Source organism: Streptomyces sp. NPDC001816, assembly GCF_042892235.1.
Taxonomy (GTDB): Bacteria; Actinomycetota; Actinomycetes; order Streptomycetales; family Streptomycetaceae; genus Streptomyces.
On sequence record NZ_JBIATY010000021.1, the window covers coordinates 1 to 113,963 of the forward strand.

The 113,963-nt window shown below is 71.9% G+C and carries 95 protein-coding genes and 5 pseudogenes (1 of these 100 running past the window's edge); 61 read left to right on the forward strand and 39 right to left on the reverse strand.

The window, feature by feature from the left end; translation table 11 throughout:
* Positions 1–436: 436 nt before the first annotated feature.
* Together ACFYZZ_RS43535 and ACFYZZ_RS43540 are read right to left on the reverse strand one after the other, a co-directional pair.
* Positions 437–748, reverse strand: a complete 312-nt coding sequence (locus ACFYZZ_RS43535; protein WP_389189102.1) for a hypothetical protein — start codon at positions 746–748, stop codon at positions 437–439.
* Positions 749–1,431: 683 nt separating this feature from the next.
* Positions 1,432–1,593: a hypothetical protein gene (locus tag ACFYZZ_RS43540; RefSeq protein WP_389189105.1), complete on the reverse strand. Its 162-nt coding sequence runs from the start codon at positions 1,591–1,593 to the stop codon at positions 1,432–1,434.
* A gap of 178 nt (positions 1,594–1,771) precedes the next feature.
* On the opposite strand from ACFYZZ_RS43540, the gene ACFYZZ_RS43545 reads away from it, so the two are divergent.
* Positions 1,772–2,050: a hypothetical protein gene (locus ACFYZZ_RS43545; RefSeq protein ID WP_389189108.1), complete on the forward strand. Its 279-nt coding sequence runs from the start codon at positions 1,772–1,774 to the stop codon at positions 2,048–2,050.
* 258 nt (positions 2,051–2,308) lie between these two features.
* On the opposite strand, the gene ACFYZZ_RS43550 is transcribed toward ACFYZZ_RS43545, so the two are convergent.
* The 3 genes from ACFYZZ_RS43550 to ACFYZZ_RS43560 form a co-directional block, all read right to left on the reverse strand.
* Positions 2,309–3,436, reverse strand: coding sequence for a ParB/RepB/Spo0J family partition protein (locus ACFYZZ_RS43550; protein ID WP_389189111.1), 1,128 nt, complete (start codon positions 3,434–3,436; stop codon positions 2,309–2,311).
* On the reverse strand, positions 3,433–4,695 hold the full coding sequence (locus tag ACFYZZ_RS43555) for an AAA family ATPase (protein ID WP_389189114.1): 1,263 nt from the start codon (positions 4,693–4,695) through the stop codon (positions 3,433–3,435). The genes ACFYZZ_RS43550 and ACFYZZ_RS43555 overlap by 4 nt, the downstream gene beginning before the upstream one ends.
* A gap of 459 nt (positions 4,696–5,154) precedes the next feature.
* Positions 5,155–6,099: a hypothetical protein gene (locus ACFYZZ_RS43560; protein WP_389189116.1), complete on the reverse strand. Its 945-nt coding sequence runs from the start codon at positions 6,097–6,099 to the stop codon at positions 5,155–5,157.
* Between the two features lie 1,830 nt (positions 6,100–7,929).
* On the opposite strand from ACFYZZ_RS43560, the gene ACFYZZ_RS43565 reads away from it, so the two are divergent.
* Positions 7,930–10,185: a hypothetical protein gene (locus ACFYZZ_RS43565; RefSeq protein ID WP_389189119.1), complete on the forward strand. Its 2,256-nt coding sequence runs from the start codon at positions 7,930–7,932 to the stop codon at positions 10,183–10,185.
* Positions 10,186–10,338: 153 nt separating this feature from the next.
* Entirely contained in the window at positions 10,339–10,785 is a 447-nt protein-coding gene (locus tag ACFYZZ_RS43570) for a DnaB-like helicase N-terminal domain-containing protein (RefSeq protein ID WP_389189122.1), read from the forward strand.
* Here ACFYZZ_RS43570 and ACFYZZ_RS43575 read toward each other — a convergent pair.
* Together ACFYZZ_RS43575 and ACFYZZ_RS43580 are read right to left on the reverse strand one after the other, a co-directional pair.
* Positions 10,682–11,023, reverse strand: coding sequence for a hypothetical protein (locus tag ACFYZZ_RS43575; protein WP_389189381.1), 342 nt, complete (start codon positions 11,021–11,023; stop codon positions 10,682–10,684). The two genes, ACFYZZ_RS43570 and ACFYZZ_RS43575, sit on opposite strands and share 104 nt — an antisense overlap.
* Positions 11,020–11,370, reverse strand: a complete 351-nt coding sequence (locus ACFYZZ_RS43580; protein ID WP_389189125.1) for a zeta toxin family protein — start codon at positions 11,368–11,370, stop codon at positions 11,020–11,022. The genes ACFYZZ_RS43575 and ACFYZZ_RS43580 overlap by 4 nt, the downstream gene beginning before the upstream one ends.
* A 103-nt stretch (positions 11,371–11,473) precedes the next feature.
* Between ACFYZZ_RS43580 and tap the strand changes: the two genes are divergently transcribed.
* The 4 genes from tap (at position 11,474) to ACFYZZ_RS43600 (ending at position 15,250) form a co-directional block, all read left to right on the forward strand.
* On the forward strand, positions 11,474–13,726 hold the full coding sequence (tap, locus tag ACFYZZ_RS43585) for a telomere-associated protein Tap (RefSeq protein WP_389189128.1): 2,253 nt from the start codon (positions 11,474–11,476) through the stop codon (positions 13,724–13,726).
* Positions 13,727–13,738: 12 nt separating this feature from the next.
* A complete protein-coding gene (gene tpg / locus ACFYZZ_RS43590) occupies positions 13,739–14,296 on the forward strand; it encodes a telomere-protecting terminal protein Tpg (RefSeq protein WP_389189131.1) in 558 nt (185 codons plus the stop codon).
* A gap of 323 nt (positions 14,297–14,619) precedes the next feature.
* Positions 14,620–14,877: a YlcI/YnfO family protein gene (locus ACFYZZ_RS43595; RefSeq protein WP_389189134.1), complete on the forward strand. Its 258-nt coding sequence runs from the start codon at positions 14,620–14,622 to the stop codon at positions 14,875–14,877.
* Complete coding sequence (locus ACFYZZ_RS43600) at positions 14,828–15,250, forward strand: toxin Doc (protein WP_389189137.1); 423 nt, start codon at positions 14,828–14,830, stop codon at positions 15,248–15,250. The genes ACFYZZ_RS43595 and ACFYZZ_RS43600 overlap by 50 nt, the downstream gene beginning before the upstream one ends.
* 133 nt (positions 15,251–15,383) lie before the next feature.
* Here the strand turns inward: ACFYZZ_RS43600 and ACFYZZ_RS43605 are convergent.
* Positions 15,384–15,536 (reverse strand): annotated as a pseudogene (locus ACFYZZ_RS43605) (IS21 family transposase); the annotation flags it as partial.
* 856 nt (positions 15,537–16,392) lie between these two features.
* On the opposite strand from ACFYZZ_RS43605, the gene ACFYZZ_RS43610 reads away from it, so the two are divergent.
* From ACFYZZ_RS43610 to ACFYZZ_RS43620, 3 genes are all read left to right on the forward strand, one after another.
* A complete protein-coding gene (locus tag ACFYZZ_RS43610; RefSeq protein WP_389189369.1) occupies positions 16,393–17,391 on the forward strand; it encodes a bifunctional DNA primase/polymerase in 999 nt (332 codons plus the stop codon).
* Positions 17,392–17,708: 317 nt separating this feature from the next.
* Entirely contained in the window at positions 17,709–19,274 is a 1,566-nt protein-coding gene (locus ACFYZZ_RS43615; protein ID WP_389189372.1) for a phage/plasmid primase, P4 family, read from the forward strand.
* Complete coding sequence (locus ACFYZZ_RS43620; RefSeq protein ID WP_389189139.1) at positions 19,271–19,675, forward strand: DUF6009 family protein; 405 nt, start codon at positions 19,271–19,273, stop codon at positions 19,673–19,675. The genes ACFYZZ_RS43615 and ACFYZZ_RS43620 overlap by 4 nt, the downstream gene beginning before the upstream one ends.
* 158 nt (positions 19,676–19,833) lie before the next feature.
* Here ACFYZZ_RS43620 and ACFYZZ_RS43625 read toward each other — a convergent pair whose 3' ends face one another.
* Positions 19,834–20,163, reverse strand: coding sequence for a multicopper oxidase domain-containing protein (locus tag ACFYZZ_RS43625; RefSeq protein WP_389189142.1), 330 nt, complete (start codon positions 20,161–20,163; stop codon positions 19,834–19,836).
* A 626-nt stretch (positions 20,164–20,789) separates the two neighbouring features.
* On the opposite strand from ACFYZZ_RS43625, the gene ACFYZZ_RS43630 reads away from it, so the two are divergent.
* On the forward strand, positions 20,790–22,394 hold the full coding sequence (locus ACFYZZ_RS43630; protein ID WP_389189145.1) for an FAD-dependent monooxygenase: 1,605 nt from the start codon (positions 20,790–20,792) through the stop codon (positions 22,392–22,394).
* Positions 22,395–22,468: 74 nt separating this feature from the next.
* Here ACFYZZ_RS43630 and ACFYZZ_RS43635 read toward each other — a convergent pair.
* From ACFYZZ_RS43635 to ACFYZZ_RS43645, 3 genes and pseudogenes are all read right to left on the reverse strand, one after another.
* Positions 22,469–22,734 (reverse strand): annotated as a pseudogene (locus ACFYZZ_RS43635) (IS5/IS1182 family transposase); the annotation flags it as partial.
* Between the two features lie 41 nt (positions 22,735–22,775).
* Positions 22,776–23,432 (reverse strand): ScbR family autoregulator-binding transcription factor, encoded by a 657-nt coding sequence (locus ACFYZZ_RS43640; RefSeq protein ID WP_389189149.1) that lies wholly within the window; start codon positions 23,430–23,432, stop codon positions 22,776–22,778.
* 177 nt (positions 23,433–23,609) lie between these two features.
* Positions 23,610–24,560, reverse strand: a complete 951-nt coding sequence (locus ACFYZZ_RS43645) for a ScbA/BarX family gamma-butyrolactone biosynthesis protein (protein ID WP_389189152.1) — start codon at positions 24,558–24,560, stop codon at positions 23,610–23,612.
* A 293-nt stretch (positions 24,561–24,853) separates the two neighbouring features.
* Between ACFYZZ_RS43645 and ACFYZZ_RS43650 the strand changes: the two genes are divergently transcribed.
* The 4 genes from ACFYZZ_RS43650 (at position 24,854) to ACFYZZ_RS43665 (ending at position 28,775) form a co-directional block, all read left to right on the forward strand.
* Positions 24,854–25,060: an acyl-CoA carboxylase subunit epsilon gene (locus ACFYZZ_RS43650; protein ID WP_389189155.1), complete on the forward strand. Its 207-nt coding sequence runs from the start codon at positions 24,854–24,856 to the stop codon at positions 25,058–25,060.
* Between the two features lie 125 nt (positions 25,061–25,185).
* Complete coding sequence (locus ACFYZZ_RS43655; protein ID WP_389189158.1) at positions 25,186–26,778, forward strand: acyl-CoA carboxylase subunit beta; 1,593 nt, start codon at positions 25,186–25,188, stop codon at positions 26,776–26,778.
* A gap of 11 nt (positions 26,779–26,789) precedes the next feature.
* Positions 26,790–27,410, forward strand: coding sequence for a ScbR family autoregulator-binding transcription factor (locus ACFYZZ_RS43660; RefSeq protein WP_389189161.1), 621 nt, complete (start codon positions 26,790–26,792; stop codon positions 27,408–27,410).
* A 528-nt stretch (positions 27,411–27,938) separates the two neighbouring features.
* Complete coding sequence (locus ACFYZZ_RS43665; RefSeq protein ID WP_389189164.1) at positions 27,939–28,775, forward strand: BTAD domain-containing putative transcriptional regulator; 837 nt, start codon at positions 27,939–27,941, stop codon at positions 28,773–28,775.
* 152 nt (positions 28,776–28,927) lie between these two features.
* Here the strand turns inward: ACFYZZ_RS43665 and ACFYZZ_RS43670 are convergent, their stop codons facing one another.
* A complete protein-coding gene (locus tag ACFYZZ_RS43670) occupies positions 28,928–29,887 on the reverse strand; it encodes a BTAD domain-containing putative transcriptional regulator (protein ID WP_389189167.1) in 960 nt (319 codons plus the stop codon).
* 708 nt (positions 29,888–30,595) lie between these two features.
* Here ACFYZZ_RS43670 and ACFYZZ_RS43675 point away from each other — a divergent pair.
* The 4 genes from ACFYZZ_RS43675 to ACFYZZ_RS43690 all read left to right on the forward strand — a co-directional run bounded on the left by ACFYZZ_RS43675 (position 30,596) and on the right by ACFYZZ_RS43690 (position 35,054).
* Positions 30,596–31,417, forward strand: a complete 822-nt coding sequence (locus ACFYZZ_RS43675; RefSeq protein ID WP_389189171.1) for a BTAD domain-containing putative transcriptional regulator — start codon at positions 30,596–30,598, stop codon at positions 31,415–31,417.
* 165 nt (positions 31,418–31,582) lie between these two features.
* Positions 31,583–32,446 carry a thioesterase II family protein gene (locus ACFYZZ_RS43680; protein WP_389189174.1) on the forward strand — a complete coding sequence of 288 codons (864 nt, stop codon included), beginning with the start codon at positions 31,583–31,585 and terminating at the stop codon, positions 32,444–32,446.
* Positions 32,443–33,717: a beta-ketoacyl-[acyl-carrier-protein] synthase family protein gene (locus ACFYZZ_RS43685; protein WP_389189176.1), complete on the forward strand. Its 1,275-nt coding sequence runs from the start codon at positions 32,443–32,445 to the stop codon at positions 33,715–33,717. The genes ACFYZZ_RS43680 and ACFYZZ_RS43685 overlap by 4 nt, the downstream gene beginning before the upstream one ends.
* Positions 33,714–35,054 carry a beta-ketoacyl synthase N-terminal-like domain-containing protein gene (locus ACFYZZ_RS43690; RefSeq protein WP_389189179.1) on the forward strand — a complete coding sequence of 447 codons (1,341 nt, stop codon included), beginning with the start codon at positions 33,714–33,716 and terminating at the stop codon, positions 35,052–35,054. The genes ACFYZZ_RS43685 and ACFYZZ_RS43690 overlap by 4 nt, the downstream gene beginning before the upstream one ends.
* Before the next feature lie 679 nt (positions 35,055–35,733).
* On the opposite strand, the gene ACFYZZ_RS43695 is transcribed toward ACFYZZ_RS43690, so the two are convergent.
* Entirely contained in the window at positions 35,734–35,895 is a 162-nt protein-coding gene (locus ACFYZZ_RS43695; protein ID WP_389189182.1) for a DUF6059 family protein, read from the reverse strand.
* Positions 35,896–36,340: 445 nt separating this feature from the next.
* Entirely contained in the window at positions 36,341–36,589 is a 249-nt protein-coding gene (locus ACFYZZ_RS43700) for a hypothetical protein (protein WP_389189185.1), read from the reverse strand.
* Positions 36,590–37,015: 426 nt separating this feature from the next.
* On the opposite strand from ACFYZZ_RS43700, the gene ACFYZZ_RS43705 reads away from it, so the two are divergent.
* The 7 genes from ACFYZZ_RS43705 to ACFYZZ_RS43735 all read left to right on the forward strand — a co-directional run bounded on the left by ACFYZZ_RS43705 (position 37,016) and on the right by ACFYZZ_RS43735 (position 43,609).
* On the forward strand, positions 37,016–37,969 hold the full coding sequence (locus ACFYZZ_RS43705) for an aromatase/cyclase (RefSeq protein WP_389189188.1): 954 nt from the start codon (positions 37,016–37,018) through the stop codon (positions 37,967–37,969).
* Positions 37,970–37,995: 26 nt separating this feature from the next.
* On the forward strand, positions 37,996–39,780 hold the full coding sequence (locus ACFYZZ_RS43710) for an acyl-CoA dehydrogenase (RefSeq protein ID WP_389189191.1): 1,785 nt from the start codon (positions 37,996–37,998) through the stop codon (positions 39,778–39,780).
* A gap of 55 nt (positions 39,781–39,835) precedes the next feature.
* Entirely contained in the window at positions 39,836–40,645 is an 810-nt protein-coding gene (locus ACFYZZ_RS43715) for a 4'-phosphopantetheinyl transferase family protein (protein ID WP_389189193.1), read from the forward strand.
* Positions 40,646–40,828: 183 nt separating this feature from the next.
* Positions 40,829–42,436, forward strand: coding sequence for a condensation domain-containing protein (locus ACFYZZ_RS43720; RefSeq protein WP_389189196.1), 1,608 nt, complete (start codon positions 40,829–40,831; stop codon positions 42,434–42,436).
* 33 nt (positions 42,437–42,469) lie between these two features.
* Positions 42,470–42,610, forward strand: a complete 141-nt coding sequence (locus tag ACFYZZ_RS43725; RefSeq protein WP_389189198.1) for a hypothetical protein — start codon at positions 42,470–42,472, stop codon at positions 42,608–42,610.
* Positions 42,611–42,613: 3 nt separating this feature from the next.
* A complete protein-coding gene (locus ACFYZZ_RS43730; RefSeq protein ID WP_389189201.1) occupies positions 42,614–43,117 on the forward strand; it encodes a hypothetical protein in 504 nt (167 codons plus the stop codon).
* Between the two features lie 75 nt (positions 43,118–43,192).
* Complete coding sequence (locus ACFYZZ_RS43735) at positions 43,193–43,609, forward strand: pyridoxamine 5'-phosphate oxidase family protein (protein ID WP_389189203.1); 417 nt, start codon at positions 43,193–43,195, stop codon at positions 43,607–43,609.
* Positions 43,610–43,725: 116 nt separating this feature from the next.
* Here the strand turns inward: ACFYZZ_RS43735 and ACFYZZ_RS43740 are convergent, their stop codons facing one another.
* Positions 43,726–44,226, reverse strand: a complete 501-nt coding sequence (locus ACFYZZ_RS43740) for a nuclear transport factor 2 family protein (protein ID WP_389189206.1) — start codon at positions 44,224–44,226, stop codon at positions 43,726–43,728.
* A 165-nt stretch (positions 44,227–44,391) separates the two neighbouring features.
* Between ACFYZZ_RS43740 and ACFYZZ_RS43745 the strand changes: the two genes are divergently transcribed.
* The 10 genes from ACFYZZ_RS43745 to ACFYZZ_RS43790 all read left to right on the forward strand — a co-directional run bounded on the left by ACFYZZ_RS43745 (position 44,392) and on the right by ACFYZZ_RS43790 (position 55,057).
* On the forward strand, positions 44,392–45,864 hold the full coding sequence (locus tag ACFYZZ_RS43745) for an FAD-dependent monooxygenase (protein WP_389189209.1): 1,473 nt from the start codon (positions 44,392–44,394) through the stop codon (positions 45,862–45,864).
* Positions 45,865–45,914: 50 nt separating this feature from the next.
* Positions 45,915–46,613, forward strand: a complete 699-nt coding sequence (locus ACFYZZ_RS43750; protein WP_389189212.1) for an antibiotic biosynthesis monooxygenase family protein — start codon at positions 45,915–45,917, stop codon at positions 46,611–46,613.
* A gap of 340 nt (positions 46,614–46,953) precedes the next feature.
* A complete protein-coding gene (locus ACFYZZ_RS43755) occupies positions 46,954–47,283 on the forward strand; it encodes a TcmI family type II polyketide cyclase (protein WP_389189215.1) in 330 nt (109 codons plus the stop codon).
* Complete coding sequence (locus ACFYZZ_RS43760) at positions 47,280–48,551, forward strand: beta-ketoacyl-[acyl-carrier-protein] synthase family protein (RefSeq protein ID WP_389189217.1); 1,272 nt, start codon at positions 47,280–47,282, stop codon at positions 48,549–48,551. Before ACFYZZ_RS43755 ends, ACFYZZ_RS43760 begins: the two co-directional genes overlap by 4 nt.
* On the forward strand, positions 48,548–49,762 hold the full coding sequence (locus ACFYZZ_RS43765; RefSeq protein WP_389189220.1) for a ketosynthase chain-length factor: 1,215 nt from the start codon (positions 48,548–48,550) through the stop codon (positions 49,760–49,762). The genes ACFYZZ_RS43760 and ACFYZZ_RS43765 overlap by 4 nt, the downstream gene beginning before the upstream one ends.
* Before the next feature lie 58 nt (positions 49,763–49,820).
* Entirely contained in the window at positions 49,821–50,090 is a 270-nt protein-coding gene (locus ACFYZZ_RS43770; protein ID WP_389189223.1) for an acyl carrier protein, read from the forward strand.
* 14 nt (positions 50,091–50,104) lie between these two features.
* Positions 50,105–50,893 carry a 3-oxoacyl-ACP reductase FabG gene (fabG, locus tag ACFYZZ_RS43775; RefSeq protein ID WP_389189226.1) on the forward strand — a complete coding sequence of 263 codons (789 nt, stop codon included), beginning with the start codon at positions 50,105–50,107 and terminating at the stop codon, positions 50,891–50,893.
* A 49-nt stretch (positions 50,894–50,942) separates the two neighbouring features.
* Positions 50,943–51,887, forward strand: coding sequence for an aromatase/cyclase (locus ACFYZZ_RS43780; RefSeq protein WP_389189228.1), 945 nt, complete (start codon positions 50,943–50,945; stop codon positions 51,885–51,887).
* A 2-nt stretch (positions 51,888–51,889) separates the two neighbouring features.
* On the forward strand, positions 51,890–53,416 hold the full coding sequence (locus tag ACFYZZ_RS43785; RefSeq protein ID WP_389189231.1) for an FAD-dependent oxidoreductase: 1,527 nt from the start codon (positions 51,890–51,892) through the stop codon (positions 53,414–53,416).
* Between the two features lie 129 nt (positions 53,417–53,545).
* Complete coding sequence (locus tag ACFYZZ_RS43790) at positions 53,546–55,057, forward strand: FAD-dependent monooxygenase (protein WP_389189234.1); 1,512 nt, start codon at positions 53,546–53,548, stop codon at positions 55,055–55,057.
* 138 nt (positions 55,058–55,195) lie between these two features.
* Here the strand turns inward: ACFYZZ_RS43790 and ACFYZZ_RS43795 are convergent, their stop codons facing one another.
* Positions 55,196–56,281: a methyltransferase gene (locus ACFYZZ_RS43795; RefSeq protein ID WP_389189236.1), complete on the reverse strand. Its 1,086-nt coding sequence runs from the start codon at positions 56,279–56,281 to the stop codon at positions 55,196–55,198.
* A gap of 569 nt (positions 56,282–56,850) precedes the next feature.
* On the opposite strand from ACFYZZ_RS43795, the gene ACFYZZ_RS43800 reads away from it, so the two are divergent.
* From ACFYZZ_RS43800 to pcaB, 6 genes and pseudogenes are all read left to right on the forward strand, one after another.
* On the forward strand, positions 56,851–57,048 hold the full coding sequence (locus ACFYZZ_RS43800) for a hypothetical protein (protein WP_389189384.1): 198 nt from the start codon (positions 56,851–56,853) through the stop codon (positions 57,046–57,048).
* Positions 57,015–57,263: pseudogene (locus ACFYZZ_RS43805) on the forward strand (xylose isomerase); the annotation flags it as partial. The gene ACFYZZ_RS43800 and the pseudogene ACFYZZ_RS43805, both read left to right, overlap by 34 nt.
* Before the next feature lie 169 nt (positions 57,264–57,432).
* The gene (locus tag ACFYZZ_RS43810) at positions 57,433–58,911 is read left to right on the forward strand and encodes an FAD-dependent monooxygenase (protein WP_389189239.1); all 1,479 of its coding nucleotides are present in this window, start codon (positions 57,433–57,435) and stop codon (positions 58,909–58,911) included.
* A 154-nt stretch (positions 58,912–59,065) separates the two neighbouring features.
* Entirely contained in the window at positions 59,066–60,538 is a 1,473-nt protein-coding gene (locus ACFYZZ_RS43815; protein ID WP_389189241.1) for an FAD-dependent monooxygenase, read from the forward strand.
* A 299-nt stretch (positions 60,539–60,837) separates the two neighbouring features.
* Positions 60,838–62,862: an FAD/NAD(P)-binding protein gene (locus ACFYZZ_RS43820; protein ID WP_389189244.1), complete on the forward strand. Its 2,025-nt coding sequence runs from the start codon at positions 60,838–60,840 to the stop codon at positions 62,860–62,862.
* On the forward strand, positions 62,859–64,292 hold the full coding sequence (pcaB, locus tag ACFYZZ_RS43825; protein ID WP_389189247.1) for a 3-carboxy-cis,cis-muconate cycloisomerase: 1,434 nt from the start codon (positions 62,859–62,861) through the stop codon (positions 64,290–64,292). The genes ACFYZZ_RS43820 and pcaB overlap by 4 nt, the downstream gene beginning before the upstream one ends.
* Before the next feature lie 152 nt (positions 64,293–64,444).
* Here the strand turns inward: pcaB and ACFYZZ_RS43830 are convergent.
* Both ACFYZZ_RS43830 and ACFYZZ_RS43835 read right to left on the reverse strand, forming a co-directional pair.
* Positions 64,445–64,561, reverse strand: a pseudogene (locus tag ACFYZZ_RS43830) (winged helix-turn-helix domain-containing protein); the annotation flags it as partial.
* 390 nt (positions 64,562–64,951) lie between these two features.
* Positions 64,952–66,145, reverse strand: a complete 1,194-nt coding sequence (locus ACFYZZ_RS43835) for a ParB N-terminal domain-containing protein (RefSeq protein WP_389189250.1) — start codon at positions 66,143–66,145, stop codon at positions 64,952–64,954.
* Positions 66,146–66,492: 347 nt separating this feature from the next.
* Between ACFYZZ_RS43835 and ACFYZZ_RS43840 the strand changes: the two genes are divergently transcribed.
* Positions 66,493–67,215, forward strand: coding sequence for a gamma-glutamyl-gamma-aminobutyrate hydrolase family protein (locus tag ACFYZZ_RS43840; RefSeq protein WP_389189252.1), 723 nt, complete (start codon positions 66,493–66,495; stop codon positions 67,213–67,215).
* A gap of 184 nt (positions 67,216–67,399) precedes the next feature.
* On the opposite strand, the gene ACFYZZ_RS43845 is transcribed toward ACFYZZ_RS43840, so the two are convergent.
* Positions 67,400–67,798 carry a YdeI/OmpD-associated family protein gene (locus ACFYZZ_RS43845; RefSeq protein ID WP_389189254.1) on the reverse strand — a complete coding sequence of 133 codons (399 nt, stop codon included), beginning with the start codon at positions 67,796–67,798 and terminating at the stop codon, positions 67,400–67,402.
* 260 nt (positions 67,799–68,058) lie between these two features.
* Between ACFYZZ_RS43845 and ACFYZZ_RS43850 the strand changes: the two genes are divergently transcribed.
* A complete protein-coding gene (locus ACFYZZ_RS43850) occupies positions 68,059–69,600 on the forward strand; it encodes an alpha/beta fold hydrolase (RefSeq protein WP_389189256.1) in 1,542 nt (513 codons plus the stop codon).
* Positions 69,601–69,661: 61 nt separating this feature from the next.
* Here ACFYZZ_RS43850 and ACFYZZ_RS43855 read toward each other — a convergent pair whose 3' ends face one another.
* Positions 69,662–70,861 (reverse strand): MFS transporter, encoded by a 1,200-nt coding sequence (locus ACFYZZ_RS43855; RefSeq protein WP_389189259.1) that lies wholly within the window; start codon positions 70,859–70,861, stop codon positions 69,662–69,664.
* Positions 70,862–70,938: 77 nt separating this feature from the next.
* Between ACFYZZ_RS43855 and ACFYZZ_RS43860 the strand changes: the two genes are divergently transcribed.
* Entirely contained in the window at positions 70,939–72,222 is a 1,284-nt protein-coding gene (locus tag ACFYZZ_RS43860; protein WP_389189261.1) for an ATP-grasp domain-containing protein, read from the forward strand.
* Positions 72,223–72,259: 37 nt separating this feature from the next.
* On the opposite strand, the gene ACFYZZ_RS43865 is transcribed toward ACFYZZ_RS43860, so the two are convergent.
* Positions 72,260–73,057, reverse strand: coding sequence for a phytanoyl-CoA dioxygenase family protein (locus tag ACFYZZ_RS43865; RefSeq protein WP_389189264.1), 798 nt, complete (start codon positions 73,055–73,057; stop codon positions 72,260–72,262).
* A gap of 312 nt (positions 73,058–73,369) precedes the next feature.
* On the opposite strand from ACFYZZ_RS43865, the gene ACFYZZ_RS43870 reads away from it, so the two are divergent.
* The 9 genes from ACFYZZ_RS43870 (at position 73,370) to ACFYZZ_RS43910 (ending at position 84,888) form a co-directional block, all read left to right on the forward strand.
* Positions 73,370–74,740, forward strand: coding sequence for a formylglycine-generating enzyme family protein (locus tag ACFYZZ_RS43870; protein ID WP_389189267.1), 1,371 nt, complete (start codon positions 73,370–73,372; stop codon positions 74,738–74,740).
* Positions 74,740–76,149: an MBL fold metallo-hydrolase gene (locus ACFYZZ_RS43875; RefSeq protein ID WP_389189270.1), complete on the forward strand. Its 1,410-nt coding sequence runs from the start codon at positions 74,740–74,742 to the stop codon at positions 76,147–76,149. Before ACFYZZ_RS43870 ends, ACFYZZ_RS43875 begins: the two co-directional genes overlap by 1 nt.
* On the forward strand, positions 76,146–77,150 hold the full coding sequence (locus tag ACFYZZ_RS43880; RefSeq protein ID WP_389189273.1) for an alpha/beta hydrolase-fold protein: 1,005 nt from the start codon (positions 76,146–76,148) through the stop codon (positions 77,148–77,150). The genes ACFYZZ_RS43875 and ACFYZZ_RS43880 overlap by 4 nt, the downstream gene beginning before the upstream one ends.
* The gene (locus tag ACFYZZ_RS43885; protein ID WP_389189275.1) at positions 77,138–78,982 is read left to right on the forward strand and encodes an asparagine synthetase B family protein; all 1,845 of its coding nucleotides are present in this window, start codon (positions 77,138–77,140) and stop codon (positions 78,980–78,982) included. Before ACFYZZ_RS43880 ends, ACFYZZ_RS43885 begins: the two co-directional genes overlap by 13 nt.
* Positions 78,924–80,021: a hypothetical protein gene (locus tag ACFYZZ_RS43890; protein WP_389189278.1), complete on the forward strand. Its 1,098-nt coding sequence runs from the start codon at positions 78,924–78,926 to the stop codon at positions 80,019–80,021. Before ACFYZZ_RS43885 ends, ACFYZZ_RS43890 begins: the two co-directional genes overlap by 59 nt.
* Positions 80,018–81,421 carry an aldehyde dehydrogenase family protein gene (locus ACFYZZ_RS43895; RefSeq protein ID WP_389189281.1) on the forward strand — a complete coding sequence of 468 codons (1,404 nt, stop codon included), beginning with the start codon at positions 80,018–80,020 and terminating at the stop codon, positions 81,419–81,421. Before ACFYZZ_RS43890 ends, ACFYZZ_RS43895 begins: the two co-directional genes overlap by 4 nt.
* A 6-nt stretch (positions 81,422–81,427) precedes the next feature.
* Positions 81,428–82,549 carry a threonine aldolase family protein gene (locus tag ACFYZZ_RS43900; protein ID WP_389189284.1) on the forward strand — a complete coding sequence of 374 codons (1,122 nt, stop codon included), beginning with the start codon at positions 81,428–81,430 and terminating at the stop codon, positions 82,547–82,549.
* Positions 82,546–83,001 carry a pyridoxamine 5'-phosphate oxidase family protein gene (locus tag ACFYZZ_RS43905; protein WP_389189286.1) on the forward strand — a complete coding sequence of 152 codons (456 nt, stop codon included), beginning with the start codon at positions 82,546–82,548 and terminating at the stop codon, positions 82,999–83,001. The genes ACFYZZ_RS43900 and ACFYZZ_RS43905 overlap by 4 nt, the downstream gene beginning before the upstream one ends.
* A 135-nt stretch (positions 83,002–83,136) precedes the next feature.
* On the forward strand, positions 83,137–84,888 hold the full coding sequence (locus ACFYZZ_RS43910; RefSeq protein ID WP_389189289.1) for an FAD-dependent monooxygenase: 1,752 nt from the start codon (positions 83,137–83,139) through the stop codon (positions 84,886–84,888).
* 216 nt (positions 84,889–85,104) lie between these two features.
* Here the strand turns inward: ACFYZZ_RS43910 and hemG are convergent, their stop codons facing one another.
* The gene (gene hemG, locus ACFYZZ_RS43915) at positions 85,105–86,586 is read right to left on the reverse strand and encodes a protoporphyrinogen oxidase (RefSeq protein ID WP_389189292.1); all 1,482 of its coding nucleotides are present in this window, start codon (positions 86,584–86,586) and stop codon (positions 85,105–85,107) included.
* A gap of 358 nt (positions 86,587–86,944) precedes the next feature.
* Here hemG and ACFYZZ_RS43920 point away from each other — a divergent pair, with 358 nt between their 5' ends.
* Complete coding sequence (locus ACFYZZ_RS43920; RefSeq protein WP_389189295.1) at positions 86,945–87,673, forward strand: SDR family oxidoreductase; 729 nt, start codon at positions 86,945–86,947, stop codon at positions 87,671–87,673.
* Positions 87,674–87,865: 192 nt separating this feature from the next.
* Positions 87,866–88,744 carry an NmrA/HSCARG family protein gene (locus ACFYZZ_RS43925; RefSeq protein WP_389189298.1) on the forward strand — a complete coding sequence of 293 codons (879 nt, stop codon included), beginning with the start codon at positions 87,866–87,868 and terminating at the stop codon, positions 88,742–88,744.
* 40 nt (positions 88,745–88,784) lie between these two features.
* On the opposite strand, the gene ACFYZZ_RS43930 is transcribed toward ACFYZZ_RS43925, so the two are convergent.
* Positions 88,785–89,402: a disulfide bond formation protein DsbA gene (locus tag ACFYZZ_RS43930; RefSeq protein WP_389189302.1), complete on the reverse strand. Its 618-nt coding sequence runs from the start codon at positions 89,400–89,402 to the stop codon at positions 88,785–88,787.
* Positions 89,403–89,623: 221 nt separating this feature from the next.
* Here ACFYZZ_RS43930 and ACFYZZ_RS43935 point away from each other — a divergent pair, with 221 nt between their 5' ends.
* The 3 genes from ACFYZZ_RS43935 to ACFYZZ_RS43945 are packed head-to-tail and all read left to right on the forward strand — an operon-like array spanning position 89,624 to position 91,825.
* Positions 89,624–90,652, forward strand: coding sequence for a methyltransferase (locus ACFYZZ_RS43935; protein ID WP_389189305.1), 1,029 nt, complete (start codon positions 89,624–89,626; stop codon positions 90,650–90,652).
* A gap of 60 nt (positions 90,653–90,712) precedes the next feature.
* Positions 90,713–91,144, forward strand: coding sequence for a carboxymuconolactone decarboxylase family protein (locus tag ACFYZZ_RS43940; protein WP_389189308.1), 432 nt, complete (start codon positions 90,713–90,715; stop codon positions 91,142–91,144).
* A gap of 18 nt (positions 91,145–91,162) precedes the next feature.
* Positions 91,163–91,825 (forward strand): sulfotransferase family protein, encoded by a 663-nt coding sequence (locus ACFYZZ_RS43945; protein WP_389189312.1) that lies wholly within the window; start codon positions 91,163–91,165, stop codon positions 91,823–91,825.
* Between the two features lie 91 nt (positions 91,826–91,916).
* On the opposite strand, the gene ACFYZZ_RS43950 is transcribed toward ACFYZZ_RS43945, so the two are convergent.
* The 11 genes and pseudogenes from ACFYZZ_RS43950 to ACFYZZ_RS44000 all read right to left on the reverse strand — a co-directional run bounded on the left by ACFYZZ_RS43950 (position 91,917) and on the right by ACFYZZ_RS44000 (position 103,989).
* On the reverse strand, positions 91,917–93,851 hold the full coding sequence (locus ACFYZZ_RS43950; RefSeq protein WP_389189315.1) for a multicopper oxidase family protein: 1,935 nt from the start codon (positions 93,849–93,851) through the stop codon (positions 91,917–91,919).
* A gap of 100 nt (positions 93,852–93,951) precedes the next feature.
* On the reverse strand, positions 93,952–95,724 hold the full coding sequence (locus ACFYZZ_RS43955; protein ID WP_389189375.1) for an ABC transporter ATP-binding protein: 1,773 nt from the start codon (positions 95,722–95,724) through the stop codon (positions 93,952–93,954).
* A gap of 388 nt (positions 95,725–96,112) precedes the next feature.
* The gene (locus tag ACFYZZ_RS43960) at positions 96,113–97,030 is read right to left on the reverse strand and encodes an ABC transporter permease (protein ID WP_389189318.1); all 918 of its coding nucleotides are present in this window, start codon (positions 97,028–97,030) and stop codon (positions 96,113–96,115) included.
* The gene (locus tag ACFYZZ_RS43965; RefSeq protein WP_389189321.1) at positions 97,017–97,820 is read right to left on the reverse strand and encodes an ABC transporter ATP-binding protein; all 804 of its coding nucleotides are present in this window, start codon (positions 97,818–97,820) and stop codon (positions 97,017–97,019) included. The genes ACFYZZ_RS43960 and ACFYZZ_RS43965 overlap by 14 nt, the downstream gene beginning before the upstream one ends.
* Before the next feature lie 60 nt (positions 97,821–97,880).
* The gene (locus ACFYZZ_RS43970; RefSeq protein ID WP_389189324.1) at positions 97,881–98,990 is read right to left on the reverse strand and encodes an aliphatic sulfonate ABC transporter substrate-binding protein; all 1,110 of its coding nucleotides are present in this window, start codon (positions 98,988–98,990) and stop codon (positions 97,881–97,883) included.
* On the reverse strand, positions 98,990–100,318 hold the full coding sequence (locus ACFYZZ_RS43975) for a sulfate adenylyltransferase subunit 1 (RefSeq protein ID WP_389189327.1): 1,329 nt from the start codon (positions 100,316–100,318) through the stop codon (positions 98,990–98,992). The genes ACFYZZ_RS43970 and ACFYZZ_RS43975 overlap by 1 nt, the downstream gene beginning before the upstream one ends.
* Positions 100,319–100,320: 2 nt before the next feature.
* Positions 100,321–101,259 carry a sulfate adenylyltransferase subunit CysD gene (gene cysD, locus ACFYZZ_RS43980; RefSeq protein WP_389189330.1) on the reverse strand — a complete coding sequence of 313 codons (939 nt, stop codon included), beginning with the start codon at positions 101,257–101,259 and terminating at the stop codon, positions 100,321–100,323.
* The gene (gene cysC, locus ACFYZZ_RS43985; protein ID WP_389189378.1) at positions 101,256–101,837 is read right to left on the reverse strand and encodes an adenylyl-sulfate kinase; all 582 of its coding nucleotides are present in this window, start codon (positions 101,835–101,837) and stop codon (positions 101,256–101,258) included. The genes cysD and cysC overlap by 4 nt, the downstream gene beginning before the upstream one ends.
* 119 nt (positions 101,838–101,956) lie before the next feature.
* Positions 101,957–102,733, reverse strand: coding sequence for an alpha/beta fold hydrolase (locus ACFYZZ_RS43990; RefSeq protein ID WP_389189332.1), 777 nt, complete (start codon positions 102,731–102,733; stop codon positions 101,957–101,959).
* A gap of 354 nt (positions 102,734–103,087) precedes the next feature.
* Positions 103,088–103,328, reverse strand: a pseudogene (locus tag ACFYZZ_RS43995) (VOC family protein); the annotation flags it as partial.
* Between the two features lie 199 nt (positions 103,329–103,527).
* Positions 103,528–103,989 carry a carboxymuconolactone decarboxylase family protein gene (locus ACFYZZ_RS44000; protein WP_389189335.1) on the reverse strand — a complete coding sequence of 154 codons (462 nt, stop codon included), beginning with the start codon at positions 103,987–103,989 and terminating at the stop codon, positions 103,528–103,530.
* A 382-nt stretch (positions 103,990–104,371) separates the two neighbouring features.
* On the opposite strand from ACFYZZ_RS44000, the gene ACFYZZ_RS44005 reads away from it, so the two are divergent.
* Together ACFYZZ_RS44005 and ACFYZZ_RS44010 are read left to right on the forward strand one after the other, a co-directional pair.
* On the forward strand, positions 104,372–106,558 hold the full coding sequence (locus ACFYZZ_RS44005) for an MMPL family transporter (RefSeq protein WP_389189338.1): 2,187 nt from the start codon (positions 104,372–104,374) through the stop codon (positions 106,556–106,558).
* A gap of 694 nt (positions 106,559–107,252) precedes the next feature.
* Positions 107,253–109,934, forward strand: coding sequence for an FAD/NAD(P)-binding protein (locus ACFYZZ_RS44010; RefSeq protein ID WP_389189341.1), 2,682 nt, complete (start codon positions 107,253–107,255; stop codon positions 109,932–109,934).
* A gap of 830 nt (positions 109,935–110,764) precedes the next feature.
* On the opposite strand, the gene ACFYZZ_RS44015 is transcribed toward ACFYZZ_RS44010, so the two are convergent.
* From ACFYZZ_RS44015 to purB, 4 genes are all read right to left on the reverse strand, one after another.
* Positions 110,765–111,616 (reverse strand): response regulator transcription factor, encoded by an 852-nt coding sequence (locus ACFYZZ_RS44015; RefSeq protein WP_389189344.1) that lies wholly within the window; start codon positions 111,614–111,616, stop codon positions 110,765–110,767.
* A 167-nt stretch (positions 111,617–111,783) separates the two neighbouring features.
* A complete protein-coding gene (locus ACFYZZ_RS44020; RefSeq protein ID WP_389189347.1) occupies positions 111,784–112,830 on the reverse strand; it encodes a C45 family autoproteolytic acyltransferase/hydolase in 1,047 nt (348 codons plus the stop codon).
* The gene (locus ACFYZZ_RS44025; protein ID WP_389189350.1) at positions 112,827–113,432 is read right to left on the reverse strand and encodes a GNAT family N-acetyltransferase; all 606 of its coding nucleotides are present in this window, start codon (positions 113,430–113,432) and stop codon (positions 112,827–112,829) included. The genes ACFYZZ_RS44020 and ACFYZZ_RS44025 overlap by 4 nt, the downstream gene beginning before the upstream one ends.
* 74 nt (positions 113,433–113,506) lie before the next feature.
* On the reverse strand, positions 113,507–113,963 hold the 3' end of the coding sequence (gene purB / locus ACFYZZ_RS44030) for an adenylosuccinate lyase (protein WP_389189352.1). It continues 830 nt past the right edge of the window; the window shows 457 of its 1,287 coding nt (coding positions 831–1,287); the start codon falls outside the window, past its right edge; it ends in the stop codon at positions 113,507–113,509.

The window sequence follows — 113,963 nt, forward strand, 5'->3', positions numbered from 1 at the left end:
CGACGCCATGCCCCGGCCACGTCAGTACCGGAATACGCAACGCCCCAGGCGCCCACACCCAGAAACACAGAAACGCTGACCCCCACCCCACCCACCCCACCCACCCCACCCACGCGGCGCGTACGACGGCCGGTACCGACGGTGCCCTGCGACGGCAGACCGGGAATGCCGGTGACGGTGCACAGCCCAGAGCCACAGGCAACAACCAGACCACCAGGGCCCAGCGGAACCGGACCGCCGCCACCGGGAACGACGCAACCAGTGCCACACACCAAAGTGAAGACGAAAAACCGGCCTCAGTCCCCGACACGGACCAACCAGACAGGACCGAACACCGACTCGAACAAAAACACATCACAGCCCTGAGCCCGCCCAACAGACCAGCCAGGTCGTCCACCCACACCACCCTTCCGGGTGCGCCCGCCCTGGTGGCCGTTCAGTAGCTGGTCAGGTCTACGACCACATCGCACAGGGGATCGTCGGTCGGCTTCTGGTCATGCTCGTTGTCGAGGTAGCCGGATGTGATTCCGGCGAGCAGGCCGGGGCCGGTGTGGCTGATGATCACGTCGGCGCCGTAGGTGAGGCTTCCGTCGGGTGCTGTCAGGTACAGCCGCATGCGGTCGCTGCCAGTGATCACCAGCCCCTTGAAGGCGGGGAGGTCCGGCGTGTGATCGGCGACCAGGGCGCGGACGATCCCGGGCAGACGCTCGAAGACCCCTTGGTGGTGGTCCTGTCCTGGAGCTGTCACAGCTTCGCCCAGGCCGGGCACTTGTTCCCCGGCTGGTTCTTGCAGAACGCGTTGATGACGCCGATGGTCTGCCCCCTGCCGGCGTCGTAGTCCTGGTCCTTGGTCTTGCGTGAGCACTGAACGGGGTCCTTGGCCTCGCACCTGATGCGCTTGTCCCATGGTGCGGCTGTGCGGGCATGGGGGCCACGGCGGCGGCAGACCCCGCCGACAGAGAGGCCACGGCTATGAGAGCTGCTGCGCCTAATGCGATCTTCTTCATGCAATGATCACATCGTTGGCTCTCTCGTGAGAACAACGGCTAGATCCGGACGGTTACTGCTGGAGTGCCAGGAGGGTAACGGCCCATGTTCGTGGGGCTCTTGCGGGTTCAGGACGCGGCGCAGCCGGCCCCCTGGCACTGTCCCCACGCCGTTGTCCGCACACCGGACGCTGTCATGAGGACTCGTCGGCGCAATCCCCGGCATCGCCCTCGCGGATGTCCGCTGCGACCTACTGCGCGGCGAACAGGCCGGACCGGCCGCCTGATCCGGGCTCCTGGCCGCCAGGCCTGCGCTGCCGCTCAGTAGGCGCGGGCGATCGCATCGAGCCAGCCATCCAGTCAGCCTTGCAGCCGCCACCGACAACGCGGGCTTGCCAGCCGCCTTGGGCCTGCCCGCGTCATCGGTCGCCGCGGCTTGCCCGGGTCAGGTGCGGAAGCGGGAAAGCCAGCCGCCGGCCTTCTGCCCGGCGGCCTGTTCCTCCGCCTCCTGGCGCTCGCGTTCGTCGGCTTCGGCTTGCTGCTGTGCTGCGACGGCCCGGCTCTGGCAGTCCTCGCACAGGTGCGGGTGCGACTGCAGTCCTTGCACACCGGCCGCCGTGTCTCACGGCGCCGCTGCTCTTCCCGCGGTGGTCACGGCCGAAGCGCCAGAAGGCGGGCCCGGCCGGGCCGTGTTCGCGCAGCAGGTCCAGCGTGGTCGCCACGATCGGGATGCAGCGGTCGTAGGAGTGGTAGTCACCCTCGGGATGCCACCGCCCCTGCCAGTGGTGGCGGGCGAGATCGGCGACCTTCTCCATCTCGCTCTTGGCGGAACGCTTGCCGGCCTGGTGGAAGTCGAGCAGGACCGGCGGGTGCACCCGCTCGTACTCCTCGGACGGGGTGCGGACCAGCGGGTGCGCCACATCGGCTTCTCGATGCCGTCGGTGTCCTTCTCCAGCAGCAGCACCCCGGCCTCCGGCGCAGTGAAAACGACGTCGGCGCGGGCGCTGCCGATCGCGGGGTTCTTCCAGGTGCCCTTCACCGGGAGCGCGACCTCGGTGGCGTAGGAGGTGAGGGATCCCGCCGGGTTCGTCGACGGCGGCCCGCCATCGATGGGCAGCGGGGGCGTGCTCGGGGAGATCGGCGGCAAGGGAGTTGGGCTTGGCGCTTGGGCGCGGTCCGCATGACTCGGCTTCCGGTATTACGGCGTAATAGCTGTCAGGCTTCTCAGCCCCGCTCGTTCCCACCGCTGTCTTGTTCTCATGGAACCTCAAGGGGCCGGCGCCGACACATAGCGCTGGCCCCTTCCTCGGAGGTCGTGCGGGTCAGCCGGCCCGAGCAGCGGCTTGCTCAGCAAGCGATCGCGCCAGCTCACCAAGCCTGGCCGGATCCCGTTCCAGCCCCTTCATGCTCAGGAACCGAAGCAGGTCGAAGAAGATGTCATTGGATTCGATCTTCGTGTCCAGGAGCATCGTGAGGGAGCCGGGGTTGTCGTATGGCAGCACACGGACCTGCCGCTCCCTGCCAGCAGCGCTCTCGTCGGTCGTCGGTGCGGACGAGTCAGTCCGTGGCTCTGGCACCGCCTGCTGGCGGGCTCGACCATCAGCGGTCTGCTCGGCCTGAGCGCTTGAGGCAGAGCTGCTCGACTCGCCGCCCCCTATTACGCCGTAATAGTTGTCGGACTCCCCCTCCTTGGCTGCCGAGGCGCTCCTCTTTGTCCTCTGCCGAGCGCGTTCTTGCTTCTCCGTCTCCTTGCGGGCCCGTTCCCGCTTGAGTTCCTCGAGAGCGGCCTCCTGCTCTTCGGCCGGCTTGTTGCCGACAGCACGCAGCAGTTCAATGGGCTCTTCCCCGACCCGAGCCTGGAGTTCGGGCGTGAGATTGAGCAGGGCTAGGCGTTGTGAAACCCAGCCCTGGGAGCGGTGGAGGCGCTTGGCGAGCGCGGTCTGGCTGCCGTAGATGGCCAGGAGCCGCTGAAGGGCCCGAGCCTCGTCGAACTCCTCGAGGTCTTGGCGGTGGATGTTGGCGACGAGAGCGGATTCGAGGAGTTCCTCAGAGTTGGTGCCCTGGTCGTCGCTGACCATGACCTTGACGGTGGCGATACCTGCTTCGCGGGCGGCAGCGAGGCGGCTGCTGCCGTCGATGACGACATGGGCGGTGTCGGGTTCCAGGTCGGCTTCGCGCTCGGGGTTGGCTTTGAGGTAGGCGTCACGGTTCATGACCGTGATGGCCTGCTTCTGGCCATGCGTCTTGAGGCTCCCTGCAAGGTCGGTGAGGTCGCCGAGGCTGGAGCGGGGGTTGTCAGGGTTGAGGCTGATGCGGTGCGGGGGGAGCTCGGTGGGCGGGGCGACGCCGTCGGTGGGAACTCCAGTGGCGGCGGCGACGGCTTGGCGGCGCGCGCTGACGGGGCGCGTCCCGCCGAAACGGCCGGCGCCCAGCTGGTCGGCCTTGCTCATGCGATCTCCCTGGCCAGTGCTCGCATGCCGATCGCCTGCTGTGATTTGGGCGCGTAGGACAGCAGGGGCTGCTTCATCCTGACTGCTTCCTTCTGTTCCTTGAGGTCGCCGATGAGGCCGACGACTCGTGGATCCTTTATGTCGACCCACCCCTGCAGTGAGGAGGTGGCGATGAAGCCCCGGCGGGAGTCGTAGAGGTTGACGACAATGCCGAGGTAGTCGATGTCGACCTGAAGGTCGCCACGCAGGTCGTCGATCTGCGTGGTAAGCAGCTCGTAGGCGTCGGCGGAGCTGTCTTCGGCCTGCACGACGATCAGAGCGCCGGACTGGCCTGGCTTCTCGCCGTCGCGGCGGCGACCGTAGTAGGCGGCGGCGTCCATGCTGAGGCCGAGGCTGGGCGGGCAGTCGACGAGGATCACGTCGTAGTCGACTTCGAGCGGGGCGAGCGCGCGCTCCAGGGCGGCTTCCCGTGCACGCACAGCGGACAGGCGTACGTCGAGGAGGAAGGCGTCGTTGCAGGCGGGCAGAAGGTGGAGTCGGCCGCCGAAGGCATCGTCGTCGACGGAGACGATGAGGTCACGCAGGTCGCCCTTGGGGTCGCCTGCCATGTGGTTGGTGAGGCTGTCGCCGTTCATCGGAAGCGGTGCGGCCCCGAGCTGGTTGGTGAGGTGGCACTGCGGGTCGAAGTCGACGAGGAGAACCCGCAGTCCGAGACCGGGCAAGTTCTCAATGTCGAGCGGGTCAGTGGCCGGCTGTTCGTCGGGGTGGGTGTCGCTCTCGCGGAGGGCTTTGGCGAGAGCCTTGGCTACCTGTACGGCGTGCAGCCTGTTGGGGTCTTCGGCGAGTGCCTCACCGAGGCCAGCGGTGATCGCGGTCTTGCCGACGCCACCCTTCTGGTTGCAGACGACGATGCGGCGGGTGACCTCAGGCCGTGCGACGTCTGGTGCGGGGTTGGAGTCGAGCCACAGCTGGACGGCCTGGGCCAGGCCCTGGATCAGGGAGACGCGGCGGTCCGTGGCGACTTGGCGGAACTCATCCCACTGGCCGGGAGGCAGGAAGGTGGAGAAGGAGTCGGCGCCTGAGGTGTCGATGGATGCAGGGGTGGAGGCAAGGCTGCACCAGTCCCTGATGCCCTGCTCGACGGCTGCCTGGATCTCCACGCCGCGCTGGGCGGCTCTGATTTTGAGGTTCTGCCGGAGCCATCCCGGCAGTTTGGAGACGACCTTCTCGCGGTCGCTGGAGGTGGCTGGCGAACTCATGGGGACACCTTACTAACGTTCAAGATCTATTGAAGCACCGACACGTTAGTTTCTGGCTCGTCGTGGGGTGTTGGAAGGCCAGGAGACGGCATCCATGGCCTATTACGCCGTAATAGCCGGACCCGGTGGCATCGAAGTAGCCGTCATCCCAATGCTGTAGTGGTTAGCGCGTCCTCACCCGTTGGCAAGCACGGCTTGGTCGCCAGAGCCCAAGAGAGGCCAACGCGGTTGCCTTGGCGGGCCAGCACGATCCGAGCGTCTGCTGTTCTCGGTAACGGGATCTGGGCAAGCGCACGACAAAGCCGTGCAACCTCATTCGATCGCTGGTTCAAGGAGGTCCGCCTGCGCCGCCGGCTCCTCCACTCCTAGATCAGCATGGTCTGAGCCGACCGCACTTTCGCTGGCAAGCTCGTGATCTGGGTCAAGAGCACCTCAACCGTCTGACCACCCGGGCCGCGGTCAAGCTGATGATTCCGCGTCTGTGACCCACTGGTCGGCAGTCACCTCACGTGCGACACGGCGCCACTCGGCTTCTCCGCCTGGCAGCGGCCAGGCCCAGGTGGGCCGTTGCGCCGTGTCCAGCTCCTGGAGACGGCCGGCAAGGGAGGGGCCCGCGGTGGCGGCACCATCTGGGACAGCGGTGCCATGGACGGTGCGGAGTCCAGCGAAGCGGGCCAGTTCGGCCTCGTAGAAGTGCACCGCCCGCTCGGTGCCTGCGACCACCTCGTCGCTCGGTGCAGTGCGGTGCAGACTCAGCAGGGAGGGCGAGGTCGACTCCGCGATCGCTGCGGCGAGCCGCGCGTGACCGTCCAGAATCAGATGGCAGTCCAAGCCGCTGACCCACCACAACAGGACGGGCGGGAGCGTTCCGTCGCGAGCCTGCTTGCGGTACGCCTTGACCCGGCTGCCGCCCGCATCGGGCATCGGCCGCAACGGGAGGATCTCCCACGAGCCGGCATGCATGAACCAGTCGATGTATCCGTCCGGATGGCCCTCGATGAGCATCGAGCTCCAATACTCGGCCTGCGGCCGGCGGCCGTGGTTCCAGCGCAGGAGCGGGCTCTCGCACGAGAGCAGCCACCGGCCGTCGTGCAGAGGACTGCCTGGTGAATCGAGCAGATGCTGTACGAAGCGGTACGCCCAGCGATCCAGGTCGCCGGCCAAAGCCCGCCCGGTCCCGGCACGCAACGGAGGGATGGGAGAGCGGTAGGTGTCAGTGCGCCAGAACTCCACTCCGCAGCGGTCCTCGTCGACAGCGGCAAGGAGAACAGGCCGCGACTGCTGAGCAAGAAGCAGCCGCCGCTCGGCGCTGAACAGGCACAGATCTGGTTGACGGCGTGCCTGCACCTCCAGGGACAAGCCCGTCCAGGTGCCGTCATCCCGAGTGATATCTGTACGCCGCATGCCGAGACACTAGATCGTGCACGCGGTCGACCGCGCCTTGGTTCCAGGGGCAGAGGCTCCCAAGTGCCTGCCATGCCAGGCACACCTTCGTGGGGTGGAGACGAGGTTTGCGTCAGTTCGGAGGCGAGCACGAAGAGGCCCTGACCTATTACGCCGTAATAACCCCTCAGGGCCGGGACCGCGTTGTCCTGATCGGGCGGGGGAGTGGGCCGCGTCGGCTATTACGGCGTAATAGCCGAGAGCTGCTGGCGGCGGGGGAAGGGCCATCGACGGTCCACTCCTACTGGATCTGCTGCCTTGGCGGCGGTTCCTACAAACAGCAGCGCCTGGGATCGCTCGACGCGGGTGGAGGCCAGGACATCAGCTGCTCGATCCGGCTGACTGCCAAACCGACGAAGAGCCAAGCGCTGCAAGCACGTCCAGGCCGTCATCGCTGGCCCGTCGCCTCGCCGTCGATGACGAAGGTCGCGGCCTGCTAGCAGTGGCAATGGCTCAACGAACAGGAACTGCGCGTGCTGATGGCACCGCCTGACGACTGGCAGGACAAAGACGCGTGGAGCGAAGGGCACGTCGCGGTGGTGCATCGGCCCGACTGGAGGGTCGTACCTCCCCGGTCGATAACGGGATATGACCTGGCCGGACCACGGGTAGCGGCCCCGCGAACCGACCGTCGAGAGGATGCCCGCCAAACGGTCTCCGGTCTGAGTACGAGCTGGGACCCGCGACGCAACGTCCGCGCGGTCGAGGAACTGTCCGCCGGCAGGATCGTGGCGACGCTCGACGGGGTCCAGCTGAAGTCCTGGCTGCCTTCGGGGCGACGGCAGTGGGCTGTCCGGGACGACGACGGTGGCGGCAGGGTCGTTCGTCTTCTCGCGTAGCCGATAATCGAGGCACTACTGAAACGCCGTCAGAACGCCTATGCGACACGTGGTCACCGGGATCTCATCGATCGCCGGATGGGAGTATCGTGTCTCCGAGCTTGATCAAAAGAAAATGGCCCCCGCGACCTTCAGCAAGTCGAGGGGGCGGGCCACTGGACCTTGTAACGGGGGTCCTCGGCCTGCCGACCACCCCTTACTTTTCAGCGAGTCCAAGGTGATCGACATGCATCAGGGTACCCGTACTCTGCCCCAGACACACAGCGCCCCGCCGTGGTGCCAGCAGCGCTTCAGCGCGAGCTGGCCCTTCGACGGGGCGTTTGTGCTGCGCGCAGCCGTCTGCCCCTCGGTTGAGGGGAGCGGCATGACGTAGATCGAGGGGCGGCCTGGCCGCCCGGGGACCAGCTCCCAGGTGATTCGCAGTCACCTCGGCTGGTGCCCCATCTGCTGCCGGAGGGTTTCGCAGGCCCTCCGAAGGGATCGCCCGACCGGTTCGCACCCGGCCAAGCGGTTCAACATCTCGTTCGATTCCAACGCGAACGCGAAGCACCACTCGCAAGGAGAGGAGCGCTGCTATTTTGCATGACTACTTGGGCTTTCGCCAGCCCAGATATGCCCGTTTCACCCCCATCTGCACGTCTGCGAAGTCCCATCTTGCGGGATTTCACAGCCCGATTCGCCACGTATGCCCTGTTGTTCACTGGGAGCTGTGCTCGTTTCCCGCTGCACCTAGGCTCCGAGCCCGTGTCCGGCTCGGAGCCTCCGGGGGTGCGCGGTGAGCTCTTTCGCGGCACCGACCACCGCACTGCTCCCTGCCCCGCGTCCTGCAGTCGACGATGACGCGGTCGGCGCTCCGACGCCTCTCCATCGGCGGGATGTTCTGCGCTCGGTGCCGGCGTGGGGGCAGCCTGAGGGCGAGGGTTTGGACGACGCGCTGCGGTTGGGTCGAGGGATGCGGCTGCGACTGCTGGCCGCAGTCCGGGCATTGCTGGCGGACCCGTCGTTGGCGGGGTTGAAGGACGCACCGCGGCTGGCGGCCGTGGTGCTGTACGCGAAGTCGCGGGCGCCGCGGGGCCGCGTGGACGACAACCAGTCATCGATCTGGGGCGCGGAGCTGGGCCGGTGGCTGGGTGTGAAGGAGACGACGGTCCACCACCGGGTGCTGCCCGCGCTGCGCGGCTCGGGTGCGCTGCGCACGAGGGTGGTGACCGACGCGAAGGGGCACCCGACCGGGCTGGACTGCCTGGTCATGCCGCTGTGGACCGCCCGCAAAAACGGGGGAGCGGCCGACCCGCTGGCCCTGTCGAAGGCGGAGCTGGCGACGCTGCTGCGCCTGATCGAGGCGCTATTCGGGCCAGGCTGGACGCCGAAGGGCAAGGAGCCGATCCCGGCCGGGCTGCTGGCCGGCCGTACGGGCAAGGGCGCGGCGACCGACCGGCTCGGGCTGCTGCTGATGGTGCTGAACACGCGGTCGTCGGGCTGGCTGCAGCTGTGCGGCGGCTCGGTGAAGGCCCGTGACGGGCGTGGGGCGGCGACCCTGGCGCGGCTGCTGGGCTGCTCGGCGTCCGGGGCGCGGAAGGTCCTGGCCAGGCTGGCGGAGGCCGGTGTCGTGGCGCGGCAGCGCAAGGCGACAGCGACGCGGATGAACGGCCGGGGCAGGGTCATGCTGCTGCCAGTGGCCCGCGCCTACGGCCGGGTCCTGGCCCCGGTGGAGGCTGCTCAGGGCACGAAGGCGGTGTTTTCGCAGCGTCCCGATGGTGCAGTCGGAGATCATGCTCCGGCCGCTGCTGCTGGTCCCCTTGGCGCATCTGGGGATTCGGGGTCTGAGGGTGCCGCCCCGGCGGAAGACCGAGAGCGTCCCGATGGTGCAGAGCTCCACGCCTCCCACGCTTCTGTGGTCACTCCTGTCCTCCCTCCGCAGCTCTCTGGTGGTTTTTCCGGCGAAGGCCGTGGTGGGAACCCTGGTCTGCCGGACCGCGCGTGCGTGCGCGAGGACGGCCCGCTTCGCGGGGAACAGCCGTTGATGTCCCAGGTCAGTGAAAGTCACACGGCAGCTCGTGCTGCTGGCCGTTCTCAGCTGACGGTCGTGGTCGGCGGTCATGGACGCCAGCAGGGGCGGGAGGTGGCCGACCTGCCGGATCGTCGTCTGCGGGTGGCTCTGGCGCCGGCGGCGTACCTGTGGCAACGGTTGGACCGAGGTCAGCAGGCTGTGGTCCGTCGAGCGGCGGTGCAGGCGCTGCAGGTCCTGTCGGGGATCGCTGATGAGCGCGTTGCGCCGCGGCTGCTGGCCGACCGGCTCACCGACCGCTTGGACGAGGTCGGCGGTGAGGCTTTGGTGCGGGATCCCATGGGCTGGCTGCTGGGTCGGGGCCTGGTGCAGCGGCAGGCCTGTACGGACCTGCGCTGCGACGACGGGATCCGCCTCGACACCCGAGGCGACTGCCCGTCCTGCGCCGGCGTGGTCGCCGACCGGCGCGCTCAGCGCGCCCGGCTGCGCACGGTGGTCGACGCCCAGCTCGCTGACGCGGATGGGGCCCGCCGTCGGGTCGTTTACGAAGAACAGCTGCGCGAGCACACGATGCTCGAGGCGGCCCGAACCGAGGCCCGGCATGCGCGTGCCGCTGCCGAGGTCGAGGTGCGGCGGGCTGCCGCGGACCGGCGCCGTCAGGCGGAGGAGGCCGCTGAGCTGGCACGCAGGTCGGCGGCCTGTACCGAGTGCGGGCTGCCCGGCGCCGCCGGCCTGTGCCCGGAGTGCACCTACCGGCAGCGTACGGACGCTCTGGTGCGGGAAGCAGTCGACCTGGCCGTCGCAGTCCGGGCGGACCTGGATGATGCGGACCAGGTCGCAGCGCTGACCAAGCAGTGCACGGCCGACACCCGGGCGCTCGTTGCCGACATGTGCCGTCGCAGCGGCGGCAACGACGGGGTGGAGGCCTTCACTGCACGGGAAGTGGCCGAACGGATCCGGGACGAGCGCCTGGCCAGCGGCCACCGTCGGTTGCTGGTCAGCGAGGAGGCCGAGACGGAGGCGGATGCGGTCTACGACACGACGCTGCGCCGTCGCCCGGACGGACACGAGGCCGCCCAGGGCGCAGCCGAGGACGCCCGCCGCCGCACAGCCCAGTACCTGCTGCACCACAAGCTCGGACAGCTGAAGGCGGTGCGCGCCCGCATGGCCGCAGGCCGGGCGCCCCGGCGGGCCGGCTGACGGGATGTCAGTTCATGCCGCTAGCGTGGCTGTTGGCGCTGAGCGCTGTCGCCCACCGGGTGGTGGTGGGCTTTCACGTATCGGAGGCTGATCGGACGTGAGTGTTCCCTCCCAGCGCGGCCTGGACGACTCCCTTGTCCCGCCACCGCTTGCGTGCCGGCCAGCCCCAGCCGCACAAGCGCTGGATCCCGAAGATGTGGAACGGCCAGGCGTGGCAGGTGTGCGGAACCCCGCGGCGCAGCGGGCAGGAAGCCGAAGAGTTTCTCGCACAGCTGCGTCAGGGCCCGAACCCGATGTCCGCGTACCGGCTGGTGTACGCGTTCACCGACCACAACGTCGTCCGGGTCTGGGGCACCCCGACTCTGCGCCAGCAGGTCGACCTGTTTCGACCTGTACGGACGCAACCAGGCCACAGACCCCCTCACGGTGACCGCCCACCTCACCCAGGAAGGCCACCTCGAGAAGGCCGGCGGATCCGACTACATCGCCGCACTCGTCAACGGCCCTTCACCCTCCCGGAGCTGGCTGACCGAGGCCGAACGCGTCCAGAGCGCAGCCATGCTGCGCCGCACCAAGAGGGGTTGCTGCCGCCGCCGGTGATGGCGGCAGCGGGCGCGGTCTTGCACAGCAGGCCGGCCCATTCCACGGAGTTGCAGGTGCCGGTGGCGTCGGGGCGGTAGTAGGTGTACGTCAGCGTGTCCGCGTCCGAGCCGGACGATCCGGCTGTGCGGGTGGTGGCCGCCCGGCCGGTGTCGTCGTACGTCGTCACTGTGGTGCCGGTGTCGCCTCCGGTCGTGGACCGCTGCTGAGCGGTGGACCAGTCGTAGGCCGACGTCACCTTTTCGGTGTCGGCATCCGTGGCGCAGCCCAGGATCGCCGCTCCGGTGACCAGCGGCTTGTGTCTGACCCGGCCGTCGCACCGGCAGTGCGGACGTCGGTGGCAAGGAGCGCGGCGTAGTGGTGGTGGGCGGGCTTGTAGAGGTCGCGGCAGATCCGTACGGCCCCGCCGCGCTGCTTGAGCACTGCCTCGATCAGGTCACTCACCCGGGTCTTCCCGGCGCCGGGCTCACCTCCGACGATCACCACGACCGGCTGCTCCTGCGGCGCGGCCTGGCGAGCGGCAACCGGCAGGATCACCCCGTCCAGCACGTCGCGGCGCTCCTGCTCCGACAGCGCTTCGGTCACCAGCCCTCCCCCGTCTTGATCACACCCCAAAGGGTAAATCCAAGAATAAATCAAACGCAAATCCAAGGGTAAGTTGTGTTAGGGTCGGTGATGGAGGTGGAGCATGCCGACGGAAGATGAGCTGTTCGCTGCCGTGGAAGCACTGCTCGCCGGCGAGCCGGAGATGCCCGAGCCCGCCGAGCGGGCGCGGCTGCGGGAGGCGGCTGGGGTCACTCAGGCCCGGCTCGCACAGGTGCTGCAGACGACGACGCAGACGGTGAAGAACTGGGAAGCCGGCCGTGCCGAGCCGCGTGCCCCGCGCCGCCAGGCCTATCAACGACTCCTGAACGGATGGGCGGAGCGGTTCCCTGCCGACCCCGCCTACGCCGCGCCTGTGCAGGACACGGCGGCGCCCGAGGCGTTCACCGGCCGGACAACCCCGGCGGAAGCACAGACTCTGTCTACAGGGCAGGCGACCCAAGGCGCGGCCGCTGTGGACGACACCCCGTCCCGTATGGCCGCCGGTCCCGCCCCGGCCGCCGCGTCCCGTCCGGTGCGCACCGCCAGGGGGGCGTCGACGTCCGGGCGCCACGGAGCGAAGAAGGCCGCCCCCGCCGGCACCGCTGTGGACGGAGCAGCCGACCCGCGCTTCGAGAACGGCCCGCTCGCCGTCGTCGACGTCGAAGACGGCCAGGTGCTGGCGTACTGCGTCGGCGGCCTGGTCCTGGACGTGCCCGCCAAGTCGATCCCGGCCCTGGTGGACTGGACGCTGCGCGAGGCGCGGCTCGGTCAGCCGAAGCTGTCCGGGCCGGGCAAGGACGGCGACCCGCTGATCGTCCTGACCGAGGCCGCGCTGGAGCGCTACGGCCTTCCCGTCGCCCTCACAGATGAGGAGCGGCTCGCCGGGCGGCTCCCGGAGGGCCACAAGGTCATCAAGCAGCTGGTCCGCGCGGAGTGGAAGCTGACCAAGCGCGGGTTCGGTCCGTGGGCGCGGATCTACCGACCGGCACAGGGCTCGGAGCGGGCCTGCGTGCAGCTGTGCATCCCGTCGTGGCATGCGCTCGACTCCCGCCACTGGGGCCAGGCCGCGCAGCTGGCGCCGGCGGACCTCGCCCGGGTCCTGGGCGTGTACGCGTCCCGGGTGATGACGCCGCGCGGCTCCACCGCCGTGACCGGTCTGGAGCTGATGACCGCGCTGCACCCGCCGACTCACGCCGTGCGTGACGAGGCCACCGGCGCCTTCCGGAAGTCGGAGACCAAGACGCCGGGCTCGCTGGGCGAGCATCCGGTCGACCCGGCGCCGTGCGAGGCTCCCGACGGGCACCCGCTGCTCAAGGACCTGCCGCGCTTCCACGTACGCGGCCCCGGCGAGAAGCTGTTCGAGGAGGCCTTCGACTGGGCGCGCCCGCTCACCGACGCCGAATGCATGCGCCGCAACCTGGTCGGCATCGACGTCAACATGGCCTTCGCGGCCGGCGCCAACGGACTGGTCGTCGGCCTGGGCGAGCCGACGCACGTGAAGGCGCCGGTGTTCGACCCGAAGCTCCCGGGGAGCTGGCTGGTCGACCTGTCCCACGTCGACCTGTCCCGGGTGCAGGTCGCCAAGGACAAGTGGGTGGACCTGGACGCGAGCCTGCTGCCCAGCCCGTTCACGCCGAAGGGCGAGCGGCCCGAGGGCCCGGCCTGGTACGCGACGCCGACGGTGGCGTATGCGGTGGAGCTCGGCTACGACGTCGCGCCGATCGAGGCATACGTGCGCTACGACAACGGCCGCTACCTGGACGCCTGGTACAACCGGCTGCGCGACGCGTTCCTCGCCACGATGGCCGACCTCGGCGTGCACGCCGACATGGCGCCGGCCGACTTCCTCGTGGCGATGGACGGCTGGCGCGGGCGCGACCCGCAGCTGGCGATCGTCGTGGACGCGATCAAGGCGACGGTCAAGGGCGGTCTGGGCAAGCTGCGCGAGCGGCCCCGGGGCGAGGGATGGCGGCCGGGCCAGCCGTGGCGGGCGCTGTCCCGGCCGACCTGGCGACCGGACATCCGCGCGGCGGTCATCTCCCGCACCCGGATCAACTTCCACCGCAAGATCGTCAAGCATGCGGCGTTCACCGGGCAGTACCCGGTGGCGATCCTGTCCGACTGCGTCGTGTACGCCGTCGACGGCACCAGCCCGCTGGACTTCCTGCCCTACCGGGACGGCAAGCCGCTGCCCGGCGGCTTCAAGCTCGGCATCAACCCGGGCCTGGTCAAGTGGGAGGGCACCCAGAGCGTCCTGTGGGGCGAAGAGGTCCGCGAGCGGTTCAACGCGCCGGAACTCAACCTCGCCCGGTACATCAAGGACGGCACCGTCACCGACGCCGACAACGGAGAGTAGGAGAGGGCGACGATGAGCCTGTTCGGGGACGGCCTGGACGCCGCGGTGCAGAAGGCGTTCACCCGCCCGGCACCCAAGACCGCGCCCGCGCAGATGCGGTACCTGGTCAAGCAGCTCAAGGGCACGAAGGCGGTCGCCCAGATGCTGCGGATCTCGCAGCGCACGGTCGAGCGGTACGTGAAGAACCAGATCAAAAAGCCCCGACCGGACCTCGCCGCCCGCCTGGAGGCCGAAGTGAAGAAGCGGTGGCAGCCGCAGATCCGGGCCAAGGCACGACAGAGGGCGGTGACGACCGGCGGCATCGTCCTCGACACCCGCGCACGGATCGGCTACACCGCGCCGATCGGCTCGACTGACGAGGACCGGCTCCGGCACCTGACCGTCGCACTGCCGCCCCAGTACGCCGCCCGCCTCTTCGAGGCCCAGGAGCAGGGCGCCACCGAGCAACGTCTACGGGAGATCGCGGCCGAAGGGCTCAAGGAGGTGTACTTCCAGGACGACGGCCGCCGCGCCGGCCAGCTCGAGGAGGTCCGCCTCACGGACATCGAGCACCTCGAGTTCGACCTGTAGCAGCCGCACCCCGAACAGCCTGCGAGCCCGGACCAGTTGGTCCGGGCTCGCCAGCGCATCCGCGGGGGGCGGGCGTTCATGCGCGCGACGCCGTACCCAACGACGTCGTCGCGCGCCGGTCACCCCGCGCCCGTGGCAGCCCGGGAGAAAGCCGGCTCTCCTGCGTGGCGAGCGCCGCATCGACGAAGGCCCGCACGAGCGCGGTCACCTCGGACGCCCCGGGCGGACGGGGTCCCTGGGCCGTGTCCTGCAGGGGCAGCCTCCTGCGGCGCGGTTCTGCTGAATCCTTACCCGTGCTGTACGGCCTGCTGTACGTTCGGGGTATGTCGAAGTCAGTGACGATCCGGGTCCCCGAGGACCTGCACTCCCAGCTGCAGGAGCGTGCTGAGGCCGAGGGCACCACGGTGACCGCGCTCATCACCGAGGCCGCGCGCAACGCGGTCCGCGACCCCCGTCTCGAAGGGGCTGCGGAGGTCTTCCGCCAGTTCGTCGCCGACAACGCGGATGCGTTCGACGCGGCGTTCCCCGACGATGCCCCCGCCCGTCTGGACGCTGCCGAGGTTCCGGGGCGGGCGGCCTGACGTGGAGCTCCACGTCGACATCCGCTGGCTCCTGGAGCGCCAGGCGGAGGTCCTGCCCAAGCACCCGTCAGTACACGACTTCTCCAACCTCGTGGCCGCCGTCGCCCGCCACCGCGTCAACACCCCGCAGGTCGGCGTCACCGTGGACAACGCCTGGCGCGCTGCCGCGCTCATGCACGCCGTGATCCGGCTGCGCCCCCTCCCGGCCCGCAACGCCTTGTACGGCGCCGCGGTCGTCGTGTCGTACATGAACGCCGCGGGCGAGGCAATCGACCCGCCGTACGGCGCGCTGATCGACCTCGCCCGGGACATCGACGCCGGCCGCGCCGACGGGTACGGCGCGGCTGACCGCATCCGCTCCTGGCGGATCTGACAAGCCTGAGATGGAGCCGGGTGCCGCTGGATCACGCCATCGGCCCGGAGCTCTTCGCCGCGCTGGGTGCGGGACTGCTCCTGTGCGGCAACCTCGGGCCGTCAGGGGGCGGTCGTCAAGGCCGGGAGGCCAGAAGGCTGGCGGGCCGCAGCTCGCGCACCCGTTCCTTGAGGATGGTCATCGCACGCTGCCAGCCGATCCGCTCCGCGATCACCGTCGCCGGCATCGTTGGCGTCTCCCGCAGCAGCTCACGGATCTGCACCTCGACCGCGTCCACGGCCGAGCCCTTCGCCGGTCCCGTCACCCCTCCCGGCCGACAGCCAACCCCGACGGGCCGCCCGGATACCGAGCGCGCGTACGGCGCCGTGAAGGGTCCGGCCGCTCTGACCTGCGAGAGCGGCCGAGGTAGCGACCGAAGCGACGGAGTCTGCGGGTTTTCGTACAAACGCTCGGGGCGGGCTACATGTGTGATGCGGAGTCGCTTGAGTCGCTGTTGGGGAGGCCGCGTCGGCTTCAGTCGCTGTGGGGAGGGGGCCGTTCGGGCGGTCCTGCGGGGCGGGGGCGGGGGCAGCGACTGAAGAAAAGCGACTGAAGGTTGCTTGAGTAGCTTTCGGTCGCTTGGAGAAAGCCCAGGTCAGAGGAGATATGGGGGGTGAATAGCGACTGAAGCGACTGAAGGTTCGGGTATATGAAGCGCAACGCACGTGTGTGCGCGTGCGCCTGCGCGCGTCATATATTCAGTCGCTGAGTCGCTTGAGTCGCTGTCGGGGTTACGAAATGCGGTCTGACCTGCGGTTTTTTTGCAGCGACTGAGGAGCGACTGAACGGGGTTGAGTCGCTGGGGGAGGGCGGGTTCAGTCGCTGAGTCGCTGCGTGAACCTTGATGTTCTTGTGGCGCCAGATGCTCTCTTCAGCGGATGACCTTCGCTAAGGTATGTCCGTCGTTGAGTCGCTTGGGTCGCTGACAGGGGATGGGCATGGCTTCTGAGCTGCGGGATTCGCGCAGCGGCTCAGGGCGGCCCATGATCGGAAGCTCCGGTTCCGGGCTTCGGTCGCTGTCCGGGGACGCGCCCGCCGACTCCGCTCGGCGCGCCGGGCTCGCGCTGGCGACCGCGCGCTGGTGCGCCAGCAAGGGCTGGCCCGTGCACCCGCTCGCACCCGGCCGCAAGACGCCGGCCGGCAACTGCGAGGCCTGCCGGGCCGCCGGGCACACGTACCGGGACTGCGCCTGCCTGCGGGCCGGACGCTGGTGCCACGGGTTCCACGCGGCCACCCTCGACTTCGCCCGCATCGAACAGTGGTGGGATGCGCACCCCGGCCTCGGTGTCGGGATCTCCTGCGGTCCCGCAGGCCTGATCGTGATCGACATCGACGCGCACGAGCAGCCGCTGCCGGACCGGGACAGACTGCTGCCGGGCATCCCCGTGGCCGACAGCGTCGACCTGACGGGTCTGGCCAACGGCTTCCACACGCTGGGCGTGCTGGCCGCGCTGCGGGGCGAGCAGTCCCCCGCGCAGGACGGCTCGACCCTGCGGGTGCGCACGCCCTCGGGCGGCCTGCACGTCTGGTACCGGGCCCACCGGGGCCACCGCTGGCAGTGCTCCGCGGGGTCCGGTTCAGGCCGCGCACTGGCCTGGCAGGTCGATGTGCGGGCGCACGGCGGCTACATCATCGCTCCGGGCACGGTGACCGACGCGGGCGTGTACGAGCCGGTCGGAGCGGTCCGGGAGCCCGCACAGCTGCCCGCCTGGCTGGCCAGGGAACTGGAGCGCACCGGGCACCTGCCGCCCGCGCACATTCCCGCGCCGCGCCCGGTCCCGCCGCGGGCCCAGCAGGCCGTCGTGGCCGCCGGTGGCGGCCGTGCCGTGGTGGGGCGGGCCCTGAGCACCGTCCTGGCCGAGGTGGCGGCCTGCGCCGCCGTACCCGAGGGAGCGGCTTTCTCAGAGAAGCTGAACCGTGCCGCGTACACCGCGGGCGGGCTGGTCGCCGCGGGGCTGCTGAGCGCGTCCGACGCCGAGCGCGCCCTGCGGGACGCGGCCGACTACGCCCGGCCCGGGCAGGAGCGGCGCAGCGGGGCGATCATCCGCAGTGGGCTGAGCGCGGGCTCCCACCGCCCGCTGACTCCGGGGGGCCGCTCGTGACCACGGACCGCCACAAGCGCCTCGCGGAGGCCTCGCTGGACGACGACGGGCCGGGCCGGCCAGGGCACGAGTCCGGGTCCTTCGCCGACGACCGGCGGCTGGACGGCGCGCTGCTGGACGAGGGCTGCCTCGTGGGCGGGTCGTTCGGCGACGACTCGTATCCGGGCGACGGTTCGTACGCCGAGGACGACGCCCCGTACTGCGACGAGGAGTTCGCCGGTGAGTCGCCGTCCGGGGCTGACGGCGCGTTCGCTGACGAGGCGTACGGTGACGGCGTGACCGGCGGCGAGGAGCTCCTCGGTGGGCAGTTGGCGCTCATCGGCGACGAGGAGGTCGGCGTCGGCGAGTTCGACCCGCAGGCGGTCGCGGCGCAGATCCTGGCTCAGGCGGCTTCTGTGCCCGCTCAGGGGGCCGCGGGGGGCGTCGGTGCCGTCCAGGCCGTTCCGGGACCTGCGGGGGCGTCTGAGGGGCTCTCAGGGGATCGGGCGGCCGGGGAGGTGACGGCGGACGGGCTGCTGCCCGACACGCTGAGCGACCGCGGCAACGCCAAGCTGTTCGTGAAGCTGTACGCCAACGACTACCGGCACGTGCCGGGGCTTGGCTGGTACCGCTGGGACAGCACCCGCTGGCAGATCGACGAGGACGACACCGCCCTGTGGGCGGCCGGCGACCTGGCCGAGTCCATCGCCACCCAGGACCCGCGCGGGCTCCACACGCCCGCCGCGCTGCAGCAGCACCGCCGCCGGGCCCTGAGCACCAGCGGCATCAACGCCATGCTCGTGCAGGCCAAGTCGGCGCCCGGCATGGTGCTCAACGCCGCGCGCCTGGACGCCGATCCGTACGCCCTGTGCACGCCGGCCGGCATCGTCGACCTGCGCACCGGGCGGATCCGGGCGCCCGATCCCACCAAGGACTTCCACTCCCGGTCCACCACGGCCCCGCCCCAGCCGATGCCCGTCCCGCGCTGGAACCGCTTCCTGACCGACACCTTCGGGGAGGGCCCCGAGGGCGCCGAGATGATCGGCTTCCTGCAGTTGCTGCTCGGCTACTCCGTCACCGGTGACGTGGGCGGGCAGGTCATGCCGTTCCTGTTCGGCTCCGGCAAGAACGGTAAGTCCGTGCTGCTCGACGTACTGATCAAGCTGCTCGGCGACTACGCGGACGCGGCGCCCCCCGGCTTCCTGATGGCGCGCCCGTACGAAGGCCACCCGACGGACCTGGCCGAGCTGCACGGGCGCCGCGTGATCGTGTGCAGCGAAGTCAAGCCGGGGGACCGGTTCGACGAGGCCCGGGTCAAACTGCTCACCGGCGGCGACCGGATCAAGGCGCGGCGGATGCGGCAGGACTTCTTCAGTTTCGAGCCGACGCACAAGCTGTGGCTGCTGGGCAACCACCGGCCCGAGGTGGGCACGGGCGGCTTTGCTTTCTGGCGGCGCATGCGGCTGATCCCGTTCGAGCGGGTCGTCGCCGACGACCGCAAGATCGACAACCTGGCCGACATCCTCGTCACCGAGGAGGGCCCTGGGATCCTGAACTGGCTCATCGAGGGCGCGCGCCGCTACCTGGGCGGGGACAAGGACCTCACGGGTCCGGAGCGCGTCCGTATCGCGACCACGGCGTACGCGGAGACGGAGGACCACACGGGGCGCTTCCTGGGGGAGTCCTGCCGGATGGAGCCCGATCTGCGGGCGGAGCAGGCACAGCTCTACGCGGCGTACCGGGGCTGGTGCCAGAATGAGGGCGCCCCGGCGATTTCCTCCCGGGCCTTCGCGGCACGTGTCCGCGAGGTGGTGGGGCTGGCTTCTCCGAAAGAGATGATCCTGTCCAACCAGCGCAAGTACTACCCGGGCATCGGCCTGCTCGCGTACGAGGAGACAGCATGAGCGCCCTCATCGGTGAGGAGGAGATCTGTCACGAGATCGACCTCGTCTGGCTTGAGGACATCAGCCGGCTCGACTACGTGCGGCAGAGCCTGGACCGGCTGCCGAGCCGGCGGGGCAGGCCGGCGTACCACCGCGACGGGCGGATGGTCGGGTACGCGCAGCTGGGGCCGGGAGCCAAGCCGTCCCGCTCGTCGGGGACCTTCCGGCGGCGCGTGTTCTGGCTGCTACCGCACGACCGGGACACCGAGCCGGAGGGGCTGTACGCGAAGGGCGCGCCGGCGGAGGCCGTGGACGCGCGGACGCTGGCGCCGGGGCACAAGGGGCGAAAGACGGAGCGGTCGGAGGGCGGGCCGATGTCGCTGATCACGGGTGACGACGGGTTCGGGCTGAACGCGAGCTGAGGCGGTAGCGGTGGTCCGGGCTGTGAGCGCCGGGCCCGGCCGGCCGGGGCTGAACGTGCGGGCGGGGCCCGGGGCGCTTGTCAGCGCCCCGGGCCCCGCTTGCCTCTGACCCTTGTACGTGTCGAACGTCGCCTGGATCTTGACCGTCTCGCCCGGCATCAGCATGACGGTGTCCGGTGCGGACGAGGTCGAAGCGCAGGACCTGGCCGACGGCCTCGGCGGTGGCACCGCCCAGGGCGGCGTTCTCCAGGACGATCTGAGCGCCCAGCCGTCGGGTTGGGCCGCTCCAACAGGCCGTCGTCGGAGCCGATCTGTACGATCTCGCTGCCGTCGGCTGGGCGGCCGTCGTCCTCCTCCTGGGCCACGAAGGCGCCGTGCAGGTGGACCGACGTGTTTTTGTCCAGGCCGTTGAACTGCAGGACCTGCACGGGACGGCCGGAGCGGGCGCGGAGGACGGGGCCGGGGAAGTAGCCGCCGTACGTGAACACCTCGGTCTGGAAGCCGGGTTGCTCTCGCGCCGGGCCGTCGCATCGTCATGACGGAGCGGTCGGTGCCGTCGAACGTCGAGTACGGGGTCATGACCGGCGGGACCGGCATGGCGAGCTTGAACTTCTCGATGGCCAAAGCGCCAGCGGCGTGAGAGCCGCGCCGGTGCCGGCGGTGACAAGGGCGGCGCTGAGCACGGTACGGCGGGTGGGCATGACCTACTCCCTCCATCCAGAGCGGCGGTGGTGGGAGGAAGGGGCTCCGGCAGGGGTGGCGGAGGGGGCACTGTCGGTTGTTGGTCGTCGGTCGGCGTGGCCGCTGCCGGCCGTGGTGGAGCCGGGCCGGTGGTTTTTGCCGCGGCTGGTTCCGTACGGCTGCCGATGGCGGCTCGGGGGACGGGCTTTGGCCGGTTCCGCGCCGACGCCCGGGGCTCGTGTCGTGATTCGCCATCGCGGGGCCGGGCGGCGTGGTCCGCTTTGTCGGCCGGGTGCGTACAGGGGTGCGCTCGCGGTTTCGGGGGGCTGGAGGGGGGCTTGAGAGAGGCCCGAAAAGGAAGGGGCAACCAGTAAGTTTTCTGCGGCCGCAGAGCGGCCCGGGGAAACGGCGGCGTGTGCGGGGGGAGAGCACGATGCGTGTACAGGTGGCGGTCGTCGGTGGCGGCCCGGTCGGCCTGCTGATCGCGGCGGAACTGGCGGCGTTCGGGGTCGACACGGTGGTCCTGGAGGCACGGGACGACGTCTCGGAGCAGCCGAAGGCGACGACGCTGCATGCGCGGGCGGTGCAATGCCTGGCGAGGCGGGGGCGGTTGCCGGAGGGGGGGTTCGGGGGTTCGGTTTCGGGTTCCTTCGGCGGTGCTTCTGGTGGGTGCTTCGCCGGTGGTTCGTCCGCGGCGGACTTTCATTTCGCCGGGGTGCCCGGGCTCGTCATCACGGTGCCCGAGGGTGAGCCCGTACCGATCCTGAAGTGCCCCCAGGCGGAGCTGGAGCGGCTCTTCGAGCGGCAGGCGAGGGCCGCGGGCGCGCGGGTGCTGCGCGGCCACGCGGTGACGGGGCTCGTCGAGGAGCCTGACGCGGTCGTCGTCACCGCCGCGGGGCCCGCGGGGCCGGTGTCCTGCATCGCGCAGTACGTGGTGGGCGCGGACGGCGCACGGAGCCTGGTGCGCGAACTCGCGGGCATCGCCTCGGACACGTACCCGGCGACAGTGTCCGCGCTGGCCGGACAGGCCCGGCTGGTGGACCCCGGCGCGCTGTCGCCGGGCTGGCACCGGACGCCGCGCGGCTGGCTCGCCGCCAAGCCCGACGCCGACGGGTCGCTGCACCTGCGCACCCTCGACTGTGCGGGCGCGCAGGGCGAGCGCGGGGCGGCGCCGACGCCGGAGGAACTGGAGCGGGAGGTGTCCCGGATCGCCGGGCGCGACATCCGGCTGGCCGAGCCGCGCTGGCTGAGCCGGTTCAGCGACTTCACGCGGCTCGCACGGCGATTCCGCGCGGGACGGATCTTGCTGGCCGGGGACGCGGCGCACGTGCACTTCCCGATCGGCGGGCAGGGGCTGAGCACGGGCGTGCTCGACGCGGTCAACCTGGGCTGGAAGCTGGCGCTGACGGTGCGCGGTGAGGCGGGGGCGGAGCTGCTCGACTCGTACGACCGGGAGCGGCGGCCGGCTGCGCGGCGGGTCATCGAGAACACGCGGGCGCAGCTGGGGCTGATGCGGCCGGTGCCGGAAGGGGACGAGGTGGCGCGGATGCTGGGCGCGGTCCTCGCCGACGGTGGGGGTGAGGGGCTGGCGGGGATGGTGAGCGGGCAGGACACGGTGTACGAGCGGTGGGTCGGCTCGGCCGATGCCGTGCGCTCACGTGGTGGGGAGGGGACTTTTCTCGCGAATGCGCGGCTCCACACCGGGGGGCACCGTGGTGGGGCGGAGACCGACCTGATCGGGATGTTGCGGGGAGGCGGGCCGGTGCTGTTGGTGCTGGGGGGCTCCGTCCCCGACCTGTACGAGGAGCTCGTCCGGCCCTGGGGCGGGACGGTGCGGGTGGTGCGGGCACGGGCCGCGGCGGCGGTGCCGTACGGGGCGGTGCTGGTGCGGCCGGACGGGTACGTCGGGTGGGCCGAGGCCGAGGGGGGCGGCGGGGGTGAGGGGCTGAGGGAGGCACTGGCGGCGTACTTCGGGGCCCGGTGCGGGGAGCTTGCCGTGGTGGGGCGACCGCCGTATCTGCGTGACAGTTTCGGGTAGGTGTCCTGCCGGCGGCTTCTGCCCCTCCCCATCACTTCCCGAAACCGTGGCTTGCGACCGTTCGGAGCGGTGGAGTGGGTCTCGTAGTCGCGTGCGGGACAGCGGTGGTGCATGAGCCGGCCGAAGGTCCGCTCGACCACCCAACGTCGGGGGATCACTGTGAACCCTTCGCCGCCGGGGTCGCGTTGGACGACTTCACCGTCGATTCCGAGGCGGGCGCCGTGGTCGATGGCTTTCGTTCGATAGCCGGTGTCGGCCCCCGCCTTGGTCACTCGAGGGGTCGCGGCGGAGATCTGGAGAGCAGGTGGATGCCGCAGGTGTTGTCGGAGACGCCGGCCGCGTGCAGGGCACCCCGGCCACACCGGACCATGAATGACAAGCTCAGGCTACGGGAGGGTCTTCCAGGACCTGGATGGCTTCGGCGAAGACCTTGGAGCCGCGGGAGTCGCTGAGGTCCAGGGAGGCGAGGACCGAGGGGATGACGACGCTGGGCAGGGTGTGGCGCAGCAGGGCGGAGACGCGGCGGGTGAGGTCCTGGTAGTCGCTGACGGCCTGGGACATCGACTGGATGCCGGCGAAGGCGCCGACGATGACGTCGGAGGTCTCGGCGGGGACGACGTGCGGCAGGAGTTCGCCCCGGGCCTGGGCCTGGGTGAACAGGGCGACGCCGACCTCGCCCCAGCGCATGAAGGGGCCGCTGCGGTCCAGGCCCGGCTGCTGGTCCATGGACAGCCGTACGGCGGCGCGGACGAGGGGTTCGGTCTGCAGGCGGTAGGCGTGGAGCATGACCACGTCGACCATCTCCTGCACCTTGGACTGGCGCGGGGGGACGCCCAGGCGGTGGTCCTGCTCCGCGAGCAGGACCTGGGCGAGGTCGTCCTTGGACTGGAAGTGGAAGTACAGCGCGCCCTTGGTCACGCCTGCGGTGGCGAGGATCTCGGCGATGGTCGCGGCCTGGTAGCCGCGGTCCTCGAACACCTTCGCGGCGGCCGTGAGGATGGCGCGCCGGGTGCGGATGGCCCGGACCTGTTCGGCCATGATGCCTCTCCTCCCTCCATCAGTGGGCGTGTGTCGAGCGGCGGGGGAGGCTTGCAGGAATAAACCGCCCAGTATGTATCTTACAGCGGCGGGCGTCCCGGCCAAGCCTTGCGTGTGTGGGGACCCTCCCCGCGCCTTGCGGTGGGGGCGCGGGGGGTCGCGGTTTTTCGCGCGGGGTCAGAGCGCGCGCGGCAGCGCCGTCACCGTACCCGTAAAGGCCAGGCGGCCGTCCTGATGGCCGGTCACCAGGACGGCCCGCGTGCCGGTGCGGTCCTGCTGGGGGACGCGGTGGGCGGCCACCGTGCAGGGGCTGTGCAGTTCGACGTACCGGTCGAACCTGCCAGAGATCGACAAGGGCATGAGCGAGGAGCGTCCGAGCACACCGGCCGCGGCCTGGCGGGTGGCCTCCAGCAGGAGCATGCCGGGTACGTGGTCGACGGGGTGGTCGAAGAGCACCGGGTGGCGGGTGTCGACGCGCAGCTGCCAGGTGTGATGCTCGCCGGTGGGGGAGAGCACGACGTCGGTCGGCGACATCCGGCCCACGCTCTGGGGTGCGGCGGGGGCGATGAGCGGCGGCGGGCCGCCGGCGTCGCTGAGCGGTCTCGAAGCGCGTATCCGCGCGTAGGTCTTCGGGGTGACACAGCTCATCGAGCCGCCGCCGGTGGCCACGACGTTGCCGTCGCGCCGGATGACGGTCTCGATCTGGAGGCCGGCCACGACGCCGCGCTGCAGTCGGATGCGCGTGCAGGTCAGTTCGATGTCGACCGAGGCCGGGGAATGCCCGATCTCGAGGTGCTCCGGTCGTACGGCGACGTCGAGGTCGTGGACGAGGAAGTGGTTGCCGAGCGGAACGCCGAATTCGGCGTGGGCGAGCAGGGTTCCCGACTGGCGGACCGTCTCGGCGACGATCAGCGGGTCGTGGCGGCCGTCCTCGACCGCGGTGAAGAAGCTGTGGCTGCGCGGCCATTGGGCCGTGAGGGAGAAGCGGGTGTCGTCCTCGCGCCGCCAGTCCGTGAGCACGACCTCGGCGATGGAAGCCCGGTGCACCAGTTCTTTCGGGACGGTGGTGGTCAGGCTGGGGTACCGGAAGCCTGTGGTGCGTTCGACGTGGAACGTGCTCGCAGTCATTGGTCTCCCCCTGAGTCGCTGTGGCGAGATGGGTCGGCTGTGGTCTCCGAGGCCCGGAAAGATACATACCCGCCGGTTTCAGCTCCAGGGGAGGCAATCCCCCTCGGTCCGAAAAATCCGGACCCTTTGCTTCCGATCAGTTCCGGCCGCGCCGGACTTCCGGAATTCCCCAGGTGAGGACGAGCAGAGGGACGCTCGGGGATCGGTGGTGCTCCCAGGCGGGTCTCAAGCGGTACCGGAGCGCTTCTTTAGGCCGGTGTCCGACGGTGGGCGTCAGACCCGAGGAGGAGGGGATGGGAGATTTCGACACCGGGAAGCTCGCCTTCCGAGTGGAGCGCGGGCGGGCCAGCGACGAAGAGCTGGCTGCGGTCACCGTCGTGTTGTGCTCGGTCCTGGCGGGGCGGGACGCGGAGGGTGACGACGTGGAGTCGCCGGACGTTCCGCTGTGGCAACCGGAGCGGTCCAGCGCGGTCTACCGCTCTCCGTACAGCTGGCGTTGAGGCCCAGCTGGTTCACCTATGGCTGATTCGTGTGCGTGCCATGCTTCTCCTGTTCAAACCGCCTAAGCGGTTTGTTACGGTGAGGTTTGTCGATCGGGCCGCACCTTGAGAGGGAGGGACGTGTCGTGACCGTAGTGAATGACATTCCTCGGGCCTCTGTGGAGGCGGCGGACGCTCACGGGCGTGTGGCCGAGCTGCACGCGATCCGTGCGCAGGCGGTCGGCGGACCGAGCGAGAAGGCGACCGAGGCGCAGCATGCCAAGGGGAAGCTGACGGCTCGTGAGCGCATCGAGCTGCTGCTCGATGCCGGCTCCTTCCGTGAGGTGGAGCAGTTGCGCCGGCACCGGGCGTCGGGTTTCGGTCTGGAGGCGAAGAAGCCGTACACCGACGGTGTCATCACCGGCTGGGGCACGGTCGAGGGCCGCACGGTCTTCGTGTACGCCCATGACTTCCGGATCTTCGGCGGCGCGCTGGGCGAGGCCCACGCGACGAAGATCCACAAGATCATGGACATGGCCATCGCGGCCGGTGCGCCGCTGGTCTCCCTGAACGACGGCGCGGGCGCCCGTATCCAGGAGGGCGTCTCGGCCCTCGCCGGCTACGGCGGCATCTTCCAGCGCAACACGAAGGCCTCGGGTGTCATCCCGCAGATCTCCGTGATGCTGGGCCCGTGTGCGGGTGGTGCGGCGTACTCGCCGGCGCTGACGGACTTCGTGTTCATGGTGCGCGAAACCTCGCAGATGTTCATCACCGGCCCGGACGTGGTCAAGGCGGTGACGGGTGAGGAGATCTCGCAGAACGGGCTGGGCGGTGCGGATGTGCACGCCGAGACGAGCGGTGTCTGCCACTTCGCGTACGACGACGAGGAGACCTGCATCGCCGAGGTGCGCTACCTCCTGTCGATGCTGCCGCAGAACAACCGCGAGTACCCGCCGTGCGTGCCGTGCTCGGACCCTCAGGACCGCCGCTCCGAGGTGCTCCTCGATCTGGTCCCGGCCGACGGCAACCGCCCGTACGACATGGCCGTGGTGATCGAGGAGATCGTCGACGACGGGGAGTACCTGGAGGTCCACGAGCGCTGGGCGCGCAACATCATCTGCGCACTGGGCCGTCTGAACGGCCAGGTCGTCGGCATCGTGGCGAACCAGCCGCAGACGTTGGCCGGCGTGCTGGACATCGAGGCCTCGGAGAAGTCCGCGCGCTTCGTCCAGATGTGCGACGCGTTCAACATCCCGATCATCACGCTGCTGGACGTGCCCGGCTTCCTGCCGGGCGTCGACCAGGAGCACGGCGGCATCATCCGCCACGGCGCCAAGCTCCTGTACGCGTACTGCAACGCGACCGTGCCGCGGATCTCGCTGATCCTGCGCAAGGCCTACGGCGGCGCGTACATCGTCATGGACTCCCAGTCCATCGGTGCGGACCTCACCTACGCGTGGCCGACGAACGAGATCGCGGTCATGGGTGCCGAGGGCGCCGCCAACGTCATCTTCCGCCGGCAGATCGCCGAGTCCGACGACCCTGAGGCCACCCGGGCGCAGATGGTCAAGGAGTACAAGGCAGAGCTGATGCACCCGTACTACGCGGCCGAGCGCGGCCTCGTCGACGACGTCATCGACCCCGCCGAGACCCGCGAGGTGCTTATCGGCGCCCTCGCGATGCTCCGCAGCAAGCACGCCGACCTGCCCTCCCGCAAGCACGGCAACCCCCCGCAGTAACGGAGCACTTGATGGCGCGACAACAACGCGCGTTGCGAACCCGGGACGCCCTGATCAGGTCCGCGGCCGAGGTCGTCGACCGGGACGGCTTCACGGCCACGTCGCTGACCGAGATCTGCACCCTGGCCGGGGTGAGCTACGGTGCGCTGCACTTCCACTTCGACAACAAGGTGGCTCTGGCCGAGGCCGTCGAGGCGGCCGCGCTGGAGCGGCTGGGAGCGCTGCTCGGCGAGGCGTCGCCGGGCGCCGGGAGCCGGCTGCAGCGCCTCGTCGACGTCACGCACGCCTTGGCGCGCGGGCTGACGTCGGACGTGGTGCTGCGGGCCGGGTTCGTGCTGTGCGGCGACGCGGCCTGGGCGCCGGTGGCCGACCCGCGCGCGTACTGGCAGCAGTGGGTCGAGGACCTCGTCCGGGAGGCCGGTGAGGTGGGCGAGTTGCGCTCCGTCGCCGAGTCGGAGGGGATCGTGACGACGGTGGTGGGGGCGACCGTGGGTTTCGAGGTGCTCGGGGCCCGCGACGCGGCCTGGCTGGCCCCCCGCACGATCACGCAGTTCTGGGAACTGCTGCTGCCCACGCTGGCGTCGCCGGAGCTGCTCGTGAGGCTGGACGCCAAGGGGGCGCGGGGAGTCTGAGGTGGCCCCTGACGGCCCGAGAAGGCCCCTGTGGGGGCCGTGCGGGCCCTGTCAGGCCCCCTAAGAGACCGCATGGTTCTTTTATTGCACCCCCGGTGATCCGCCCTGGAGGAGCTTTCTAGCCGCCAACAGGCCGCTTCCGAGGGGGATACGAGCCGTTTTGCCCCGAGGTCTATGCGCTGCGTAGGCCACGGGGCTTCCGTGCGTAGACGCAACCGCGTTCCGGCCACGTCGCGTTTGGCTCGCGCCAGTTGGGCGACGCGAAATTCGTAGTGGTAAGGGATGATTTGAGCTGTCGGAATGCCGGATCTCGCGTGGTATGCGATCGGGTCGAGGCTGGCTGAAGAACGGCTGTAAAAGGAGCTTCCGGTCCTGGCATGAACTCAACGGGTTGACAAACCAACTGTGCTGTTTTTTTATCGAGTAGTCGGGTCGCGTCATCGCGACCGGACCCCGGCAGAGGGGCGACGCGGGACGGGAAACGCGGCGGGCCGGGCACCGGCCACCTGGCGATCTTTGGGGGAGTACGTGGACATCAACCTGCTTGGAGCGTTGTCCGTCACCGAGAACGGGCTGTCCGTCACGCCGACTGCCCCGAAGCCGCGCCAGGTCCTGGCGCTGCTCGCGCTCCACGCCGACCAGATGGTCCCGGTGGCCACGCTGATCGAGGAGTTGTGGGGCAAGAACCCGCCGCGCAGCGCCCGTACGACGCTGCAGACCTACGTGCTCCAACTGCGGGAGCTGATCGGTGAGGCGCTCGGCCGCGGCGAGAACGAGCGATGTACGGCAAAGGACGTCCTGGCCACCCTCCCCGGCGGATACCGGCTGGCGTCCCGCGGCGGGACCGTGGACTACCGGGAGTTCGAGCGCCGGGCCGGCGCCGGCTACCGGGCGATGGACGCCGACGACCACCAGGGCGCCTCGCGCCGGCTGGCGGACGCGCTGTCTCTGTGGACCGGGCCCGTGCTCACCGACGTCCAGGTCGGCAGCCAGATCCAGATGGAGGTCCAGCGCCTGGAGGAGGCCCGGCTGTGCGCGCTCGACCAGCGCATCGAGGCCGACCTTCGGCTGGGCCGGCACCGCGAGCTGCTGTCTGAGCTCACCGTGCTGGTCAACCAGTACCGGATGCACGAGAGCCTGCACGGACAGTTCATGCTGGCCCTGCACCGCTCCGGGCGGCGCGGTGAGGCGCTCAACGTCTACCAGCGGCTGCGCACGACGCTCGTGTCGGAGCTGGGGCTGGAGCCCTCGGCCGCCCTGAGCCGGCTGCAGCGGTTCATCCTCACGGCGAACCCCGAGACCGTGTCGTCGACCGCGGCCACCGCGGCGGGCGGAGGCGCCGGAGGGCGGCTCGTGGTGCGGTGAAACGGACGGTGCGGCGGCAGCCCTGCCCGCCGGGACGCGGCGCTGTACACCCTCCGGAGCACTTCCTCAGACCCGCGGTACGCGGGTCTGAGGAAGTGCTCCGGTGTTTCCGGGCGGTCTCGTGCCGCCAGGCGCCCGCCGGGCGGGCGGCGTCAGGAGCCGGCCGCGTGCGCCGCGGTGAGCGCTTCCAGGCGGCACACCAGGTCCTGCTGTTCGCGGGTGAGGCGCTCGACGTGGCGGCGCAGGCTGGCGAGTTCCGTGTGCAGCAGGCGGACGCTCGGCCCGTCGTCCGCTGCGGGCGCCGGGGCCGGCCCGGTGGCCGGGGAGACGACGGGCCGGGCCGCGGCGGGGTCCTGGTGGTACAGGACCGCCTCCATGCGGCCGCGCAGGACCGGGCCCGGCTCGACACCCAGGTCGTGGACGAGCCGACGGCGGGCGCGGTCGTACACCCGCAGCGCCTCCGCCTGGCGCCCGCACTGGTACAGCGCGGTCATCAGCAGCTCGTAGAAGCGCTCGCGCAGCGGGTGGGAGGCGGTGAGCTTCTCCAACTCGCCCGTGATCTCGCCGGCCCGGCCGGCCTGCAGGCACGCGTCGTACAGCGACTCCAGGGCGACGATCCGGCTCTCCTCCAGCAGCGAGGCCTCGACGGAGCAGATGGCGCCGCGGCCGCTGCCCTCCAGGGCGGGGCCGCGCCACAACGCCAGGGCCCGGCGCAGTACTTCGGCCGAGCGGCCTGGGTCGGTGCGCGCGAGGTCGCGCCCCTCGGCGGCGAGCCGGTGGAAGTGCCGGGCGTCGGTGTCGGCGTCCCCCAGCCGCAGGACGTAGCCGAGCGGGCGGGTCGCCAGCCACTCGTGGTGCGGCTCCCCGGAGCCGGGCAGCGGGACGGGCAGCAGTCGGCGGAGCCGCGCCACATGGGCCTGGAGGGCGTTGGCGGCGTTGGCCGGCGGGTGCTCGCCCCAGAGTTCGTCGACGAGCAGGTCAGCGGAGACGACGTGGCCCGCCTTTACGACGAGGGCTCCGAGCAGTGCGCGTTGCTTGGCTCCCGCCGGCACCATCAGAATGCCGGTGCGTTCGTCGAGCACCTGGACGGACCCCAGGATCCGAAACTTCATCTCGTCCTCGCACGGGAAGGCTTGAGAGGTCTGCCGCCGGAGAACTGTCGTCGGTATTCCCTCAGGAATAGCCGCGAGTCCTTCCTGTCCAGTCGGAGAGTAGGTGCTTTCGCAGCGCGATGCCCGATGCGTGCCGCCTGCGCGGGGAATCGTGGAGGGTTTCTCAAGTCCCTTTCAGGCTGCGGGCCGGCCCGGGGGGCGAGGCCGGAAATGCTCGGCCGTCAGATCGGGGAAGCCCACCTGGACCCCCCGGCCGTGCCAGATCCCGAGCATTCCCAGCAGGACCTGCGGCTCGGGCAGCCCCGGCAAAGCCGGCAGTCCTGCGGTAGCGCCCGGACCGGCCGGGCCGAGCAGCCCGCGGGTCCGTGGGTCGGCGCAGCGCGCCGTCGTGTCGGTCGCCATGGCCGGAAATTTAACAGTGCGCACGGCGTGCGGAAAGGTGCCGGGAAAGCGCGATGGCTGCTTGCGGAGTGTTTGTCAGCGCTTTGTCAGCGCCTTGTCAGTGACGCCTCGGTGGCGTGTCTCGGTATTCCTTGGAGAGGGGCTAGAGCCGTGCTAGACGATTGCAGGGGGACGGGTTGTCGAAGGATATGGTGCCCCTGGCCTCAGGAGCACGCCAATGACATAAAGGGCCGGAATGCGACGTCGTCGAAGGATTCACAACCGGCCGGAAAGTGATGGCGGCCTGATAAGGCTGGGAGGGGAATCATGAAGATCAAAGTTCTGGGTCCATTGGATGCCGAAGTCAATGGGGTGTCCATCGTCCCGACGGCCGGCAAACCACGCCAGATCCTGGCGCTGCTCGCCCTCTACCCGGGCCGGGTCGTGCCCGTGCCCACCCTGATGGAGGAGATCTGGGGCGCCGACCTTCCCCAGAGCGCGCTCACCACGCTCCAGACGTACATCCTTCAACTGCGCCGCCGCCTGGGCACCGCGGTGGGCCCGGACGTCCCGGGCTCCGCCAAGGACGTCCTGGCCACCCGCTACGGCGGCTACCTGCTCCAGGTACCGGTCGAATCCGTCGACGTGCACGCGTACGAGCGCCTGGTGGCCGAGGGCCAGCAGGCCTTCGAGAAGGGTGAGGACGGACGCGCCTCCAAGTGCCTGCGCGAGGCCCTCGACCTGTGGGAAGGACCCGCGCTGGTCGACGTGCGCGTAGGCCCGATCCTCGACATCGAGGTCATGCGCCTGGAGGAGAGCCGGCTGGTGACGCGCGAGCGCAGGATCGACGCGGATCTGCGCCTGGGCCGCCACGTCGAACTGATCGCCGAGCTCACCGACATGATCGCCCGCCACCCCCAGCACGAGGGGCTGCACTCGCAGGCCATGGTCGCGCTCTACAGATCCGGCCGGCAGGCGTCCGCGCTCGAAGTCTACCGCCGGCTGCGCCAGCGGCTGATAGACGAGCTCGGCGTCGAGCCGTCGCCACAGCTCCAGCGGTTGCACCAGGCGATGCTCACCGTCGACCCGCGCCTGGACGTGGTCGCCGGGCCGCGCCACACCTCCACCTTCGACCTGTTCGCGGCGTGAGCCGACATCCGGGCGGCGCGGACCGTCCTTGCCCACGCGGCCCCGGCCGGTGCGCCGTACGCGGCGGGAGTCGAGTCCCGCTCCAGCCGTGATGGCGAGACTCGGCCCGCAGCCGACGCGCTGCCCGGCGACACGACGGAACAGCTTCCCGGAGGAGGACGACGCATGGCTTCCCTGACCACGGCCGACGAGGCGGTGGAGCAGCGGGTTCGGCTCCACTGCCTCGCCCACGCGGGCGCGGGCGTGGCCAGCTACCGCCGCTGGCCCGTCGCGGCCGGCCCCGCGGTGGACGTCGCGGCCCTTCTGCTGCCGGGCCGCGACACCCGCCGGCGTGAGCCACGCGTCACCGACCGCTCCGGCCTCCTGGCCGACCTGCTCGGCCCGCTGCTGGAGGCGGCGCAGGCCGGCCCGTACGCGCTGTACGGCCACAGCCTGGGCGCGCTCGTCGCCTACACCCTGACCCGTGCCCTGGCCGACGAAGAGGTGCCCCCGCCCCTGTTCCTCGCGGTCGGAGCCTGCCTGCCGCCGCACGCGACGGCCGCCCTGATGAGCGCGGCGGAAGCCCCCGACGAGCAACTGCTGCCGCTCCTCGGAGACCTCGGCTCGCTGCCGAAGGGGGCCGCCGCCCGTCCTGGCGGGCTGTGGCACCGCTCCGTCCTGCCCGTCCTGCGCGATGACCTGCGGCTGGCCAAGGCCCTGCGGCAGGCGGCGATGGACCCCGCCACCGGAGGACCCGTGAACGTGCCCCTGCTCGTCTTCGCCGGCAGCGACGACCCGCTGGCCGTTCCCAACGCCCTGCAGGAGTGGCGGCAGTGGACCACCGGCCCCATCACGGTGCGCACCCTGGTCGGCGACCACTTCTTCGCGGGGGACGACGCGCTGCCGGCCCTGATCGGGGCCGCCTGCCGGGAGCACGCGGCCGTCGGACCCGGTACTCCAGGACCCGGAACGCCCGGACCCGGAATGCCCGGACCGGGCGCGTCCGGGGCCGGGCCGGTCGCGGTCCGCACCACGGGCTGTGTCCGGTGAAGCGTGTCGTCGTCACCGGTGTGGGTGTGGTGGCTCCCGGCGCCATCGGCACCGGCGACTTCTGGTCGCTGCTCACGTCCGGGCGTACGGCCACGCGCGGCGTCACCCTCTTCGACGCCTCCGGCCACCGCTCGCAGGTGGCGGCCGAGGTGGACTTCGACGCCGCCGGGCACGGCTTCACCCTCGCCGACACCGAGCGTTTGGACCGGGCCGCACAGTTCGCGCTGGTCAGCGCCCGCGAGGCGGTGGGCGACAGCGGTCTGGCCGACGTCCTGGCGACCGGGAACCCGCTGCGCACCGGTGTGAGCCTGGGCAGCGCGGCCGGCTGCACCACGGGGCTGGCCACCCAGTACGCACTGCTCAGCGACTTCGGTGCGACCTGGACGGTGGACCACTCCAAGGCCGCCGAGCACCTCTACGACTACCTCGTGCCCAGCTCGCTCGCGGCGGTGGTGGCACGGGACAGCGGTGCGCAGGGTCCGGTGGGCGCGGTCTCCAGCGGCTGCACCTCGGGCCTGGACGCCATCGGCCACGCCGCCGGGCTGATCCGCGAGGGCAGCGCGGACGTGATGGTCGCGGGCGGGGCGGAGGCGCCGATCTCCCCGATCGTCATGGCCTGCTTCGACCGCATCCAGCTCACCAGCCCGCGCAAGGAGGACCCGGCGACCGCCTCCCGGCCCTTCGACCGCACCCGGGACGGGTTCGTCCTCGGCGAGGGCGCGGCGGTGGTGGTCCTGGAGGAGTTCGAGCATGCCCGGCGGCGGGGGGCCCGTGTGTACGCGGAGCTGTCCGGCTTCGCCTCATACAGCAGCGCCCATCACATGACGGGGCTGCGGCCGGGCGGGGAGGAGATGGCCGACGCCATCCGGGCGGCGCTCGACGAGGCGCGGTTGAACCCGGTGGACGTGGACTATGTCAACGCGCACGGCGCGGGCACACGGCACAACGACCGGCATGAGACGTGCGCCTTCAAGCTGGGCCTCGGCGACCACGCCCGGCGGGTCCCGGTCAGCTCCATCAAGTCGATGATCGGACACGCCCTGGGTGCGGCGGGCGCCCTGGACGTGGTGGCCAGCGTGTTGGCCATCCAGCACAGCACGGTGCCGCCGACGGCGAACCTGCGTGAGCCGGACCCCACCTGCGACCTGGACTACACGCCGCTGTTCGCGCGCGAGCAGCGCACCAGCACGGTGCTGAGCGTGGCCAGCGGCTTCGGAGGCTTCCACACGGCGACGGTGCTGACCCGGCCGCGGCTGCGGGAGGCGGCATGAGGGACGGGAGTGGCCTGTGGGGTGGCAGCGGCGCCAACGGCGTTGACGGTCGGCCCGGTTCGCAGGGCGCGGGCGGGCCGGGCACCGATGAGCTGGAGCGGGTCGACGCGGCCGCCGGACAGCCGGCCGCCGAGGTGGTCGTCACCGGCATCGGCGTGGCCGCCCCCAACGGGCTCGGCGCCGGGGCGTGGTGGCGCGCGCTGCTGGCGGGGACCAACGGCATCCGCCCGATCAGCCGGTTCGACGCCTCCGGCTATCCGGTGCGGATCGCGGGCGAGATCGCCGGGTTCGTCGACGAGGACCACATCCCCAGCCGGCTGCTGCCCTCCACCGACCGGGTCACCCGCCTGGGGCTGGTCGCGGCGAAGGAGGCGCTGGAGGACTCCGGCGCCGACCCGGCCGCCCTGCCCTGCTACGGCGTGGGCGTCATCACCGCCAGTGCCACCGGCGGCACGGAGTTCGGGCAGCGCGGGCTGGAGGCGCTGTGGGGCAAGGGCGCCAAGTACGTGAGCGCGTACCAGTCCTTCGCCTGGTTCCACGCCGCCAACACGGCCCAGATCTCCATCCGGCATGCGCTGCGCGGCCCGGCCACCGCGGTCGTCAGCGAGCAGGCCGGCGGCATCGACGCCATCGCCCGGGCCCGCCGGGAGATCCGCAAGGGCGCGAGCCTGATGGTGACCGGGGGAGTCGACTCGGCGCTGTGCCCGTGGGGCTGGGCCGCCCACCTGGCGGACGGCCGGATGACCACGGCCGCCGACCCGGACCGCGCCTACCTGCCCTTTGCCGACACTGCGGGCGGCCATGTCGTGGGCGAGGGCGGGGCGTTGCTGGTCCTGGAGGACGCGGCCGCCGCCGCGGCGCGCGGGGCGACCGGATACGGGGTGGTGGCCGGCTGCGCCGCCACCTTCGACGGCGGACCGGACCTGCCGCGGCTGCGGGAGGCGGCCGAGCTCGCGCTCGCCGATGCACGGCTGGCGCCGCACGACGTGGACGTCGTGTTCGCGGACGCGGCCGGCGAGCGGGCTGCCGACCGGGCCGAAGCGGCGGCGCTGGCCGCGCTGTTCGGTCCGTACGGGGTGCCCGTGACGGCGCCGAAGTCGATGACCGGGCGGCTGGGCGCGGGCGGCTCCTCGCTCGATGTGGCGGCGGCACTGTTCGCGCTGCGCGAGGGGGTCGTACCGCCGACGACCGGGACCGTACGGGCCGCCGCGGACTACGGGCTGGACCTGGTGACCGGGGCGCCGCGGCGGCTGCCCGGGCTGCGTACGGCGCTGGTGCTCGCCCGTGGGCGGGGCGGGTTCAACTCCGCCGCCGTCGTACGGGCCGTGGGGGCGTGACGGGCGGGTCCCGCACGGGACCCGGTGGTGGCGGCCGGTCCTGCGGCGGCCCCGGGGTGAGGAGCGGGTCCGCCGCGGGACCCCGACGAGGGGAGCACCAGGGGAGCGCTTCGGACCGGATGAGCTCTTCGCCATGCTGCGGTGCTGCGCGGGCGCGGACGAGGGCCTTGACGGCCTGGAGGATCCGCGGGGGAGGTGCTGGACGTGCCGTTCCTGGAGCTGGGTACGACTCCCTCGCGATCCGGTAGCTGACCGGCGAGGTCGAGTCGCGGTACGGGTTCACGCTTGACGAGGAGGGCGTGGACGGGGCCGAGACGCCCCGGCGGTACATCAGCCTTGTCGGGCGCGCGCCGGCGGAGCATGGGGCCGCGGCGGCGGAGGGCAGCGGGAAGGGGACGTGCCCCCGGCTGCCGGCCCGGACCACCGTGGTGATGGCTCCGGTGCAGGAGAGGACCAGGTCGGCGGCCCAAGGCAGCGGGCTCCGTACCGGGACCGTGGTGTGAGGGCCGCCGCCGGGTCGGGGATGGGCGATCCGGTCGGCCGGGCCGGCCGACCGCCTCCCTGCCGGACGCCCGTCGGCGCATGTGACAGGGCTCCGGTATGTCGATCCGCCCGGCTCAGCCCCCCGCCCGGGGAGCGCGCCGCAGCTCGCGGCGCCGCAGTCGGCCTTTCAAGTGGCTCAACGGTCCTCGGGGCACAGCCGTTCGGGGTGGCCGGGCGGCGGGGCGCCGTACCCGGGCTCACGCTCCAGGCGGGCCTCGAGCTCGCTCTCGCCGACGTGCAGGAGCCCTAGGACGACGAATCCGTCCCACAGGGCGCGGACGAGGGCAAACGGGTTCACGGCACTCACCTTCGGTGGTCGGCCGCCGGACGGCGGGGGCGGGGGCGGCGCGGGGAGGTGCCGCGCCGCCGTGAGGGCGGGGCGCGGCGCGCCGGAAGGCCAGGCGGCGGCTGCCGGGCCGTCGGGCGCGGTGCCGCGACGAGCCGCGTGCGGCCACGGTCCGCCCGGGTGCTGGAGGCCCGGCCCAGGCGGGGTGGAGCGGGACCGGAGGCGGGCACGGGGCCGGCGGGGCTGCAGCCGAGCTGAACCGGCGTGCGGACGCTGGTGGGCAGACGGGCGCCCCGGCCGCGTGGCCGGTCGGGTCGCGACCCGTGGGACGACGAGGAGGACACGGCATGACCATTGACGCTTCGAAGAGGCCCGGCCGGCGCGGATCGTGCCCGCGGACGCGGGGTGGCGCGGCGACGACTTGACGGTGGAGGACATCGAGGACCTGGTGGCCGAACTACAGCCGGCCCGGGAAGGCGTGGCGGGTGCCGACGCCCGCCGTGCGGCGCTGCAGGCGGAGCGATTCGCCGACGAGATCGCGTTCCTGGGGCTCGGGCCGCTGGCGGTCCGGCTGGTGCGGACGCCGCCGGGCGGTCCGCGGGACGGGCTGGGACGACTGGCCGCGCGGTCCGGCGGGGCGGATTCCGAGGCCGGGTTCCCGGCACCGCCCGAGGTGGCGCTGGAGCGGCTGGGGGGACCTGCTCACCGGGCTCGTCGACCGGAGACCGCGATCGGCTCCGGGACACCGCTGGCGGCGCCCGTCAGGGTGACGCCACCTGAGTGGCCCCCGGGGACGAGTGTCCGGGCTCCGGCTGGAGGAACGCTCGAGCCCCGGCCCGGGCGGGACCCGTCCGCCCTACCCGCTCGAGCCGGGCTCCGTGCGGATTCGACCCAGCCCCGGACCAGCCTCGAGCGGCTCCGGACAGGGTCGTTGACACGCCCGCCGGTCGAGGCGGATTCCAGAAGCGCTTGCCGCCTCGACGCGCGGCGGGCGGGAGTGCCGGTGCGAGGACACCGGCACGAGTGGATCCGTGCCGGCCGGGGGTCGGAGCCCGACCGGCACGGCCACGGCGCCCCGCCCGCACGCGGTGGTCGGAGCGGGCCGGAGTACTGAACGAGGAGGGTGTGGAGGATGTCGGATGCGCGAGTGCACCGCACGGTCCACGAAGTGATCGCGGCGGCCCCGGCCGGTGTGCTGTACGGGCTGATCGCGGACGCCACACGGTGGCCGCTGTTCTTCCCGCCCTGTGTCCACGTCGAACAGCTCGACTTCGACGGGACGCGGGAGCGGCTGCGTATGTGGGCCACGGCGGGCGACACCGTCAAGTCCTGGATCTCCAGCCGCCGTCTGGACGTGCAGCGGCTGCGCGTGGAGTTCACCATGGACGTGCCCGCCGCCCCCGCCCGGTTCATGAGCGGGGTGTGGACCGTGGAGCCGCTGGGCGAGTGCTCCCGGGTGACCCTGGAGCACTCCTTCACCGTCGACGGCGACAATCCCGCCGACGTCGCCTGGATCGAGGACGTCACAGCCGCCAACAGCAGCTCCCAGCTCGACCGGCTGGCCGAGATCGCCCGGCTCTGGACCCGGCTGGACGACCTGGTGTGGTCCTTCGAGGACACCCTCCACGTCAACGCCCCCGCCGAGCTGATCTTCGACTTCCTGTACGAGGCCGAGGACTGGCCCGCCGAACTCCCCCACGTCACCCGCCTCGACCTGGTCGAAGACGAGCCGGGCGTGCAACTGATGTCCATGGGCAGCATGTCCGTCGACGGCGGCACGCACAGCACCGAGTCCGTGCGGATCTGCTTCCCCAGCGCCCAGCGGATCGTCTACAAGCAGACCCGCACCTCGTCCTTGCTCACCGCGCACGCGGGCGAGTGGTCCATCGAGCCCGACGAGACGGGCGTGAACCTGACGGCCCGCCACCACGTGCTGCTCGACGAGGACAGCATCGAGCGAGTGCTCGGCGAGGGCACCGACGCCGTCGCCGCCGGCCACCACGTGCGCGACGCGCTCGGCAAGGCCGGCCTGTCCGTACTGCGGTACGCCACGCAGTACGCCCTCGGCGCGGTCCGCGTCCTGTGAGCGCGGCCGGGACCGACCAAGCCCCCGTGCGGGACACCCACGCCCCCGCACGGGACATTCCTCCCGGTACCGCAGCCGGTACCGCCGCCCGGGTACGGGCCGCCGCGGGCGCGCCGCGGGCCACCGAGCCGCTGCGGGCGGCCCGGCTGGAGGCCGTGCTCGGCGACCCGTTCGACCCCGCGAACCCGCACGGGCACCTCGCCCTGCTCCGCGCCGACGAGGCCCGCGAGACGCCTGAGGCCACCGAGGCGCTGCTCGCGGAGGCCGGGATGGCCGCCGAGTTCGTCCCCCGGGACCTCGGCGGTCGGCTCGCGGGCCTGGAGGAACTGGCCCGCGTCCTGAGGCCGCTGTTCCGCCGCGACCTGGCCCTGGGCTACGGCTTCGGCATCACGTCCCTGTTCGCGGCCTCGTCGGTGTGGACCGCCGGGGACGAGGACCAACGGCGCTCCCTGGCCGACGTGCTCCTCGGCGGCGGCCGCGTGACGATCGTGCACCGCGAGGTGGCGCACGCCAACGCGATCCTGCGCAACGAGATGGGCGCCGATCGGCGCCCCGGCGGCGGGTGGCTGATCGGCGGCCGCAAGGACGTGGTCATCAACGCCCACCGCGCGGACGCGTTCGTCATGTACGCCCGCACCTCGCGCGAGGGCGGGCCCCGCAGCCACTCCGTGCTGGTACTCGGCCCCGGTGCGCCGGCTGCCGGCGAGGTGCGCCGACTCGGCCGGGTGGAGATGCCCGGCATGCGCGGGGCGCACTTCTCCGGTCTCGAACTCGACGGCGTGGCACTGCCGGACGACGCGCTGGTCGGCGAGGTCGGCGACGGGGTGTCGCTGGCCCTGCGCAGCTTTCAGACCAGCCACTGCCTGATCCCCGGCACCGTCCTCGCGGGCGTCGACAGCGTGCTGCGGTCGGCGGTGCGCGCGGTCACCGAGAACCGGCCGGACGGACGCCCCTCCCGCCGCTGGCAGAAGGTGCTCGCCGGGGTCTTTGCCGACCTGCTGGCCTGCGACGCCATGGCGGTCACCGGGCTGCGGGCGATGAGCCTGATGCCCGAGGAGTCGTACCTGCTGGGCGCGGCCGTGAAGTACACCATGCCGGACCTGCTGCGCGAGGACCTGGAGGAGCTGGCCACGGTGCTCGGCGGCCGCGGCTACGACTGCGGCCCGCGGTACGGCGGCTTCCAGAAGCTCGTGCGTGACCTGCCGGTGGCCGGCCTCGGGCACGCGGGCACCGCCGTCTGCCAGGCGGTGATCGTGCCGCAGCTGCCGGCCCTGGCCCGGTCGGCCTGGTTCCGCACCTCGGAGCCGCCCGCCGAACTGTTCCGGCCGGGCGCGCCGCTGCCCCCGTTCGACCACCGGCGGCTGGCCCACTCCGGTACGGACGACCTGCTCACCGCCACGCTGGTGGGGGTCACGGGCCGCCTGGAGGGCTGTACCGGGCCGGGGTCGCTGGAGGCGGCACTGGCCGACCTCGCGCGGGCCTTCGTAGCGGAACTGCGGGTGCTGCGCGCCCGGTGCGCCGCGCTCAGCGGGGCCTTCGACCCGCAGGCCTGCGCTCTGGCCGACCGCTACGCGCTGGTGCTGTCCGCAGCTGCGGTGCTGGGGGTCTGGGAGGGGCAGGCGGCGGCGGGCGACCCGTTCCTCGGGGATCCGGCCTGGGCGGTGCTCGCCCTGAGCCGTATCGGCCGCCGGCTGGGCATCCCGGTGGCGGACCTGCCCGACGGGGTCGTCGAAGAGGTGCTGGGCGAGGCGCTGCGCCGCTGCCGGCAGCGGCGCAGCCTCGACCTGTACGGGACGCAGCTCGCGGGCTGACACCGGCCGCCGCCGCGGGACGGGGCGGCCGGCACGAGATCGCAGGGAGGCGACGATGAACCAGGTGACGTGTGCCGTACCGATGCACGTGCCACGGCCGGACGGGCCGTGGCACGGAGTGCGGGAGAGCCTGGCGGAGCTCGGCAACGCGGTGGTCTACACGACGTGGACCGAATGGCTGCCGAGCGTCCTGACGGCTCCCCGGCTGCGCGAGCTGCTGGGCTCGGACTGGGAGCGCTACCGCCGCACCCTCGACCCCACCGTCCGCTACCGCTTCGCCGCCGCCCGGCTGCTCATGAAGTGCACGGCCGGGGCGGCCCTCGGGATCGAGCCGGAGTACCTGGACCTGGCCTATCGGCTGGGCGGGCGCCCGTACCTGCGCGGCTTCGACCAGATCGAGCTGAGCCTGTCGCACACCGGGGACCTGATGGCCGTGGGCCTCAGCCGCACCGGCCGGATCGGGGTGGACGTGGAGCCGACCGGGCGCACGGTTCGGCTGGACCTCCTGGAGGCGCAGATCCTGACCGCCACCGAGGCGGCGGAGATCGCGGAGCTGCCGGAGGAGCAGCGGGTGCCGCACGCGCTGAGGCTGTGGACCCTGAAAGAGGCGTACACCAAGGCGCTGGGGCAGGGACTGCGGCTCGGCTTCAAGGAGTTCGGCTTCGGGCGGGGTCTGAAGCTGCACGCTCCGGACGGCAGTGCCGCCACTCGGGGCGAGTGGGGGTTCGCCACCCACGAGGTGATGGGCCGCTACCTGGTGAGCACCGCCTGCCACGACGCAGGACTGTGCACCGCGGACGACACGTCCGCCGGCACCATGCTCGACCAGGGCTTCCTGTCGGCGATGAGCCTGAACGGACGCTGATCCAGCGGGTTTCCAGCGATTCTGAGGCGCTGTCCCAGCCGTGTCAGCGGTCCGTCAGCGGCTTGGCAGCGGGGTGCGTCACGGTGGGCCCGGGAGTTCCGCGCCCTACGTGGCCGGTTGCTTCCCGGACCCCGGCCGAACGGCCGGCCAGCGTATACGGGACGAGCGCCAGAGGAGGCGGACATGGCGATGCCCCGCCGCCCGCGCGCGGAGCAGCGACGAGCCGGCCACGGTGCCTCCGCCTCCGGGGCAGCCGGCTCCCCGCGTCCGCGGGAAGGCCGCCCTGCCCAGCCGCCCGGCCTGCCGGTGACCTGGCAGCAGCACGACCTGTTGCTGGACTCGTTCGACCACCGCGGCACCGGTCGGCACGTCGAGCAGGTCTCCTGGCGCTGGCGCGGCCCGCTGGACGCGGAGCGGTTCACGGCCGCCTGGCAGTCGGTGGTCGACCGCGAGACGGTCCTGCGGGCCGCCTTCGCCTGGGAACCCGAGCCGCACGTGGTCCTGCACGAGCGGGCCACCGCCGAGGTGGTGCGCCACCCGGCCGGCAGCGTCGGCTGGGACGAGCTCGTCGAACGCGACCGGCTGCGCGGCTTCGACCTGCGCCGCCCCGGCCCGCTGCGTGTCACGCTGCTGGACGAACCGTCCGGCGGCGGGGGCGCAGGGCCCGCCGAGGGCCCTGGTCTGCCTCCCGGTGCGGACCGGGAGCCGGACGCGGCCGGGGCCGCCACCCGGGTGCTGCTCACCTTCCACCACGGGCTGCTCGACGCCTGGAGCGTGTCCGTCCTCATCGACGAGTTCTACCGGGCGTACCTGGCCGGCGGCGCGCTGCCGGGCCTGGAGCGGCGCCCCGACGTGCGGGACTGGTCCCTGTGGCTCAGCCGCCAGGACCCGGGCCCCGCCCGGGAGTTCTGGACCCGGACCGTGCCGGCCGGGACGCCCGCCGTGCTGCCCGCCGCGCCGGGACCCGACACCCTGGAGAGCGGCTGCGGGCGCGCCGAGGCGCGCCTGACCGCCGTCGAGGCCGACCGGCTGCACCGCTGGGCCGCAGCCCAGGCGCTGCCCGACTCCACTGCGCTGCAGGCGGCGTGGGCGCTGCTGCTCTACCGCGCCACGGGCGCGTCCGGTCCCGCACAGGTCGGCTTCGGCGTGACCGTCTCGGGGCGCGGGATCACCCTGGACGCCGTCGAGCGGCTGCCCGGCCCGCTGCGCAACTGCCTGCCGATGTCGGTGCAGGTCGATCCGGGGCAGCGGTTCTTGCGGCTGCTGACCGGGCTGCGCGACCGGGCTCTCGCCATGGCCGCGTACGAATGGGTCTCGGCCGGCCAGATCCACGAGTGGACCGGCCGCGCCACCCGCGGCGGCCGTCTGCTGGAGAGCCTCGTCGCGGTGGAGAGCGCGCCGCTGCGGCAGCCGGAGGCGCGCGCCGAACTGGCCGCCGGCGGCGTGCGGGTGGACCCGCCGAAGGCGAGCGGGGTGCACACCGCGTTCCCGGTGGCCCTGTTCGCGCACCGCGAGCCGGACGGCGCGCTGACCCTGAGCGCGCTGCACGACCGGGCCCGGATCTCTGCCGCCGATGCGGGCCGGCTCGTCGGGCATTGCGTGCGCCTGCTGACCGCGCTGCCGCGCACGGACGAACGGACCACGGTCGCCGAGGTGCTCGCCGCGCTCGCCGGCCACGCGCTGCCGCGGATCGCCGTGCGGCGCCGCCCGGCCGCCGAGCCGGGCGCCCGCGGACGGCTGCACTCGATCGGCGGGCGAGCCGCTGTCGAGCCGGTTACGAGCCGGTCTTGACAGCGTGGGCGACACACCGTGAAGGAGTCGCCCATGTACATCGAGGAGCTTGGCGAGAACGAGACGGCCGTGTTCGGGCTGGTCCCCGTGGGCACGCCCCCGCCGCTGTTGCTGGCCGGGGCGGACGACGAGGACGACGCCGAGTCCTTCACCCTCGTCCGCGGCATTGACTAGCCGATGTCCGAACTGTCTCCGCCGGCGGAGGCGTTCGTCGGCCATCTCGTCTTCCTGCCGGGGGAGCAGCTCCTGCAGGGCGCCGGACGCGGGCCGGTGACCCGTCCCGCGTACCCGGCGTTCCAGGCCCGCGCGGCGCACCCGGGTGGTGCGCAGCAGCCGCCCCGGACGGGGTGTCCGGTCGGCGGGGCGCACCCGGCGGGCGGCGCGTACCCGGCCCTCCCGCCGGCCGAGCAGGCCGCAGGGGCGCTGCGGGTGGCCGCCGCCCGGCTGCGCCGGGTCACGTGGTGCATCGTGCGGGGCCGGATCCCGCCGGCTCCGGTGCCGGCCGCCATCACCGCCGAACCGGCCGGCACCGGCGGCGGGGCCGACGTCGTCACCACGGTACGGGAGGCCGCCCACCACGACGCGTTCCTGTCGGTCGCCGTAGGCGCCGAGAGGTACGCGTCCGCAAGCGCTGGTGTGCGCGACGGACGCGGCGCCCCGGGTGCCGCCTCCGCCGGCTGACACCGCCCCGAGGGGCGCGGCCGGCCGCGCCCCGTGGAGCCGACGTTCGCGTCGGAGGAAAGGATGTTTCGCACGATGTCGCTGTCGAAGCAGGGCCGCAGGCCCGAGGCGTCCGCCTCGATCGAGGCGTTCCTCGCCGCCCCCCAGCACGTGGCCGCGCTCACCACCGTCCGGCCCGGCGGGACGCTCCACATGGCGCCCGTACGGTTCACCTGGGACGCGGCCGCCGGCCTCGTCCGGGTCATGACGGTGGCGTCCTCGCGCAAGGCCAGGAACCTGCTCGCGGCCCCGGGCAGTCGGGTCGCGCTGTGCCAGGTTCACGGGTTCACCTGGGTCACGCTGGAAGGCACCGGCACCGTCGTGACGGACCCGGCGCGGGTGGCCGAGGGCGTCAGGCGGTACACCGAGCGGTACAGGTCGGCGCCGCCGAACCCGCCCGGCCGGGTGGTCATCGAGATCGAGGTGGACCGGGTGCTCAGCCTCAACGCCTGACCGGGTCCGGGACGCGGACGACGACACCACGCGCGCGCGGCGGCGCCGGGAGGCTCCTCCCGGCGCCGCCGCGCGTCGCGTTCCGTCCCCTTCCCGAGCGCCTCGCCCTGCGCGCCTCACGCGTCCTTCGGTGGCGGGCTGCCGTCCGCCCACAGCAGGCGGAAGGACAGCAGCGTCAGCCGCCAGCCCCGCGGGGTCCGCCGGGCCTCGCCGTTGACGAACGTGCCGGTGGCGAACAGCGGCGGCAGGTCGCCCTGCGGGCGGGCGTGGTACGGGTGGTGCACGTGCGTGGACAGCAGGTTGGCCCGCAGCGTCGCCCGGTCGCCGTCGAGGACGACCAGGGCGGGGGAGCCCAGGTGCTGGGTGGCGGCGAAGGCCGACAGGGCGGCGCGGTGGAACTCCGCCATGCCCTCGGCGCCCTGATGGCGGCTCATCGGCGGGAAGGCGACGACGGCGTCCGGGGTGAACAGCTCCGCGGCCCAGGCGTCGTCGAGTTCCTCCTCGTCGAGCGAGACCAGGTAGCGGTCGAGCAGGGACGCCACGAGGGCCCGGGACTCCGCCGCGGTCTCCGCAGCGGCTCCGGTATCGGAACCGGCGGGGGTGTGAGTGGAGGTCATGCCCGAGAATGCGCCCGCGCGCACCCGTGCGGGCAACCCGCCTGACAAAGATCTGACGTAGCGGACCTTTTTCTGTCATTGCTTTTCAAAGGCCTGTACAGCTCGCTATTTACGCCCTGATCGAGCCCTCGCGATACTGGGCGCACACCAGTGGGAAGAGGGCAGATGAGCACCTTTGATGCGGACGTCATTGTCGTGGGAGCCGGTCCCACCGGACTCATGCTCGCGGGCGAACTGAGGCTCAATGGAGTCTCGGTCATCGTCCTCGACAAGCTCGCGGAGCCCATTCGAGAATCCCGCGCCCTCGGATTCTCGGCGCGTACGATCGAAGAATTCGCTCAGCGCGGCCTGATATCCCGTTTCGGTGAGGTCGGTGTCATTCCCGTCGGCCACTTCGGCGGCGTGCCGCTCGACTACCAGGTGCTGGAGGGCGGATCGTACGGAGCCCGCGGCATCCCGCAGGCCCGTACCGAGGGCGTCCTCGGTGGCTGGGCCCGGGAGCTGGGCGCCGAGGTCCGCCGCGGTGTCGAGGTCCTCGGTCTGGAGCAGGACGCGGACGGCGTCACCGTGACCGGCGCGACCCCGGACGGCACCGTGACCCTGCGCGCCCGGCACGTCGTGGGCGCCGACGGCGCCCGCAGCGCCGTGCGCAAGCTCGCCGGCATCGACTTCCCCGGTACCGAGCCGGCCATCGAGCTGCGCTTCGCCGACGTCGCCGGCGTCCAGCTGCGCCCCCGCTTCAGCGGCGAGCGCGTCCCCGGCGGCATGGTGATGGTCATCCCCATGGGACCGGACCGCGCCCGCGTCATCTACTTCGACAGCGCCCAGCCGCTGCGCACCGCCGACGGCCCGATCACCTTCGACGAGGTCGTCGAGGCCTGGCAGCGCCTGACCGGCGAGGACATCTCCGGTGCCACCCCGCTGTGGGTCAGCTCCACCACCGACAACTCCCGCCAGGCGTCCGAGTACCGGCGCGGCCGGGTCTTCCTGGCCGGCGACGCCGCGCACATCCACCTGCCCATCGGCGCGCAGGGCATGAGCGCGGGCGTCCAGGACGCGGTCAACCTCGGCTGGAAGCTGGCCCTGGACGTCAAGGGCCAGGCTCCCGAGGGCCTGCTCGACACCTACCACGCCGAGCGGTACCCGGTCGGCGCCCGCATCCTGACCAACACCCTCGCCCAGCGCATCCTCTACCTCGGCGGGGACGACATCACCCCGCTGCGCGAGGTCTTCACCGAACTGGTCGAGAACCACGAGTCGGTCCGCCGCCACCTGGTCGGCATGGTCACCGGCCTCGACATCCGCCACGCGACGGTCCCGGGCGAACACCCCCTGCTCGGCCGCCGCCTGCCCGACCGCGAGCTGGTCGTCGACGGAGAGAAGACCTCCGCCTTCGCGCTGCTGGCGGCGGGGCGGGCCGTACTGCTGGAGCTCGGTGACGGCCTCGGCCTGCGCGAGGCGGCCGCGGGCTGGGCCGACCGCGTCGACGTGCTCCGCGTCGACCACCCCGACTGCGCCGCACCGGTGGACGCCATCCTCGTCCGCCCTGACGGCTACGTGGCCTGGGTCGCGCCCCTCGGCGCCGGCTCCGAAGGCCTCGTCGACGCCCTCTCCCACTGGTTCGGTCCCGCCGAGTAAGCGCGTTCCCGTCCGGTCTCGTCCCACCCTTTCAAAGGAAGCGAAGAAGAATGCCTTTCATCTCCGTCGAGGACAAGCACCTCACCGTCCTCAACCTCTTCACGACCGACAAGCCCGAGAACCAGGACCGCCTGATCCAGGAGATGACGAAGATCGTCGACGCGGCCGCGTACGAGGGCTGGATGTCCTCGACCGTCCACGCCGGGGTCGACCAGCCGGGCACCGCGAACTTCATCCAGTGGCGCAGCGGCGAGGACCTGGAGAAGCGCTACGCGGGCGACGAGTTCAAGCACCGCACCCTGCCGGTCTTCTCCGAGATCACCACCTCGATCAGGCTCCTCCAGAACGAGGTCGCCTACGTGCTGACCTCCGACGAGCTCGGCGGCAAGGTCGAGATCGGCCCGCACCGCGACGACTACACCAGCATCGCCGTCTTCACGGTCACCGCCGACGGGCAGGACGAAGCCATCGAAGCCCTGGGGGCCGGCCAGGAGTTCATCAAGGACTTCCCGGGCTTCCGGGCGAACGTCGTGCTCAAGGGCCTGCGGGCCCGCGGCCTCGACGGCACCTTCGTCGTCACGTACTCACAGTGGGACAGCAAGGAGGCCTTCGAGGCCTTCCGCGACCAGGCCCCGGAGCAGCAGTCCGAGGCCCGCAAGGCCGCCGTGGGCCGGCTCCGCGCCGTGCTCGACGGCGCCCCGTCCACCAACACGTACAAGGTGGTGCACACCCGCGCTGCCGGCGAGTGATCCGGCGCGCCGACCACGGCGCGACCGCCCGCACACGCCGCTGCCCGCACACGCCCCCGGACGCCCGGCTCCCCGCTTCGGGGGCCGGGCGTCCCGCGCACGTGCCCGCGCCGCGTACCGCCGTACGTCCCGGGACCCGGCCGCGTGCGCAACCGTCCGCCGAAGCGTTCGGCGGGCGCCCCGCCGTCCCGCTCCGGTGGAATTCGAGAATGCTCCGGGCGTGGCCCTATCGGCATGCGGGACCGTCGAGGTGGCTGGCGAATGCAGTTTCGGCCACGGAATCTCAAGGCTCGGCCTGACCGCGATCCCCTCCCACGCAACCGCTGAGGAGCTACACCGTATGCACAGCACGCTGATTGTCGCCAGGATGGCAGCGGCATCCGCCACCGATGTGGCCAAGCTGTTCTCCGACTTCGACGCGACGGAAATGCCTCACAGGATGGGGACGCGCCGCCGCCAGCTGTTCTCCTACCGGGGCCTGTACTTCCACCTCCAGGACTTCGACGAGGACAACGGGGGCGAGCTGATCGAGCAGGCGAAGTCCGACTCGCGCTTCGTCCGGATCAGCGAGGACCTCAAGCCCTTCATCGAGGCCTACGACCCGAAGACCTGGCGCTCACCGGCCGACGCCATGGCGCAGCGCTTCTACACATGGGAGGCGAACGCGTGAACCGGCGACGCGTAGTCATCACCGGAATCGAGGTGATCGCGCCCGGCGGTGTCGGCAAGGAGAAGTTCTGGAGTCTGCTGAGCGAGGGCCGAACGGCCACCCGCGGGATCACGTTCTTCGATCCGGCGCAGTTCCGCTCCCGGGTGGCCGCCGAGGTCGACTTCGACCCGCACGCGCACGGCCTGACCCCGCAGGAGGTGCGCCGCCTGGACCGGGCCGCGCAGTTTGCGGTCGTCGCCTCGCGCGGTGCGGTCGCCGACAGCGGCATCGACCTCAGCGGGTACGACCCGCACCGCATCGGCGTCACCGTCGGCAGCGCCGTCGGCGCCACGATGGGTCTCGACGAGGAGTACCGGGTCGTCTCCGACGCCGGCCGACTCGACCTGGTCGACCATGCGTACGCGGTGCCGCACCTGTACGACTACATGGTGCCGAGCTCCTTCGCGGCCGAGGTCGCCTGGGCCGTCGGTGCCGAGGGCCCCTCCACCGTGGTCTCCACCGGCTGCACCTCCGGCATCGACTCGGTGGGCTACGCCATCGAGTTGGTGCGCGAGGGCACCGCGGACGTCGTGATCGCCGGTTCGTCCGACGCGCCGATCTCGCCGATCACCATGGCCTGCTTCGACGCGATCAAGGCGACCACCCCGCGGTTCGACGAGCCCGAGCGCGCCTCCCGGCCCTTCGACGGCACCCGCAACGGCTTCGTCCTGGGCGAGGGCACCGCCTTCTTCGTCCTGGAGGAGCTGGAGAGCGCCAAGAAGCGCGGCGCCCACATCTACGCGGAGATCGCCGGCTACGCCACTCGCTCCAACGCGTACCACATGACGGGCCTGCGGCCCGACGGCGTCGAGATGTCCGAGGCGATCAACCTCGCTCTCGCCGAGGCCCGGCTCAACCCCGAGGCCATCGACTACATCAACGCGCACGGCTCGGGAACCAAGCAGAACGACCGCCACGAGACGGCCGCGTTCAAGCGCAGCCTCGGCGACCACGCCTACCGCACGCCGGTCAGCTCCATCAAGTCGATGGTCGGGCACTCGCTCGGCGCCATCGGTTCCATCGAGATCGCCGCGTCGGCGCTGGCCATGGAGTACGACGTCGTGCCCCCGACGGCCAACCTCAGCACGCCCGACCCCGAGTGCGACCTCGACTACGTCCCCGTGATCGCGCGCGACCAGCTCGTCGACGCGGTCCTCACGGTCGGCAGCGGATTCGGCGGCTTCCAGAGCGCCATGGTGCTGGCCAGCCCCGAAAGGAGCCTCGTATGACCACGTCGGTGGTGGTCACCGGCCTGGGCATCGCCTCCCCCAACGGGCTCGGTGCCGAGGACTACTGGAACGCGACCCTGGGTGCGAAGAACGGCATCGGCCGGATCACCCGCTTCGACCCGGCCGGCTACCCGGCCAAGCTGGCCGGCGAGATCCCCGGCTTCGCCGCCGAGGACCACCTGCCCAGCCGGCTGCTGCCGCAGACCGACCGGGTCACCCGGCTCGCGCTGGTCGCCACGGACTGGGCGCTGGCGGACGCGGGCGTCGACCCCAAGGAGCAGCCCGAGTTCGACATGGGCGTCATCACGGCGTCCGCGGCCGGCGGTTTCGAGTTCGGCCAGGGCGAGCTGCAGAGCCTGTGGGCCCGCGGCAGCCAGTACGTCTCGGCGTACCAGTCCTTCGCCTGGTTCTACGCCGTCAACAGCGGCCAGATCTCGATCCGCAACGGGATGAAGGGCCCCTCCGGGGTCGTCGTCAGCGAGGGCGCCGGCGGCCTCGACGCGGTCGCCCATGCCCGCCGCCAGATCCGCAAGGGCACCTCGCTGATCGTCACCGGCGGCGTCGACGCCTCGGTCTGCACCTGGGGCTGGGTGGCGCAACTGTCCACGGGCAAGCTCAGCACCAGCGACGAGCCCACCCGCGCCTATCTGCCCTTCGACCGCGAGGCCTGCGGCTACGTGCCCGGTGAGGGCGGCGCGATCCTCATAGCCGAGGACGCCGACACGGCCCGCGCCCGCGGCGCGCACATCTACGGCGAGATCGCCGGCTACGGCGCGACGATCGACCCCAAGCCGGGCAGCGGCCGCGAGCCGGGCCTGCGCAAGGCGATCCAGATCGCGCTGGCCGACGCCGGGGTGCCCGCCGGCGAGGTGGACGTGGTCTTCGCCGACGGTGCCGCAGACCCGGCCCTGGACCGGATCGAGGCCGAGGCGATCAGCGCCGTCTTCGGACCGCGCGCCGTCCCGGTGACGGTGCCCAAGACCATGACGGGCCGCCTGTACTCGGGGGCCTCGCCCCTGGACCTGGCCGCCGCGTTCTTCTCGATCCGCGACGGGGTCATCCCGCCGACCGTGCACGTCGACCCATGCCCGGACTACCCGCTGGACCTGGTCCTCGGCCAGCCGCGCAAGGCCGAGGTGCGCACCGCCCTCGTCCTGGCCCGCGGCAGCGGCGGCTTCAACTCCGCCATGGTCGTCCGCGCCGCCGACTAGCCGCGCTGTACGCGCCCACCGAACCCACACCAGCTCACGGATGAAAAGGACTTCCACCATGGCCACCAAGGCGTTCACCCTCGACGACCTCAAGCGCATCCTGCAGGAGGCCGCGGGTGTGGCCGAGGGCGTCGACCTGGACGGCGACATCCTCGACACCGAGTTCGACGTGCTCGGCTACGAGTCCCTCGCACTGCTGGAGGCCGGCAGCCTCATCGAGCGCGAGTACGGCATATCCCTCGACGAGGAGGCCGTCAACGACGCGAACACCCCGCGGGCCTTCATCGAGGTCGTCAACGCCCAGCTCGTCCCGGCCCCGGCCGCCTGAGGAGATCCCCGGACATGACGCAGCACACCACCACCCGGGTCGCCCTCGTCACCGGCGGCACCAGCGGCATCGGCCTCGCCTCGGCGCGGCTGCTGGCCCAGCAGGGCCACCAGGTGTACATCGGCGCCCGCAGCGCCGAGAACATCGCCGAGACCGTCAAGGAGCTCCAGGCCGAGGGCCTGGACGTGGACGGCGCGGTCGTCGACGTGCGCGACACCGCGTCCGTCAACGGCTGGGTCCAGGGCGCGGTCGACCGCTTCGGCTCCGTCGACGTCGTGGTCAACAACGCCGGCCGCTCCGGCGGCGGCCCCACCGCCGACATCACGGACGAGCTGTGGGACGACGTCGTCGACACCAACCTCAACAGCGTCTTCCGCGTCACCCGCGCCGCCCTGACGGTCGGCGGGATGCGCGCCAAGGACCGCGGCCGGATCATCAACATCGCCTCCACCGCGGGCAAGCAGGGCGTCGTCCTCGGCGCTCCGTACTCGGCCTCCAAGCACGGTGTCGTCGGCTTCACCAAGGCCCTCGGCAACGAGCTGGCCCCGACCGGCATCACCGTCAATGCGGTCTGCCCCGGCTACGTCGAGACCCCGATGGCCCAGCGCGTGCGCCAGGGCTACGCGGCCGCCTACGACACCTCCGAGGACGCCATCCTCGAGAAGTTCCAGGCGAAGATCCCGCTCGGTCGCTACTCCACCCCGGAGGAGGTCGCCGGCCTGGTCGGCTACCTGGCCTCGGACACCGCCGCCTCCATCACCTCCCAGGCGCTCAACGTCTGCGGCGGCCTGGGCAACTTCTAGCAGGGCCCGCCCCACGCGCCCGCCGAACACCATCTGAGGAGAACCTGCCATGACCACGCGTGAGGTCGAGCACGAGATCACCATCGGCGCCCCGGCAGCCGCCGTGTACCAGTTGCTCGCGGACGTGACCAACTGGCCGCGCATCTTCCCGCCCACCATCCACGTGGACCGGGTCGAGGCCCAGGGTGCCGAGGAGAAGATCCGGATCTGGGCGACCGCCAACGGCCGGCCGAAGAGCTGGACCTCGCGCCGCACCCTGGACCAGGAGGGCCTGCGCATCACCTTCCGCCAGGAGGTCCCGGCGGAGCCCGTCAAGCACATGGGCGGCACCTGGATCATCGAGCCGCTCGGCGAGGCGGAGTCCCGCGTCCGGCTGCTGCACGACTACAGCGCCGTCAACGACGACCCGCACGACCTGCTGTGGATCGAGCGGGCGGTGGACAAGAACAGCACCTCCGAGCTGGCCGCGCTCAAGGTCAACGTCGAGGCGGCGCACGCTGCGCAGACCGAGGAGCTGACCTTCTCGTTCACCGACACCGTCCAGGTCGCGGGTTCCGCCAAGGACGTGTTCGACTTCATCAACGAGGCCCAGCTCTGGGCCGAGCGGCTCCCGCACGTGGCCGTGGTGCGCCTCGCGGAGGACACCCCGGGCCTGCAGGAGCTGGAGATGGACACCCGCGCCAAGGACGGCTCGGTGCACACCACCAAGTCGTACCGGGTGGTCTTCCCCCACGACAGGATCGCCTACAAGCAGGTCACCCTGCCGGCGCTGATGACCCTGCACACCGGCGAGTGGACCTTCGTCGAGACCGACGAGGGCGTCGCCGCCTCCTCGCAGCACACCGTCACCCTCAACACGGAGAACATCGCGCGCATCCTCGGGGACGAGGCCACCGTCGCCGACGCCCGCGCGTACGTGCACACGGCGCTGTCCACCAACAGCTGCGCCACCCTCGCGCACGCGAAGGCCTACGCCGAGTCGAAGGCCTCCTGAGCGTGGTACCCGACCTTGCAGGGGGTGGTGTCGAGCCGGCACCGGGCGGCGCGGGCCGCCCGGACCGGCTCGACACCGAGGTCCTGGTCGTCGGGGCCGGCCCCGTCGGCCTGATGCTCGCCGGCGAACTCGCCCGCGGTGGCGTGGACGTGGTCGTGGTCGAGAAGCGCAAGGCCCCCTCCACCGAGTCCCGGGCCTCCACGCTGCACGCCCGCACCATGGAGATCCTCGACGCGCGGGACCTGCTGCCCGACGTCGGCACGCCGCCCAACGAGCCGCGCGGCCATTTCGGCGGTCTCCCGCTCGGCCTCGGCCTGCCCAGCACCCACCCGGGCCAGTGGAAGGTGCCGCAGACCAAGACCGAGGCGGTCCTGGAGGAGTGGGCGATCTCGCGCGGCGTCGACATCCGGTGCGGCCACGAACTGGTCGCCGTCGGCGAGGTCGGCGAGTACGTCGAGGCCGAGGCCGTCGGACGGGACGGCGTCCTGCGGCTGCGCGCCCGCTACCTGGTCGCCTGCGACGGCGAGGACAGCACCGTACGGCGGCTGACCGGGGTGGACTTCCCCGGCCACGACGCCGGCCGGGAACTGCTGCGGGCCGACGTCGAGGGCATCGAGATCCCCGACCGGCGTTTCCAACGCCTGGAGCGGGGCCTGGCCATCGCCTGGCGCAACGACAAGGGCGTCACCCGCGTCATGGTCCACGAGTTCGGCTCGACGGCCGGCCCGCGCACCCGGGGCGCCTCGTTCGAGGAGGTCGCGACCGTCTGGAAGCGGGTCACCGGAGAGGACATCAGCGGCGGTACCCCGCTGTGGGTGAACTCCTTCGGCGACGCCTCCCGGCAGCTCGCCTCCTACCGGCACGGGCGCGTCCTGTTCGCGGGGGACGCCGCCCACCGGCAGATGCCGGTCGGCGGCCAGGCCCTCAACCTCGGTCTCCAGGACGCCTTCAACCTCGGCTGGAAGCTCGCGCTCACCGTGCGCGGGCTGGCTCCCGAGCGCCTCCTGGACACCTACCACGAGGAGCGGCACGCGGTCGGCCGCCGGGTCCTGGCGAACATCCAGGCCCAGGCCCTGCTGCTGCTCGGCGGCCCCGAGGTGGAGCCGCTGCGCGCGCTGGTGGGCGAGCTGACCGGACTGGAGGAGGCACGGGCCCACCTGGCCGGGATGATCAGCGCACTCGACGTGCGCTACCCGGTGCCCGGCCCCGCCCACCCGCTGCTCGGCGCCCGGCTGCCGCACACCGTCGTGCGGTCCGGCGGACGCGAGCGCGGCAGCACCGCCGCGCTGCTGCGCGCCCCCGGCGGTCTGCTGCTCGACCTGGGCGGGACCGGCGTACGGGTGCCCGCCGGCTGGGCCGACCGGGTCACCGCGGTCGCCGGCGACCCGGAGCCCGGCTCGCTCCCCGGTGAGCCGGGGGCCCTGCTCGTACGGCCCGACGGCTACGTGGCGTGGGTGGGCCGGGACGAGGGCGGGCTGGCCGAGGCGCTCGACCGCTGGTTCGGCCCGGCCCGCCCATCGACCCCCTGAGGGCCGGGGACGCGTACACACCCCACGAATACGTCCCCACCAGTACGTCCCCACCAGTACGGCCGCACCCCCCGCACATCCACACACAAGCCAGTCCCCAGTGATCCCCACTGCCAGGAAGGACAACCCATGGAAGGGACAGCGGCGGACACCGACGTCATCGTCGTCGGCGCCGGTCCAACCGGACTGATGCTCGCCGGCGAACTGCGCCTGGGCGGAGCCCGCGTCGTCGTGATCGAGAAGCTGGCGGCGCCGACCGGGCAGTCCCGTGGCCTGGGCTTCACCGCCCGTGCCATGGAGGTGTTCGACGAGCGCGGGCTGCTGCCCCGGTTCGGCCAGGGCGAGACCCTCGCCACCAGCCCCGTGGGGCACTTCGGCGGGGCCCAGTTCGACTTCACCGTCCTCGAGGACGCCCACTTCGGCGCCCGCGGCATCCCGCAGGGGGAGACCGAGGCCGTACTGGAGGGCTGGGCCGCCGAACTCGGCGCCGACATCCGGCGCGGCTGGGAGTTCGTCTCCCTCGCCGACGGCTTCCTCGACGGGGACCACGCCGAGATCACCGTCCGTACGCCCGAGGGTGACGAGCAGCGGCTGCGCGCCGCCTACTTGGTGGGCGCCGACGGCGGTTCCAGCCACGTCCGCAAGGCGGCCGGCTTCGAGTTCCCCGGCACCGACGCCACCCAGGGCATGTACCTCGCCGACGTCACCGGCTGCTCCCTGCGGCCGCGGTTCCTCGGCGAGCGCCTGAACAACGGCATGGTGATGGCAGCCCCGCTGGCCGAGGGCGTGGACCGGATCATCGTCTGCCCCGACGGCCGGCCGGCGCACGACCGGGAGCGGACCGTGACCTTCGAGGAGGTCGCGGAGGCCTGGCAGAGCATCACGGGCGAGGACATCTCGCACGGCGGCGCCGACTGGGTGTCCTCCTTCACCAACGCCACCCGCCAGGCCTCCGAGTACCGGCGGGGCCGGGTGTTCGTGGCCGGCGACGCGGCGCACATCCACCTGCCGGCCGGCGGCCAGGGCCTCAGCACCGGCGTGCAGGACGCGGCCAACCTCGGCTGGAAGCTGGCCGCCGTGGTCCGCGGCGATGCCCCCGAGGCGCTGCTGGACACCTACCACGCCGAGCGGTGGCCGGTCGGCCGCCGCCTGCTGGCCAACACCCGTGCCCAGGGGATCGTCTTCCTCGGCGGCGCGGAGTCGGACCCGCTGCGCGAGCTGTTCGCCGAGCTGGTCCGGTACGACGAGGTCAAGCGGCACCTGGCCGGCGCGGTCAGCCACCTCGACATCCGCTACGACTTCGGCACGGGCGAGGACGCCCATCCGCTGGTCGGCCGCCGGATGCCGCCACGGCTGCTGGTCGGCGCCGACGGCGAGCAGCGCACCGCGCGGCTGCTGCACCAGGGCCGGGCCGTGCTGCTCGACTTCGCCGACGACGCCGGGGCGCGCCGTACGGCGGCCGGCTGGCAGGGCCGCCTCGACGTGCACACCGTGTCCGTCAAGCCGGTCGACGGCCCGGACGTACTGGCCGGCGTGCCCGCGCTGCTGGTCCGCCCCGACGGGTACGTGGCCTGGGCGGGCGAGCCCGCGCACGGGCTCGCGGCCGCGCTGGAGCGGTGGCTGGGAGCCGCTTCCGCCTGACCTCCTCAGGGGCACCGCAGCCCCCGCCCCTCCGGGGGCGCGGGGTGCGCGGGTGGGCGACGTACGGGGCGGGCACGCGGAAGGCCCCGGCTCCGCGTCGGGGGAAACGCGGAGCCGGGGCCGCTCACAGGCGGTGCGTCAGACCGCGACGGCCTCCACGATCGAGACGGCCGAGGCGCTCTCCACGACCCGCTCCAGCTTGAAGCCGGCCTTCGCCACCAGCTCCGCGTACTGCGACCGGGTGCGCTCCTTGCCGCCCACGAGCAGCAGCAGCCACAGGTCGACGAGCTTGCCGGAGTGCGGCTCTTCGCCCTCCTCCGGGACCACCATCTCCACCAGCAGCAGCTTGCCGCCCGGCTTGATCGCGGCGCGCACGTTCCGGAGGATCTGCAGAGCCTGCTCCTCCGGCCAGTCGTGCACGATGTGCTTGAGGACGTACGCGTCCGCGCCCGACGGCATCGGTTCGAACAGGTCGCCGTCGGCCAGGGTCACGCGGTCCGCGACGCCCTGCGCCGCCAGGAACTCCGCAGCGCCGTTCGCCGCGACGCGCGGGTCCGAGAGGATGCCCTTGGTGTCCGGCGCGCTGTTGAGGATCCCGGCCAGCAGCGCGCCGTTGGCCCCGCAGAAGTCCAGGACCGTGCCGAACTGCGAGAAGTCGTACGCGGCCACGACCGGTGCGGTCTCGGTGGCGGACATGTTTCCCATTCCTCCGATGAACACCGCACCGTATTCCGGATTCTGCATGAGGTATTCGAAGGCGCCCATGCCGCGCCGCTTCGGCAGGCTCGGCTCGCCGGTCCGCACCGCGTCCAGAAAACCGTTCCAGTCGTCCCAGTGCGTCGGGTGGCCCATCAGCACGCAGATGTCGCGCATCGTCACCGGGTGGTCGGCGCGCAGCGCGTCGGCCATCGGCGTCAGCGCCCACAGGCCGTCGTCCTGGCGCGTGAACACGCCCTGGGAGGCGAGCAGGCGCAGCACCCGGCCCAGCGCCTCGGCGTCCGCGCCGACCTCGGCCGCCAGGTCCTCGATCGGTCGCGGACCGGCCTGCAGGGCCTCGGCCACGCGCAGTTCGGCGGCGGCGTACAGGGCCTGGGTCACCATGGAGCCCATGGCCAGTTCGAGCAGGGCGAAGGGGGGCGGGGCCAGCTCCCGGACCTGCTTCTGCAGGTCCGCCCGGGTCTTCTCCGCGGCGCGGACGACTTCGGGGGGCGGCACAGCGGGCATGTGTTTCCTCCGTGGCAGAAGAGCAAGAATTCTGTCCCAACCGCCGGAAGGGACCTGTCCCGCCACGATAAGAAGGAGGAATAGACCCGCCCTGGAAAGCGACTTGTACGTATCTGGAGCGGGGCGGACGCCTCGCACGCCCCTGGAGTTCCGCTCACTTTTTCCGCCGGCCCCAAAATTCGCCGGTCCCGCGGGCCGAGTTCCTCGCCCATGGTGGCGCGGGTCTCGGGTCCGCTCCCGGGAAGGGCGCCGCGGCGCGGCCGCCGGACGGCCGGCCCAGAACTGCTCGGCGGCCGCTCGACGTGGGCCGGAGACCGGTTCGTTCGGGACGAAGTAGTCGGCATCCTTGGCCCGGCATCGCCTTGCGCAGTCCGACGCCCCTGGAGGCCGTCCGTGTCCGTTTGCACCGAGCCCCCCTCGCCGGAGACCGGACCGATGTGTGGCTGGTCGGGGCCCGCGGCTCTGTCGCCACCGCAGTCGAGGCGGGTTGTGCCCGCCCTGGCGGAGCAGTACGCGGCCCTGCCGGCCTTCGGCGAGCAGCCGGCGGGCGACCGCGCGGCGGCCGCGCCATGACCGCCCCGGCGGCACGACCGCCGGCCCGGGCGGAACTGCTGTGCGTGCGCGCCGTGTTCACCCGGCCCGGGGACGCCCTCGTCGGCACCCCGGCCGCCGCGGGCGCCACCCACGAGGGCGACTCGATCCTGCGCGCCGCCCCCAAGGACGCCCCGGCCCCGTACCGCCGCACGCGACCCCCGCCGTGCCCCTGACCGCCACCCTGCCCGTCCTGAACGAGGCGCCGGCCCACCTGGCCCGCGGCGAACGGGCGTTGACCGGGCACCTGGAAGTGGAGACCTACGCCTGGCAGACGCTGCCGCCCGCCCTGCGCCCGCGCACCGCGGAGCAGTTCGTCGACGGCACCGCCGCCGAACTCGCGCTCGCCCGCGACCTGCTGACGGAGCACGGTCTGAAAGAGCTGCCGTGACCACCGCCGCCACCGCCCGGCGGCGGCCCCGCCGCGCACCGGCAGCTGCCTCGCGCGGGTGAGGAACGGACCTCAAGGACCGCTTGAGTGATCCTGCCCTCCCGCTGCACCGCCCTTCCACCCCCCTGGTCTTCCCTGGTGATCAACCGTCTGTATGGAGGAATCGAAAATGGCAAAGAGCGCGATCATCGTGGGCGCTGGGCCGGTCGGTCTGATGCTCGCGGGTGAGCTGCGGCTCGGCGGCGCGGACGTCGTCGTCTACGACAAGCTGCCCGCCCCCAGCGGCGAGTCGCGCGGCCTCGGATTCACCAGCCGTACCGCGGAGGTCCTCGACCAGCGCGGGCTGCTCGACAGGCTCGGCGACATCCGCTGGGGCAAGCAGGGCCACTACGGCGGTGTCCGCATCGACTTCTCCCTCCTGGAGGAGAGCCACTTCGGCGTCATGGGCCTGGCCCAGTCCGTCACCGAGGAGGCGCTCGGCCGCTGGGTCGCCGAACTCGGCGTCGAGGTGCGCCGCGGCTATCACCTGACCACCCTGACCGAGACCGAGGACGGCGTGGTCCTCGGCTTCCAGGGCCCCGACGGGTACACCGAGGCCAGTGCCACGTACGTCGTCGGCTGCGACGGCGGCAAGTCCACCGTGCGCACCCTGGCCGACATCGACTTCCCCGGCGACGAGGCCACCCGCGGCATGTACCTGGCCGACGTCGTCGGCGCGAACGTGCGCATGCGGCCCATCGGCGAGCGCATCGAGGGCGGCGGCATGGTGCTGTCCGTCACTCTGGAGCCGGGTGTGGACCGCATCGTCATCCACGAGCCCGGCGTCCGCCCGCACCACGGCGAGGGCGAGCTGGAGTTCTCGGAGCTCGCCGACGCCTGGCAGCGCATGACCGGCGAGGACATCCACGGCGCCTCCGCCTCCTGGATGTGCGCCCTGACCAACGCCACCGGCCTGGCCGCCCAGTACCGCAAGGGCCGCGTCTTCCTCGCCGGCGACGCCGCCCACGACCACGCCCCGCTCGGCGCCCAGGGCGTCAGCGTCGGTCTCCAGGACGCCGTCAACCTCGGGTGGAAGCTCGCCGCCGTGCTCGGGGACCGGGCCCCCGAGGCCCTGCTCGACACCTACCACGCCGAGCGCCACCCGATCGGCGAGCAGCTGATGCGCGACGTGCACTCCATGTCGCTGCTGTACCTCGCCGGCGAGGAGATGGAGCCGCTGCGCGCCGTCGTGCGCGAACTCGTCACCCTGCCCGAGGCCGCCAGGCGGCTCGCGGGCCGCGTCTCCGGCCTGCACATCAAGTACGACGTGGGCGCCGAGGGACACCCCGTCCTGGGCATGCGCCTGGCCCCGCACCGAGTCGTCGAGCTCGCCGACGGCACCCGCACGAAGGTCGCCGAGCTGCTGCACGGAGCCCGCGGCGTGCTCATCGTCACGGACGGGGACGGCGGCCCGGCCGAGCTCGCCGCCCGCTGGGCCGACCGCGTGGACATGGTCACCGGCGCCTGGGCCGACCAGGAGGCCGACCACCAGGACGCCCCGCAGGCCGTGCTGGTCCGCCCCGACGGCTACATCGCCTGGGCGGCGCCGGACGGCGGCGACCTCGAAGCCGCCCTCACCCGTTGGTTCGGGGCGCCCGCGGCCGTCTGACGGCCCGCGCACGACACCCCCGCCCCACCCCGCAGAGGGACGGTCGCCGAGGCGACCGTCCCGCTGCCGGGTGTCGGGTCCCGCCACACGTACGCGACCACCGCCGACCCGGCGCTGCCCATGCGCGGCAGCTTTGATGTGTGAGGAGTAGGACATGGCAAAGGGCGCGATCATCGTCGGCGCCGGTCCGGTCGGGCTGATGCTCGCCGGCGAACTGAAACTGGGCGGCGTGGACGTAGTCGTCTTCGAGAAGCTCCCCGCGCCCAGCGGCGAGTCCCGCGGCGTGGGCTTCACCCGGCGCGCGGCCGAGGTCTTCGACCAGCGCGGCCTGCTGGAGCGCTTCGGCGACGTCGAATGGGCCCAGGGCCACTTCGGCGGGGTCCACATCGACTTCTCCAAGCTGGACGACAACCACTTCAGCGTCCGCGGCATCCCGCAGTACCGCACCGAGGAGATCCTCGAAGGCTGGCTGAAGGAGCTGGGCGTCGAGATCCGCCGCGAACACGAGGTGCTCGGCTTCCGTGAGACCGAAGACGGCGTCGTCGTCGAGTACGAGGGCCCCGCCGGCCGCGGCGAGGAGAGCGCCCGCTACCTGGTCGGCTGTGACGGGGCGCGCAGCATCGTCCGCCGGCTCGCCGGCATCGACTTCCCCGGCTGGGAGCCCACCCGCGGGATGTACATGGCCGACATCGTCGGGGCGGACGTACGCCAGCGCCCCATCGGCGAGCGCGTGCCCGGCGGCATGGTCATGGCCTTCAACCTGGAGGACGGCGTCCACCGGATCGTCATCCACAACGAGTCGCTGCGCCCGCCGGAGGACAAGAGCGGCCTCACGTTCGAGACCATCGCCGACGCCTGGCAGGACATGACCGGCGAGCGCCTGCACGACGCCGAGGTCCGCTGGATCAGCTCCTTCACCGACACCACCCGCCAGGCCGCCCAGTACCGCAAGGGCCGGATCTTCCTCGCCGGCGACGCCACCCACATCCACATGCCGGCCGGCGCGCAGGGCATGAGCGTGGGCGTGCAGGACGCGGTCAACCTCGGCTGGAAGCTGGCGGCCGCCGTCAACGGCTGGGCGCCCGAGGGCCTCCTCGACACCTTCCAGTCCGAGCGGCACCCGGTCGGGGAGCTGCTCATGCGCAACACCCGCGCCCAGACCAAGCTCTACCTCTCCGGCGAGGAGATGGAGCCGCTGCGCGCGGTCATGCAGGAACTCGTCCAGGACGCCGCAGTGGCCCGCCACCTGGCCGGCCAGGTCTCCGGCCTCGACGTCCGCTACGACATGGGCTCCGGCAGCCACCCGCGGCTCGGCCTGCGGCTGCGCCCCGACACCCCGCTCAAGCTCACCGACGGCAGCACCGCCACCGTGCGGGACCTGCTCAAGCCGGCCCGCGGCGTGCTGTTCGTGACCCCCGCGGCGGCCGACTCCGATGCGCTGCGCGCCACCGCGGCGCGCTGGGGCGACCGGGTGGACACGGTCACCGGCGACTGGGCCGAGGGCGCGGGGGACGCGCCGGACGCCCCGCACGCGCTGCTGGTCCGCCCCGACGGCCACATCGCCTGGGCCGCCCCGGACGAGGCCGGCCTGCAGGACGCGTTGGAGCGCTGGTTCGGAGCCGTCTGAGACGTTCGACGATTCCGCCGAAGCCCGGCCCGAGAGCACCCCCCGCCCGCGCGAGGGGTGCTTTCGCGAGTCCTGGCGCCCGTACGCGGGCCCGACCGGCCCGGAAGGCGCCCGAAACCGGTCCAGGACGGGTCTTCCATTCATATCCGAGCACTGGTTGAGCGGCGGGACCGACCGTGGGCGGACACCACCCTGACCCCCGGGGAGCAGGCCGGGCCGACGCGGCGGGGCTGACGCGGCGGGGCCGACGCTGCGGCGCCGCGGTCCAGCCGTCCCCCGTCTCCTGAGCGGAGTGCTTCGTGAGCAGCGGACGTATGGAAGTGTGCCTTGTCGGCGCCGGACCCCGCGGGCTGTCCGTGCTGGAACGGCTCTGTGCGCAGGAGCGGAAGTCCCCCCGCTGGGACCAACTGACCGTGCACGTCGTGGAACCGGACCCACCGGGTTCCGGCCGGGTCTGGCGGCCCTCCCAGTCCCGGCACCTGCTGATGAACACCGTCGCCTGTCAGGTCACGGTCTACACCGATGCCAGTGTGGCGATCGAAGGGCCGCTGGAGGAGGGCCCGAGCCTGTACCAGTGGGCCAAGGCGCTGGGCCCCAGCGCGCTGACGCCCGGAGCGGGCTCCCCGTACGACGACGAGACCCTCGCCGAGGCTCGGGACCTGGGCCCGGACACGTACCCCACCCGCGCCCTGTACGGCCAGTACCTGACCTGGGTGTTCGGCCGGGTGACCGCGAGCGCGGCCGCGCACACCACCGTCCGCGTGCACGCCTCGCGCGCCGTGGCCCTGGAGGACGCCGAGCCCGGCGCGGGCCCCGGCGGGGCGCAGACCGTGCTCCTGGAGGACGGCACCCGACTGACGGGCCTGGGCGCTGTGGTGCTCGCGCAGGGCCACGTGCAGGTGCGGCCGACCGACACGGAGCGGGAGTTCGCCGCGTATGCCGCCCGGCACGGGCTGACCTACATCGCGCCGAGCAACCCGGCGGACGTCGACCTGTCCGCCGTCGCCCCCGGCGAGACGGTGCTGCTCCGCGGCCTGGGCCTGAACTTCTTCGACTACATGGCGCTGTTCACGCACGCCCGCGGCGGCCTGTTCGAGCGCGTCGACGGCCGCCTGGTGTACCGCCCCTCGGGCCGCGAGCCGCGGCTGTACGCGGGCTCCCGCCGCGGCGTGCCGTACCAGGCGCGCGGCGAGAACGAGAAGGGCGCGCACGGCCGCTACCACCCGCGGCTGCTGACCACCGCCTTCGTGGCGGCCCTGCGCGCCCGGGTACGGGACGGGGAGCCGATCCGCTTCGGCGCCGAACTGTGGCCGCTGATCTCCAAGGAAGTGCGCACCGTCTACTACGAGACGCTGCTCGCGCAGCGCGCGGAACCGGCCGCGGTGGCCGCCTTTGCGGAGGCGTTCCTGCGGGCCGGGGAGGGCGGGGCCGAGGACGTGCTGCTCACCGCGGCCGGCATCGGCGACGACGAGCGCTGGGACTGGGACACGGTCGCCCGGCCGTACGGCGAACGGACCTTCCGGGACCTGGCCTCCTTCCGCGGCTGGCTGCGCGGCTACCTCGACGAGGACGTGCGCCGGGCCAAGGAGGGCAACGTCAGCGGCCCGTTCAAGGCGGCCCTGGACCTGCTGCGGGACCTGCGCAACGAACTGCGCCTGGCGATCGACCACGGCGGCCTCGACGCCGACTCGCACCGCGACGAGCTCGACCGCTGGTACACGCCGCTCAACGCCTTCCTGTCGATCGGTCCGCCGGCCTCCCGCATCGAGGAGATGGCCGCCCTGATCGACGCGGGCGTCCTCGACGTGACCGGTCCGGGGCTGCGGGTGGTCGCTGACTCCCTCGACCCCGCGGGCCCGGCCTTCGTCGGCACCTCACCGGACATCGCCGGCCTGCGGGTGCGGGCCACGGTCCTGATCGAGGCCCGGCTGCCGGAGATCGACCTGCGGCGCACCGCCGATCCGCTGATGGACCGGCTGCTGAGCACCGGTCAGGCCCGGACCCACCGCATCGCGGGCGCGGACGGCTCGTCCTACGAGACCGGCGGCCTGGCCGTGTCGGAGCGCCCCTACCACCTGCTCGACGGGCAGGGGGTGCCGCACCCCAGGCGGTTCGCGTACGGGGTGCCCACCGAGGCCGTGCACTGGGTGACCGCGGCCGGCATCCGGCCGGGCGTGGGCTCGGTGACGCTGGAGGACTCCGACGCCATCGCGGCGGCGGTGCTGGCGCTGCCGCAGCCGCGCCCCGTGCTGCGGCCCGGGGCGCAGGCGGTCGCGGCGGGGCGGGCGTTGTCCGGCAACGCAGGTGCGGGAGCGGTCGCGTGAGCCGGGCCGCCGACCGTCCGGCCGGCCCGGACACGGGGCTGCTGTCCCCGGTCCGGGCCGGCACCCCCGTCGAGGCCGCCGTCGCCGACGATGCCTGGGTCCAGGCGATGCTCGATGCGGAGGCCGCGCTGGCCCGCGCCCAGGCGCGGTGCGGCACGGTCCCGCCCGCGGCGGCCGCCGCGATCACCGCCACCGCCCGGGCCTCGGACTTCGACACCAGGGAGCTGGCGCTGGCCTCGCGGGAGACCGCCAATCCGGTGGTGGGCCTGGTCGCGGCGCTCACCGCGCGGGTCGCGGCCCGCTCGCCGGAGGCGGCCGAGTACGTGCACCGCGGCTCCACCAGCCAGGACGTCTTCGACACCGGCGCGATGCTGGTGGCGACCCGGGCCCTGCGGCTGATCGTCGCGGACCTCAGGGCGGTGGCCGATGCCCTCGCCGGCCTGGCGGCCGGCCACCGGGACACGGTGATGGCGGGACGCACCCTCGCCCTGCACGCCGTACCCACCACCTTCGGGCTGAAGGCGGCGGGCTGGCGCCAGCTGGTCCTGGAGTCTGCCGAGCGGCTGGAGCGGCTGGCCGAGGGCGGCCTGCCGGTCTCCCTGGGCGGCGCGGCCGGCACGCTGGCCGGCTACCTCCAGTACGCGGGCGACGACGCCGACCCGGCGGCCGTGCTGGACGAGTTGGTGGCCGCCTTCGCGGACGAGACCGGGCTGGCCGCGCCGGTGCTCCCCTGGCACGCGCTGCGCACGCCGGTCGCCGACCTGGGCGCGGCCCTCGCGCACACCGCCGGGGCACTGGGGAAGATCGCCGCCGACGTGCTGGTACTGGCCCGCACCGAGATCGGGGAGGTGGCCGAGCCGGCGGTGGCCGGGCGGGGCGCCTCCTCGGCGATGCCGCACAAGCGCAACCCGGTGCTGTCGACGCTGATCCGCTCCGCCGCCCTCCAAGTCCCGGCGCTGGCCGCCGTTCTCGCGCAGTGCCTGCCGCACGAGGACGAGCGGTCGGCGGGGATCTGGCACGCCGAGTGGCAGCCGCTGCGCGAGGCGCTGCGGCTGACCGGCGGGGCGGCGCACACCGCCGTGGAGCTGGTCCGCGGGCTCACCGTGCGCCCCGAGCGGATGGCGGCCAACCTGGAGGCCACCGGCGGGCAGCTCGTCTCCGAGCGGGTCTCCGCCGTGCTCGCCCCGAGGCTGGGCAAGGCGGCCGCGAAGGAACTGCTGACCCGGGCGTCACTGCGGTCGGCCGAGACCGCCCGCCCGCTGGCCGCCGTACTGGCGGAGTCCGACGCGCTGCGGGGGGTGCTCACGCCCGCGGAGCTGACCGCGCTGCTCGACCCGGCCGGTTACACCGGCACGGCCGGCCCGCTGGTCGACCGGGCGCTGGCCGCCGGCCACGTCGAGGCCCGGCCCGATCCGAAGGACACGGCCTGATGCCGTGACCGGGAAGGCGGGGAGGTAGAGGTCGGGCCGCGCGTGCGCGTCACGCGCGGCCCGACCCGCCGGTCGCGGCCTGATCCCGTCGGACGCGCATGGGCACCTCTCACGACGACGACACGGGGTGGGGAAAGGAGCGTGACGGGGCGTCAGACGGTGCCGAGGCGGAAGCCGACGCCGCGGACGGTGACGATCCGGCCGGGGCCGCCCAGCTTGCCGCGCACGCTGCTGATGTGGGTGTCGACGGCGCGGCGCGACCAGGAGTCTCGGGACAGGGCATGGTCGGCGGGACGATCAGCCTGCCCGGGGCCATGGCAACGCGCGCGTGTTCCTGGGTGCCTTCGCCACGCCCGTCGTCCAGCACCCGTGTGTCGCCTCCGCCGTCTTCGACGTGCCGAGGGCCCGGCCGTCCTGCTGATCCCTGAAGAACGTCCCCGAAGGGAGCCGGCACCTGCTCGCGGTAGCGGTGGCCCGACGGCCTCGAGCCCGACCGATCCGCCGGTCCTGCCGGCGTTGCCCGACCTCGTGCCCCGATCACCTTCGTATCGCCCCCGGGTGTCCCTCCAGCACCCCGCTCCACGACACCGACGTCCGGCGCCGGGCCGCGGGCCACCTCCGACTGGTGTCCGCGGCACCGGTGCGTGACGGGCGCGCCCTCAGTTCACAGCAGCATGTTCCTGCTTGGTCTTGAGCCGCTCGGCGAGCAGGCTCCATTCCATGCCGATGCGCTCGACGATCGGGGCGATGACGCCGAGCCAGTGGGCCGGAACCGCGTCGATCAGCTCCCGCCAGCCGTCGTCCGGCTCGGTGGCGTGCAGCTGCATCCAGCGGAGGAACTCCCGGCCGCCCGCGGTGTAGCGGATGGCGGGATCGGCGGCCATCTTCGCCGCCACCGTCGTCCAGGCAGGAATCTCTTCGGTGCGGTTCCTGCGCTGCGGCGCGCTGTTGACGACGGGTGCCACCCGCAGCGGCACACGGGCTGCGCCACCGGAGTCCGCGCCGCCGGGAACCGTCGGGGCAGGCCGCGACGGTTCCCCGGCCAGCTGTACGGACGGCACGGGGTGGACGGATCGCAGGGGCTGCGGCGCCGCGTCGGCCGTCCGCCGGCCGCTGCACTCGGGGCTTTCGCCGCGCCGCAGCCGGGCGCTCACGTCGTGGACCGTGCCGAGCGACACGTCGGTCTCCCGGGCGACCTGACGGAGCGGGGCGTCCGGGTGCGCGGCGATGTACTCGGCGGCCCGCCGCCGGCCCTCGCCCGGACCCACCGGACGCCGCCTGCCGTCCCGGCCGATGCGCTTGCCGTCGAGCGGCGTTCCGTCACCCGACTTCTCGCGCATCGACGCGATCGTCTTCGCGCTCAGCCCGGTGATGCCGGCGACGGCACGGTCGGACCAGTCAGGGTGGGATCTCAGGACGCGCCGGGCTCCGGACACGCGGTCGGCCTTCGACAGTGGCAGTCCGTGCGAGCCGTTCGCCTTCATGGCGATGACGAGCGCCTCGGAGTTCGAACAGTCGACGAAGCGCGCCTTGATGCTGCTGTCGCCGCGCAGCCTGGCGGCCTCCAACCGGTGCAGGCCGTCGATGATGCGGTAGCCGTCGATCTGGACCAGAATGGGCGGCAGCTCCGCCGAGCCGGCCGCGTCGACGAGGAGCTGGATGTGCGCGGCGTCCGTGCCGCTCTGGCGCAGAGACACGCCCGCCGAGAGAGCGTTGACGGGGACGTCGCGGGCCGGAATCTGCTCGAAGTGCTTCAGATCGAATTCGACGCGGGCCGACGCGTCGACGCCCTCCGTCCTGACGGAGCCGAACGCGTTCGTGATCAAGATGGCCTGCGCGCTGCTCTGAGCCATTCCTTCACTTCCTCTCTGCTGCCGCTGCCGATGAGCGTCGCAGGAGGGGCTCCAGCAGCAGTCGAGGGGAGATTGACGTTCCCTGGAAATGCGCTGCAGCAGCACCGCGCTCGGTCACCTCGGTCGGAAGGAGTGCGAGGGAGATGCGCGGGGGAAAGGGGCTTCCTTCTGTGGTACCAGGAGGGCCATCCCGTTCAGTAGATGTCGGCCAGCAGGGTTCTGAACCATGGCCGCCGATTCACGCACACGGCTATTTTTCCGTGGTGACCGTCTGGAAGTGGTTGTTTCATCTGCCTACTTTCCTCAGTTGAACCCGGAAACCCGTGAAGGTGGTTATGGAATCAGTCATGAATGGTTCGGCGAGCACGGGGCCGCCGGTGATCGGGATCTGTGCGCGGACCGCGCCGGTCACGTTTCAGGGCAGCGACATGGTCGTCAGCTTCGCGCTCCAGTCCCACCTGGCCTTCCTGGCGGCGGCGGGCTGCACGCCCCTGCTGCTTCCGCTGCTGCCCGGCGTCGAGGCCGTGGCGGACCGGATCGACGGCCTGCTGATCCCGGGTGGCCCCGATCTGGATCCGGCGCTGTACGGCGAGGACCCGCACCCCGGCACGTGGGCTGCGACCCCGGACGCCGACCGCGTCGAGCTGGCGTTGATCCGGGCGGCACTCGACGCCGAGCTGCCCGTGCTGGGCATCTGTCGCGGCATGCAGCTGCTCAACGTGCTGCACGGAGGCACGCTGCACCAGCACCTGCCCGAGGTCACGGGCCACGACGGCCACCGCCCGGACACGCCGTCCTTCACCCTCGGCACCCACCCGTTGAAGCTGGAGCCGGGCAGCCGGATCGCCGGTGTCCTCGACGAGGACGCACCGCAGACGGCCTGTCACCACCACCAGGCCGTGAACCGGCTCGGCGCCGGCCTCACCGCCACCGGCTGGGCGGAGGACGGGACCGTCGAGGTCATCGAAGTCACGGATCACCCCTTCGCCGTCGGCGTGCAATGGGAAGCAGGATTCACACCCGACCAACGACTCCATCAGGCACTCGTACGCGCCGCCGGACGCCCGTGAATCGGCTGTCCGTCGAAGGCGCAGGAATTGAGAAATGCCTGCGGTAGCGCGGCAGCGGCCGGCGCACCAGCCCGCCGTGTGCGGGCTGGTGCGGCGCCGCTTCCTCGCCGTGGGCGGTCTTGGTCACCCGGGCGAACAGGTCGAGGGGATCGGCGCTCCTGCGCCGGAGTCCTGCTTCCAGGGATCAGCCCCGCAGGGTGGCTATGGCCTTCTCGATGCGCCGTTGGCGCGTCTCGGGCTTCTTCGCGCTCTCGATGGCGCGCACATGCTCACGCTTGCGGCTGTACGTGAGGTTGTTGTAGGCGGCGCGGGCGGCCGGCTCGTCGTCCAGAGCCTGGGCGAAGTCCGCGGGCTCGACGACGACGCGCGGCTCGGTGTCGAGTTCCAGCTCGACCTCGACCTCCTCGCCGATCTGCACACCCGCGGCGTGCCGGTTGGCATTGCTGAGCCCGAGCAAGTGGCGGCCGCGCAGGAGGGCGACCCGGCTCTTCCAGGAGTGCCCGTTGAGGGTGATCGTCACCGGCGGCCGCGAGCCCTCGCCGAGCGCTGCCACCACCTCGGGCGGAACTTCTAGACCCCGCATGGGCTCAGGTGGCTCGACGTAGGTCCGAAACTTCAAGATCTTCTCCTGTTCGTCCTGCCGGTTCCCGCGGATCCCGCCCGCCCGGCTCCGAATTCCTGATCGACTCCCGGGGGTTGGGGTCTTCCAGTCGGATTCTAGGGAAATCACCAGAACGAAGGTTATCGGTTCGCGCTGACTCCAGCAGGTTTTGAGTCAATATCGACTGCTGTCGGAGACCCCCTTGCCACCCTGTGAGCGCCGTGCATTCAGAAGGGGAATCCATGAAAAAGCTCGCATTGGTCACCGCGGTGATCGTGACCGGCCTGTCGGTTCCGGCCGTCACCCCCGTGGCGGTGGCCGAGGAGGCTGCCGGGCCGGCCGCTGGAACAATCGCCTGGTCGCCGTGTCCTGACACCGACCCGAACCTCGGCGCGCTGCTCAAGGGGCTGGAGTGCGGCTCGGTGGAGGTCCCGCTGGACTACGCTGAGCCCGGCGGCCAGAAGATCAAGCTGGCGCTGACCCGCGCCAAGCACACCGTCACCGACGACCAGTACAAGGGTGTCGTGCTGCTGCACCGCGGCCAGTGGCCCGGCCCGATCAGCCGCGACATGCCCACCCGGTACGCCAAGGGCACGACCGGGCTGGCGAAGGACGTCGGCGCCGCGTACGACTGGATCGGCTTCGACCCGCGCGGCGTCGGGGCCAGCGAGCCGGCGATCGTGTGCGACCCGTCCTACATCAACCCGGTGCTGCCCGACCCCGTGCCGAAGACGGCCGAGGACGAGCAGAACTCCGTGGACAGGGCCGAGGCGTACGCCAAGAGTTGTGGTGACAAGTACGGCGACGTGCTCAACCACTTCACCACCAAGGACTCCGCACGCGACCTCGACCAGATACGGATCGCGCTCGGCCAGGAGCAGATCAGCTACTACGGCATCGACTGGGGCGGCTACCTCGGCTCGGTCTACGCGACGATGTACCCGACCCGGGTGAAGCGCATGGTGCTCGACAGCGTGCCCAGCCCCAGCGGCGTGGGCTACCAGAACCAGATGGTCAAGAACATCACGTCCGAGCACAATGGCGGGCTCTTCTTCGCCTGGGTGGCCAAGTACGACTCCGTCTACCACCTGGGCACGACCGCGGACGAGGTCGAGGCGAACTACTACAAGGCCCAGGAAACCCTCCGTTCGGCGCCGGTCGACGGAAAGATCGGACCGGCCGAGTGGGCGAACGTCTTCGAGCAGGTCGTCTACCGCAGCTGGACCTGGGTGAGCCGCGCGAAGATATTCTCCGACTTCGTCGTGCGCGGTGACGCGACGGCGCTGCGGGCCGACTCCCCGACCCCGGGCTTCCCGCAGCAGAACCGCGTCGCGGTGACCAACGCGGTCAACTGCACCGACGGCCCGTGGCCGAAGAACTGGAACGTGTGGAGCGCCACCCTCGCCGGCGAGTACGCCGCCGGGAACCGCCTTCTGACCTGGAGCAACGGCTGGTACAGCGCGCCCTGCGCCTTCTGGCCGGCGCAGGCCCAGGCTCGGGCGCAGGTCGGCAACAGCAGCGTCGACATCCTGCTGGTGCAGCCGCAGTACGACGCCGCACACGGGATGTTCGGCGCCCTCGACATGCACACCCGGTTCCCCAACTCCCGTCTCGTCGTGGAGCTCGGCGGCCACAACGTCGGCTCGGCGCTGTCGGCGAACAACAACGCCTGCCTCAACACCTACGCCAGCGACTACTTCAGGGACGGCACCCGTCCCACCTCTCGGTGGGGCATCGACGCCACCTGCCAGGCGGCCACGGACCCGGTGCCGCCGACCACCTGATCCGTCGTCGACCGGGCCCCGCATGATCACCGTGCGGGGCCCGCTTTGCACTCCGTCTCGATCACGCGTTCCGCAGACGTCTTCTCCAGGCCTGCCGGGTGTTCGCGGTCGCAGCGGTGACCAGGACCGTGATGCCGGCGACCACGAAGGCCGCGGGCAGCGGGCCCGCGAGGTCGCACAGCGCGCCCATGACGAGGATGGACACCGCCACGCCCGAGGGCAGCAGCGTGGCCCGCAGCGTCACCACCGACGCAAGCTCCTCGTCGGATGCCGAGGCCAGCAGCCGGTTGTTGTAGTGGACGAACGCCATCTCGAAGAGCACCAGGAACAGCGCGTACAGCACGATCGTCGGCACCGTCCGGCCGACCGCCACCGCCGCCAGCAGGGGCACCACGGGCAGCAGCGCCCACGTGGTCGAGGGCACTTGGGCGAGGTACCGCTGGGCCGGCAGGGCGGCGAGCGAGCCGGCGAAGATGGCGACCGCCGACACCGCGACGAACACCCCCACCAGGCGGGTTCCGCCGCCCAGCACGTGGAGCGGGATCACGGTGACAGCCACCGTGTGGAAGCCCTGCCAGAACGCCACGAGGAGGAAGCGGGCGAAGAGCCTGCGCAGCACGGGGTCCTGGACGCGTAGGCGCGCGCCGGTCCTGGAACCCGCGCCGTCCTTGGCGTCGGCCGCGGCTCCCTCGGGGACCGACGGCAACGCCCAGGCGAGGAGCGCCGAGAGCGCCAGCGTGACCGCGTTCACCGCGATCAAGCCCCGCAGCGACAGGACCGACGCGGCCGGCCCCGCCAGTGCCGCCCCGACGCTGACACCGGTCAACTTGCCGATCTCGGCGACAGTATTGGCCTGGTCAAGCCGTTCTGAGGCGACTATGTTGCGCAGTACGACCGAGGTGGCCGAGCGGGTGACCGACTCGAAGAACCCGCGGGCGACCATGAGAGTGGCGGCCACCGCGAGGAGAGCCCGGTCCGGCGCCACGAGCGCTGCCGCGGTCACCGCCACGCTCGCTGCCTCGGCCAGCCGGACGAGGCCTTCCGGGGCATGCTGGCTGAGCAGCCGGTTGAGCGGAGCGGCCAGCAGCAGCGCGGGGAGCCACGGCGCGCTGAGCACGGCTCCGGCAAGCAGCCCCGACCCGGTGGTCGACCCCACGTGCGTGGACAGGGCCACGAGGACCAGAAAATTGCCACAGGTGTTGACGAACAGCAATACGGGCGTGAAATGGGGCGAGCGAATCCTCGCGATATAAGATGTCATCAGCTTTTCCTCCAGGACCGGAGGATGGCAGAGCTGAACGGATTTCGGCGAGTGATGGGCCTGTCTATGTTGAACTCATGACAGCAGACAATCAGAGCAACCCGTGCATCGTGATGGTCGACGCCTACGCCGCGGCCCGTTCGCTCGTCCTGGAATTCCTGAAGCAAGGATGTTCCGTCGTCCGCGTGCAGAGCACGCGTGATGTGCCGTTCGTATACCTCACGGCGCCCTACGTCCCGGACGACTTCATTGCCAACATCATCCATGAAGGAGACCTGGCGGCCACGGCCGACGCCGTCGCGGCATTCTCTCCGATCGCGGTGATCTCGGGCGGCGAGGTGGGGGTGGAGCTCGCGGACCTGCTCGCACAGCGACTCGACCTGCCCGGCAACGGCACCGCCCTCAGCGCCGCGCGGCGCGACAAGCACCTCATGGTCGAGACCGTGCGCGCCGCCGGGCTCCGCGCGACCCGTCAGCTGTGGGCCACCGATGCGGACGAGCTCGCCGCCTGGCACCGCGAGCTCGGCGGCCGCGTCGTCCTCAAGCCGCCGCGGAGCGCCGGCAGCCAGGGGGTCTCCTTCTGCGACTCCCCGGAGGAGTCCGTCGCGGCGTTCCTGTCCCTCGCCCCCGCCGACGACGTCTTCTCCCAGCCCAACAACGGGGCCGTAGCGCAGGAGTACCTTCCGGGCACCGAGTACATGGTCAACACCGTCAGCCGCGACGGCCGCCATCACCTCTGCGACGTCTGGCGGACCACCCGCGTCAGCGCCAACGGCGTCGTCGACCTCTGCGACGCCCTCCTGCTGATCGATTCGGGGGAGCGGGTCGTGGAGTCCCTCAGGGAGTACGCGTTCCAGGTCCTGGACGCCCTCGGTATCCAGCATGGCCCGGCCCACGTGGAGATCAGGATGACCCCCGCCGGGCCGTGCCTGGTGGAGGTCGGTGCCCGGATAGCCGGCGGCGGCATCCCGGCCAGTGCCGGCCTCGGCATCGGCGAGTCGCAGCTGGAGTGGACGGTCGACGCGTACCTGCGTCCCGAGCGGTTCCACGCCCGCGCCGGAACCCCGTACGAGGTGCGGAAGTTCTGCGCGATCGTCGGCATGGTCTCGCCTGTGGAGGGCGTGCTCAGCGAGTACCGGGGCATCGAGGAGATCGAGGTGCTGGAGAGCTTCCGCACCCTGGTGAGCCTGGTGAAGCCCGGTCAGGAGATCCGCCGGACGGTCGACGACCTCACCTACCCGGTCATCGTGACGCTGCTGCACGACCTCGAAGAGGTCGTGCAGCGCGACCTCAACACGATCCGCCACCTCGACGGCACCGCGTTCTACGTCCTCGACCGCGGGACAACACCTGAGTCCTGAGCTCAACGTTCGACTGAGGATCCGCCGCGGTCGAACGTCACGCGGGAACCGCTGCCGGCTCCCACCGCGTCCAGGACGGGCGCGGCACCTTGTAGACGAAGCTGACGGCGGTACGGGGCTCCGTCGCCGTCGTGTTGGGCGCCGAGCGGTGCACCACCAGGCCGTCGAACATGACGGCCGAACCGGGTTCGAGGGGCACGGCGACCGGTTCGGCCGTACGGGGCAGGTGCGCGTCCGCGATGTGCGGCTCGACCGCCTTCTGCAGTGGCGCTTCGCCCGGCAGCCGCTCGCGGTCCCCGCTGTGCGGGAACAGCCCGAGCACGTGGGAACCGGGGACGAACTCGAGGCAGCCGTTGCGCGTGGTCGCCGGTTCGAGCGCGATCCAGATCGTCACGATGCTGTGCTCCTCGGCGCCGAAGCCGGGCGGCGCGAAGGCGATGTCCTGGTGCCAGGGCTTGGCCGAGCCCACGACGGGCGGCTTGGCCCACAGGAAGGCGTTGACCAACTCGCCCGGGGCGCCGACGCCCCGGGCGACCGGACCGTCGGCCAGGCCCAGCGAGCGCTGCACGGCGTCGAACTCCGGGACGTGCTCATGGATGCGGTCGGCCGACCGGAGCACCCCTTTGAGGGCACCGGTCCCCTGCTGCCAGGCCGCCCATCCGCCGACGCCGGGCGCCTCGAGGACGAACTCCCCACTGGAAGCCGTGCGGTCGGCGGCGAGCTCCTCGATCCGGCCGACCGCGCGCCGGAGCCGGGCGAGCGCGTCGCCGGTCGCGAGCCCCGAGAGCCGTGTGAACCCGTTCTCCCGTATGTCTCGGGAAGCGGTGTCAACCATTCTTTCCTCCCTCTCTGAGCGTCAAGATCGCTGAACTTACCCGCAGGCTATTGAAGAATGCTCTTTTCCTTGTTCACCGTTGCGGCACCTTCCGGGGCCTGCGTTAGTGTTTGAGTCGTGAGGCCGGCAGGCCACACAAATACCAACCCGAATCCCGTGTCCAGAAGGGAGTGGAAAATGAGCGACCGTGACTTCATCGAGACCCGTGACGCCAAGCAGGAGTGCTCCAAGTGGTAATCCGCTGAGCCGCGAATTAGCCGCCCGTACGGAAGGCATTCCGTACGGGCGGCTCGTCGTCCGAGAGAGGTAGAGATGGTAGGCAATCAGGTTTCAGAAGTCATCGACCTTCCCGCTGACCTGCTGGCGATCGACGACTCCACGGACGCCCGCTACTGGGCGTCGGTGCAGCGCGTCGTCGACCTGGCCGAGGAGAAGGGCCGGGCCGCCGACGGGATACCCCTGCTGGCGAGCCTCGTGGTCGCCCACCCCGAGTGGCCGGTGCGCGCCGGCGCGGTGCGGCTGCTGGCCGCGCACCACGCGGGCGACCCCGCCGCGGACACCGCCGTGGCCGCCGCGACGCACGACACGGTCGACTGGGTCGCGTTCACCGCGCTCAAGGTCATCACGGAGCACCGGATCGCCGCCGCCGTGCCCGACCTCATCCGCATCTCCGGATGGCCCAGCAACTTCACCCGCCCCGACTGGGCGCGCAAGCCCGTCGGTTGCGGCGCGGCGCTCACCAAGCGCGCCCTGATCGCCATCTTCGGCACCCGCGACCCCGCCGAACTCCGCCGTCTGGAAGACGAGTACTTCACGGACATGCGGGCCCGCGTCGATGCCGTCCGCACGCGCCCCCGGCGCAACGACGACGTCGTCCTCGTGCCGGCCGGTCCGGCGATCATCGGTGCGGACGAGCAGCCCGACGCGTTCCGCATGGCGCAGGACGACACCACGCTGCGCGCAGTGGACGTGCCGGCCTTCTTCATCGACCGCACCACCGTGACCAACGCCCGGTACCGCGAGTTCCTCGAAGAGGTGGGCGACTCCGGCGAGTTCGACCACCCCGACCAGCCGCTCGGCGGATCGCACCGCCCCGCCCACTGGCACGACCCACGCTTCAACGCGCCCGAGCTGCCGGTCGTGGGCATCGACTGGTACGACGCCTACGCCTTCGCGAAGTGGGCCGGCGGCGCGCTGCCCAGCGAGGTCGAGTGGGAGAAGGCCGCGCGCGGCGTGGACGGCCGCCGCTTCCCGTGGGGCGAGGACTGGGACCCCGACCGGGTGAACTACGTCGAGCGGTCGTTCGGCCAGGCCGTGGCCGACCTCGACTCCCTCGAAGCGCTCCTCGTCACCATCGAGCAGGGGGAGAACCCCGCCGTCCCGGTGCTGGCGGCGGACGCCCTCCCGGAGGGCGCCAGCCCCTACGGCGTCCTGCAGATGTCGGGCAACGTCTGGGAGCTGACCCGGACCAACTTCTACACCGGCGAGGACATGGACCCCTTCTTCCGGGGACGCCACCCGCTGGACTTCATGAACCGCAAGGAAGCCTTCCACGTGCTGCGCGGCGGCACCTTCACCTCGCCGCCCGCCTGCCTGACGACGTTCTACCGCGGCAAGGACCTGATCACCGACCGCCACATGGAGGTCGGCTTCCGCTGCGTGTACGAGGGGAACAACAGCTGATGCGCCTGACCTCGCTCGGCCACGCCGCCGTCCTCATCGAGACGGGGACGGAGCGGATCCTCTTCGACCCGTGGCTCACCCAGCGCCTGGACCGCTTCTGGGAGCACCACCCGCCGCTGCCCGACGACCTGGTCCGCGCGGTGCTCGACGAAGGCGTCGACTACGTGGTCCTCAGCCACCACCACTACGACCACCACCACTTCCCCTCCCTGCTCCGCCTGGTCGACGGCGCCGACGTGGACTTCGACGACAGCCCGCGCCAGAGCTCCGAGGTCACCTGCGTCTACCCCGCCGGACCGGTGCCGCCGACGCTGACCGCCTCGGGCCTGGGGCACCAGGCGATCTCCTGGACGCTGCGCCGCTTCGGCTTCGAGCGCCTGCGCCCGGTCACGCCGGGCGACACGCTCACCACCCCGGGCGGGACGGTCCTGCGGACGTTCCCCTCGGCGGTGTCGTTCCCCGAGATGAGCGTGCTGGTGCAGACCGCCGACGCGACTGTCATGCTGTGCGGCGACGCGCTCCTCCACGACGACACCGTCGCGGCCTTCGAGCGCGAGGACGCGCCCCGGGTCGACGCCGTGTTCGTCCCCGCGCACAGCATCTCGCCGCCCGGCGTGCTCACCGAGCGCCGCCCGCTGACCGACTCCGACACGGTCTGCGCACGCGCCGTCGCGAACTTCGACCGGTACATCGCCTCGATCCCCGCAACCGTGACCGTGCCCTCCTCGTTCGGCTGGCGCATCAGCGGCGACGGCGAGCGCGACTACTCCTGGTGCAACCAGACGATGTTCCCCTTCACCCCGGTCCAGGCCCTGCACCGCCTGGACGAGCTGGGCCGCGACGGCCTGCTGTGGGGCCCCGGCCAGGTCATGGAGGTGGCGCACGGCAAGGCCGCCCTGGTCGACGGGCCGGTTGCGCCCGACGGGTACGACTTCGACGAGGTCTACTCCGCGATCACGCTCGACCCGGCCACGCCCGTGCCGCCGTTCGACGCCTCCCTGGACCGGTACGGCCGCCAGACCCGAAGCACCGAGGACATGCTCCGCGAGCTGCTGGACCGGCTCGTGGCGACCGACTACTGGTACCGGGCGCTGGACGACGGCGCCGGACGGCACGTCGTCTCGCTGTACGAGGACGACGGCATCGAGACCGCCTTCCTGCTCGACCCAGTCGCGGACCGGGTGACCCGGCTGGGCACGGGCCCCGCCCGCAGCCACGTCACCGGCGCGGAGGGCTGGACCGAGATGGCGGCGAGCACGCTGGAGGCCATGCTCGGCGCCGACCTCCTGATCGGCAGCTCCTACGGCCTGTGGGCCAGCAACGGCGTGCTGCTCTCAGCGGTCTTCCACCACCCGTCCTTCTACACGCGCCACGTGGAGCGCGCGCTCCAGGAGGCGAGCGAGGCATGAGCGACCTGGTCGTGCTAGAGCACGAGAGCACCTGCCTGCGCGGCAACCCGCTCGGCGACCCCTCCCGGCGCCGCATCGAGGTGCACCTGCCGCCCGGGTACGACGGCGTCCGGCGGTTCCCGGTCGTGTACTGGCTGCCCGGGTTCGGCGCCAACCCCAGCCTCGCCGGCAAGGCGCTCGCCTTCGGCGCGTCCGTCGCCGACCGCCTCCACGAGGCGATGACGGACGGCCGCGTGCCGCCCGCCCTGCTCGTCGTGCCCGACTGCACGACCGCCTACGGCGGCTCGCAGTACATCGACTCCGCCGTCTTTGGCCCGTACGCCGGCTTCCTCGCCGAGGTCGTCGCCGAGGTCGACCGGCGGTTCGCGACCCGGCCGGAGCCGGCGTGGCGCGCCGTCGGAGGCAAGTCCAGCGGCGGCTACGGCGCGCTCGTGGCGGGCATGACCTCCGACCTGTTCGGGGCGGTGGTCGCCTGCTCGCCCGACGCCGGGTTCGAGCACAGCTACCTGCCGCTGCTGCCCCGTACGCTCGACACCGTCAGGGCGGCCGGCGGCGTCGACGCGCTGCTGGCCCGCCGCGACAGCGGCCCGCACGACGTCCCCTTCATGGTCGCGATGAGCATCATCGCGATGGGCATGTGCTACGCCGACGACCCCAGGACCACCGCGTCGGACGCGCTGCCGTGCGACCCCGTGACGGGCCTGTTCCGCGACGAGGTGTGGCAGCGCTGGCTCACCCACGACCCGGTGCGGATGCTCCCCGCGTACGCCGACCGGCTCGCCGGACTCGGCCTGCTGCACCTCAGCGTCGGCGAGCGCGACGAGTACGGCATGCACTGGGGCGCCCGCGCGCTGCACGCGGCCCTCGACGCGCACCGGGTGCCCCACCTCTACCGGGAGCACGAGGGCGGGCACGCGGGCATCGAGTACGTCTACGCCGAGGCTCTGGCGGGGCTGTGGAAGGTGTGGCGGGAACCGGAGGGTGACGCATGTGCGGCATAGCGGGCTTCATCAGCTTCGAGGGGCGGCGCGATCCCGACTGGATGGACGCGCTCGGCAGGACCATGACCGGTGCCATGGCGCACCGCGGCGAGGAGGCCTGCGCCCCGTACGTCTCGCCCTGCGGCACCGTCATGCTGTGCGCGACGCGGCTGGCCGTGCGCGACCGCAGCCACGCCGGCGACCAGCCGATGACCGACCCCAGCGGCCGGATCGTGCTGGTGCACAACGGCGAGGTCTACGGCTCCCGTTCGCCGGCGCCGCCGCTGTGGCCGCGCCGCACCACCTGTGACACCGAGTTCGTGCTCCAGCAGGTCTGCCGCGAGCCCGACCCGGCCGCCGCGCTGGAGCCGCTGGACGGCATGTTCGCGCTCGCCTGGTACGACACGTGGACCGGACGGGTGGTGCTGGCCCGCGACCACTTCGGCGTGAAGCCGCTGTTCTACGCCCACGTCGACGGCGGCCTGCTGTTCGCCTCGGAGCAGGGGGTGCTGCTCAGCACCGGCCTGGTCACCCCCGAGGTGGACCGCGAGGAGTTCCTGCTGCGCTCCTGGATCCGGATGGACGCCGCGGACGACCGCACCTGGCTGCGCGGCATCGAGACCCTGCCGCCCGCCCAGTACCTCGTCATCGACCGGCCCCGCGCGACCAAGCACCGCTACTGGCATCCCGTGGCGGTGGACCACCCGATCGAGCCCGAGGAGATCAGGGCCGCCTTCGACCGGGCGATCGAGCAGCGGTCCGTGTCCGACCTGCCCCGGGCGGCGGTGCTCAGCGGCGGCGTCGACAGCACGGCGATCGTCGCGGGCCTGACCGGCCTGGGGCTGCCCGTCGACGCGTACGTCATGCGCTACCAGGACGGCGTCGGCGGCTCGGGCGACGACGTCGCGTACGCCACCGAGGCCGCCGAGCACCTGGGCGTACCGCTGACCGTCCTCGACCTCGACCGCACCGCCGCCGCCGACCTGCTGCCGGTCCTGCCCACCCGGCTGATGCGGCCGCTGCTGCACGGCGCCGAGCTGGCGATGCACCACCTCTACGGGGCCATCGCCGCCGACCGGAACGTGGTCGTCTACTCGGGACACGGAGCCGACGAGTTCTGGGGGTACCAGGCCGGCCGGTACTTCCCCGTCGTCGACCCCTACGCGCCCACGTTCATCCACGGGCGCCACTACCTGACGCACAGCCTCCACGCCGACGAACGCCCCGTCTGGGCCCGGCTCGTCCAGTGGATGGCGCACGAGCTCGACGTCGACATGAAGACGGTGACCGACCAGGTGTGGGAACGCACCATGGCCGAGTACCGGGCGCTCAAGACGGCATCGCCGCTCAAGCGCGGCCGGCACCACCTGATGAAGCGCTTCCTGGTCTACGTCAACGACATGGTGGACGCCACGTCGTCGACCTTCACCCTGGAGGACCGGCCCGTCTTCCAGGACGTCACCCTCACTGAGCTGGCCTTCCGCTGCCCCGAGCACCTGAAGGACACCAACAAGCCCGGCACCCACAAGGGGCTGCTGAAGGCCGCGCTCGCCGACCTGCTGCCCGAATCGGTGCAGCTCCGCCGCAAGCAGGGCTTCCCGACCCCCACCGACCCCGGCTACGTCCGCCGGCTGACCGACCTGGCAGACGGGCTCGGCACCCCCTTCGGGCTGCCGCAGCTGCCGGCCGAGCTCCGCGCCGAGCTGGGCGTCGGCGAATGGATGTTCCTTGCCTCAAGCTCCGCCTGGCTCGACCACCTCGCGGAGCTCCGAACCGACCCGACGAGGAGTCACGGTGAGCAGTCCCGTCCCCCACTGGCGCTGGCACATCCTGGACAGCGCGGCCGATCTTGACGCCGTACCGCCGGTGATCACGGAGGAGCTCGCCCAGGACTGGTGCAACTTCGTGGTGTGGCGGCCGTCCGAACTGCCCGAGGGCTGCGACACCAGCACCGGCACGATCCGGCGCGAGGCGCCCCCCGGCCGCGTCGAAGCCGAGGGCCGCAGCCCGTGGAGCGACGCCAACCCGGCCGGCTACCGCACCGAGATCTCCGGCGGCGGACGGCGGCTGCGGCTGAAGCAGTTCCTGTACGACTGGGCGTTCCCCGCCGCGGACCACCCGTGCCTGTGGGGCAGCGAGACCCGGCCGTACGAGATCGGCGAGGGCCGGGTCGTCTGGCTCGGCACCGACTACATGGGCCACCGGGCCGGCAGCGCCCGCATGGCGCGCACCACGGTCGAGCTCTCGGTGCTGGAGGGGGAGTTCACCGACGACGAGCTCGTCGCGTTCTTCGCCGCGCTGCGGCCGGCCGTGCCGGAGGCGGTGCCGCGGGTGCTGGCCACCCCGTTCGCCGAGCTGAGCTACTGGGCCCGGCAGCCGGCCGAGATGGTGTCGGTGCCCACCGGCGTCTTCTCCTTCCACCGGCGCGAGCGCGAGCACGAGGGCGACTGGGTCGCGTCCGGGGAGCTCACCGCCTTCCTCACCGGGCAGGGGGTGCCGGTGTCGGTCGGCGGATACCGCGCCGACAGCGCCGCGACGTTCGGCGACGGCGCCGCCGTCCGCGAGCTGGACGTCGTCTACGCCTCGGCCTCCGGCGGCGAGCTGCGCCTGACGGCGCAGCGCACCGGAGGCGGCCGCCTGGCGTTCCCGCCGGAGCGGGACAAGCACCCCGCCACCGACGAGCTCCTGGACCTCGGCGGCCGCCCGGTGCACCTGGGCTACTCGGACCCCGAGTTCGGAGCCTGCGACGCCTGGTGGCAGCACCCCGACGGGTACGAGCTGCGGCTGCTGGGCAGCGCGGGTACAGGCCTGGGGCGGGACGCCTTTCTCGCCCTGGTCGCCGAGCTCGACGCCGGCCTGCGGCTGGGCGGTCGCGCAGGGACGCTGGGATGACCGTGGTGGGACGCCCGATCCTCGACCCCGCCACCGGGCGCGCCTTCGCCCACGTGCCGGACACGTCCGGGCCCGGCGTCGGCGACGCCGTGGCCCGGGCGGCGAAGGCGTTCCACGGGGGCTGGGCCGACACCTCCCCGGCCCACCGCTCCGGCCGCCTGCGCGAGCTCGCCGACCTGCTGCGCGACGACCGTGACGCGTTCGCGGCCCTGGAGCAGCGCAACGCGGGCAAGCCCACGGCACGCGCTCTCGGAGAGGTCGAATTCGCCGCCCAGGTGATCGACTGGTTCGCGGCGGCGGCCCGGTACCCGGTGGGCGAGACCCATCCGGCCGGCCCCGGCATGCGCACGTACACCGACCGCGTGCCGGTCGGGGTGTGCGCGGCCATCGCCCCGAACAACTACCCGCTCCTGCTGGCCGTCTGGAAGATCGCCGCGGCGCTCGCGTACGGCAACACCATCGTCGTCAAGCCGGCGCCCGAGACGCCGCTGTCGACCCGCCGGCTGGTCGAGAGCGCCGCCGAGGTGCTCCCCGAAGGCGTGCTCACCGCCGTCTACGGCGGGGCCGACACGGGCCGGCTGCTGTGCGACCACCCGGCCGTCGGCATGGTCTCCTTCACCGGCTCGACGGCGGCGGGGCGCGAGGTCGCGCGACGCTGCGCGGACGGCCTCAAGCCCGTCTCACTGGAGCTCGGCGGCAAGAGCCCCGTCGTCGTCTTCCGCGACGCCGACCTCGACGAAGCCGCCCGCGCGGTCGTCACGGGCTTCACCGGCAACACCGGCCAGGTGTGCGTGGCCGGGACGCGCCTGATCGTCGATCGGGCCGTGCACGCCGAGTTCGTCGGCCGCGTGGCCGAACTGGCCGCCGCCCTCCGCGTCGGCCTGCCGGAGGACCCCGCCACCGACCTCGGCCCGCTGATCAGCCGGGCGGCCGTCGACCGCGCGGCCGCGGTGGTCGACGAGGCGGAGACCCGGGGGGCGAAGGCCCTCGTGCCGCCCGGCCGTTCCGGTATCCGCCACGAACTCGGCGGCGGCTTCTTCGTCAACCCGGTCATCCTGGACGGCCCGCCGTCCGACAGCCGCGCCTGGCGCGAGGAGATCTTCGCCCCCGTGCTGTCGGTGGCGGCGTTCGACACCGACGCCGAGGCCCTGGCCCTCGCCCACGACACGGCGTACGGCCTGTCGGCATCCGTGTGGACCTCGGACGCCCACCGGGTCGAGCGCTTCAGCCGGGCCCTGCGCGCCGGCATGGTGTGGGTCAACACCTGGGGTGACACCGAGGAGACGGTCAGCGTCTCGGGTCTCGGCCAGTCCGGATACGGCCGTGAGCTGGGCATCCACGCGGTGGAGGGCTACACCAGGCCCCGCGCCGTCTGGGTGGCCCACCGGGCGCAGGGGTAGGCCGCGATGACGCGGACCGACTTCCCCCGGCTCGACTTCCGCAGCGACACCCGTACCGTGCCGGATGCGCGGATGCGCGCGGCGATGACCGCGGCCGAGGTCGGGGACGACGTGTACGGGGACGACCCCACGGTCGCGCTCCTCGAAGCGCGGGTGGCCGAGCTGCTCGGCACCGAGGCCGCGCTGCTCACGCCCACCAGCACCATGGCGAACCTGCTCGCCCCGCTCGCCGCGGCCGGCTCCCCGGGACCGGCCGCGACGCGGCTGCTCGTCGGCGAAGACACCCACATGGCCTTGCTCGAATCGGACGGGCTGCGCCGCTTCGCCGGGGTCGAGCTGCTGACGGTGGTGCAGCGCCCCGACGGCCTGCCCGACCTCGGCGCCGTGGACGCGCTGCTCGCCACCGGGGGCGGCCGGCCCACCGTGGTCTGCCTCGAGAACACGAGCATGATGCGCTCCGGCAATGCCCTCGACGCCGCGGCGACCCGCGCCTTGGCCGACCTGGCCCACCGGTACGGCGCCCACGTCCACCTCGACGGTGCCCGGCTCGCGAACGCGGCCGTGGCGCTCGGGGTCCGCCCCGCGGAACTGGCGGAGCCCGCGGACAGCGTCGCCTTCTCGGTCTCCAAGGGGCTCGGCGCGCCGGTCGGCGGGCTGCTGTGCGGGACGCACGCGTACGTCGCACGCGCCCGCGAACTGAGGGCCGCGCTGGGCGGCTCCATGCACCAGGCGGGCGTCGTCGCGGCGCCCGCCCTCGTCGCGCTGGAGCGCCTGCCCGACCTGGCGGCCGACCACGCCACGGCCGCCGCGCTCGCCGCCGGTTTCGGGACGGTGCCCGGCGTCGAGCTGATGCGCCCGCCGCGGCCGACCAACATGGTCATGGCACGGCTTGCCGGGCTGAGCCCGGAGGAATGCGCCGGCCGCCTCGCCGCCCACGGGGTGCGTGTCCTGGCCCTGCCCAACGGCTTCGTGCGCTTCGCTGTCCACCGGGCACACGACATGATCGGTGTGCGTGCGGCCGTCAGGGCGCTGGCGGCCGTCGCGGCCACCGCGCCGGTGGCCCGTACGACGACCGGAGGAGACCTCCTCGGACGGGGACTCTCCACGACATGGACGGAGGAAGCATGACTGCTGTGCCAGCGCGTGGGCTCGAAGAACGGCTGGAGGACACTCGCAAGAGGCTGGAGAACGACGTCGATCTCTGGGTCGCTTCGGCGGGTGGCTCGGGCGGTGCCTACCTCATCCCACTCTCGTTCTTCTGGGACGGGACCGCCTTCCTCGTCTCGACTCCGCGTGCTTCCGTCACCGGCCGCAACCTGCTGGCAGACGGCCGGGTGCGCGTCGCCCTCGGTCCGACGCGCGACGTCGTGATCGTCGACGGCGCCGCGGAGCCGGTGGACGTCGCCGAGGTCGGCGAGGAGACGGCCGACGCCTTCGCCGCCAAGACCGGGTTCGACCCGCGCGAACTCGACCAGCCCTACCAGTACTTCCGCATACGGCCCCTGCGCATCCAGGCCTGGCGGGAGGCCAACGAGCTGGCCGGACGCACGCTGATGAGCGACGGCGTCTGGCTCGGCTGAGCACCTGCACGCAGTCGGCCGGTCACCCGTGTGACCGGCCGGCGGCTTTCCGGAGTCCAGTCGTTCTTGACCAGGGTTGCGGATGACGTTGTCAGGCTGTGCGGGAAAAGCCATCTGAATTCTGGAAGGGCGAACATGACGTCAACCGAGGTTCCGGTCCTGATCGTGGGCGGCGGCGGGTGTGGCCTGTCCGCCTCCGTGTTCCTCTCCGACCAGGGCGTCGACCACCTGCTGGTGGAGCGGCATGCGGACACGTCGAGGGTGCCGAAGGCGCACTACCTCAATCAGCGCACGATGGAGATCTTCCGCCAGCACGGGATCCGCGACGACGTCCTCGCGGAGGCCGCGCCGCTGGACAAGTTCGGCAAGGTGCGCTGGGCGACCACGTTCGCTGGTGACGGGCCGCTGGACGCTCGCCAGATCCATGAGATGGACGCCTTCGGCGGTGGCGAACTGACGGAGCGCTACGCGGCCGCCGGGCCTGAACTCCCCTCGAAGCTGCCGCAGATGTGGCTGGAGCCGATCCTGCGTCGTCACGCGGAGCAGCGCAATCCGGGGCGGATCCTCTTCAGCCACGAGGTGACCGACTTCTCCGACGAGGGCGACCACGTCGTCGCCGAGGTGCGCAACGTCGAGACCGGCGAGATCACCACGGTCAAGGCGCAGTACCTCCTCGGCGCCGACGGCGGCCGCTTCGTCGGCTCCAAGGTCGGCATCGAGTTGCAGGGCCCGCCCAGCAACGTCAACACCACGACCGTGTACTTCTCCGCGGACCTGTCGCAGTGGTGGGAGGAGGGCACGCTCATCACGCACTACCTCAGCCCGGAGGACCCCGACCTCTCCGTCAACCTCATCGAGATGGGTCCGAGCTGGGGCAAGGACTGCGAGCAGTGGGGCCTGCACATGGCCCCCGGCCCGGCCGGCCGCTGGGACGCGGAGACGGTGGTCCCCCGCATCCGTGAAGTGCTGAAGGTGCCGGACCTGGAAGTGACCGTGCACAAGGTCACGGACTGGATCGTGAACGCCATCCTCGCCGACCGCTACCGGGTCGGCCGGGTGCTGATAGCCGGCGACGCCGCGCACAAGCAGCCGCCCGCCGTGGGCCTCGGCCTCAACACCGGTATCCAGGACGCGCACAACCTCGCGTGGAAGCTGGCCGCCGTGCTGAACGGCAGCGCGCCCGACAGCCTGATCGACACCTACGAGGCCGAGCGCCGGCCCATCGGCCGTGAGAACGTCGACTGGGCGGTCTCCGCCGCTCAGCACCACCAGGTGGTCATCGACGCCATCGGCGGCGGCCACAACATCCCGGCGGGGCGCCGCGGGCAGCGTCTGGCGGCCTACTTCGACCCGTCCCCGCTCGGCGACACCGTCCGGGCGCGCGCCCTGGAGGTGTTCCACACGCACCGCGGCGGCTGCCAGTCGTTCGACATGGAGATCGGCTTCGCCTACGAGGACGGCGCGGTCATCTCCGACGGCACCGAGCGGCCGGCTCGCGTCCCCATGCGCGACGAGCACACGCCCACGTCGCGCCCCGGCCACCGGCTGCCGCACGCCTGGATCACCCGGGACGGCGAGCGCCTGTCCACCCTCGACCTCACGGGCAGGACCGGTTTCACGCTGATCACCGGCCCCGAGGGGACGGCGTGGTGCGAGGCGGCCGCGCGCGTGGCGGAGAAGTTCTCCGTCCCGGTCAACGCGGTCCGCATCGGCGACGGCGCCGAGTACGCCGACGTGGACGGCGGGTGGGAGGCCGTCCGGCAGATCACCGGTGCCGGCGCGCTCCTGGTCCGCCCCGACCAGCACGTGGCCTGGCGCAGCACCGGCGCCGGCGAGGACGCGGAGCAGGCGCTGGCAGAGGTCTTCGCCACGATCCTGGACCGCTGATCCGACCAGAGATCCGACCAGAGATCCGACCAGAGATCCGACCAGAGATCCGATCACTGATCGGATCTTCTGGTTTTCGCGACGAAGACCACCGGTTCCGCGACGGGGACCAGGCAGGACGAGAAGGGGCCGTGCCCGATCGGGCACGGCCCCTTCTCTGTGCCCGCAACGGCAGCCGTTCCGGGCGGGCTTCCTCATCACTGCAGTGGATCAGGATCAGACTCCGACCGCGACCGAGGAGGCGGCGGCCGCCTTCTTCACGAAGGGGAGGATCTGGTCGACGGCCCTGCGCGAGGTCATCATGCAGACACCGACGCCCACGCCGTCGTACGCCGCACCGCACACCGCGAGTCCGGGCTGGGTCGCCACGGCCTCACGGATCTGCCGCACCCGGTCCACGTGGCCGACGGTGTACTGCGGCAGGCCGCTCTCCCAGCGGCTCACCCGGGACGCCACCGGGACACCGGTCACGCCGGTGGCCTCGGCGAGCTCGGCCGTCGCCAACGCGACCAGGTCGGCGTCGTCGCGCTGGAGCAGGTGCTCCTCGCCGAACCGTCCGAGCGCGCAGCGCACGATCTCCACCTCGCCCGCCAGGTGCGGCCACTTCACCGTGGTGAACGTGACCTCCTTGACGGCCTTCCCCTCCTCCGCCGGCACGCGGTAGGCGGCGTAACCGCGGCCCGAGAGCCCGCCGGGGAACGCCGTCTTCGGGTAGGCGAGCGTCACCATGGCCACGCTGGAGTACGGGACCTCGGAGAGCGCCGAGACGGCGGGGGCCGTACCGGGGACCCCGGAGAGCAGGCTGCTCGTCGGGCCGGCCGGGGTGGCGATGATGACCGCGTCGGCCTCGACGACCTCCGCGTCGGCGCCCGACCCGACGGTCACCCGCCAGCCGTCACCGCTGCGCGTCAGGTCCCGGACCTGGGTCCCGGTGCGCAGGGCCGTGTCCGGGGCGGCGTCCAGCACCTGCTGGATGATCGCCGCGGGCAGCGTGCCGAAGCCGCCCTCGAGGGTGGCCACGCTGATCGGCGGGGGCTTCTCGCCCTCCCGCAGATGCGGCACCAGCGAGCCGGCCGCGTCCGCGAGCGAGATGTGGTCGCGGGACGCCCGCGCCAGCGGGGTCAGGGTGGCTTCGAAGGACAGCTCCGCGGCACGTCCGGCGAACACACCGGCGAGGAACGGCTCGACGAGTCGGTCCACGACCTCCTGGCCGAACCGCCCGCCGACGAAGGACGCGACCGAGACGTCCCCCTCCAGGTCGAACGAGGGCAGCACGAGGTCCTGCCGCGCCCGCTCCAGACCCTCGGCGGACAGCACCCCGGACCGGGCGAGGTCGTCCATGTCACAGGGCACACCCATGAACTGGCGGTCGGGCTGGTGCTTGATCGCGCCCCCGGTCCAGATCGCCGACGCGGTGACGGGGCCCGCCGACACGATCTGCTCGCCGAGCCCCGCCTCCTTGATCAGGCCCGTGGTCTTCTTGCGGTTGGCGTACAGCGACTCGGCGCCCTCGTCGACCGCGACCCCCGCCACGTCGGAGACCAGCAGCTTTCCGCCCAGCCGGGACGAGCCCTCAAGGAGCGTCACGCGCACCGGCTCGTTCCGCAGGTGGAACGCCGCCGCCAGTCCCGAGATCCCGCCACCGACGATGACCACGTGGGGCTTACCGCTCGCCTGAGCCTGTTCGCTCCCAGTCATTCCACAGCTCCTTCATGGTTACGGCGTTGTAGGGCCCGTACGGGCGACGACGGTCGGCGCCGACACAGGCGTGGGCAGTCTGGCCGGGCGGCCCGGAACCCGGGTGGAGGGCGCCTAGAAGGCGGGACCGTCTTTCGCAATTGCGCGCCGGTCGGCCGTTCAACAGCGGACTTTCGGCGTTTGAACAGGGCGTCTCGACGGCACCATGGGAGGCGCCCAGGCGTTTGCGTCTCATACCGTGAACGTATTAATTCATTCCTCGAAAACCGGGCGCACGACGTTCCGCTCGCCGCCTCTTGATATCCGCCGAAGTGGCGTTTTGGGGGCAGTGGAACCCGGACCTCACGAAAGGAAAGACGTGCCGTTCGAGAAGGTCGCGCTCATCACGGGCGCCAACAAGGGCATCGGATTCGCCATCGCGCGGCAACTCGGCGAACAGGGGATCACCGTTCTCGTCGGCGCCCGGGACGAGGTGCTCGGCAAGCAGGCCGCCGACGCGCTGGCGGACGACGGCGTCACGGCCGTGCCGCTCCGGATCGACGTGACGGACCCGGCCTCCGTGGAGGAGGCCGCTCGCGAGATCGAGCGGCGGTTCGGGCGCCTGGACATCCTGGTGAACAACGCAGGCATTGCGGGCGGCTTCACCGGCACGCCCAGTGAGGCGACCGCCGCCGACCTGCGGGAGGTCTACGAGACCAATGTGTTCGGGGTGGTCACCGTGACCCACGTGATGCTGCCGCTGCTGCGCCGCTCCCCGGCCGGCCGCATCGTCAACCTGTCCAGCCACGTGGGCTCGTTGACCCTGGCCTCGGCTCCGGGCGGCCCTCTGGCGGGCCTCAGCATGATCGCCTACCAGTCCTCGAAGACAGCCCTGAACGCGGTGACGCTCGCGTACGCGAAGGAGCTGCGGGAGACCCCGATCAAGGTCAACGCGGCGCTCCCCGGAGTGGTGGCGACCGACATCAACCACCACCGCGGGCACCGGTCACCCGCCGAGGGCGCGGCGATCGCCGTCCGGCTCGCCACGCTGGACGAGGCCGGCCCGTCGGGCCAGTGCCTGGCGGACGACGGCCCCGTTCCGTGGTAGCCCGGAGCGTCACCACGCAGGGGCGCCTCGGACCATCACGGCTCGGGAACTCGTCGCATGCGTCAACCGGCTGCTGCAGCTGAAGGAGGAGCCGGCGGCCTGATCCCGCGAGGGACCGCGGCCGTTCGCGGCCCTCACACCCGATAGCCGGGCCGGGCGAGGCCCGGCGGGCACACGACATGGAGGCAGACAGTGGCGGTTGCACAGACGATCCTGGTGACGGGCGGCACCGGTCGGCAGGGCGGGGCGGTCGCCCGCGACCTGCTGCGGCGCGGTTTCACCGTGCACGCCCTGGTCCGCGACCCGCAGAAGGCCGAGGCGCGGGCGCTGGAGGAAGCGGGCGCGGTCCTCGTCCGAGGTGACATGGAGGACGAGGCGTCGCTGGCGGCGGCGATGGAGGGCGTGTACGGCGTGTTCAGCGTGCAGACCTTCCGGGGCCCCGGCGGCGTCGAGGCCGAGATCCGCCAGGGCAAGGCGGTGGCCGACGCCGCGGTGCGGGCCGGGGTGAAGCACTTCGTCTACAGCTCGGTCGGCGGTGCGGACCGGGACACCCGCGTACCGCACTTCGAGAGCAAGCTGGCGGGCGAGCAGTACCTGGCGACGCTCGACCTGCCGACCACGGTGCTGCGGCCGGCGATGTTCTACGACATCCTCCTCGACATCGCCCCGCGCCCGATGCAGGGCGAGCTCGTCCTGGCCATGTGGCTCAACCCCGAGACCCCGGTGCAGATCATCGCGACGAGCGACATCGGCGCGTTCGCCGCGGACGCCTTCGAGAACCCGCAGGAATGGATCGGCCGGACGGTCGACATCGCCGGCGAGGAGCTGACCGGGCCGCAGATGGCCGCGGCGTTCGAGGCCGCCTCCGGCATCCCGACCCGCTTCCAGCAGCTGCCCATCGAGCCGCTGCGCGCCGGCCGTGCGGACCTCGCCAACATGTTCGACTGGTTCGAGCGTGAGGGTTTCCAGGCCGACCTGACCGAACTGCGCAAGAACAGGCCGAACCTGCTCTCCCTGGAGGCGTGGCTGAAGGACAACTGGACCCCCCCGGCGGTCGCGACGCGCGGCTGACGCCGGGGCCGGCCGGGGGGAGAGAGGGCCGCGCCGGGGCTCAGGCGAAGATCGGGTCCCGGTTCCGGCTGCGCTTGAGCTCGAAGAACCCGTCGGTCTCGGCCACGGCGAGCACGCCGTCCCAGAGCTTCACCGCGGCTTCCCCCCGCGGTGCAGGCGTCACCACGGGTCCGAAGAAGGCCACGTCCCCCACGGCAATGACGGGGGTGCCCACATCGGTGCCGACGCGGTCGACGCCGTCGTGGTGCGAAGCGCGCACCGCGCTGTCGAACGCGTCGGAACCAGCCGCGTCGGCCAGGGCGGGATCGAGGTCCGCGGCGGCCAGGGCCGCCGCGTAGGTGGCCCGCTCCTTGGGCGCCTTCTCCAGGTGGAACCGGGTGCCGAGTTCGGTGTAGAGCCGGTGCAGCACCCCGGGTCCGTACGTGCGCTCGGCAGCGGCGCAGACCCGTACCGGCTCCATCCGCAGGGCCAGGTCGCGGTGCCAGCGCTCGTCGAGGCCGGCGCGTCCCTCGTTGAGCACCGTCAGGCTCATGATGTGCCAGCGGATGTCCAGGGGCCGTCGCTCTGCGACCTCAAGGACCCACCGGGATGTCATCCATGCCCAGGGGCAGGTCGGGTCGAACCAGAAATCCACCGGGGTCGGGGTGTCGTGCGCCAACGTCGGCCTCCTCAGGGCGACTGCAAGGTCGCGGTCGGCACAGCCTGACAAGCGGGGTCGGATTCCCGGTCGAGCGTCAGTAGAGGTGGACTCCGCTCAAACGCGAGAATTCCCCGGTTGAACATTCTTGTCAATGACTTGAGAAACTCGGTCGGTTGCGGCGCAGAGAAGCGCCGACCTATCGTCTGGAATCCGCAAAAAGACACTCCGAGGGGAAAGTGATGTCCGCATCGGCCGAGGTCCGCGACCAGTCGGATTCTTACGCGCTGCTCGAATTGATTCAGGGTGCCGTCATCACCCAGGCGATCTCCGTCGCAGCCAGGCTCGGCATCGCGGACGTGCTCGCCGACGCGCCGCTGTCCGCCGAGGACATCGCCCTGCGGGTCGAGGCCGACGCGCAGGCGACCCACCGGATCCTGCGCGCGCTGTCCGGCCACGGGGTCTTCGCGGTCCGCCCGGACGGCCGGTACGAGAACACGGCGCTGTCCGACAAGCTCCGCGAGGACGCGCAGGACTCGATGCGGAAGTTCGCCCTGCTGATGAGCCACCCCCTGCTGCACGAGGAGTGGGGCCACCTGCTCACCACCGTGCGGACCGGCGAGGCCAACCTGCCCAAGCTGCGCGGCATGGGCACGCTGGACTTCTTCCACGCGAACCCCGCCTACGCCGCCGCGTTCTTCCAGGCGTTCGGCAAGGTCTCGGAGTCGGAGACCGACCCGGTCCTGGCCGCCTACGACTTCTCCCGGTTCCGCACCGTCGTGGACGTCATCGGCGGCCGCGGCTACCTCCTGGCGGGGGTTCTCCAGCAGGCGCCGAACGCCAAGGGCGTGCTGTACGACTTCGAGATCGCGACCGTGGACTCGGCCTCGCTCTTCGAGGAGGCCGGTGTCGCGGACCGCTACACCGTCGAACACGGCAGCTACCTCGGCAAGCTGCCGAAGGGCGCTGACGCGTACCTGTTCAAGCGGATCATCCACAACTTCTCCGAGGAAGACGCCCTGACCGCCCTGCGCAACGCGCGCGAGGCGATCGGCCCCGACGGCAAGCTGCTCTGCATCGAGTACCTGCTTCCCGAGAACAACGAGCGCCACATCGGCCACACCATCGACCTCTGGCTGATGCTGATGATCGGCTCCCAGGACCGCACGCTCGCCCAGTACACCGAGCTGTTCGCCAGGGCGGGCTTCAAGATCACCAGGGCGATCCCCACCACGTCACCGATCTCGATCATCGAGGCGATCCCGGTCTGACGGCCCTGTCCGACGTCATTTCACCTTCCAGCGCACCGTTATCACACAGGAGAACTCCCGATGGCTCCACGGATGGACAACCCCTCCCTGGTCGTTCCCGGCGCCCTGCAGCCCCTGCTCGACCTGTCCGAGGTCATCGGCAAGGTCGGCGTACCGCAGTCGACCCTCGACTTCATCCGGCTGCGCGTCGCCGCGATCAACGGCCGCGTCTACACCTTCCCGGCCGAGCCCGCGGACGAGCGCCTGCTCCTGGTGGACGCGTGGCGCACCGAGCCCTCCTTCACCGACGCCGAGCGCGCCGCCCTGGAGCTGGCCGAGGCCGTCACCCTGCAGACCGACGCCCAGAACGCGCCGTCGGACGAGGTCTGGGCGAACGCCTCCAAGCACTACACCGACGTGCAGCTCGGCGCCCTGGTCATGCACATCAGCCTGGTCAACTTCTGGAACCGGGTGAACGTCGCCACCCACCAGGACGACGCGGTCTGGCGCTGAGGAGGAGGACACACCACCGTGTTGAAGGTCATCAACGCCGGCCTGGGCCGGACCGGCACGACATCGCTCCAGGTGGCCCTGGAGCGGCTCGGCCTCGGCCCCTGCTTCCACATGTTCGAGATCGTCGACGACGACCAGCGCCTCGCCCAGTGGGAGCGCGTCATCTGTGACGGCGAGCGCCCCGACTGGGCCGCGCTGTACGACGGCTACGCCTCCGCGGTGGACGGTCCCTCGACCGTCTACTACCAGCAGATCAGCGAGGCGCTCCCCGAGGCCAAGGTGATCCTCACGGTCCGCGACGCCGAGGGCTGGTACAAGAGCACGTACGACACGCTGTACCAGTTCGCGCTGCGGACCATGGAGCACCCGCCCGAGCCGGGCTCCCGGCAGGCCCGGCTGTTCCGCGTCGTCAACGCCCTGGTCTGGGAGGGCCTCTTCGACGGCCGGTTCTCGGACAAGGACCACGCCATCGAGGTCTACCACCGGCACACCGAGGACGTCGTGCGCGCCCTCGGCGCGGACAACGTCCTCGTGTACGACGTGCAGCAGGGGTGGGAGCCGCTGTGCGCGTTCCTCGGGGTCGAGGTTCCCGACGAGGAGTTCCCGCGCGCCAACAGCTCCGAGGAGATGCGTCAGCGCATAGCCCAGGCCGCCGGCGCCGGACCGGTTCCCACCGGCTGAGTCAGCGGGTCCCGGCAGCACGACGCGAACGGCAGCCGGCGTCCTCGGACGCCGGCTGCCGTTCGCGGTTCCGGGCCCACGGCGTCGGGCATCAGTGGTGGGCGTGGCCGCCGGCGTGCATATGGGCGGCCGGCGACACCACGAGGGGCCGCACCATGTGCTGCTCGTGCTCCAGCATGTGGCAGTGGTGGACGCCCCTGCCGACGACGGGGAACCGGACCGCCACGGTGACCAGCTCGCCCAGCGTGGCGTTCGGCGTGATCTGGCCGGCCGTACCCACCCGGATGACGTCCTTCTCCCCGAGCTCGTGCGCTTCGAGCACCCCCGCGGCCTTGAACGCGATGGGCTTGGCCGAGCCGCGGGTGACCCGGTTGAACCCGGTGATGTCGTAGTTCTCGCGGGAGAGCACCTGGAAGTGCGACAGGTGGATGTGCATGGGGTGCGGGGACGCGGCGAGGTTGAGGTACTTCCAGATCTCCACGCTCTGGTGCGCGGCGGTGAACGTCCTGCCGTCGTCGTACGCCATCGCCGTCCTGCGCAGCGTCCTGATGGTGCCCTCGGCGTCCTGGACCTGGACGACCCCGGCGGACGGGAACGTGATCCCGGCCGGGTCGACCTCCTCCATCTCCCACAGCTCGGGAACGTTCGTCGAGCCGGGACCGACCACGACCACCCACCGGTGGGCGTGGTCGTGGGGCAGGTCGTCGTGGCAGAGCCGCTTGAACGTGGGCGAGACGACCTCCGGCAGCACGAACCGGCTGGACGGCCTCTGGTCCGCGACGCGGAACTGCATCACGTCGGGCTCCAACAGGTCGTTGAGCTTGTCGGAGGCACCCGGAGTGATGCCCTCCAGCGTGTTGACCAGCTTCAGGGCCTGCCCCCGGAACGCGCTGAAGTCGACCAGTACGTCGACGCGCTCGCCGGGGGAGAGGTTGAGCGCCCCCTCGACGGCCAGCGGCTTGTCGATCAGACCCTGGTCGGTCCCGATCACCTTCAGCGCCTCCGGGACGGGCCGGCCGTCCGCCAGCAGCATCAGCCGGTACATCCGCGAGTTCGCGGCGTTGACGATCCGGAACCGGTACCAGCGCGGCGTGACCTCCAGGTACGGCCAGACCACCCCGTTCACCAGGGTGTAGGGGGCCGCGTGGGCGCGCATGAGCCGCTGCGGGCCGATCATCTCCACCTTGTGGACCAGCCGGCCGACGAGGGCACCGGACTCGTCCACGTCGAAGTTGCGGTCGCTGAGGACCAGCGGCACGTCGCGGGCGCCCTCGGGCAGGTCGAGCGCCTCCTCCTCCTCGTTGCGGGAGAGGAACAGGCCCGCGAGCCCGGCGTACACACTGAAGCGGCTCACGTGGTGGGTGTGGTCGTGGTACCAGAGCGTCGTCGCGGCCTGGTCGTTCGGATAGGCCGACAACTGCACGTCGCCCGGACCTATGAGGTTCTCCATCCAGCCGTCGTTGCCGCCACCGGTCAGCATGCCGTGCAGGTGCACCGCGGCCCACGGCGCCAGGTCCGCCACGCCGGGGACCTCCTGGGTCCCCGCCGTGCCGGGGTAGTTGGAGAGCGGGTCGGGGGAGCGGCCCGTGGTCGAGCCGAAGTCGACGGCCTTGACCGGGATGTTGCCCGTCAGCTGGTTCTCCCAGACGACCCGCAGCGGGCGGCCGCTGACCGTCTTGATCGTCGGGCCCGGGTAGACGCCCTCGTACGTCCACATCGTCACCGGCGGCATCTCGGAGTGCACGGTGACGTCGGCGGTGCGCATGCGGACGGTCAGCTCGTCATGGTCGCCGCGGTCGCGGGGGCGCAGCACCGGCGGGATCCGCAGCGGATCCGTGAACTTGGTCAGCTTCAGCTCGGGCGCCGACGGCTCGGGCCCGCCGGCCGTCGTGGCGGCCGCACCTTCTGACTTGAAGAAGGGGGCGGCGGTCATCAGGGCGCCCAGGCCGGCCATGGTGCCGTAACGCAGCAGCGCGCGTCGGTTCAGCTCGGACGGCTCGAATGTTTCGGAAGCTGTGGGATCCATTCGCCCGAGGCTAGGGGCGGCCGCTCTCGCCGAACTCGAGCTCGGCTCCAGACCGATGGGGTCGGTCCGGGGAGCCGGACCCGAGTCCGGGGAGCGGAGTTCAGACCGCTATCGGCTCGCTGTCCCGGTTGACGAGCGTCGCGTAATGGCCACCGCGCAGGAGCAGCTCGTCGTGGGTGCCGCGCTCGGAGACCCGGCCCCGGTCCAGCACGATGATCTCGTCGGCGTTGCGGACGGTCGACAGCCGGTGGGCGACCGTGATGGTGGTACGGCCCACGCTGGCCGCGTCGATGGCCTTCTGTACGGCCTGCTCGGTCTGGGTGTCCAGGGCACTGGTGGCCTCGTCGAGCACCAGGATCGGCGGGTCGCGCAGGATGGTGCGGGCGATCGCCAGCCGCTGCTTCTCGCCGCCGGAGAACCGGTACCCGCGCTCGCCGACCACCGTGTCGTAGCCGTCGGGCAGCAGCATCAGATAGTCGTGGATGTGGGCGATCCGCGCCGCCGCGAACAGCTCCTCGTCGGTCGCGTCGGGCTTGGCGAACCGCAGGTTGTCCGCGACCGTGGCGTGGAACAGGTACGTCTCCTGGGAGACGACGCCGACCGCGGCCGTGAGCGTGTCGAAGGACAGGTCGCGTACATCGACCCCGTCGATCGTGACGGAACCGGACGTGACGTCGTACAGCCGCGGAATGAGGTAGCTGAGCGTGGTCTTTCCCGAGCCGGTCTCTCCGACGATCGCGAGGCTGCGGCCCGCGGGGACGGTCACGTCGACCCCGGCCAGCGTCGGCTGCTCCGCTCCCGCATAGGAGAAGCCGACCCCCCGCATGCGCACCTCACCCCGCAGGGCGGCCGGCTTGACCGGCCGCTCCGGCTCGGTGATGTCGACGGGCAGGTCGAGGTACTCGAAGATGCGGCCGAACAGCTCGAGGGAACCCTGGATCTCGATCCCGACGGTCAGCAGCCGCTGCGCCGGGCGGAACAGGCTCTGCTGGAGGGACGTGAACGCAACCAGGGAGCCGATGGAGATGGCCATGTGGCCGTTGTCGGAGGTCAGCCCCGCAACCCAGTAGATCACCGCCGGCATGGAGGCTATGACGACCCAGATCGTGGACTGGTACCACAGGCCCGCCGTGGTGACGCGCACCTCGACGTCGGTGAGCTTGCGCGACTGCCGCGCGAAGTTGTCGGTCAGGGAGCGGGAACGGCCCATGGTGTGGCTGAGCAGAATCCCGCTGATCGACAGGGACTCCTGCATGGTCGAGGACAGCTCGGCGAGCCGGCTCTGCCGGTCACGGGTGATGTTCCGCCGCTCGTTCCCCACGCGACGGCTCACCAAGGCGAACGCTGGAAGCATGAGCATGGACGCGAGCGTCAGACGCCAGTCGAGCAGGAACATGGCGGTGGTCGAGGCGATGACGATCGTCATGTCGGACAGCAGCGCCGCGGCGGTGGTCGTAATGGTGACCTGCATCCCGCCGATGTCGTTGGCGATGCGCGACTGCACCTCGCCGGTACGGGTGCGGGCGAAGAAGGCCAGCGACATCCGCTGGAGGTGGCTGTACACCGCCGTGCGCAGGTCGTGCATGACGAGCTGGCCCACCGTGGCCGACACATGCGTCTGCCAGACGTTGAACGAGCTGGTGGTGACCGACACCATGATCATGCCGAGGGAGAGCAGGGACAGCAGCCCCATCCTGTCCTGCGGCAGCGCCGTGTCCATGATCTCGCGGATCAGGAACGGGTTGACGAGGGAGACCAGGGAGGAGCCCGCGACCAGCAACACGACGGACAGCAGCTTCCTCCGATACGGGCGAAACAGCCCGAGGACGCGTCGCATCTCGCCGTGTTTCATCAGTGCCTGAGGACGCGTCATGCCCGAACTGGCGCTGCTCACCCTGGCCTCCTTCTCTCTTTGGTCAGTTCCAGTCGACTGCTCGACGGTTTGCCGCGCCTATTGCAGATGCTTGACCAGTGCCGCCCATTGGGCGAGCTCCTCTGCCGACAGCGGTGGCAGGCACGGCTGGTCGGCAGGCAGGGCGGTGGATTCCTTCCATGCGCAGGGGGGAGACACCCCGCTCCACGCAAACCCCGTCCACATGAGGCCGTCACTGAATGTCTTCCATATGGATCGAAGAGCGGACCTGGGATCCGCGCCCATGCCGACCTCCATTCACAGGGGAACCGCCCGACGCAATCTTGTGCACCGTCGCTCAACAGAACATCGGGAGTGTGTCGAGTTCTGCTGGAGAGCGATTCCGGTTTCAACGCGCGGCCAGCAGTCCGCGGCCGCGCAGCACCCGTCGCTCCAGCGGGGTGAAGAACAGCAGGTCGATGGCGACGCCGACGCCGAAGATCAGGATGATGCCGAGCATCACACCCGGCATGTCGGAGAACTCCCGCTGGTTCTGCAGGTAGCGGCCGAGGCCGATCCCCAGATCGGGGGAGGAGGCGATGAGTTCGGCGGCCATCAGCGCCCGCCAGGAGAACGCCCAGCCCTGCTTCAGCCCGGCCAGGTACCCGGGCAGGGCGCCGGGGAGCAGCACGTGCCGGGCGCCGCGCAGACCGTTCGCGCCGAGCGTACGACCGGCCCGCAGGAACAGTGGCGGCACCCGGTCGATCCCGGCGATCAGGCCGTTGGCGATCGAGGGCACCGAGCCCAGCAGGATCACGGCGTACATGGCCGAGTTGTTGATGCCGAGCCAGATGACGGCGGCCGGCACCCAGGCGACCGAAGGCAGCGACTGCAGGCCCGCCAGCACCGGCCCGATGGCGGCCCGTACCGGCTTGACCTGGGCGACGAGCAGGCCGATCGGCGTACCGATCACGACGGCCGCCAGGAAGCCCGAGACGCCGCGCCAGAGGCTGGTCCAGATGATGGAGAACAGGGTGCCCTCGTCCCAGAGGACCGTGAGCGCGTGCCACACGTCGGCCGGATTCGGCAGCTTTTCGGGGCTGGTCAGGTGCAGGCTGCAGGCGAGCTGCCAGGCACCGACGACCAGCACGACGCCCAGGACCGGCGGCAGCACCTTCGCCTTCAGCACCTGGCCGAACGAGGCGCGCTGCGCGTGGCCGGCCTCCAGTGCGTCGAGGCCGGCCCTCAGCGTGTCGAGGCCGGCCCCCACGCCGTCGCGGCGGGCGGCGCGGTCGCTCGCCGCTGGCAGGGTGTCAGTGCTGGACATGGCGGCGGATCTCCCTACGCAGGTGCTCGGTGATTTCGATGGACAGCTCCGCGACCTCGACGGACTCGCCCCGTAGCGAATGCGGCAGGTCGACGCGCCACTCCCGGGCGATCCGGCCGGGCCGGGACGACAGCAGGACGACGCGCTGGGCGAGGCGCACGGCCTCTCTGACGTTGTGGGTGACGAACAGGACGGTGAGCCTGCGCTCGTTCCAGATCCGGGTGATCTCCTCGTGCAGGACGTCCCGGGTGATGGCGTCGAGGGCGGCGAACGGCTCGTCCATCAGCAGTACGGTGCTGCCCTGGGCGAGCGCGCGCGCCATGGCCACGCGCTGGCGCATGCCGCCGGAGAGCTCGTGCACCCGCTTGCGGTATGCGCCGCCGAGGCGGACCAGCTCCAGCAGCCGCTCGGCCTCGGGCCTGCGGTCCTCGCGCGGCACGCCCGCCAGGCGCAGCGCCAGCTCGATGTTCCGACCCGCGGTCAGCCACGGGAACAGTGCGTGGTCCTGGAACATCAGCGACGGGCGGGTGCCGGGTACCTCGATGGTTCCGGCGCTGGGTTCGTCGAGCCCCGCCACCAGGTTCAACAGGGTGGATTTGCCGCAGCCGGAAGCGCCGAGCAGGGTGACGAACTCGCCCGGGGCCACGTCCAGACTGATGTCGTCGAGCACGACGGAGGCCGCACCGGGGCGGCCGAAGGCCTTGGAGACGTGCGAGAGCCGGACCGCCGGGTATTCGGCCGTGGTCTCGACGACGGGGGCGCACTTCGGGATGGTCAGTGCCGTGGTCATTGCGGACACCTCCTGCGGGAGTGGACGGGGGCGCTGCGCGGAGCTACGGGGTGCGGGTCGTCACTTGACGCCGAGCCCGGCGTCCGCCGCGGCGGGCCGGCCGGCTGCCGTGAGTACCTTGTTGAGCAGGGTCAGGTCGACGATCCCGTCGAGCTTGGGGTTCTTGAGGAGGCCCGCCGTGACCGCGTGCTCGGCCCCGGCCCGCAGGGTGTCGGACAGCGGGTCGTCGATGAACTCGATGCTCTGCCACGCGGGGTCGAGGATGGCGGGCGGCAGCGCGTTGCCCGTGTCGGCCTTGATCTTCAGGTTGGCGTCGGCCTTCGCCTTCTCCGGGTTGGCCCTGATGAAGGCGTTGGTCGCCACCGAGCCGCGCAGCACAGCCTCGACCACGTCGGGGTGCGCGGTCAGGAACTTCTGCGAGACGATGATGTTGGTGGTCACGAACTTGCCGCCCGGCCACAGCGTCTTCTCGTCCAACAGGACCTTCGCGCCGAGCGTGACCAGCCTGGAGGCGGTCGGCTCGGGCACCCAGGCGCCGTCGATGGAGCCGGACTTGTACGCCTCCGGCACCACCTTGTTCTCCGTGCGGATCACATTGACGTCACCCGCGCCGGAGGCCGGGTTCACCTTGTAGCCCTTGCCCGCCAGGTAGTTGAGCAGAGCGACGTCCTGGGTACCGCCCAGCTGCGGGGTGGCGAGCTTCTTGCCCCGGAGATCGGCCAGCGAGCCGATCTTCGCCGGGTTGACCACCAGCTTGACACCGCCGGAGGCCGAGCCGCCGATGATCCGCAGGGACGTGCCGTGCGACTTGACGTAGCCGTTGATCGCCGAGTTCGGGCCGATCCAGCCGATGTCGATCGAACCGGCGTTGAGCGCCTCGATCTCGGACGGACCGGCGTTGAAGACCTGGGACTTGATCCGGGTCGACCCCAGCTCCTTCTGGAACAGACCGTCCTGCAGGCCCACCAGGGCGGTCCCGTGCGTGAGGTTCGGGAAGTAGCCGATCTTGACGGTGTCGGCGGAGAGCTTCTTGCCGGAGGCGGGGCCCGCGGTCTGCTCCACCGGGGTCTCGTCGGCACTGGCACCGTAGCCGCAGCTCGTCAGCAGCCCGGCTGCCGTGGTCACTGCAACGGCCGCAAGGGCCACGCGCCCGATCTTCTGGTGGTGCATCAGACCCAGTCCTCCTCATTGATTGCCGCGGCTGTGCGCCGTACGGTCTCGAATGGCTCGCCCGCCATGCCGGCGGCGAGGGTGGTGCCGTCAGCCGGGTCGATCAGCACGAACGATCCCGTCCGGCGGCTGTCGGCGTAGGAGTCGAGCGCGAGCGGCTCGGCCGTGCGCAGCACGACGCGGCCGATGTCGTTGACCTGCAGACCCTCGGCGCCGGGGCACCGTTCGAGCGTGCCGATGTCGATCCGGTACGAGATGTCCTTGACGACGGCCCGCACGGTGCGGGTGGTGTGCTTGAGCAAAACCTTGGCGCCGACGTGCAGGGGGCGCTCGTTGAGGTGACAGACGCTCGCCTCGATGTCCTTGGCGGGCGCCGCGGCCGTCCCCCCGGCCGCGATCAGGTCGCCGCGCGAGACGTCGATGTCGTCGGTGAGCCGGACGGTGACGGACTGCGGCGCCCAGGCGACGTCCGTCTGCGTGCCGAGCGCGTCGATGGCCGCGACGGCAGTGGTGCGGCCGGCGGGCAGGACGGTGACGGCGTCCCCGACCCGCAGCACGCCCGAGGCGATCTGGCCGGCGTAGCCCCGGTAGTCGGGGTGCTCGGCGGTCTGCGGGCGGATCACGTACTGGACCGGGAAGCGGGCGGGCTCCTCCCGCGGGTCGCTGCCGACCGGGACGGTCTCCAGGTGCTCCAGCAAGGTCCGGCCGCCGTACCAGTCCATGTGGGCGGAGGGCTCGACCACGTTGTCGCCGGCCAGCGCGGAGAGCGGGATCGCCACGACGTTCTTGACCCCGAGCGTGGCGGCGTACGCGGTGAACTCCGCGGCGATCTTCGCGAAAACGCATTCCTCGTAGCCGACCAGGTCCATCTTGTTGACGGCGAGGACCACGTGCGGGACGCGCAGCAGGGCGGCGACCGCGGTGTGCCGGCGGGTCTGCTCGACCATGCCGTTGCGGGCGTCGACCAGGACGACCGCGAGTTCGGCGGTGGAGGCGCCGGTGACCATGTTGCGGGTGTACTGCACGTGGCCGGGCGTGTCGGCCAGGATGAACCGGCGGCGGGCGGTGGCGAAGTAGCGGTAGGCCACGTCGATGGTGATGCCCTGCTCCCGCTCGGCCCGCAGGCCGTCGGTGAGCAGCGCCAGGTCCGGGGCGTCGTGCCCGCGGTCGGCGGAGACCCGCTCCACGGCCTCGAGCTGGTCCTCCAGGACCGACTTGGAGTCGTGCAGCAGACGGCCCACCAGGGTGGACTTGCCGTCGTCGACGGAACCCGCGGTGGCGAAGCGCAGCAGCGTGGTGGCGCTGAGCTGCTCGGTGGTGGTCGTCATCGCTAGAAGTACCCTTCGCGCTTGCGGTCTTCCATCGCGGCCTCGGACAGCTTGTCGTCGGCCCGGGTCGCGCCCCGCTCGGTGAGGCGGGAGACGGCGATCTCGGCGATCACCGCGTCGACCGTGGCGGCGTCGGAGTCGACGGCGCCGGTGCAGGACATGTCGCCCACGGTGCGGTAGCGGACGAGCCGCTTCTCGACCGTCTCGCCGTCCTTCGGGCCGCCCCACTCGCCGGCGGTCAGCCACATGCCGCCCCGCAGGAAGACGTCCCGTTCGTGGGCGAAGTAGATCTCCGGCAGCTCGATGTCCTCGCGGGCGATGTACTGCCAGACGTCCAGCTCGGTCCAGTTGGACAGCGGGAAGACGCGGACGTGCTCGCCCGGGGCGTGCCGGCCGTTGTACAGGTTCCACAGCTCGGGCCGCTGCCGGCGCGGGTCCCACTGGGAGAACTCGTCGCGCAGCGAGAACACCCGCTCCTTGGCGCGGGCCTTCTCCTCGTCCCGGCGGCCGCCGCCGAAGACCGCGTCGAACTTCTCCGACTGGATCTTCTCGGTCAGCGGGACGGTCTGCAGCGGGTTGCGGGTGCCGTCAGGGCGCTCCTGGAGCTTGCCGGCATCGATGTAGTCCTGGACCGAGGCGACGTGCAGGCGCAGGCCGTGCCGCGCCACCGTGCGGTCCCGATAGGCGATGGCCTCGGGGAAGTTGTGGCCGGTGTCGACGTGCAGCAGCGCGAACGGCACCGGAGCCGGCGCGAACGCCTTGAGCGCCAGGTGCAGCATGACGATCGAGTCCTTGCCGCCGGAGAAGAGGATCACCGGCTTCTCGAACTCGCCCGCCACCTCGCGGAAGATGTGGATCGCCTCGGACTCCAGGGAATCCAGGTGCGTCAGCGCGAAGGGGTTCCCCGACGCCTCGATCAGGCGATGGGTCGCGGTCGTCATGCCAGGCCCCTCTCGGTCAGGAAGGTGTGCAGCTCCGCCACGGACTCGGCCACCGAGCGGTCCTGCGTCTGGATGCGCAGCTCCGGGCTCTGCGGTGCCTCGTACGGGTCGTCGACGCCCGTGAGACCGGAGATCTCGCCGGCCGCCTGCTTGGCGTACAGGCCCTTCACGTCGCGCTGGGAACAGAGCGTGACCGGGGTGGCCACGTGGATCTCCAGGAACGGCGTGCCGCCGGCGGCGTGCCGGGCACGGACGGCGGCGCGGGAGCCGGTGTACGGGGCGATGACCGGAACCAGCGCCTTGACGCCGTGGGAGGCCAGCAGGCCGGCCACGAAGCCGATCCGCTGCACGTTGGTGTGCCGGTCCGCGCGGGTGAAGCCGAGGCCCGCCGAGAGGAACTCGCGGATCTCGTCGCCGTCGAGGACCTCCACCTCGTGTCCCTCGGCGCGCAGGCGCTTGGCGAGGGCGCGGGCGAGGGTGGTCTTGCCCGCGCTGGGCAGCCCGGTCAGCCACACGGTGGCGCCGCGCTCGCTGGGGGCGGCGGCCGGAGCCGCCTCCGCGGTGTCCCCGGCGGCCAGGGTGTGAACCGTGGTCACGGTGGTGTTCTCCCGGGAGGTAGATGGCGGACTTTCAGGGATGGGTCGAGCACGTCCTTCGCGCTGCAGGGCGGCGGCGCGGGCAGGGGTGGCGGGACCTTTCAGGCGGTGGCGAACTCGACCAGCGTCCGGCCGAGTACGTCCATGTCGATCCGGTGCCAGGATCCGGGCAGCTCAAGGCCCCGGCCGTTGGGCAGGGCCGCCACGGTCGCCTGCGCCGCCGCACGCAGCCAGGCGCTCGTGCTGTCGCTGTTGAGGACCAGCGTCTGCGTCCCGAATCCGGCGAGCGGGCCGGCCGGGACGGTGAAGTCGCCGCAGATCTCGATGTCGTAGAGCAGCGTGTGCGCGTTCGCCTCGTTCGTCGCCCAGATCGGGCTCCGGCGCCACTCCGCGACGGTGTCGGGGGTGAGGCCCAGGACCGGGCCGAGGAAGTACTCGGCCGCCTCGTCGCGCCGGTCGCCCTCCAGGAGGGCCCGGATCGTCTGCGCGGCGTTCCACGGAGCCTTCGGGAACCCGTCGACCCGGAAGAACGGCTCGTGGAGGGCCAGCCTGGTGATCGGCGTGCCGGCGAGCGCCGCCCGGATCGCCAGGTTCGCGCCCGTGGACCCGGCGAACACGGCCGCTGAGCCGCCCGCCTCCTCGATCACCATCCGGAGATCCTCGATCTCCCGCTCGACCGCGTACTCGGGGGCGTCACCGCTGCGGCCGCGCCCGCGGCGGTCGTAGGCATATACGGTGCAGTGCTGCGCCAGCTCGGGAACGAGCTCGCCGAAGATCGTGTGGTCGCGGAACGCACCGTTGAGCAGCACGAGCGCGGGGCCCTCGCCCGACTTCTCGTAAGCGATCGTCGTGCCGTCCCGCGAAACGACCTTGTGCATCACGCACTCCTCATGCCGACCGGAGGTGCTCTCACCTCGCCCTGTGTCGGCAGCTTCGAGTGCGTCGATGGATCACTGGTCGAGAACCGATAGCGGCCCGCTGCAAGACGCGTCGTGACCAGGGGGAACGCGACCGGGCCCGAGGTTCCTCCCGGGACGACGAAGGCGGCCGTTCTTCACGCTTCGAGGTCCGGCAACGAAGCACTGAAGAACGGCCGCCCACGCGCCAAGGGCCGCCGAGGCCGGATGACGAGCCTCAGCTCATGGCCTTCTTGACCAGCGCGCCGATGCGCTCCTCGTCGGCCGACCCGGCGTAGTCGGGCATCCCATACCAGAGCTTGGGCGCGAGGCCCGGGTCGGCTCCTGGACGACCTCGGTATCACCGGTCTGCACCTTCTCGAACGTGGCGTCGACGTCCGGGGCGGCCAGCAGGATCCACCCGTAGGTGTTCGGCCGGGCGGGCCGACCGCGATCCAGCGAGTCCTGCTCTGGCCGGTGTCGCTGCGGACCTCGAAGCCGAGGACGTCGTGGTGAACGCGAGCGAGGCGTCCGGGTCGTCATGCGGCAGGGCAACCGGGTGGATGGTGATATCCATGGCAAGAGCCAGGGCGATCACGCGAACCGAACTTCTCGATTCCTGATCGGCCCGGACACGCCGTGACGTTCACGGGGCGTCTGCCGCGGAGCACACCCGCTCCGGCGGCAGAGCCCCCGACGCCCCGTCAGCCGCCCTTCAGGGGCGGTGCGCCGGGGTCGGGGGCGGGGCGACGTCTGCGTCGGCCTCCGGGGAGCGCCTAGCCCCAGTTCTGGCCCGCGGGCTCCTGGATGGTGACGTTCAGCCGGTTGAAGAAGTTCGTCGTCGCGATCATGAGGATGATCGCGGCGAGCTGCTCCTCCGTGAAGTGGTCGGCGGCCGCGTCCCAGACGTCGTCCGGCACGCCCTGCCCGCTGCGGTCGGCGAGGCGGGTGGCGGCCTCGGCCAGTGCCAGCGCGGCGCGCTCGGCGTCCGAGAAGAACGGCGCCTCGCGCCAGGCGGCAACGGCGTGCAGGCGCTCGTCGGTCTCGCCGGCCTTCTTGGCGCCCGTGGCGCCGGCGTAGACACAGGCGCTGCAGCCGTTGATCTGGCTCACGCGCAGGTGCACGAGCTCCAGCGTGCGCTGGTCGACCCCACCCTGGTGCATGGCCTTGTAGAGGTTCTGGATGCCGTTCGTCGCGTCCGGCAGAACCTGGGCGGGGTTCTTCATGCGAGCCTTCATCGGGTCCTCCTCATCGGTGTTTCGGTCCGTCACCACAATGGCGGAGCCCGCCCCGTGAATGTGACCCGCGCACTAGAGAAGCACTTGAGCCGCGGTCTGTTCCTCCGTTGACCAGCGGCGATGCAACACCTCGCCCCGGCGCGCGCGAGCCGGTCCGTCTGACGGCGGATCACACGGACTCCTGCTCGCACTCCCGCCCGACTCTGTAGGGCTCGTGCAAAGAATCAGCCAGAATCGGGCCGCCATCGGGCGCAGGGATCCGGGTTCCAGCCAACTCGAGGGGCGCTCCACCGGGACTCCACCACCCGGGTGAAGAACCCTTTGTGTAAGCCAGTCCGTACGAGCCCCCGCTCCACGGCTCCTGACCCTCAGCGAGAGTCACATGACGACCCAGATCCCGGCACCGCCCCCCACAGAAACGGACCCCCCGCCCGCTCCTTCCCCCACCATCGCGAGCCGCTACGCCGCCTTCGTCGCCGGCCGGCGCTCCAAGTGGGTCGTGCTTGTGCTGTGGCTCCTGCTCATGGGCATCGGTGGCTCGCTGGCCGCCGGCCTGGCGGACGTACAGGACAACGACCCGGAGACCTGGCTGCCGTCGAGCGCCCAGTCGACCAAGGCCGTGCAGCTCGCCGAAAAGTACTTCGCCGACAAGGACTCCAGCACCGCAGTCATCGTCTACGCCCGCCAAGGCGGCCTCACCCAGGCCGACCTGTCCAGGATCGACAGCGACCGCGCCAACCTCGCCGACAAGGTGGCCGTCGGTGACGTCTCCCCCGCCGTGGTCTCCGAGGACAAGGTCGCGGCCTTCGTGAGCCTCCCGCTGCGCACCTCGCCCAGCGACGTCACCGTGCTCACCGACAAGGTGAAGGAGGCCGGCAAGCTCACCGCCGACGGCGCCCCCGCCGGTCTCGACGTCAAGATCACCGGCGAGGCCGGAAGCGTCAAGGACTTCGCCGACGTCTACTCCGGCATGGACGGAGCGCTGCTGGGTGCCGCGCTCGGCGTGGTGGCGCTGCTGCTGCTCATCACCTACCGCAGCCCGGTGCTGTGGCTGATCCCGCTGATCGCCGTCGGGCTGGCCAGCCAGGTGGCGAGCGGCGTGGTCTACCTCCTCGCCAAGCACGCGGGGTTGGTGGTCAACGGCCAGAGCGCCTACGTCCTGATGGTGCTGGCAGTGGGCGTGGGCACCGACTACGCCCTGCTGCTCATTGCCCGCTACCGGGAGGAGCTGCACCGGCGCGAGGACCGCCACACGGCGATGGCGCTGGCCGTGCACGGCTCGCTTCCGGCCCTGGCCGCCTCCGCCGCGACGGTGACGATCGCGACGCTGTGCCTGGTGTTCGGCAGCATGAACAGCACCAAGGGCCTGGGACCGGTCGTCGCCATCGGTGTGGTCCTGGTGTTCTTCGCCATGACCTCGCTGCTGCCGGCGCTGCTGGTGATCCTGGGCCGCTGGGTGTTCTGGCCCGTGAAGCCGCGCGTCACCGAGGGATACGACCTGAGCCCGGCGCAGGGGCACAACAAGTGGGCTCGGATCGCCGGGGCCGTGGCACGACGCCCGCGCGCGGTGTGGATCGGCACGGCACTGGTGCTGGGCGTCATGACGCTGGGCATCGTCGGCGTGCAGACCGGCCAGACGCAGGCGGAGCAGTTCACCGGCAAGGTCGACTCGGTCACCGGCCAGCAGGTCCTGGCCAAGCACTTCCCGGCAGGGTCGTCCGCTCCTGCGGACGTGTACGTCCTCGACGCCGGGGCCGAGACAGCGACGGCCACCGTCGCCAAGGTGCCCGGCGTGTCCTCCGTGAACACCCTTGCGGCCAAGGGCGGCTGGACGCACCTGACCGCAGTACTGCGCGACGCTCCTGACTCCGCGGCCGCCAAGGACACCGTCCGGGACATCAGGAAGGCGCTGGACGGCGCGAACGGGCCGGCAGCCGACGCGGTCGTCGGAGGGCAGACCGCGGTGGCGCTCGACGTCTCCGAGGCGCAGGGCGACGAGGAGAATCTGCTGATCCCGCTGATCCTCGCGGTGGTGCTGGTGATGCTCCTCGTCCTGCTGCGGGCGGTCACCGCATCGGTGATGCTGCTCGTCTCCGTGGTGCTGTCGTTCGCGGCGGCCGTCGGCACGGCCTCGCTCCTGTTCCACGCACTCGACCACGCGAAGATCGACCGCGGCCTGGTGCTGTTCGGCTTCATCTTCCTCGTCGCACTGGGCGTCGACTACACCATCTTCTTGATGACGCGCGCCCGGGAAGAGGTGGCACTGCGCGGCCACCGCGAGGGAATCCTCACCGCGGTGACGGTGACCGGCGGTGTCATCACGTCGGCGGGCGTGGTGCTGGCTGCCACGTTCTGCGTCCTTGCGGCCATCCCCACGGTGAGCGCGCTGCAGCAGGGTCTGCTGGTGGCGGTCGGCATCCTCCTCGACACGTTCCTGGTACGCAGTCTGCTGGTTCCGGCGCTGGCCCTGGACCTGGGGCCGCGCATCTGGCGGCCGGGCCTGACGGCACAGGAGACGGCGCCGCACGAGCCCGGGAAGAGCCGGGCTGAGGTGCCGTCCCCCGTCTGAGTCTGTGGTGTGACGTCGCGGGTCACTCGATGAGCTGACCCGCGGCTCTTCCCGGGACGACGCAGGCGGCCGTTCCTCACGCTTCGAGGTGTCAAGCCTCGGAGCACTGAGGAGCGGCCGCCTGCGTTCGCGTGTCCCTTCCCACGACGGCCCACCCGTCCGCGTGATACGACCCGCGGACTCCTCAGACCGGGCGGACGCCGTCCTCGACGGCCGGCCCGTGCGCCCGACGGCGGCCCCCAGCCGGCACGAGGCCGGCCCCGAGGCCCCGGGGCACCTCGACGGACCGCTCATCACCGCCGTGGACCGCGGCCGTGTCCCGCCGTATCCGCCCGTCGTCAACAGGCCCCCGGCCGCCCCTTCCTCGGCGGCGTCCCCCGGCCCTCGTGGCGGCCACCGCCGCTCGGCCCCGTCATGTTCTTCGTGGTCCTGCAATGGGGCTGCTGGCCTGAGGGCCTGGTATGTCTTCGTCCCCTCTGCCGAGCGAATGACCTGGGGGGAGAGGCACCCGCCAAAGCCCGCCGCGGCTACCCGACATGGCCCCGGATCCGGCCGACGACGACCGGCTTTTGAGCGGTCCTCGAGCGACGGGTGGGATTCCTCTACTGACGGCTTTTCCTACTCACTCGGTCGGGAAAGCGCGCCACGACCCGATGGCGGAGCTGCGTCCCACCAGCCCCGCCGCCGATGACTGATGGAGGACTACGTGAATCCAGTCCGTGAGCGGTACACGGTGGCCGTCGTCGGTGCGGGTGCGGCCGGCACGCTGACCGCCGTCCACCTCTGTGAGACGGCCACGCGCCGCCGAACCCCGCTCCACCTGGTCCTGATCGACCCGGCCGCCGAAGCGGGCCGCGGCACCGCCTACGCCACCCGGGATCCCGGGCACCGCCTCAACGTGCCCGCGGGCGGCATGAGCTGCTACCCCGACGACCCCGGCCACTTCACCCGGTGGCTCTGCCACCACGGCGAACCCACCGTCACCGCCGCCGACTTCGCGACCCGCTACCGTTACGGCGCCTACCTCGCCGACACGCTCGCCCAGGCCATCGTCCGCGCGCACGGCACCGTGTCCGTACGCCGGCTGACCACCCGCGCCGAGCACGTCGCCGGCGCCCCGGACGGCGGGGTGACCCTCCGGCTCGCCGACGGTACGCGGCTCGCCGCCGACGCCGCGGTCCTGGCCACCGGCCCCGCCGCGCCGACCGCATCCTGGGCCCCCGCGCAGCTGCGCGCCGCCGCCCGCTTCATCGCGGCGCCGTGGACCAGCGGCGCGCTGGACGGACCCCTCGCCGACGACAGCGACGTCCTCCTCGTCGGCAGCGGCCTGACCTCCGTCGACCTGGCCCTCACCCTCGACCGCCCCGGCCGTACGGTGCACGCCGTGTCCCGCAACGGCCTGCTGCCCCAGTCGCACACCCTGACCCCGGCCGGCCCCATGCCCGCCCCCGAAGGCCTCCACGACGCTTCCTACGAACAGCTGCGCCGCATCGTCCGCCGCCACGTCGCCCGCTCCGTGCGCCTGTACGGCGACTGGCGCCCCGCGCTCGACAGCCTCCGCCCGCACACCGCGGACCTGTGGCGCCGCCTCACCCCCGAGGACCGTGGCGCATTCCTCGCCCGCGACGGCGCGTTGTGGAACACCCACCGCCACCGCATGGCGCCCGCCACTGGCGAGTCCATCCGGCGCGCCCGCACCGCGCGCCGCCTGGCCGTCCACGCCGGCACCGTCACCCGCGCCGACGTCCGTGCCGACGGATCGCTGGACATCGGGCTCTCCGGCGGACGCGACCTGCATGTGGGCTGGGTCCTCGACTGCACGGGGCCGGGCCCGCACCTGGAGGACCCCGTGTGGCGCTCCCTGTTCGAAGCCGGCGCCGCGGTACCCGGCCCGCTCGGCATGGGCGTCGCCACCCTCGACGGGCGCCTCGTCGACGGGGAAGGGGCCACCGCCCTGGCCCTGTACACCCTCGGTGCCCCGCGCCGCGGCGAGCTGTGGGAGACCACCGCCATCCCCGAGATCCGCGTCCAGGCGGCTGCCCTCGCCCAGGAGCTGCTCGCGCCGCTCGCCCCCCGGCGCCGCACCACGCGCCGCCCGCTCGACGGGCACGGCCTCGCCCTGTCCACCCACGCCGAGGCGGCCGCCGCCTACCGCACCGGGCTCGACCGGATCCTGAAGGTCCGCTCGGGCGCTGAGGACTCCCTCAGCCGTGCGGTCGCCCTCGACCCCGGCTTCGCCCTCGGGCACGCGGCCCTCGCCCTGCTGGGACATGAGTGCGGAGCCGCAGTCGACGTACCCCGGGCCCTGGCGGAGGCGCAACGCTGTGCCCGGGAGCGGGCGTGTGAACGCGAGCGCTCCTTCGTGGAGGTCGTCACCCGCCGCGTCCACGGAGACGACGGCGACGCGGCCCTCATGCGGCACTTGGAGCACCACCCGGCCGACGCGCTCGCCCTCGCCGTCGCCGTGCCCACCATCGCCTTCTCCGGCGTCGACGACCTCGACGACGACTACGCGCTGCGCCTGGTCGAGCGAACCTCCTGCGCGTACGACGGCCACTGGTTCCACACCTCCCTGCTGGCTTTCCTGCGCCAGGAGCAGGGCCGCCTGCACGAGGCCGGCGAACTCGCCCACCGCGCGCTGGCCGCCGAGCCCGCCTCCGGGCACGCCGTGCACGCGCTCGCCCACGTCCACTACGAGACCGGCGCGCATGGCCCGGGCCGCGACTGGCTGGAACGGTGGGTCGCCGGGCGGGGCCGCGGCGCCGTGCACCGGGCCCACTTCTCCTGGCACATCGCCCTGCACGAGCTGGCTCTCGACGACCCCGCCGCCGTACGCAAGCGCTGGTTCACCCAACTCGCCCCAGGCCGGGTGACCGGCGTACGGGCCCTGGTGGACTCGGGGTCGCTGCTGTGGCGCGCCCGGCTCAGCGACAGCTGGCGCGGCGACCTGCCCGTCGCGGACATCCTGGACGCGGTGGAGGCAGAGATCCTGGAACGGCCCGCGACCGCCTTCACCGCCCTGCACTGCGCCATCACCCTCACCGCCGTCGGCGACCTGGCGGCCCTGCGCCGGCTGCGCGACCACGCGGCGGCCGCCGACGAGGTCCAGCGCGAGGTCATCGCCCCCCTGTGCGAGGCGTTCGCCGCGCTCGTCGAGGAACGCTTCCGGGACGCCGCCCGAGGCCTCGACGCTCTCCTGCCCGTCCTGCGCCGGGTCGGCGGAAGCGCGGCGCAGCGCGAGGTCGTCGAGGAGACCCTGCTGTACGCGCTGACGGCGGACGGCCGCTGCGAGGCGGCGGCCCGCCTGCTGGACGCCCGCCTGGAGCGTACGCAGGCCCCCCGGGACCGGCGGATGCGGGCGGGCCTGCCGGGCTGAGGACGGCGGCCACCCCCCGGTTCGCCGGGGGGGGGGTGTCCGATGGGCGCTCGGTGCCGGGACATACAGCCGTGCCCTCGCGCGCACCGGTACGTGCCGCGGCCGTAGCCGTGCCGTGCCATCTCGACCGTCGACCGGAACAGCTCGCGCCGCTCGAACGTCACCGCCGGCTCCGCACACTCGGCAGGGGCCAGCAGCGGGAGCGCCGGCGCGGCACCCTCAGCCGACACGCCACCGGATCGGACCGTATGAAGCGTCGGTGGGCGAGACCGCCTGGAGTCGAAGACCGATGCCCCTCGCGTAAGTTGACGCGGGTTGCCTGCCGGTGGGCATGGCGGCGGGTAGCGCCGTAATGGAGACGGTCTGGCCCTCGAAGCACGCAGACACCGGCTGGATGCGGCCATCACCGAGCTCGCCGGGCAGCCCGACTGGGCTCCCGTGGTGGCCCGTCTGTCCTGCCTGCGCGGGATCAGCACGCTCACCGCGTTCGGCAGGGCGGTATCACCAAGACCGGCAACACCCATGCCGTCTGCACCAACGCTGGACGAATCTGGACACGCGCCGCAGACGCTCCACCGTCAGCGCGGTGGCCGTCGCCCGGGAACTGTCCGGATGGTGCTGGAGCCTGGCCGTCATGGAGGATCGGCACAGGCTCGATCCCTCCGTGAACCGCCGGTGGGAGCACGTCCGGGGACCGTGCAGCGCGAGGAACGACCCGCGGTAGCCCTATGGGCAACCTGCTTCCGCAGGCCACGCTCGATAGTAGGCAAGCGGCCCGTTCCCGACGCACATTCGGCCATTGGTCTGCTCCGAAGCCGCTCCGGGTCTGCTCAGGCCGTGCCGAGCTTGAAGCCGACGCCCCGCACGGTGACGATCCACCCGCTGTCGCCCAGCTTGCCGCGCACGCTGCTGACATGGGTGTCGACGGTGCGCCGCGACCAGGAGTCGCCCCACACCTGCCGGAGCAGCTGCTTGCGCGGCACGACCGTGTCCGGGTGCTGGGCCAGCAGGCACAGCAGGTCGAACTCCTTGCGGGTGAGGGTGACCGGGACCCCGTCCACCGCCACCTCGCGCGAGCCCGTGTCGATATGCAGCCGGCCGCGCCGGATCTGCTGCGCGGGCCGGGAGATGGGCTGCCACTGCGTGCGCCGCGAGACCGCCTCGATACGGGCTGCCAGCTCGCGGATCCCGCACGGCTTGGTGACGAAGTCGTCGGCCCCCGCCTGCAGGCCCAGGACACAGTCCATCTCCGACCGGCGGGCGGTGACGATGATCACCGGCACGCGGCTGACCGAGCGGATCGCCCGGCAGACCTCCAGCCCGTCCAGGTCGGGCAGTTCGAGGTCCAGCAGGACCATGTCGGCGTTCTCGTACGCCTGCAGGGCCGTGCTGCCGCACCGTACGCCGACGCATTCGTGGCCGTGCCGGCGCAGCTGGTGCACCAGCGTCTCCCCCGCATCGCCGTCCACGACGAGGATGCGGCGGCCGGACACCGTCGGCGCCGGGCGCGCGCCGGGTGCCGGCGCCGTGGTGAGGACGTCCCGCAGGGACGCCTCCCGTAGTGGTGTCGTCTCCCGCAGCGGCGGTGCCTCCCGGACCGGTGGCCGGACCGGGTGCACGGGGTGCGGCTGCGGTACGGGTATCTGGGGCTCCAGCAGTGCCTGCGCGTGAACCTGAGTCATGCCTCGTCGCCTCCCGCGACGACGCTACTCACCCCCGGTCGAGTCCTGCCCGCGCCGCTCTCAAGAAGCGCCACATGAGGCACCAGCGGCCCCGCCCGTCAACCGCTTCCCACCTGCCGTCCACTGGCCGGTCACCCACAGAGTCAGACACGGGACCAGACGCGGGATCAGACGCGGAACACCTGCGTCAGCGCCAGGTTCGGGTCCCCGGGCCGCAGGTGCATCTCCCCGGCGGCGGGCAGCAGGACGACGGCGGCCACCGTGCGCTCCAGGGTGATGTCGCCCCGGTCGGCGATGCACAGCGGCGCCTTGCACAGCAGGGCGAAGTGCTCCTCCGGGCCGGCGTCGGGCGCGAGCGCGGCCAGGCCCTCCGTGGCAGCCGCGGTGCGGGCGTCGGAGGAGATCCGGTCGAACGCGGTCTGCCGGTCCTGCGGGATGAAGTCCGGGTGCAGGTAGTGGTTGGCGTGCACGGCCCACCGCTGCGCCGGCTCCGTCACCCGCAGCCGGCCCTGCTGGAACTCGGCGAAGACGACCTTCTCGCGGTCGCACAGCATCATGTTGCGCGAGCTGGACAGGTCCAGACCCGCGAGGATTTCCAGCGCCTCGTCCACGCTCCCGGCGCTGTCGAGCAGGTGCCGGATGGCCAGGTACGGCGGCACACCCGGGCGCCACTCGCCGTCGGTGACCAGGTTCAGGCCGATGGCCAGGCCGTCGCTGTTGAGGCCCATGAAGCACAGCAAGCCGGCGAAGCTCAGCACCAGCACGCGGCGCGGCGAGCCGGCCCTGTCGACGTGCACGACGGAGATGTTCCGGTCCAGGTTCGCGTTCTGGTCGACCGTCTGCGCCAGCACCGGCGGTCCGCCGGCCGCCACCCGGGCGTACGTCGTGCAGTCCCCGGCCGCGGGCACGCCGCTGTAGCCCATGACCTCGCGGCGCAGCTGGAGCAGCCAGGCCTCGTCCTCGGTGATGCCCGCGCCCTCGGCGAGCCCGGCCACCTCCTCGGCGAGGTCCGGCAGCTGGGCGGTGATCTCCGCCCGGTAGACGGCGATCGAGGGCAGCAGCTCCGGCAGCGACAGGGGCTCCGCGGTCAGGTGGTTCAGGCGGGTCAGGCCGTCGTCGAGGAAGGCCCGCAGCGGGGCGGCGATCACCGCCCCGTGCGCCCGGCCGATCTCCCGGGGCGCGCCCGCGGCCCGGATGAAGGTGGTGGTGCTCATACCGAAGTGGCCTTCTTCGGGCCGCCCTCCAGGCGCGCGCGCACCCCGGGCCACTCGGCCTTCAGGATGCTGTAGAAGATCGCGTCGCGGCGGCGGCCGCCCGGCATGTAGTTGAAGCTGCGCAGCGTGCCCTCCTCGGTGGCGCCGATGTTGCGCAGCCCCTTGCGGGCCTGCTCGTTGAGGATGTCGGTCTTGAACTCCACCCGCTCGGCCTCCAGCACCTCGAAGCAGTGCTGGAGCAGCAGGAACTTCGCCCAGTGGTTGATGCCCTGGCCGCGGAAGTCGCGGCCGAGCCAGGAGGCGCCGATCTCCAGCCGGCGGTCCTTCTCGGCGAAGCTGAGCAGGCTCATGCTGCCCGCGATGCGACCGCTCTTCTTGTCCTTGATCACGTAGACGGCGCGGCGGCCCGCGGCGTGCTCGGCGAGGTTGGAGTCGAAGAAGCCCTCGAAGTCGGCGTCGTCCCCGACGACGACGGTGAAGTAGCGCCAGATGTCAGGGTCGAGGGCGACGGCGCGGATGCCCTCGCGGTCGGCCTCGGTGATCGGGGTGAGCACGACGTGCTCGTTCTCCAGGACGGTGGCGGCTTTCTCGGACCAGCTCATGGTGCGAACTCCGTGGTGACGTCGGAAAAGGGACGGCGGGAGCGGCGGCACGCGGGCCGCCACCCCCGGCAAGATCAGTCTGTCAGCGCGCGCAGCTTCTCCAGCCGCGCGCGGATCACGTGGTGGTGGGCGAGGAAGTCCTCGGGTTTCAGGCCGCCCAGGTCGATCCCGCCCTTGGTGAGCGCGTCGCCGAAGTGCTCCCCGGTGGCAATGGTGTGCTTGGCCGCGGCCTGCACCGAGCGGTACGCGTGCTCGCGCTCCACGCCGTCGGCCAGCAGCCGGGCCAGGACGGACGAGCTGTAGACCAGGCCGTCGGTCTGGTCGATGTGGGCGCGCATGCGGCCGGTGTGGACGGTCAGGCCCTCGATCAGGTCCGCCATCTTCGTGACCTGGAAGTGGGCCACGGCGAAGGCATCCGGGATGATCACCTTCTCGACCGACTGGTGGGCCAGGTCCCGCTCGTGCCACAGAGCCACGTTCTCCAGAGCCGCGTCCGCGTACCCGCGCAGCAGCCGCGCGAGCCCGCACAGC

Excerpts from the sequence above, each read along its gene's own strand:
- ACFYZZ_RS43940 (WP_389189308.1), top strand. The coding sequence starts at position 90,713 with ATGGCTCCACGGATGGACAACCCCTCCCTGGTCGTTCCCGGCGCCCTG.
- fabG (WP_389189226.1), top strand. The coding sequence starts at position 50,105 with ATGACGCAGCACACCACCACCCGGGTCGCCCTCGTCACCGGCGGCACC.
- ACFYZZ_RS43630 (WP_389189145.1), top strand. The coding sequence starts at position 20,790 with ATGCGTGTACAGGTGGCGGTCGTCGGTGGCGGCCCGGTCGGCCTGCTG.
- ACFYZZ_RS43905 (WP_389189286.1), top strand. The coding sequence starts at position 82,546 with ATGACTGCTGTGCCAGCGCGTGGGCTCGAAGAACGGCTGGAGGACACT.
- ACFYZZ_RS43895 (WP_389189281.1), top strand. The coding sequence starts at position 80,018 with ATGACCGTGGTGGGACGCCCGATCCTCGACCCCGCCACCGGGCGCGCC.
- ACFYZZ_RS43880 (WP_389189273.1), top strand. The coding sequence starts at position 76,146 with ATGAGCGACCTGGTCGTGCTAGAGCACGAGAGCACCTGCCTGCGCGGC.
- hemG (WP_389189292.1), bottom strand. The coding sequence starts at position 86,586 with ATGACTGGGAGCGAACAGGCTCAGGCGAGCGGTAAGCCCCACGTGGTC.
- ACFYZZ_RS43740 (WP_389189206.1), bottom strand. The coding sequence starts at position 44,226 with ATGACCTCCACTCACACCCCCGCCGGTTCCGATACCGGAGCCGCTGCG.
- ACFYZZ_RS44025 (WP_389189350.1), bottom strand. The coding sequence starts at position 113,432 with ATGAGCTGGTCCGAGAAAGCCGCCACCGTCCTGGAGAACGAGCACGTC.
- ACFYZZ_RS43865 (WP_389189264.1), bottom strand. The coding sequence starts at position 73,057 with ATGGTTGACACCGCTTCCCGAGACATACGGGAGAACGGGTTCACACGG.
- ACFYZZ_RS43810 (WP_389189239.1), top strand. The coding sequence starts at position 57,433 with ATGGCAAAGAGCGCGATCATCGTGGGCGCTGGGCCGGTCGGTCTGATG.
- ACFYZZ_RS43755 (WP_389189215.1), top strand. The coding sequence starts at position 46,954 with ATGCACAGCACGCTGATTGTCGCCAGGATGGCAGCGGCATCCGCCACC.
- tpg (WP_389189131.1), top strand. The coding sequence starts at position 13,739 with ATGAGCCTGTTCGGGGACGGCCTGGACGCCGCGGTGCAGAAGGCGTTC.
- ACFYZZ_RS43555 (WP_389189114.1), bottom strand. The coding sequence starts at position 4,695 with ATGAGTTCGCCAGCCACCTCCAGCGACCGCGAGAAGGTCGTCTCCAAA.
- ACFYZZ_RS43750 (WP_389189212.1), top strand. The coding sequence starts at position 45,915 with ATGCCTTTCATCTCCGTCGAGGACAAGCACCTCACCGTCCTCAACCTC.
- ACFYZZ_RS43960 (WP_389189318.1), bottom strand. The coding sequence starts at position 97,030 with ATGTCCAGCACTGACACCCTGCCAGCGGCGAGCGACCGCGCCGCCCGC.
- ACFYZZ_RS43790 (WP_389189234.1), top strand. The coding sequence starts at position 53,546 with ATGGAAGGGACAGCGGCGGACACCGACGTCATCGTCGTCGGCGCCGGT.
- ACFYZZ_RS43950 (WP_389189315.1), bottom strand. The coding sequence starts at position 93,851 with ATGGATCCCACAGCTTCCGAAACATTCGAGCCGTCCGAGCTGAACCGA.
- ACFYZZ_RS43620 (WP_389189139.1), top strand. The coding sequence starts at position 19,271 with ATGAGCGCCCTCATCGGTGAGGAGGAGATCTGTCACGAGATCGACCTC.
- ACFYZZ_RS43800 (WP_389189384.1), top strand. The coding sequence starts at position 56,851 with ATGACCGCCCCGGCGGCACGACCGCCGGCCCGGGCGGAACTGCTGTGC.
- ACFYZZ_RS43990 (WP_389189332.1), bottom strand. The coding sequence starts at position 102,733 with ATGCACAAGGTCGTTTCGCGGGACGGCACGACGATCGCTTACGAGAAG.
- ACFYZZ_RS43745 (WP_389189209.1), top strand. The coding sequence starts at position 44,392 with ATGAGCACCTTTGATGCGGACGTCATTGTCGTGGGAGCCGGTCCCACC.
- ACFYZZ_RS43845 (WP_389189254.1), bottom strand. The coding sequence starts at position 67,798 with ATGCGGGGTCTAGAAGTTCCGCCCGAGGTGGTGGCAGCGCTCGGCGAG.
- ACFYZZ_RS43910 (WP_389189289.1), top strand. The coding sequence starts at position 83,137 with ATGACGTCAACCGAGGTTCCGGTCCTGATCGTGGGCGGCGGCGGGTGT.
- ACFYZZ_RS43715 (WP_389189193.1), top strand. The coding sequence starts at position 39,836 with ATGAACCAGGTGACGTGTGCCGTACCGATGCACGTGCCACGGCCGGAC.
- ACFYZZ_RS43965 (WP_389189321.1), bottom strand. The coding sequence starts at position 97,820 with ATGACCACGGCACTGACCATCCCGAAGTGCGCCCCCGTCGTCGAGACC.
- ACFYZZ_RS43600 (WP_389189137.1), top strand. The coding sequence starts at position 14,828 with ATGCCCCCGCCCGTCTGGACGCTGCCGAGGTTCCGGGGCGGGCGGCCT.
- ACFYZZ_RS43900 (WP_389189284.1), top strand. The coding sequence starts at position 81,428 with ATGACGCGGACCGACTTCCCCCGGCTCGACTTCCGCAGCGACACCCGT.
- ACFYZZ_RS43885 (WP_389189275.1), top strand. The coding sequence starts at position 77,138 with ATGTGCGGCATAGCGGGCTTCATCAGCTTCGAGGGGCGGCGCGATCCC.
- ACFYZZ_RS43650 (WP_389189155.1), top strand. The coding sequence starts at position 24,854 with ATGGGAGATTTCGACACCGGGAAGCTCGCCTTCCGAGTGGAGCGCGGG.
- ACFYZZ_RS43975 (WP_389189327.1), bottom strand. The coding sequence starts at position 100,318 with ATGACGACCACCACCGAGCAGCTCAGCGCCACCACGCTGCTGCGCTTC.
- ACFYZZ_RS43780 (WP_389189228.1), top strand. The coding sequence starts at position 50,943 with ATGACCACGCGTGAGGTCGAGCACGAGATCACCATCGGCGCCCCGGCA.
- ACFYZZ_RS43870 (WP_389189267.1), top strand. The coding sequence starts at position 73,370 with ATGGTAGGCAATCAGGTTTCAGAAGTCATCGACCTTCCCGCTGACCTG.
- ACFYZZ_RS43595 (WP_389189134.1), top strand. The coding sequence starts at position 14,620 with ATGTCGAAGTCAGTGACGATCCGGGTCCCCGAGGACCTGCACTCCCAG.
- ACFYZZ_RS43705 (WP_389189188.1), top strand. The coding sequence starts at position 37,016 with ATGTCGGATGCGCGAGTGCACCGCACGGTCCACGAAGTGATCGCGGCG.
- ACFYZZ_RS43660 (WP_389189161.1), top strand. The coding sequence starts at position 26,790 with ATGGCGCGACAACAACGCGCGTTGCGAACCCGGGACGCCCTGATCAGG.
- ACFYZZ_RS43560 (WP_389189116.1), bottom strand. The coding sequence starts at position 6,099 with ATGCGGCGTACAGATATCACTCGGGATGACGGCACCTGGACGGGCTTG.
- ACFYZZ_RS44010 (WP_389189341.1), top strand. The coding sequence starts at position 107,253 with ATGGAGGACTACGTGAATCCAGTCCGTGAGCGGTACACGGTGGCCGTC.
- ACFYZZ_RS44000 (WP_389189335.1), bottom strand. The coding sequence starts at position 103,989 with ATGAAGGCTCGCATGAAGAACCCCGCCCAGGTTCTGCCGGACGCGACG.
- ACFYZZ_RS43670 (WP_389189167.1), bottom strand. The coding sequence starts at position 29,887 with ATGAAGTTTCGGATCCTGGGGTCCGTCCAGGTGCTCGACGAACGCACC.
- ACFYZZ_RS44020 (WP_389189347.1), bottom strand. The coding sequence starts at position 112,830 with ATGAGCACCACCACCTTCATCCGGGCCGCGGGCGCGCCCCGGGAGATC.
- ACFYZZ_RS43725 (WP_389189198.1), top strand. The coding sequence starts at position 42,470 with ATGTACATCGAGGAGCTTGGCGAGAACGAGACGGCCGTGTTCGGGCTG.
- ACFYZZ_RS44015 (WP_389189344.1), bottom strand. The coding sequence starts at position 111,616 with ATGACTCAGGTTCACGCGCAGGCACTGCTGGAGCCCCAGATACCCGTA.
- ACFYZZ_RS43835 (WP_389189250.1), bottom strand. The coding sequence starts at position 66,145 with ATGGCTCAGAGCAGCGCGCAGGCCATCTTGATCACGAACGCGTTCGGC.
- ACFYZZ_RS43565 (WP_389189119.1), top strand. The coding sequence starts at position 7,930 with ATGCGGCTGCGACTGCTGGCCGCAGTCCGGGCATTGCTGGCGGACCCG.
- ACFYZZ_RS43815 (WP_389189241.1), top strand. The coding sequence starts at position 59,066 with ATGGCAAAGGGCGCGATCATCGTCGGCGCCGGTCCGGTCGGGCTGATG.
- ACFYZZ_RS43770 (WP_389189223.1), top strand. The coding sequence starts at position 49,821 with ATGGCCACCAAGGCGTTCACCCTCGACGACCTCAAGCGCATCCTGCAG.
- ACFYZZ_RS43645 (WP_389189152.1), bottom strand. The coding sequence starts at position 24,560 with ATGACTGCGAGCACGTTCCACGTCGAACGCACCACAGGCTTCCGGTAC.
- ACFYZZ_RS43855 (WP_389189259.1), bottom strand. The coding sequence starts at position 70,861 with ATGACATCTTATATCGCGAGGATTCGCTCGCCCCATTTCACGCCCGTA.
- ACFYZZ_RS43550 (WP_389189111.1), bottom strand. The coding sequence starts at position 3,436 with ATGAGCAAGGCCGACCAGCTGGGCGCCGGCCGTTTCGGCGGGACGCGC.
- ACFYZZ_RS43735 (WP_389189203.1), top strand. The coding sequence starts at position 43,193 with ATGTCGCTGTCGAAGCAGGGCCGCAGGCCCGAGGCGTCCGCCTCGATC.
- ACFYZZ_RS43795 (WP_389189236.1), bottom strand. The coding sequence starts at position 56,281 with ATGCCCGCTGTGCCGCCCCCCGAAGTCGTCCGCGCCGCGGAGAAGACC.
- ACFYZZ_RS43970 (WP_389189324.1), bottom strand. The coding sequence starts at position 98,990 with ATGCACCACCAGAAGATCGGGCGCGTGGCCCTTGCGGCCGTTGCAGTG.
- ACFYZZ_RS43640 (WP_389189149.1), bottom strand. The coding sequence starts at position 23,432 with ATGGCCGAACAGGTCCGGGCCATCCGCACCCGGCGCGCCATCCTCACG.
- ACFYZZ_RS43935 (WP_389189305.1), top strand. The coding sequence starts at position 89,624 with ATGTCCGCATCGGCCGAGGTCCGCGACCAGTCGGATTCTTACGCGCTG.
- ACFYZZ_RS43690 (WP_389189179.1), top strand. The coding sequence starts at position 33,714 with ATGAGGGACGGGAGTGGCCTGTGGGGTGGCAGCGGCGCCAACGGCGTT.
- ACFYZZ_RS43720 (WP_389189196.1), top strand. The coding sequence starts at position 40,829 with ATGGCGATGCCCCGCCGCCCGCGCGCGGAGCAGCGACGAGCCGGCCAC.
- ACFYZZ_RS43675 (WP_389189171.1), top strand. The coding sequence starts at position 30,596 with ATGAAGATCAAAGTTCTGGGTCCATTGGATGCCGAAGTCAATGGGGTG.
- ACFYZZ_RS43765 (WP_389189220.1), top strand. The coding sequence starts at position 48,548 with ATGACCACGTCGGTGGTGGTCACCGGCCTGGGCATCGCCTCCCCCAAC.
- ACFYZZ_RS43680 (WP_389189174.1), top strand. The coding sequence starts at position 31,583 with ATGGCTTCCCTGACCACGGCCGACGAGGCGGTGGAGCAGCGGGTTCGG.
- ACFYZZ_RS43850 (WP_389189256.1), top strand. The coding sequence starts at position 68,059 with ATGAAAAAGCTCGCATTGGTCACCGCGGTGATCGTGACCGGCCTGTCG.
- ACFYZZ_RS43730 (WP_389189201.1), top strand. The coding sequence starts at position 42,614 with ATGTCCGAACTGTCTCCGCCGGCGGAGGCGTTCGTCGGCCATCTCGTC.
- tap (WP_389189128.1), top strand. The coding sequence starts at position 11,474 with ATGCCGACGGAAGATGAGCTGTTCGCTGCCGTGGAAGCACTGCTCGCC.
- ACFYZZ_RS43955 (WP_389189375.1), bottom strand. The coding sequence starts at position 95,724 with ATGACGCGTCCTCAGGCACTGATGAAACACGGCGAGATGCGACGCGTC.
- ACFYZZ_RS43875 (WP_389189270.1), top strand. The coding sequence starts at position 74,740 with ATGCGCCTGACCTCGCTCGGCCACGCCGCCGTCCTCATCGAGACGGGG.
- cysD (WP_389189330.1), bottom strand. The coding sequence starts at position 101,259 with ATGACGACCGCGACCCATCGCCTGATCGAGGCGTCGGGGAACCCCTTC.
- ACFYZZ_RS43840 (WP_389189252.1), top strand. The coding sequence starts at position 66,493 with ATGAATGGTTCGGCGAGCACGGGGCCGCCGGTGATCGGGATCTGTGCG.
- ACFYZZ_RS44005 (WP_389189338.1), top strand. The coding sequence starts at position 104,372 with ATGACGACCCAGATCCCGGCACCGCCCCCCACAGAAACGGACCCCCCG.
- ACFYZZ_RS43860 (WP_389189261.1), top strand. The coding sequence starts at position 70,939 with ATGACAGCAGACAATCAGAGCAACCCGTGCATCGTGATGGTCGACGCC.